Below are 115343 nucleotides of genomic sequence, written 5' to 3'. Positions count from 1 at the left end.
GGTGCCCTGAGTGGCCTGCTCCATGGCGCGCTTCTGGTTCTCCATGCGGTTCGACCAGACATTGCCGATCACTGCCCCCAAACCTGCGCCGATTGCTGCGCCGGCTGCCGTACGACCACCCCCGCCACCGCCTGTTGCAGCACCGAGAATACCGCCCACGCCTGCGCCGACGCCGGCCCCCGTTGCCGTGCCGCGTTGGGTGGCGGTCATGTCGGCACAACCGGTTGCGGCCAGAGTCAGCGCCAGCGCGCCGAGAGTTAATTTACGCATGATGATTTCCTTTATTCGTGTGATTCCACTGCACCGCTGAACAGCGGGCATGGTGTTGGATCCAACTGCGGCGCTATTCGCCGTCAGGTGTGGAGGCTTCGTCAGCGTCAACGCCAGCATCGACGCCCTGTTGGCGATCCTTGCGGCGCGTCAGGTAATACGCGAAAGCCCCACCCGCGCTGATCACCGCACCGTACAGCAGCGGCTTGCGCAGGTAACGCTTGGACAGCAGCGAGATGCCGCCGATCAGCAGCGGCGACAGCGACTGCAGATTGCTGCCCCCTTTGCCCGACAAGGCGCCGCTGAAGGTAGAGGACACTGCGCCCACGATGCGGTTGAAGGCACCCTTGGCCAGCGATTCGGCGTTCAGGTTGGCGCGCACGATGCCACGCGACTGCATGATGCCGATACGGAACAGCGCGCCTTCCGCCAGCAGCTTGCGCTTGCGTTCTTCCAGCGGGACGTCCGGTTTCCAGTCTGTTTGAGGCATGATTTTCCCGTTTCCCCTGAGGTCAGAGCAGCGCGTCGCGGTCTTTGCGAAGCTCCGCCATGGTGGCGGGCAAAGCCAGCTTGCCGTTGCGCAGCAGCGCGAAGGCGTACCAGCCGATCGCCGCCGCAGCGACGGTGAAGAACGCGCCGAGCACGATGAGGATCTTCCAGCCCCAGGAATCCCAGGCCAGGAACACCAGCAGCACGGTCCAGAACGCAATCGCGAACCAGACCGCAATCGCCGCCAGCGTGAACAGCACCAGGAATTTCACCAGGTTGCCGCCAATTTCCGACAGCTCCAGTGAAGCCAGCTCGATGCGATTGATGATCAGCCCGAGCAGATTCCTGGCGATGCCCAGCAATCCGGCGGTGAGACCGGGATTGGCCGGCTCCGCCTGCACGTGTTTATGCTCCATTGTGTCGGCGCGCCCGATTACTTGCTGCGACCGATGACCAGGCCGACCAACAGGCCGACGCCGGCCGAAATCGCCACGGCGCGCCATGGGTTTTCATGCACGTAGTCGTCGGTGGCGGCAGCGACTTCCTTGCCTTTTTCGATGGCCACGGCTTGCGCGTTTTGCGCCGCTTCGACCGCTGCTTCCAGCATGGTCAGGCCCTTGCTGCGCAGTTCGTCGGCTTTGTCGCCGGTGGCTGCAGCTGCTTCACGGAACAATTCTTGCGCATCTTTGACGAGGGTTTTCATATCGTTTCTCACTGTTTTAAGGGCGGACTTTGTCATGGAGATTCTCCTATTGATTAAATGCTCAAGCGAACGAAAGCGATTAAATGGGCGGGAGCCTGAGCATTGGCGCCGTTGTCAGCGCGCCGTTGCCTATCATTCCGGGCCATAGGCAGTCCGGAAAAGATCTGCAATGCAGGCTCATTTTGATAGCTTTCTTCTATATAAGTTTCAGCAACGGCAAAAACGTTCAAAACCGCGTTTCGCGCGCCGTCCGCAGGAAACTGTCCAAAATAGGCATGCAATCGAGCAACTCGGGCCCGCCGGCGCGGTGGAACTCCGGATGCCATTGCAAACCCATCACAAACGGCGCCTTGCGATAACGGATTGCCTCGACGATGTTGTCGGTGCCCGACACCGCCTCGATCGACAGATCGCGCCCCAGGTCCTTCACGGCCTGGTGATGGATGGAGTTCACCACGGCGTTCTGAGTGTTGACCAGCGATGCCAGGGTCGATCCGGGCGGGAACTTGAGCTCGTGATAGTTGCTGTCGTACAGGTCGTTGACGTGGGCGATCGCGGCCGGCACGTCGGTAGCGATGTCCTGGTACAGCGAGCCGCCGAAGGCGACGTTGATCAGCTGACAACCGCGGCAGATGCCCAACACCGGTTTGCCGGCCTCAATGAATTCGTGCAGCAATTCCAGCTCGTACATGTCGCGCACGCGGTCGCCATTCCATTCGGGACGCGTGGCGGCCTCGGCGTAGCTCTGCGGCGAGACGTCGGCGCCGCCTTGCAGCACCAGGCCGTCGAGATGCTTGGCGTAGTCGCGCAGACGGATATTGCTGGGATGGACCAGGCCGTTGGTGTTGACGGTCGGGATCATGAACACCAGCACGTCGCGCGACATGACCCATTGCGCGATCGACTCTTCCAGGTATTGCAGCGTCTTGCCGCGCAAACCCTTGGCGCCGTTTTCCGGATGGAAGATGCGCGCCGAGATGCCGATCTTGAGCGTGCGCTGCATGATGCGGCGGCCGGCCTTGTCGGACATGGCCTTGAAGCGCGCCCCCAGCAAACGCCAGGTCTGCGCCCAAGGCGTGTCAGGCGGCGGCGGGGAATAGGTCGGATGCGGATTATTCAGCTGCTGCGGCTGCTGAGGTGATTGCTGAGCAGCTGGCTGCGGCTGCCCTGCTGTTGGCTGCTGCTGGCCCGCTGTCGGTGCCTGTGCCGGCGTCGCAGCAGCAGGTGCATCGGGACGGGGCGGTCGTGGGGAACTCGGTTGATTGGCTTCGGAATCGCTAATATCGGACATGGCGGCTATGTTAGGTTGTTATCAATGGCTGTGACCAGGTGCTGCGTCCGCGAACAGGATTGCCAAAGTATAAGCGCATTGAATTGCTTTGGGCAGTCGCTGGCGGACCAAGGATTCACAGAATGACGAAGAATGAATTGCAGCAGTCGCGGCAATCAATTCAAGGATGACTGGCGTTTTCTCGTCCCTCTTCAATAATCCAGACAACAGACCGGTGATATATGTTCCAATCGTTTCCGACTTCTTTCCGGCTTATTTCTTGCTCAGGCAAGCTCCTACATGACCACTTCACGCATTCTTATCCTCTATGCGCATCCGGCCCACGAACGCTCGCGCGCCAACCGCGCCATGATCGAGGCCGCTCGCACGCTGCCCAACGTGCGCATCCATGACCTGTACGAGTGCTATCCCGATTTCCACATCGATGTCGAATACGAACAGACCCAGCTGCATGAAGCCGATCTGATCGTGTTCCATCATCCGATCCACTGGTACAGCATGCCGGCGCTGCAAAAGGAATGGACCGACCTGGTGCTGGAACGCGGCTGGGCCTTCGGTCCCGGCGGCGACGCCTTGCGCGGCAAGGACTTCTGGCTGGTCGCCAGCACCGGCGGCGATGAGACGTCCTATCAACCGGGCGCGCGCCACGGCCATACCTTCGATGATTTCCTGCCGCCGTACCAGCAGACCGCGCGGCTGTGCGGCATGCAGTGGAAAACTCCCTACTTGCTGCACGGTGCGCACCAGATCGACAACGACGCCATGACCATGCACGCGGCCAATTACCGCGCCCTGCTCGACAGCTACCCGGACTGGCCGGACTCAGACTCAGAATCATCCTCCGCCGTCTCTCCCCGTTAACGCCAGGACGACAAGAACACCATGGAACAAACTCTGCTGCATCCGCTGATTTACCTGCTGGCCGCGGTCGTCGCCGTGCCCATTGCCAAGAAACTCGGCCTGGGCGCCGTACTCGGCTACCTGCTGGCCGGCATCGCCATCGGTCCCTGGGGCCTGGGACTGATCAGCGAAGTCGAGGACATCCTGCACTTCTCCGAATTCGGTGTCGTGCTGCTGCTGTTCCTGATCGGCCTCGAGCTCGATCCGAAACGGCTGTGGTCGCTGCGCCGGCACATCTTCGGCTGGGGCAGCGCGCAGGTCGGACTGGTCAGCCTCGGCCTGTTCGGCGCGGCGCTGGCGGTCGGCATCGACTGGCGCGTGGCGCTGATCGGCGCGCTCGGCATGTCGCTCTCGTCCACCGCGATTGCGCTGGCGACGCTGGGCGAGCGCAAGCTGACGGCGACGCCGGCCGGCTCTGCGGGATTCGCCATCCTGCTGTTCCAGGATATCGCCGCGATCCCGATGATGGCGGCGGTGCCGCTGCTGGGCGTGGCGGTGGCGCAAGGCAGCGGCCAGGGCTGGCTGCACACACTGCAGGTGGTCGCCGTGATTGCACTGCTGATCTTCGGCGGCCGCTACCTGATCCGCCCCATCCTGCGCATCATCGCCAAGACCGACATGCGCGAAATCTTCACCGCGTTCTCGCTGCTGCTGGTGATCGCCACCTGCCTGCTGATGCAATCGGTGGGCATGTCGATGGCGCTCGGCACCTTCCTCGCCGGCGTGCTGCTGGCCGATTCGGAATACCGCCACGCGCTCGAAAGCGACCTCGAACCGTTCAAGGGATTGCTGCTGGGACTGTTCTTCATCGCCGTCGGCATGTCGGTCGACTTCGGCATCTTCCTTGAACAACCCTGGCTGATCCTCGGCATGGTGCTGGGCTTCCTGGTGATCAAGACCGCCGTGCTGTACGGACTGGCGAAATGCTTCCGCATCCCGCGCGACCAGCAAATCTTCTTTGCCTTCCTGCTATCGCAAGGCGGCGAGTTCGCCTTCGTGGTGTTCGGCGCGGCGGCCACCGCGCAGGTGCTGACGCCGCGCATCTCGTCGATCCTGGTGGTGGTGGTGGCGCTGTCGATGGTAATCACGCCGCTGCTGCTGCTGCTGCACGATCGCGTGATATTGCCACGCCTGCAGGCGCGCGGCAGGCAACCGGAGGATGATATCGAGCCGCAGGACAATCCGGTGATCATCGCCGGCTTCGGTCGCTTCGGCCAGATCGTCGGCCGCCTGCTGCACGCCAACGGCATCGGCCTGACCATTCTCGACCACGATCCCGATCAGATCGAATCGCTGCGCAAGTTCGGCTTCAAGGTGTTCTACGGCGACGCCACGCGCATCGACCTGCTGCGCACTGCGGGCGCCGACAAGGCGCGCCTGATCGTGATCGCCATCGACGATGCGCCGGCCAGCCTGAAGCTGGTGGAAGCCGTGCAACGCGCTTTCCCGCATCTGAAGATCGCAGCCCGCGCGCGCAACGTCACGCACTTGTACGATCTGATGGACCGCGGCGTCACCGTGCTTGAGCGCGAGACCTTCGAGAGCGCGTTGCAGATGGGCCGCCAGGTACTGCGCCAGCTGGATTTCGGTTCGTATCGCGCGCACCGCGCCGCGATGAAATTCCGCGCCCACAACATCGAGACGCTGCACAAGCTGTATCCGCATTACAAGGATCAGCAGCAACTGGTATCGATGGCGGTGCAGGCGCGCGAAGAGCTGGAGGCGATGTTCGCCAGCGACAACGACGCCATCACCGATGGCGACAAGCATCGCTGGGATTAAGGTCGCAAATGTAGAAAAGGCCGGACGCTATTGTGACCCGGCCTTTTTTTATTGCGCCAACCGATTTAGTTCAGATACACCGGCACGAAGATCTTGTCGTCGCCACGCTCCACCAGCAGCGCCACGCTCTTGCCGGCCTTGCCCACCAGACTGCGCAGTTGCTCCACGCTGGTCACTGCATTGCCGTTCAAGGACAGGATCACATCGCCGCTCTGGATGCCCGCCACCGCCGCCGGACCGTTGACGTCTTCCACCAGCAGACCGCCATGCACGCCGATCTGTTGCTGTTCGTTCTTGTCCAGCGGACGCACCGCCAGTCCCAGCCGGCCCTGCGGCTCGTTGCGGCTGGCTGCGGCTTCCTTGGTCGGCTTCAGCTCGCCGACCGTGATGTTGAGCGACTTGAGCGCACCGTTGCGCATCACGTCGATCTTCTGCGTGGTGCCCGGCGCGGTGTCGGCCACCAGCGTCGGCAGGTCCACCGAGTGATCGATGGCCTGGCCGTTGAAGCGCAGGATCACGTCACCCGGTTGCACGCCCGCCTTCTCGGCCGGACTGGCCTTCTCGACCGAACTGACCAGTGCGCCTTCCGACTTTTTCAGCCCGAAGGATTCCGCCAGCGCCTGGTTGACTTCCTGCACCGACACGCCGAGACGGCCGCGCGTCACCTTGCCGTGCTGGACCAGTTGCTGCTCGACCTTCATCGCAACGTCGATCGGGATCGAGAACGACAAGCCCTGATAGCCGCCGGTCTGGCTGTAGATCTGCGAGTTGATGCCGACCACCTGGCCCTTCAAGTTGAACAGCGGGCCGCCCGAATTGCCGGGATTGACGGCGACGTCGGTCTGGATGAACGGCACGTAATTGTCGTCCGGCAGGGCGCGCGACTTGGCGCTGACGATGCCGGCCGTGGCGGTGTTGTCGAAACCGTAGGGCGAGCCGATCGCCAGCACCGGCTCGCCGACCTTCATCAGCGCCGGATTGCCGATCTGCACGGTCGGCAGATCCTTGGCCGCGATGCGGATCACGGCGATGTCGCTCTGCTTGTCGGCGCCCAGCACCTTGGCCTTGAACTCGCGGCGGTCGGTCAGCTTGACCGTGACTTCCTGGGCGCCGTCAACGACGTGGGCATTGGTCAGGATCAGGCCGTCCGGGCTGATGATGAAGCCCGAGCCGAGGCCGCGCATGATCTGCGGCGTGCGCGGTTGTTGCTGGAATTGCGGGCCGAAGCGCTTGAAGAATTCGGAAAACGGATCGTTGGGATCGGCGTCGTCGGAAGCATCGTCGGATACGCGCTTCGCCTTGCCGGTGACGCTGATGTTGACCACCGCCGGACCGGCGCGCTCGACGATGCCGGAGAAATCGGTCGGCGTCGCCAATCCGGATACGGCGGTGGGAGCGCCAGCAGCAACAGCTACCGGCGCAGGCAGGATCGCGGCCTGCGCCGCCGGCAATTCAGCGCCGCGGAAGTACACGTAGCTGCCGCCGACGACGGCGGCCAGCGCGATGGCGAGCGTATTGCGAACGAAAACGGTACGGCGATTCATGGTGCACTCCTTGCGAAAGAGGTGGCTTCTCCACCCGATGGAATGCAGCGTAAGTCGCGAAAATTAAGACAGACTTAAGGAAACAAACTGTTACACCTTGGCTTTGGTGAAACGGACCTCGACACGCAAGCCCGTGCCGGTATTCTCCAGACGGACAAGCGCACCATGCAGATCAGCGATCTGGCGCACGATGGCCAGGCCGAGACCGCTGCCGGGCTGTGATGGCAGCACATTGGCGGCGCGGTGGAAGCGATCGAACACGCGCTCCAGGTCCTGCTCGGGAATGCCCGGACCGCGATCTTCCACGGTGACGACCAACTCGTCGCCCTCCATCCGCATGGCGACATCGACGGCGCTGTCGGACGGGCTGTATTGCAGCGCGTTCGACAACAGGTTGCCGAACAGGATGCGCAAGGCGTCGGCATTGGCATTGACGGCGCCAGCCACCTGCGTGGTCATGCCGAGATCGACACCCTTGTGTTCCGCCAGCGGCGCGTAGTCCTGCACCACGCTACGCAGCAGCGGCGCCAGCTCCAGCGGCGCCATTTCCTGCACGCCCGGCTCCTGGCGCGCCAGCGTCAGCAATTGATGCACCAGATGCGTGGCGCGCTCGAGACCGTGACGCAGATCGTTGAACGCGGCGCGACGCTCTTCGTCGTCGCCGGCGCGCTCGGCCAATTGTGCCTGCAAACGCAGGGCCGTCAGCGGCGTGCGCAACTCATGCGCGGCGTCGGCGACGAAGGCGCGCTGCGTCTGCATGGCCTGGCGCAGGCGTTCGAGCAGGTCGTTGAAAGCATGCGTCAATGGCCGGATTTCCTGCGGCAGGCCGTGATCGGCCACCGGCGCCAGCGTATGCATGTCGCGCGACTGCACGTCGGCGGCGGCGCGCCGCACCGGCGCCAACGCGTGGCCGACGGCGATCCAGATCAGCGCGCCGAGGAAGGGAAACAGCAGCAGCAAGGGCATCACCGTCTTCACCGCCGCCTGCGCCGCCACCTGCTTGCGTGCGCTCTGCGGCTGCGACACCTGTGCCACGGTATTGCCGATCTGCGCACTGTAGACGCGCCACATGCCGCCCGGTCCCGGGACGTCGGCGAAACCGAGCTCGGCCTGCTGCGGCATCACGCTGCGCGAGTGCGAGTGGTAGATCACGGTGCCGGTGCTGTCCCAGATCTGCATCATGATTTCATCGTCGAGGCCGGGCGCATCCTGGGCCGGCGTGATCGGCGCAAAGGCCTGGCGCGGCAGCGACGCGGCGATCTGGCGCATCTGGTAATCGAAGATTTCATTGGCTTCGCCGCGCGCCTGGAAATACAGCGCGATGCCGGCCAAAAGGATACCGGCGCTCAGACCGAGCGCCAGCCACAGCAACAGTTGTCGTCGGATGGAATTCATTTGGGCACCAGGTAGCCGATCCCGCGCACATTCTTGATGAAGTCGCTGCCGAGCTTCTTGCGCAAGGAATGGATGTGGACTTCGATCGCATTGCTGTCGACGCTGTCGTCCCAACCGTAGAGCTTTTCTTCCAGCTGGGCGCGCGACAGCACCACGCCCGGACGATCCAGGAAGGCCTGCAACAGCGTGAATTCGCGCGCCGACAGTGCGACCGGCTGGCCTTGCAGCAAGACTTCGCGCGTGGCCGGATTCAGGCTAACGTCGCGCACCTGGATGAGGCTGTCGGCGCGGCCCGCCTGGCGGCGTAGCAAGGCGCGCATGCGAGCCGAGAGTTCTTCGAGGTCGTACGGTTTGATCAGATAGTCGTCGGCGCCAGCATCCAGCCCGGCGACGCGATCGGCAACGGCGTCGCGCGCGGTGACGATCAGCACCGGCACTTTGTTGCCGGCCGCGCGCAACTGCTGCAGCACGGCCAGGCCGTTCTTTTGCGGCAGCCCGAGGTCGAGCAGCACCAGCGCGTAATCCTCCTGGCGCAGCGCGAGTTCCGCTGCGACGCCGTCCTGCACCCAGTCGACGGCGAAACCGTCCTGGCGCAAACCCTTGCGCGCCGCTTCACCCACCATCAGATCATCTTCGACCAGCAGGATGCGCATGGCGGTCTCCTACAGGAAGCGCGCCAGCAGAAACACCACCGCCGAAATCAGGATGGTCGATGCAAACGGCAGCGAGAACACGCGACCGAACAATTTGAAGCGCAAGTCGCCCGGCAGGCGGCCGATGCCGAGTTTTTCCAGCCACGGCAGCAGACTGGAGAATACGATGACGGCGATGAAGATGACGACGACCCAACGAATCATGGGAATCCTGTAGTTATAAACGGTGAGTGCGGTCATGCGTCAACAGGCGCTCGGGCCAGTCGACGTTCTTGCCCACGGCGAGCACCTTGAACAACTCGCCCATTTCAGCGGGCGAAATCAGCTTTTGCACGGCGTTGGATTGCGGCAGGTATTGTGCGCTTTGTTCCGGCGACGTGCGCAGCAGCAGTTCGCCAATGCCGGCGCTGAGCAGGAATCCCGCCTGGCTGGCGTAGCCCAGCACGTCAAGGCCGCCTTCGATCGCCGCCCGTGCCATTGCCGTGAAGTCGACGTGGGCGGTGACATCCTGCAAACCCGGCAGGTAAAACGGATCGGCGTGCGCATGGTGGCGGTAGTGGCACATCAGCGTGCCCTGCGCGCGTCCGGGGAAATAGTATTCCGCCGCCGGGAAGCCGTAATCGATCAGCAGCGACGCAGCATTCCCGTGCTGCAACATTGTCGCCAGCGATTGCATGAAGGCGGCGCCGATGGGATGGACTTCAGTCAGGTAACCGACCGGCAGCGCATCGCCGTCTGGAATCTGCGCCGCGAGGGCGGCATCGCCGACGCGGTCGGCGAACGTGAAGGCGCCTGCGTCATCGAGCCCCACGCCGCGTTCGAGCCAGCCCCGTTCACCGCGCACCAGCAGTTGCACCGGCATGGCGTCGAGTACTTCATTGCCGATCACCACGCCGGAAAACGTCGGCGGCAGGCTGTCCAGCCACTGCACTTGCGGGAAGTCGCGCAGCTTTTCCTGTTGCCGCGCGCGCAGCTGCGCCGAAATTTCAATGATGTAGTAGTGATCAGGCAACTTGCCGGCGGCGCGCAGCTCGTTCAGGATGTCGAACGCCAGTTTGCCGGTGCCGGCACCGAACTCCATGATGGCCGCGCCGGTCTGTGGGAACAATTCTGTCGCCAAATGCGCCAAAGTAGCGCCGAAAAGCGGCGAAATTTCCGGTGCGGTTGTAAAATCACCGTCTTTGCCCAATTTGGCCGCGCCGCCGCTGTAATAGCCCAGCGCGGGCGCATACAGCACCAGCTCCATATAGCGTGCAAACGAAATCCAGCCGCCATTGCGCCGGATATCGTCGGCGATCAGGAGCTGGAGAGAACGGGAAGCGGCAAGCGCGTCGGCGGAGGGTTCGGGTAGTTGCAGTTGCATGATGGGGCGTATTGTATTTGAATCCGCCCCTGCCTTCGCAATTGGCACCCGTCGTCATTCAGCGCTCGGCCCTCCGGCATCCACCACGAAATGAACATCATGATTCCGTCCCGACAACAAGTTGCCCTCGTCACCGGCGCCGCCAAACGCATCGGCCGCACGATCGCGCTCGCACTGGCGCGCGACGGCTGGGACATTGCCGTGCATTACGGCAAATCGGCGGCCGAGGCGCAGGCGCTGGTCGCCGAGATCGCCGCACTCGGCCGTCGCGCCATCGCCCTCCAATGCGAACTGGCCGACGAGGCCGGCGTGCGCACACTGGTGCGCCAGGCCGGCCGGCTCGGGCCGGTGGCGTGCGTGGTGAACAACGCTTCACTGTTCCGCGAAGACCGCGCCGAGAGCTTTTCGATGGATTCACTGGACGCCCACATGCGCGCCAACGTCGGCGCTCCGGTGCTGCTGGCGCAAGCCCTGTACGACGCCACGCCGGCAGGCCGCCAGGCCGTGGTGATCAACCTGCTCGATCAGAAGCTGTACAATCCCAATCCCGATTTCCTGTCTTACACGCTGTCCAAGGCCGCGCTGCAAAGCGCCACCACCTTGCTGGCGCAGGCGCTGGCGCCGCGCGTGCGGGTAGTCGGCGTGGCGCCCGGCATCACCATGGTCTCGGGCGACCAGAGCGAAGCCGGGTTCCAGAAGGCCCATCGCGTGACGCCGCTGGGCAAGAGCAGCACACCGGACGACGTCGCCGCAGCGGTCTGCTTTGTCGCCACCGCGCAGGCGATCACCGGCACGACGATCCTGGTCGACGGCGGCCAACACCTGGTGCCGCTGCAACGCGACGTGATGTTCCTCGCCAAATAGGCGTTTCGTTTTTATACATTTATCTCTTGTCTGGATTCCATGTTTTCTCTTTCCCATCCCGAACTGAACGATTGCCGCCGCCTGTTCCTGCGCAACTATGAAGTGCTGATCAACATCGGCGTGCACGAATTCGAGAAGAAGGGCGAGCAGCGCATCCTGATCAACGTCGACCTGTTCATCCCGCTGGCCATGTCGACCCCGGAACACGACCAGTTGCAGGAAGTGGTCGACTATGACTTCATCCGCAGCACCATCGCCAAGCGCATGGCGCAGGGTCACATCCATTTGCAGGAAACCTTGTGCGACGACGTCGTCAAGGCCATGCTGGCGCATCCCAAGGTGCGCGCCGTCCGCGTCTCCACCGAGAAGCCTGACGTCTATCCCGATTGCGACTCCGTCGGCGTGGAAGTCTTCCGCGTCAAAGAAGCACTCTGAACCCTCTATTTGCAGGACCCAAGATGAACGATTTGCTCGAACCCGCCAAACTCGCCGAAGGCGCCCCAGCCACTCCTGACATTGCCGAGACCACACCCTCGGTCAAGCAGGCGGAAAAGCTCGCCTACGAAAACAACAAGCTGCACAAGCGCCTGTGCCGCCTGACCGGCCAGGCCATCGGCGACTACAACATGATCGAGGACGGCGACAAGATCATGGTCTGCCTGTCCGGCGGCAAGGACAGTTACGCACTGCTCGACATCCTGCTGACGCTGCGCGAACGCGCGCCGATCCATTTCGACATCATCGCGGTGAACCTGGACCAGAAGCAGCCGAATTTCCCGGCCGACATCCTGCCTGCCTATCTGGAAAAACTGGGCGTGGCGTACCACATCGAAAACCAGGACACCTACAGCATCGTCAAGCGCGTGGTCCCGGAAGGTAAAACCACCTGTGCGCTGTGTTCTCGTTTGCGGCGCGGCATCCTGTACCGCGTTGCAACAGAACTGGGCGCCACAAAAATTGCCCTGGGGCATCATCGCGACGATATCCTCGAAACCTTTTTCCTGAACATGTTCTTCGGCGGCAAACTCAAGGGCATGCCGCCCAAGCTGCAGTCCGACGACGGCAAGCAGATCGTCATCCGTCCGCTCGCGTATGTGAAGGAAGCCGATCTCACGCGTTACGCCGAGGTCAAGGAATTCCCGATCATTCCATGCGACCTGTGCGGCAGCCAGGAAAACCTGCAACGCAAGCAGATCAAGGGCCTCATGCGTGAATGGGAAAAGAAATACCCGGGCCGCGTCGACAACATCTTTGCCTCATTCTCGACGGTCGCCCCGTCGCATCTGATGGACCGCAATCTGTTCGACTTCGCCAACCTCAAGGCCACCGGTGAAGCCGACGCCAACGGCGACATCGCGTTCGATGAAGATCCGTGCTCGACCGGCGCACCTGCCGGGCAGAATGTGATCTCCCTCCATCTCGGCGATTAACTTGCAAAGTAAATATCGGTTAAGCATAACGGCGCACTTTGCGCGCCGTTATGTGTAAAAAATTATTTACAAACCGCATATTTGCACGGATTGGATGCCAAATACCCTCCTGATCATCGCTTGAAGCAGTTGCCCCCCATGATTTAATTTGACCGTCATCTGCGTAATTTCCAGTACTCCTTGGCAATACCCAGAAGAATCACAATATCAATCAAATCAAGAAAGTCGCGACAGCCGCAGGGGGCCTCAGAAAGGAAGTTGGTGATCAACCCTTCCGCCACCGTGATGGAACCACCATCCGCACCTCTGCCCATGCCGACACTGCTTATTTCGTGCATGAGGAAGTTTGATGGCAGCACAATTCTGGCGCGACAAGCGCGTATTCATCACCGGCCATACCGGCTTCAAAGGTAGCTGGCTGACCTTGTGGTTGCACCGTTGGGGTGCCAAGGTCTACGGCTATTCGTTGCCGGCGCCGACCAATCCGAGCCTGTTCCATCTGGCGCGTCTCCAGAATTGCGTCCAGACCACCACCGGCGACGTGCGCGACCTCAAACACCTGAGCGACACCATGGCAGCGGTGCAGCCGGACGTGGTGTTCCACCTGGCGGCGCAACCGCTGGTGCGCGACTCCTACAACACGCCGATCGACACCTTCGCCATCAACGTCATGGGCACCGCCCACGTGCTGGAAGCCGTGCGCCATTCGCCGAGCGTACGCTCGGTGATCGTGGTGACCAGCGACAAATGCTATGAAAACCGCGAATGGCTGTGGGGCTACCGCGAAGACGACCCGATGGGCGGCCACGATCCGTACAGCAGCAGCAAAGGCGCGGCAGAACTGGTGACCTCGGCGTACCGCCGTTCGTACTTCCAGCAGGGCGGCGACACCCAGGCCGCGATCGCCACCGTGCGCGCCGGCAACGTCATCGGCGGCGGCGACTTCGCCAACGACCGCCTGATTCCGGATTTCATCCGCGCGCTGGAAAAGGAAGAAGCTGTCAGCATCCGCAACCCGCATGCGATCCGTCCGTGGCAATTCGTGCTGGAGCCGTTGTCGGGCTACCTGCAAGTGGCGCAAAAGTTGTATGAATCGGGCCAGCAGTTCGCCGAAGGCTGGAACTTCGGCCCGGCCGACACCGATCTGCAAACGGTCAGCCAGCTGTGCGCGACCTTCAACCATTCGCTGCAAAAGAACGAAGTGCCGCCGGTCGAAGTGCGCCTCGAAAGCCAGGCCGGCGCACCGCACGAAGCCGCTTTCCTTCGCCTCGACATTTCCAAGGCGCGCCAGCGGCTGGACTGGATTCCCAAGATGGAGCTGTACACCGCGCTGGAACTGACCGCGCAGTGGTACGGCGGCTATATCAACAACGAAGACTTGCGTGCACTGAGCGAAAGCCAGATTGAGTTCTACCAGAATCTGACATAATTCTCTGTTGGTTCTTCAAAAGTGAAGTCAAGATGAATATTCTTGTTACAGGCGGCGCAGGTTATATCGGCTCCCACACCTGCGTGGAATTGCTCAACGCCGGGCATCAGGTCGTCGTCTTCGACAATTTCTGCAACAGCTTTCCCGAATCGGTACGGCGCGTTGAAAAAATTACCGGTAAAACGCTGACGCTGGCGGAGGGCGACATTCGCGACCGCGCAGCCTTGGAAAAGGCGTTGCGCGGCCATGAATGCGATGCAGTCATTCATTTTGCAGGCCTGAAAGCAGTCGGCGAATCCGTTGCCAAACCCCTGGAGTATTACGACAACAACGTCGTCGGCACCGTCCGCCTCCTTGAAGCGATGCAAGCGGCAAACGTCAAAACCCTGGTCTTCAGCTCCTCGGCGACGGTCTACGGCGCCCCGCAATTTCTTCCGCTGACCGAATCGCACCCGCTTTCAGCCAGCAATCCCTATGGTCGCAGCAAGATCATGATCGAGGACATGCTGCGAGATTTTCATATCGCGCATCCCGATTGGCGTATCGCCCTGCTGCGCTATTTCAATCCAGTCGGCGCGCACGAAAGCGGCCTGATCGGCGAAGACCCACAAGGCATTCCGAATAACCTGATGCCGTTCGTCGCTCAGGTCGCCATCGGGAAACTCGACAAACTGAACATCTGGGGCGGCGACTATGACACCCCGGACGGTACCGGCGTGCGCGACTTCATCCATGTCGTCGATCTGGCCGTCGGCCATCTCAACGCTCTTGAGTACCTTGAAAAGCCGCAATGCTTTGCCGTCAATCTCGGTACAGGAATCGGCTACAGCGTGTTGGACGTCGTCAAGGCATTCGAACAGGCGTGTGGAAAAACACTGCCGTTCCAGATCGCCGAACGCCGGCCTGGCGACATTGCATCATGCTATGCCGACACGACGCTCGCAAAATCTGCACTTGGATGGAAAGCGGCGCGTTCGCTGGAAACCATGTGTGCTGACAGCTGGCGCTGGCAAGTAGCCAATCCGAATGGCTTTCGCGTATGATTCTTGCCTGCGAGGTCCAAAACAAGGCCTAACGAGACGAACAAACGATTGATTAATTATGATATTTGTAACAGGTGGCGCCGGTTTCATCGGCAGCAATTTCATCCTCGACTATCTGTCGCGCAATGACGAGCATGTGCTCAACATCGACAAGCTGACCTATGCCGGCAATCCCTACAACCTGAGCAGCCTGGACGGCAACCCGCAATATCACTTCGTGCAGGCCGACATCGCCGATCGCGTAACGATCGATGCCTTGTTTGAACAACACCAGCCGCGCGCGATTTTGCATTTTGCCGCCGAAAGCCACGTTGACCGCTCGATTCACAGTCCCGGCGAGTTCATTCACACCAACGTCAACGGCACGTTCACCTTGCTGGAAGCAGCCCGGACTTACTGGTCTGCGCTTCCTGCGGGCGCCAAAGAAGATTTCCGATTCCTGCACGTCTCGACAGATGAAGTCTACGGAACACTCGGCCCGGACGACGCGCCGTTCAGCGAGACCACGCCGTATGCGCCCAACAGTCCCTATTCGGCGTCCAAAGCCGCTTCGGACCATCTGGTGCGCGCCTACCATCACACCTATGGCTTGCCGACGCTGACCACCAATTGTTCCAATAATTACGGTCCCTATCACTTCCCTGAAAAGCTGATCCCGCTGGTGATCCTGAATGCGCTCGACGGCAAGCCGCTGCCGATCTACGGTGACGGCCAGCAGATCCGCGACTGGCTGTTCGTCGGCGACCATTGCAACGCGATCCGCGAAGTGCTGGCCCGCGGAGTGCCGGGCGAGACCTACAACATCGGCGGCTGGAACGAAAAGGCCAATCTCGACGTCGTGCATACCCTGTGCGAGATCCTCGACGAGCTCAAGCCCAAGGCCACAGGCAGCTATCGCGATCAGATCACCTTCGTACAGGACCGCCCCGGCCACGACCGGCGCTACGCCATTGACGCCCGCAAACTCGAGCGCGAACTGGATTGGAAACCGGCTGAAACCTTTGAAACCGGCATCGCCAAAACCGTACGCTGGTATCTCGACAATCCGCAATGGGTCGACAATGTGCGCTCGGGCGGCTACCTGAAATGGCTGGAACTCCAATACGGCAGCAAGGAAAAATCATGACCTCAGCAGTACGCACCCAGCCCGAACGCAAAGGCATCATCCTCGCCGGCGGCTCGGGCACGCGCCTGTATCCGGCGACCACGGTGATCTCCAAGCAGCTCATGCCGATCTACGACAAGCCGATGGTGTACTACCCGCTGACCAGCCTGATGCTGGCGGGCATCCGCGACATCCTGATCATTTCCACGCCGCAGGATACCCCTCGCTTCACCGAACTGCTGGGTGACGGCCATCAATGGGGTCTGAACCTGAGCTACGCGGTGCAACCCTCGCCGGACGGCCTCGCGCAGGCCTTCATCATCGGCCGTAGCTTCATCGACAATGCGCCGTCCGCGTTGATTCTCGGCGACAACATCTTCTACGGCCGCGAGTTCGAAACGCAATTGCGCGCTGCTTCGGCTTCGACAGACGGTGCAACGATTTTCGCCTACCATGTCAACGATCCGGAGCGTTATGGCGTGGTCGAGTTTGACCAACATCGACGCGCCGTCAGCATCGTGGAAAAGCCGTCGCAGCCGAAATCGAACTACGCCGTCACCGGCCTGTATTTCTACGATAATCAGGTGTGCGACATCGCGAGCGGCATCGCTCCTTCGGCGCGTGGCGAACTCGAAATCACCGACGTCAACAGCGCCTATCTCAATCGCAACCAGTTGCAGGTTGAATTGATGGGGCGCGGCATCGCCTGGCTCGATACCGGCACCCACGATTCGCTGTTGGAAGCCGGCCAATTCATTGCGACCATCGAAAAACGCCAGGGCCTGAAAGTGGCTTGCCCTGAAGAAATCGCCTATCGACGCGGCTATATCGATGCCGCGCAACTGGAAAAGCTGGCGGCGCCGCTAAAGAAAAACGCATACGGCCAATACCTGCTGCATCTCCTGACCGACATGAGTTACTGAGCACCAAGATGAAAATTATTCCTACCGGCATTCCCGACGTCATGGTTGTCGAGCCCACCGTATTCGGCGACTCCCGAGGCTTCTTCTTCGAAAGTTTCAACACCCGTCGCTTTGCCGAACTGACGGGCATCACCGCAGACTTCGTGCAAGACAATCATTCGCGTTCGGGGCGTAATGTCTTGCGCGGACTGCACTACCAGATCCAGCATCCGCAGGGCAAGCTGGTGCGCGTGACCGCCGGTGAGGTACTCGACATCGCTGTCGACGTGCGCAAGAATTCGCCGACCTTCGGCAAATGGACCGGCACCATCCTGTCGGCGGAAAACAAGTTGCAGATGTGGATACCGGCCGGCTTTGCGCATGGTTTCCTGGTGCGCAGCGAATATGCAGAATTCCTGTACAAGACGACGGACTACTGGATGGCGGAGCATGAACGCTGCATCCTCTGGAATGATCCCGCCATAGGCATTGACTGGGGCATCGAAGGCACACCGGCGCTGTCGGCCAAGGACGTACAAGGGAAACTGCTGGCCGACGCCGAAGTGTTCGCATGAAGATACTGTTGACCGGCCAGAGCGGCCAGATCGGCAACGAACTGGCGCTGAGCCTGCAAGGCAAGGCCGAAATCATCTCGCTCTCGCGCGCGCAGATGAATCTTGCCGACCTGGACCAGGTGCGCGATGCGATCCGCGCCGCACGCCCCGACCTGATCATCAACCCGGCGGCCTACACCGCAGTGGTGAAAGCCGAAAGCGAACCGGAGCTGGCCACGCGCATCAATGGCGAAGCGCCCGGCGTGATTGCCGAAGAAGCCCACCGGCTCGGCGCGCCGCTGGTGCACTACTCAACCGACTACGTCTTCGACGGCACCAAGGACACACCGTACGACGAGGACGACAAGACCCATCCGATCAACGTCTACGGCCAGAGCAAATGCGCCGGCGAAGAAGCCATCGCCCGCCACTGCGAAGCCTACTGGATCCTGCGCACCAGCTGGGTCTACAGCGTCGGCGGCGGCAACTTCCTCAAGACCGTGATCCGCCTGGCGCAGGAACAGGAAAAATTCACCATCGTCGGCGACCAGTTCGGTGCCCCGACCTGGTCGAAGACCATCAGCGACGTGACCACCCGCTTGCTGCTCAATGGGGATGCACAGATTTCTCCCGATCGTGTACGCGACACCAGTGGCATCTATCACCTGACCGCCGCCGGCGAAACATCCTGGCACGGCTACGCCTCGTTCATTGTCGATCAGTTGCAGGCGCTGAATGTACCGGTCAAGGTCGGCGGCACCGCCGTGATCACGCCGGTGCCGTCCAGTACCTATCCGGTGCCGCCGCATCGCCCCAAGAATTCGCGTCTGTCGGGTGCAAAGCTGGCGTCGACTTTCGGCGTGACGATGCCGCCATGGCAGACGGACGTCGCGGCTTGCCTTGAAGATATCGTGCGGGAGTATGGCCTGGCCGAGGGGCGCAAGCTGGTGTGAAGACGATGAGAGTTTTCTTCCGGCAGGCAATCGCGCGGGAAGAAAATGAATGCGTCAGTTACTCGGTACGTACAGCGTCTGGTCGCCGCGGGTAATCAGGTTCAACTGACCCATGTACTGTTCGAAGTTATCGCCGCCGCAGATCGAGCGCAAGTAGCGCAACAGCAAATAGCTGCCGAGCCGCTCGGCGCAGAACGCCCAGGCGCGCGACTGATAACCTTCGCGTTTGACCTCATAGCGCTGCACGCAAGCCCATGCCACCGCTTCGATATCGGCAATGCTTTTGAGCCAGAATGCGGCCGGGAACACGCCCAGTTCGACGCCGCCCATGAAGAACACGCGCTCGTCGAAAAACAATTCCACTTCACGGCTGTGCAGGACACCCAGCTCCACCGCTGCCGCTGCGAAGCGCAGCAAGTCCTCCACATGATGCGCGCTCGCATAGTGCTTGAGATAGCCGGCGCTTTGCCCTTCGGAGAGAAATCCGCAGGTCTTGCCGACCAGCAGGTCACCGGCGCCGGGATCGAGCATGCTGTCGAAGGTCTGACGCTCCAGTTCCTTGTCCGACACCACGTCCATCATCCAGTTTTCTTCCGCTGGCACGCCGCTGATGCGCTCGCGCGAAATGAACTTGCGGTACATGCAGACACCGATGCGTTTGACCTTGGGGTGGTGCTCAAGGATGTAGTTGCGCAGCGCAAAGTTACCCACCATGCCGCCGACGATGGGATGGTAAGGCACCCATTTCGGCGCCAGCTCGCGCAGGTTCAAGCGTCCGGGCGCCTGCGATTCGCCGAGGTAAATCGGCGTGACGAAATCGGGGAAGCGGATCGGCAATTCGACATGAGTGATGCAGCCGTAGACCAGTTCGGCATCACGTGCGGGGATGACCGCCAGCGCAGGAGAAATCAGGGATGCCGGCGCGTTTCCGGTGTATTGCAGGATGCTGTTCCTCAGCGCCAGGAAACTGTCGATCAAGGTGATGTCGCCGGTCGCAAGATAATCACGCTTCATCGCATCGAGCTGCGGCAACTTGTCGCGGTAAGCCAGCGAGGCAAGATCAGACAAGGGTCGTGCTGCATGATCGAACGCGGCGATGCGCAATTGCTGGTCCAGCGCCAGCACCAGCGAGGCAATGCGGTCGGTCAGCAATACCTTCAGGGCAAGCGCCGAGGCGTCGCCTGAAGTCGCATTGAGACCGGCGGCAAGCGGCCCATCACCGGCCTCGGCCAGTGCGAAGACTTGTTCGCACAGGTCGAACCATGTCTTCCAGAACACCGGCTTGGCCAGCACGTTGCCGGTATGCGCAGTGGCGCGGGAATCGGTGACGAACTCGCGCAGATCAAGCGACAGACCGACCGCGTCCAGATAATCCTGCGCCAGTTGGCGAAAGCCCGGATGGCGGAACTCGGCTTCTTCGAACACATTCAGGAAACAGGTCGCGTCTCGCTGGTTCGGTACGAACAGATAGGCGTCGTTACCGGGATGACGCTCGACGAATTGCGCCATGTCGGCGGCGGCGATGCCGCTCTGTTCAGCAAACCCGGCTGGAAAGAATCCGTACAGCGCCTCTTCGTCGACGACCTCATTGACGAAGTACGCGCGGATCGCCGCATAGTCGCCCCAGTCCGGACGATCGCCTTCCTGCAATGACAAAAAACCGACTTCGGGATGACGGGAAATCTGATAGAGATAGATGCTCATGACGCGTGTCGTGTTTTTTGTTTTCGGGTGCTTACCAGACCTGCAGATCCGGCACGGCGATGACGAACCGCCCGCCCCAGCTGCGGATCTCGGCCAACTGCGCTTCGACTTCCGTTTTAAGATTCCACGGCAGGATCAGCACGTAATCCGGGCGCGCCGCCAGCAAAGCTGCCGGCGTCACGATGGGCACGTGACTGCCCGGCATGTACTTATCCTGTTTGGAAGCGGCGGCATCGGCCACCAGCGACAACAGGTCGGCATGCACGCCGGAATAGTTGAGCAGCGTATTGCCTTTGGCGGCAGCGCCGTAGGCCATCACCTTCTTGCCCGCGCGCTTCTGTTCCAGCAGGAATTCCAGCAGGCCCAGCTTGATGGCTTCGGCCCGGGCCTGAAATCCCTGATACGTCTCAATGGATTCCAGTCCGAAATCCTTTTCCTGCTTCTGCACACGCGCCAGCGTTGCGCCTGGCTGATGCGCTGCGTTCAGGTGGCAGGCGTACACGCGCAGGCTGCCGCCGTGCGTCGGGATCTGATCCACGTCGTACACGCGCAAACCCAGCGTGCGCATCATGCGGTCAACGCTGCCCAGCGCCAGGTAGGAAAAATGCTCGTGATAAATGGTATCGAACTGGCTCTGTTCAATCAGGTTCAACAGATGCGGAAACTCGATCGTGATGGTGCCTTCGTCCTTCAGCAACACCGCTATGCCGCCGAGGAAATCATTGATGTCCGGGACATGCGCCAGCACGTTGTTGGCGGCAATCAGGTCGGCCTTGCCGTCGCGCGTGACGATCTCCTGCGCCAGCTTGACGCCGAAAAATTCTTCAACGATGGGAATGCCCTTGGCGCGCGCTGCATCGGCGGTGCTGGTGGTCGGCTCGACGCCGAGGCAAGGGATGCCGCGCTGCTGCACGTACTGCAGCAGATAGCCGTCGTTGGCGGCCAGCTCCACTACCTTGGAATCCTTGCCGAGGCCGAGGCGGCCGACGATCATGTCGACGTAGTCGGCGGCGTGCTTGAGCCAGGTGGTCGAGGTCGACGAGAAATATGCATAGTCCGATTCAAACAGCTGGTCGTAATGCGCATAGTCTTCGGTCTGCACCAGCCAGCACGAGCGGCATACCATCACGCGCAGCGGGTAATACGTCTCTGGGCGCAGCAAATCTTCCTGGCGCAGGTAGGCGTTGGACGGCGGCGAGAAACCGAGGTCGATGAAGGTATCGTGCAACCCGGTTTGGCAATGACGGCATTTCATGAAGTTATCCCGGAGAAATCGGCGCTCAGCAATGGGTGCTGAAGATCGCGTTCGGACAGGTTTTGCGGCGGCAATGGCCACGCAATGGCGATACGCGGATCGTCATGACGCAGCGCGCCTTCGGCCGCAGGTATGTAAGGGGCGGTGTGCAGGTAGAGCATCTGCACTTCGTCGGTCAGCGCCTGGAAACCATGGGCGCAACCTTCCGGAATCAGCAAGGCGCGGTCGTCTCCCGCTTCGAGTTCAAACCCGCGCCAGGCCAGGAAGGTCGGCGAACCGCGGCGCAGGTCGACGACCACGTCGAAGATCTTGCCGGTGAGGCAGCGGATGATTTTTTTCTCGGCATGCGGCGCGTGCTGGAAATGCATGCCGCGCACGCTGCCGCGCTGTACCGTATGGGAATGATTGATCTGGCGGATGACGGCGCCCTGCAGCGCGTCGGCCAGGTCGGTGTCGCAAAACCAGCGGGCAAAGCCGCCGCGCTCGTCGCGGCGGCGATCGGTTTCGACCAGCAGCACGCCGGCAATGTCGGTGGCGATCGTTTTCATGGGCGCCGACTCATGTCTGTTCTTGCGCCCGCCCTTGCATCCATCCTCACGCCCATTTTTTCCATTGCGCTGCGCCGCTGTCCCACAGCTGGTTGAGCTGGTTCTTGTCGCGCAGGGTGTCCATGCACTTCCAGAATCCGTGATGCTGCCAGTTCAGCAGCATGCCGTCGCGGGCGATATTTTCCAGTGGAGCCTGCTCGAAAATGGTGGATTCCCCATTTTTCAGATAGTCGAATACGCCAGCGCGACACACCATGAAACCACCGTTGATCCACCCCATGTCGCCGGGCGGCTTTTCGCGGAAGTCGTTGATATACCCGTTTTCATCGGTGTTGACCATGCCGAAACGCGCCTCCGGCTGGACAGTTGTCATGGTCACGACCGCCTTGTGTTGCTGGTGGTGGGCAAGCAGTGCAGTGATGTCGACGTCGGCCACACCGTCGCCATAGGTCAGCATGAAGTCCTGTTCGCCGAGGTAATCGCGCGCCGCCAGCAGGCGACCGCCGGTTTGCGTATGCAGGCCGGTCTCCAGCAGCGTGATCTTCCACGGCTCGGACTTGTTGCGATGCACCTCGATCTTGTTGTCGCTCAGGTCGATCGTGATATCGCCTTGATGCAGGAAATAGTTGGCGAAATATTCCTTGATCAGGTAGCCCTTGTAGCCGAGCAGGATCACGAATTCGTTGAAACCGAAGTGCGAATAGCTCTTCATGATGTGCCACAGGATGGGCTTGCCGCCGATTTCCACCAATGGTTTCGGACGGACATCAGTCTCTTCGCCGAGACGCGTTCCCATACCGCCTGCCAAAATCACAACTTTCACGAACACCCCCAAACATAGGTCATTTCAACGGATAGCGCCCGCGCCGGCGGCGGCATAATATGATTTCCGATTTGCTCCGAGCCTGCTCCAGCCTTGTTTTCGCCGCTTTTTCAGCGACTATTCAACATGCCGGCAAGCGACTCTGTGGAAAATTGTACGTTATATTTGGCGCCGAAAGCGCCGCAAAACGCTGGTTTTCCCATGACTATTCAGTGTTTTGGCAAAATGGTTCCCGGCCGGCGCGGTTTGCTGCAGCCGGGTTTTGGCTGTGTCCGGCACAAGACATCGCCTGCAATGACAACGAGGAAAAGCAGCTGTGAGCCGCAAGAAACGCATCCTGATCTATACCGTCGAATCGACCTGGAGCCCCTGCCCGCAAATCAGGCTGATCCGCCCGTTCGCCCATCTGGAAGACGAATGGGAGCTGATCTGGGGCATCCGCGACGGCGTCATCATGACCGACGCCGTGGACAGTGTTGACCTCATCCTGCTGCACCGTTTCACGCCCGGCCTGCTACCGATCACGGCGTTGGAGGCAATTTTCGCACTGGGCAAGCCGGTAGTGTACGAGTCCGACGACCTGCTCAATGAGATCCCGCACGACCATCCCGAAGCCGCCGCCGGCGCCAGCTGGAAGGAAGGCATCGAATACACTGCACGTCGCGCCAAAGCGATCGTGGTCTCCACCGAGTTCCTGGCGGACAAGTACCGTGCATTGAACCCCAACGTGCATGTGCTGCCGAACTATCTCGATTTCGAACTGTTCTTCCGCCCCGTACCCAACACGGAACAGAGCGGCGGCACGATCACCATCGGCCTGCTCGGCTCCTCGATCCAGCCATCCAACTTTGCGCTGGTGGAAAAATCGTTGCAGACGCTGTGCGAACGCTATGGCGCGCGGCTGCAGATTCACTTCGTCGGCTGGCATTGCCCGGCAGGCTGGGAAAACCATCCCAATGCCAGGTTCCAGAGCTTCATTCATGAATACGTCGACTACGCCGCCCAGCTCAAGCAATGGAACTGGGACATCGCCCTGATCCCGCTGGCCAGCGACGAATACAACCAGTGCAAGAGCTACATCAAGTGGCTGGATTATTCGGCTGCCGGCATCGCCTCGGCGTTCAGCGACGTCACCGTCTACAACCAGGTGGTCACGCATGATGAAACCGGTTTCCTGCTGCCCAACGACGACCAGGCCTGGCTGGACACCATCACGCAACTGATCGAGTCACCCGCCAAACGCCGCGCCATCGCGCAGGCAGGACAACAGGAAGTGCAACGGGATTTCGACCTGCGCGCCAAGGCGGCGTTGTATGACGCCGTCTACAGCAGCATCGTCGCCAAGCCTGAAAACGTCGCCGCACCGACCGCGACGGCACGACCAACTGCAACCGCTGCAGCGCCAGCGCCAACCTCGGACGCCGCCATGACCAAGAACATCTTGCAAATCCATTACGACGATGCCAGCCGCCGCATGCTGGACCCTGGTTTCATCCCGCTGGAGATCGTCGGCAATCCGCGTGCAGACTGGCGCGAATATTGGGCCATCCGTACCTATTTCCGGAACAACGATCTCAACGCCGACGAGTACTACGGTTTCCTGTCGCCCATCTTCCACAGCAAGACCGGTTTGCAGGCGCATCAGGTCAAGGGCCACATGGACGCCAATCCGGGGGCCGATGTCTACACTTTTTCGCCGACCATGTCGGATGCCGCCTGCTACCTCAGCGTGTTCGAACAAGGCAACCGCCGTCATCCGGAAATGCTGCCGATCACCATCGAACTCATGCGCGCAGTCGGACTGGACGTTGACATCCACACGCTGGTCAATGATTTCCGCAGCACGGTGTATTGCAACTACATTGTCGCCAAGCCGGTGTTCTGGGAAAAATGGTTTGCCATCAGCGAACGCATGTTCGAGATTGCCGAGGCCGGCGACAGCTCCCTCGCCAAAAAGCTGACCGAAGTCACCGATTACGGCAAGAGCACGGTGCAGATGAAGGTATTCATCATGGAGCGCATCGGCTCGCTGGTGCTGGCCCTGATGCCGGAACTGCGCGTCGTCAACGTGCCGGTCGACGCCATGCGGATCGGCAATCCGATGTTCTATCCCTGCCGCGACGAGATGGTCATGCTGGATGCGCTGAAGCAGGCCTACCTCAACTCCAACGATGTGGCGTACCTGCAGCGCTATCGGGCCTTGCGCCACGACGTGCTGCGCCGCTGCGATACGGAATACGACGCGCAGCAGCCGATCGACTTCTTCTGATTGCAGAGTCGTGCCGGCGGCGTCTGCACATGCAGAACGCCGCCGGTTTTCGCGCGATTACAGACCGGCAGTCAGGCCGAACTCGTCGTAGTTGTTGATGAACTTCGGCTCCACGCCTTCGAACACCAAAACGTCTCCCACCAGCTTGTCTTCGTAGTATTCACCATCGAACAGTCCGGGGAAACGCGTCAGCGCCAGCACGACTTTCTCCAGCGGACCGGCGCCGAGGTAATAGGCGGCGCCGTTGGCCCATGGACGCAATACCGGCTTGCCGTAGACGCTGTGATTGAGCCTGGCGTCGTTGCATTTGCCCCAGTGCAGGCAGCGGTCGTGATCGAGGTTGGCCGAGCGCACGCCGACGTAGCCGTTGTCGCGCGCCAGCGTGGTCAACTCCTGGCGCAGCTTGGCGACATCGCGCAACGACATGCCGTCTTCCACCTTGAGCACGCCGACGTTGTTGCCGATGTTTTCATAAACCCAGGTCAATGCCGCCGCTACCTTGCGGGGCGTGCCTTCGTAGCTGTCCGGCGCATCCACTTGCAAGGCGCGCACGTGCTTGATCGACGACGTGTCGGAACCGCTGACGATCATGTATTCGATGTTGGCGTTGTCGAACTGCGCCGCCAGCCGCTGAGCCTTGGCTTCGCTTTTCTTGCTGGAGATGATCAGCACCAGGCTGTTGACGCCGGAAGTCTTCTTCACCAACTCCTTGTAGTCGCCGATGATGTCGCTGTTGTAGGGCATGGCGGCGATGGCTGCCTTCAGGTGCGCCAGCGCGGCGCTATTGTTGCTGCGCGCCTGCTCCACCTGGAAGCGCTTGTAGTCGAGCGCCCATTTGTAGCCGGACGGAATCTGCATGAATTCCTGCTCGAGCCGGTCGCATTCCTTGAGGATGCCGTCCCAGGTCAACGGGGAAAGCGGCAATTGCAGCAGCGTGGTTGCGCGTTGGTTGAAAGTCATTTTCTTGTCTCATTCAGATGATTGCCGGACTGCGCGACAGCACAATCCGGCGCAGGCTCAAAAGCCCAGTTTCTTGATTTCGGCCTCGGTCTGGACACGATACACCAGACGTTCGAAGGTATCGGTCCAGTCGCTCGTCAGGTTCTTGAGCAACAGACTCTTGCCGGCGGACGTAACGCTCTTGCGCAGCGATTCGCTGGTCAGCATCAGGCGGATGTTGGTAGCCAGGATTTCGAGGTTGCCGACCGGATGCATCATGGTGTTGCGCGCGTGGCGCAAGCCGATATGGCGATAGGTCTCGAGGTCGGACAGGCACACCGGCACTTCCAGTTCGAAGGCTTCCCAGATGGTCAGCGGCTGCGATTCGCTGTCGCTGGCAAGCACAAACAGATCGGCCGACGCCATGTAGGACAGCGCCACTTCGTTGGGCAGTTCGCCCAGCATACGATAGCGGTCCGGGAAGGCGTCCACCAGTTTCTGCGTGCCTTCCGGCAGTTGCAGGTACTTGCCGATGAAGACGCATTCGATCTGGTTGCGCAGTTCGGCGTCCAGGCTCTCGACCGCCATGATGGTGTCGAACACGCGCTTGCGCGGCTCGATGGTGCCGATCGATACGATGCGTTTTTTCCCTGCCGGTTTCGGCTCGGGCTGCAAGTCTTGCTGGCGATAGATCGCATCATTCCAGAACGGCAGCACGTGGACCGTGGCCGGACTGTCGAACAGGAAGCTGCCGTACACGATGCGCTGGAATTCGGTCTGGCACACGATATGCGATGCATGCTTGAAACCATCCGCCAGCTGCGGAAAACGCAAAATCATGTCGCGGCCGATCTCGGCTTCGTGCAGCCACCAGATCACCGGAATCTTCGGCGCGGCCGCGGCGACGTGCGCGCCGGACAGCAGCGTGTTGGCGATCAGCAGGTCGAGGTCGCCGGCCTGAATGTCCTTGACGATGGGGATGCCGAGTTCTTCAAACTTCTTCTTGATCTCGCCTTCGCCTTCGATGCGCGACATTACGGATACTTCGTGGTTCTGTACCAGACGTTCGGCCAGGCGCAGCATCGCAATGCTCGCGCCGGTGGTGTAGAACTCGTCATTGAGGAGGAGAATTTTCATGCACAACCTTTTCAAAAACCGTGAAACCGTCTTTTTTTAATCCACCCGCGCCCGCTTGCCGCGCGTCTTCCATTTATTCTGCATTCACAAGGAGAGTTGCACACACGCAATGCGCGCAATAGTCCGGCTCTCATATTAATGGCAAGCACCCCGGCCAAAGGGCCGAGAACATGTGGAAATGGCCCTCAACTTTACATTTGAACAAGCCTGTCCGGGCAGGCCTCCACGCGGCCCCGCACGGGCCCCATGCTACACTTTCGCCTTATTTTTCGAACGCCACTCATGAACATCGTCATCCTCGCCGCCGGCATGGGAAAGCGCATGCAATCCGCGCTGCCGAAAGTCCTTCATCCGCTCGCCGGCAAATCCTTGCTGGGCCATGTCGTCGACACCGCCAAAACCCTGTCGCCATCAAAACTGTGCGTGGTGTACGGCCATGGCGGCGACGCTGTGCCGTCCAGCTTCGCCGACGCCGGGATCGACTTCGCCCGTCAGCAGCCGCAGCTCGGCACCGGCCATGCGGTCGCACAGGCGCTCCCGTTCATCGATGACAACGCGCCCACCTTGGTGCTGTACGGCGACGTGCCGCTGACGACGCCTGCCACACTGCAACGCCTGCTGGCCGCTGCCGGCAACGACAAGCTGGCGGTGCTGACCATCACCGTGGCGGACCCGACCGGCTACGGCCGCATCGTGCGCGAAAACGGCAAGATCACCCGCATCGTCGAGCAAAAGGACGCCAGCGAAGCCGAGCGCGCCATCTGCGAAATCAATACCGGCATCATCGCCGCCCCGACCGCGAAGTTGCGCAGCTGGCTGGCCGCGCTGTCCAACGACAACGCCCAGGGCGAGTACTACCTCACCGACGTCATCGCCGCGGCGGTTGCCGACGGCGTCGAAGTCGTCTCGGCCAACCCGGCCGATATCGCCGAGACGCTCGGCGTCAACAGCAAGGTGCAACTGGCCGAACTCGAACGCGCCTACCAGCGCCGCGTCGCCAATGCCCTGCTGGAGCAAGGCGTCACGCTGCTCGACCCGGCCCGGCTGGACGTGCGCGGCACGCTCTCCTGCGGCCGCGACGTCAGCATCGACGTCAACTGCATTTTTGAAGGTAAAGTCGAGATCGAAGACGGCGCCAGCATCGGCGCCAACTGCATCGTCAAGGACGCGCGCATCGGCAAGGGCGCGCAGATCAAGCCGTTCTCGCATATCGACGGCGCCATCGTCGGCGCCTCCGCCCAAGTCGGCCCGTACGCACGCCTGCGCCCGGGCGCCGAACTCGGCGAAGAAGTGCACATCGGTAATTTCGTAGAAGTAAAGAAAAGCCGCATCGCCGCGCGCAGCAAGGCCAACCACCTGGCCTACATCGGCGACGCCGTGATCGGCTCGGGCGTCAACGTCGGCGCGGGCGTGATCACCTGCAACTATGACGGCGTCAACAAGTTTGAAACCATCATCGAAGACGACGCCTTCATCGGCAGCGACAGCCAGCTGGTCGCCCCGGTGCGCGTCGGCAAAGGCGCCACCATCGGCGCCGGCACCACGCTGACCAAGGATGCGCCGGCCGGCCAGCTGACGCTGTCGCGCGCCAAGCAGATGTCGCTGCCGGGCTGGACGCGTCCGGTCAAGGTCAAGAAGTAATCAGAGACGCACGCCGCCCGGATCGCTCCGAACCTGTTCAGACTGCGATCCGGGTTTCGAACTTGCTGCGATGGATGGAAAAGTAGCTGCGCACATTGCGCACGTTCTGATGCGTGGCAAACAGCCGATGCGCCAGCCCGTGATACGCCGGCATGTCCGCCACCTGCACCATCAGCACGAAATCCGGTCCCGGCGACACCCGGTAACACTGCAGCACCGCCGGCTCCGCCGCCACCAGCGCCTCAAACTCCACCTGCTGCTCATCGCCCTGCCGGTCCAGCGTGATCTCGACGATTGCCGTCAGCGCCGGCCCCAGCTTCTCCGGCGCGAGAATCGCCACCTGACGCGTAATCACGCCCGCCTCCACCAGCCGCTTGACACGGCGCAGGCAGGTCGGCGGCGACGCATGCACGTGTTCGGCCAGCTGAAAATTGGTTTGGGCGGCGTCGTCCTGCAAGGCATTCAGGATGCGACGGTCCAGATCATCAAGAGCGATAGTCATAAGATAAATTTAATCCATTAATTTGAAATATTATTTCATCACCGTTATTGAAAGCAATAATAGTCCAAACAATGTCAAATTTAGAAATCTTATTTCAATCACGCTGGCCTAAGATGACGCCATTCACCCCATTCTGAAAGGCAGCATATGTGCGGTATTGTCGGCGCGGTTGCGCAAAAGGACGTCACTCCCATCCTGCTGGAAGGCCTCAAGCGCCTCGAATACCGCGGCTATGATTCCTGCGGCGTAGCGGTGCACATGGACGGCAAGCTGCAGCGCTCGCGCAGCACCGCACGCGTCGCCGAGCTGCAAAAGCAGGTCGCCGAGACCCACCTGGCAGGCTTCACCGGCATTGCCCACACACGCTGGGCCACGCACGGCGCGCCCGCCACGCACAACGCCCACCCGCATTTCTCGCGCGACCGCATCGCGCTGGTCCACAACGGCATCATCGAGAACTACGAAGAACTGCGCCGTGAGCTGCAAGGCGCCGGCTACGTGTTCGAAAGCCAGACCGACACCGAAGTCATCGCCCACCTGGTCGATCACATGTATACCGGCGATCTGTTCGAGACGGTGCAGCAAGCGGTGCGCCGCCTCGCCGGCGCCTACGCCATCGCCGTGTTCTGCGTCGACGAACCGCACCGCGTGGTCGCCGCGCGCCAGGGCTCGCCGCTGATCCTCGGCGTCGGCGAAGGACAGAACTTCGTCGCCTCCGACGCCATGGCACTGGCCGGCACCACCGACCAGATCATCTACCTCGAAGAAGGCGACGTGGTCGACCTGCAACTGCAACGCTACTGGATCGTCGACGCCGCCGGCAAGAGCGCCACGCGCGAAGTCAAGACCGTACAGGCCTACACCAGCGCGGTCGAACTCGGCCCCTACCAGCACTACATGCAGAAGGAAATCTTCGAACAGCCGCGCGCCATCGCCGACACCCTCGAAGGCGTCAGCGGCATCATGCCGGAGCTGTTCGGCGACGGCGCCCACAAGGTGTTCAAGAGCGTCGACTCCATCCTGATCCTGGCCTGCGGCACCAGTTATTATTCCGGCCTGACCGCCAAATACTGGCTCGAGTCGATCGCCAGGATCCCGGTCAACGTCGAGATCGCCAGCGAATACCGCTACCGTGACAGCGTGCCGAATCCGAACTCGCTGGTGGTGACGATTTCACAAAGCGGCGAAACCGCCGACACCCTCGCCGCGCTCAAGCACGCGCGCTCGCTCGGCATGCCGCACACACTGACCATCTGCAACGTCGCCACCAGCGCCATGGTGCGCGAATCGCAACTGGCCTACATCACGCGCGCCGGCGTCGAAGTCGGCGTGGCCTCGACCAAAGCCTTCACCACGCAGCTGGCGGCGCTGTTCCTGCTGACACTGGCGCTGGCGCAAACCCGCGGCCTGCTCAGCGACGAACAGGAAGCCGAACACCTCAAGGCCATGCGCCACCTGCCTGCCGCGTTGCAAAGCGTGCTGGCGCTGGAGCCGAGCATCGCCGCCTGGGCCGAAGCCTTCGCCCGCAAAGAAAACGCCCTGTTCCTCGGTCGCGGCCTGCACTATCCGATCGCCCTCGAAGGCGCATTGAAGCTCAAGGAAATCACCTACATCCACGCCGAAGCCTACGCCGCCGGCGAACTCAAGCACGGCCCGCTGGCGCTGGTAACGGAAGAAATGCCGGTGGTCACGGTCGCGCCGAATGACGCGCTGATCGAAAAGCTGAAGTCCAACATGCAGGAAGTACGCGCGCGCGGCGGCCAGCTGTACGTCTTCGCCGACGCCGGCTCCAGCATCGCCTCCAGCGAAGGCGTCCACGTCATCCGCTTACCGGAACATTACGGCGTGCTGTCACCGATCCTGCACGTGGTGCCGCTGCAATTGCTGGCGTATCACACGGCACTGGCAAGGGGGACGGATGTGGACAAGCCGCGGAATCTGGCTAAATCTGTGACGGTGGAGTGAGGACGGTGTTACGTGGTGACGACAATGAATAAAGTTGGTCGGGCCCGAATAAAGTTGGTCGGAGATTGAAGCCGCGCCAAAAGTTAAAGCCACCTATACGGGTGGCTTTAGTTTTGAGGATGCACGACATCGGCGCAAGCTCCCTAAAGTGACTAAAGTTATGGACAATTTCCTTCTATCGGAATCCCAATAAGTTACTAACTTTTTTAGTTATGGATAATTGTGACTAAATAAATTTGTTGCGGATAATTTTTTAATCTCTCATGTTATTACAATTAATACGGCTTCGTTTATACGTAAAACTATCGTTATTGCTATCGCTGTGGAGCCTCGTAGTGCACAAAATGTCCCGCATCGGCGAAGTCGATTGTGAAATTATCGAAGTAATCCCCCAGTCTATCCGACCATTCCGGACGAATTGACGGATCGCGTCGTCCCCATAAAAATCGTGATCGCACGCCAATTTTTGACGGCTGCGTGAACTTGCCTTCCAGCCATTTTTTCGGTTTTCCGCAGAGCTCACGTACCAGTCAAACCCGCCTTGTATGTTATCGTTGAGCATAAATATGTCTGCGTAAATCTCGATGAGATCCGCGAAAATTTCGGGATTGTCTCCGGACCAATGGTCGAGAAAATGTGTCAGGTAAAGCTTGCAGTTGTCTCGCGATGATCCGACCAATTTGGCTGAAAAGGCTGCGATGTGATGTTGATACTCTGACGTTTCTATTGGCCAGAGACGTCTGCTCTGAAAAACAAGCTATACTAATATCCCGTTTGATTCCAACCGAATAAGTTCACATGCAAGCTGCTGCCTGGCCTCCGCTAAAGAAGTGAATTCATGCATTGCACCTGCCCATTTGTGCAGTTGCAAAAAAATTCACCCCCCTCCTTATGAGGGGATGTTTTGCCTTTGTCTTTTGGTGCTTGTCACCATCACGGGCAATCATTTCTTTTTGGAAGTCACATGCAGATCATCAATCAATTGATGGCGCACGCCATCGCGCTCGTCCCTCGTCCTCTTGTTCGTCAACTATCTCGCCGTTACATTGCTGGCCAGAGTCTGCCTGAAGCATTGATCAGGGTCAGAGAACTCAACGCTATCGGATGCGCCGTTACGCTCGATGTTTTGGGGGAAGATATCTCTTCCATAACCGAGGCTCGCAAAACTGCAATGCAGTATCTGGAAGTGTTAACGGCCATCAGACAGAACGGTCTGAGCGCAAATTTATCCGTCAAACCTTCCGCCATCGGGTTGCTGGTAGATGCGAAAGAATGCGCAAGGCTTTCTGCCGAAATCGTGACTAGCGCAGAATCCGTTGAGAACTTCGTGTGCTTCGACATGGAGGACATCACTTGCACTCAATTAGAGATTGAACTGTTCAAGCACTTAGCAAGAACGCACGGCAATGTAGGGCTTGCACTGCAAGCGTACTTGAAGCGCACATATCAGGATGTAGCAGAACTCGCGCGCCCTGATAGCAGCTTACGTATCTGTAAAGGGATCTATGCAGAGGACGAGCAACATCTCATTCCCAATGCCCGCAAAGATCGCACGGCAATCAATGAACATTTCTTGGCTCACGTCGCTCATTGTTTTGAGATGAATGCATTTGTAAGCGTTGCGACTCATGACGAAGCCCTAATCCTTCAAATTATTTCTTTGGTCAAAAAGAAATTCATCGATAAGAAGCAGTTTGAGTTTCAAATGCTGCTGGGGGTCTGCGAACCTTTGCGCGATAAGCTGTTGGGAGCAGGTTTCCATGTGCGCATATATGTGCCATTCGGGCCGGATTGGTACGGCTATAGCGTTCGTAGACTGAAGGAAAATCCAGAAATCGCGGGATACCTTGCCAAAGCCTTAATCGGACGGTAGCCGCAATCGGGGGAGCGCTCATCTCGACTCCCCTTCAGGTACGATAATTACCTTCGTTTTGGGTCGACTTTCGGCCAAAAGCAGCCGCTGCACAATCCAGAGCCCAAGCGGAAATACACCGTTGCTGACTCGTAATGGTGCGCTTCGATACTCAAATGCCACTATCGCAGTACTAGCGGATGCAGGTCACTATCCGATGAATGAAACCCCGCTTGCATTGGTCGCGTCAATGGAATCCTTTCTGATCGACATGGCCTCTTTATCGGATCCTGGCAATCACAAACAAGTGTGACTTCAGGTTTATAAAGAGGTCTTGTATTGCGCTCCGATGTTCGCAATCGGCCAGAGCCGAACTTTCCTCTTAAGGCCTTGTGAGTTAAAACTCCCCATCACGACCAATCAGCTCAATGAACCAATCAATTGCGCTGAATCCCGCCTGAGACCTACCGATCTGGATGACGTTGCGCTAGCCGGTTGCACAGCATACCGATCTGTTCCACCGCACCCAGCAAGCGGGGCGTAGGTTCGTTTGCGCAGTTCAGCCGCAGGTAATTCAACAGATCCGCACGCGGTGAAAACAATGGCCCGGGGCTGACGCCGATACCTAGCGCGAGAGCCTGACGATGCACTTCCAGCACATCGACGTGACGTGGCAACTCCACCCACAACAGGAAACCGGCACACGGGGCGGAGACCCGCGTGCCATGTGGGAAGCTCGCTTCCACCCGCGCGGTGACGGCACTCACGCCGTTCCCGATCCTGGACTTCATTCGTCGCAGATGGCGCTCATAGTCACCGCTGGCCAGCACTTCGCTTGCCGCGGCTTCCAGCAACGGGACACCGGCCCAATCGCCAGCTTGACGCCCTTGCAACACCTGCTGGTGGTAGCGTCCGGCTGCGATCCAGCCAATACGCCACCCAGGCGCGATGGTCTTGGAAAGCGATCCGCAGTACAAGACATTGCCATCACTGTCAAAGGCTTTACAGGCCGGCGGACGCTGCCCCTCACCGGCCAGATCGCCGTACACGTCGTCCTCGATCAAGGGGATGCCGGCGCTGGCGAGCAACTCGACCAGTGCTCGCTTGCGTGCGACCGGCATGCTGGCGCCGAGCGGATTCTGCACCGTAGGCGAGGCCAGCACAGCAACGGGCCGATAACGCTGAATGGTCTCGGCCAGTGATTCCAGCAGCAGGCCCTCCCGGGGATCGGTGGGGAGCTCCAGAGCTTTCAGACCCAAATCTTCCAGTAGTAGGAGTGTGCCGAAATAGGCGGGCCGCTCGATTCCCACCACGTCACCCGGCCGGCACACTGCGCGCAATGCCAAGCGGACAGCCTGGGTCGCACCCGCGGTGATGACGAGGTCGTCCGGCCCGAACCGGGCGCCCCAATGTGCTGCCCGGGCGGCAATCTGGGCACGAAGGTCCAACCGTCCGGGTGGCAAGCTGTAGGTCTGTCCATGGGCTTCCAGTCGGCGGCCGGCCGCGAGCAATGTCCGTTGCAAGGCCGACGTGGGCAACCAGGCAGGATCGGGCAGAGCGGCACCGAGCGGAATAAGGCTTGTATCGGCGCTGCTGAACAACGAGTGTGCCAATGCCGACATCGTGACGGGCGTCGGCCGTGGTGACGGGGGAGAGGGCAGCAAAGCAGCGCTCCGGCTCGCTTGCCGGACGAAGTAGCCTGCGCGAGGTCGTGCGACGATCAGGCCCTCGGCCTCCAGGCAACGCAGCGCTTCCAGTGCCGTGGGAAGGCTGACTTGCTCACGCTCGGCCAGCTTGCGCGCGGAGATCATTCGGTCGCCGGGGAGCAATGAGCCTGAGGCCACGGTCTGTCGCAGTGCCTCGGCAATGCGACGGTAATGAGGCGACGATAGGGACGAGGCAGGCATGACAATCTGTGCAATATGATTTTTAATAACTGTGACTATACAGAGAATGGCCCGTCTCCTCTATCGTGGAGAACATCATCACTTGAGGAGTTTCCATGCATGCCACCAACTTCGACCTTTCCGCCTATTTCCGCCGTATCGGCTACACCGGCAGTGCGACCGCCAACGCGACGACCTTGCAAGCCTTGATGAGGCGCCAACTTTTCTCGGTGCCCTTCGAGAACCTCGATGTGCAGGCAGGCAAGATCGTGTCGATGGTGCCCGAGAACATCACCAACAAGCTGTTGCGAAGCAGGCGTGGTGGTTATTGCTACGAGGTCAACGGGCTGTTCGCCATGGCATTGGCGGCCCTAGGCATCTCCTACCGCTTCGTCGCCGCGCGACCGATGTTCTATCCCGTACGCCGGCCGCGTACCCACATGGCGCTGGTCGCCGAAGTCGAAGGCAGGCACTGGCTTTGCGACCTCGGGTTCGGCAGTTACGGTATTCGCGCACCGATGGACCTGGATGTGCTGGACACAGAGGTCGCACAAGATTCCGATACGTTCCGGCTCAGCCGCGATGCTTTTGGCAATTACCTGTTGCAGGCCAAAGTAGAGGGAGAATGGGCCAACCAATATGGGTTCGACCTGTCGCCGCAGGAGTGGATCGACTTCGTCCCGGCCAACTATCTTAATTCCACGCACCCCGATGCCATTTTCGTACAGAAGCTATTGGTCGTGCTGCACCAGCCCGACGGGCGGCTGATTTTGCTGGGAGACATGTTCAAGACGGTAATGAATGGTCGGGTGGAGAAACGGCAACTGACGGAAGAAGAGCTTGTGCAAGTATTGGAAAATCGCTTCGGGTTGCCTGCTCGTAGCACTTAAGCTGCAACCGAAGGGCATCCATGTGCCAAGCAACTTCACGGGAAACGACGGAACGAGGCTCAGCTTAGTGCTATGACGGCAGTGAGTAGATTGCGGTTGGCGCAGCGAACCGCTGCCGCGGTGCATGCTGGTGATTTGTGATGGAAAACTGGGAGGCTACGCGTTCAGAGCATCTGGCGGGATAGCTAAATTCGGGGCGATTGCGAATAGTTAAAGATCGCATATATAAGAACCTGCAAAACACGGTGAACAATGAACCCATTGATTGCGCAATACCATCATCCGTCACTTAACTTTTGAAGAGAAAAATGCGGCAAGAACCACAACCTCAACACTGCTTGCGAACTCGCTGTTCGGCTCGCCTGATTGTCATGGACGCGACGCAACGCATTCTTTTGTTCAGATTTGAGCACAAGACGGGGCCGTTGGCGGGGCAGGAATATTGGGCTACGCCCGGTGGTGGGTTAGAGCACGGAGAAAGCTACGAACAAGCTGCTGTTCGGGAGTTGCGTGAGGAGACCGGTATTGCGATGCTCCCGCCTGACTGGTACCTTGCTGAGAGACGGTTCACTTTGCAGCTCCCAGACGGCGAAAATGTCATCGCGGAAGAAAGATACTTCTTCGTCCGGACTTCAAACACGCATATTCGTGACGCTGAATGGACGTCAGATGAAAGGCAGTTCATAGTGGAACACAAGTGGTGGTCCTTGGAAGAACTTCGATCAACAGACGACATCGTCTGGCCGAACGAACTACTCAGTTGGGTTCGTGCGATATTAGAAATGGATTGAAGTCCATCACTACCAGAAAAGGCTAGATTGAAGACTGTGACAAGAGCCGGCTGAACGGTAGCTGTATTGGCGCCTACATGGTTAGCTGGTGCTTTTGGCAAGAACGTCGGAGTGCCGTCAAATGGCTGTACATACCGCAGGCCCTTGATAGCCAGGTAGGTTAGCCGAAAGGAGCAACTGCGACGTCGGACGTGTTTGAGTACATTGAAATGTTCTACAACCCGATTCGCCGGCATGGTTCCGCCGGCGACCTATCGCCTGTAGCGGCTGAGAAGCGCTACGCGCTAAATGATTCGTGAGTGCCTACTAAAAGCTGCTCGGTCTTGTCCTTAAAAAACTGCGAATACTCATTCAGACGGATTGGCGAGTACTCCCGCAAACTCTCTGACTGGTTGAAGACCGAAACGATCACTCACGCTAACATCGTCATACGTTAAGCAGCTCTATTTGGAGCCTCAAACAAATGAGGTATAGCAGGTCATGCAATCGAGCCGCTGATTTCGCCACACGCTTTGAGGTGGATCAACTAGCGATAGGCAGATCAGCGTGGGCTAGCCCTGTCTTTTTCGGCAGAATGATGCCGGTTCATCCGCTTAGCTTCGTCCCTTGCAAGCGTATCCCTCACCCTCCCGATTCAGGATGGGCTGGCTATATTCCTGAAGCATACGCGTCATGCCAATTCGGCAATTTGAGATCGGCTGCCGTCTGCATATACTTACCTGCCGCGTGAGCATGCAAATTTGTCAAATCTGTCTTACCCGCGACTATATTTGAAGACGCAGATGACTTCCTCTTGGTAAACGAAAAAACTGCTCTGCGCACATCCGCCGGCGCCAATACTTTTCGTGGGTTTCAGGAGCTGCCGTAGAAAAACGAATTTTTTCAGTGGGATCTATTGGTCGCAACGCATGCGCTCCTTGAGCGGCAACACGCTCGCCGACGGTGGCTAAGAAATAGCACGCTACGGTGCCGAAACGGCACGGGCCGTCGTCTCTGCTTCTATACACTCCGCTTCGTTAAGACTGGTGCCAACGCCGTATCGCCATACGTGCCGTTGATTTTTCGTAACCAGCGGACATTGAGGAGATAAATAAGTATGTCAATCAACACCGGTACGTCCATGGTATGCGATAGCACACCAACCACCACAGCCAATGTCCGTAGCGCACATTGGCGCGAAATTTTCGCTGCAAGTATAGGAAACGCGCTCGAATTCTACGATCTGTTGATTTATGGTTACTTCGCGATCATTATCGGCCAGCTTTTCTTTCCGGTACATGACGCAACGACATCATTGCTACTCAGCATGGGTTCGTTCGGAGTCTCTTTTTTGATGCGCCCGCTGGGCTCAGTCGTGCTCGGTAGCTATGCGGACCGCGTTGGCCGAAAGGCCTCATTGACGCTCTCCATCGGTCTTATGATGCTGGGTACGGCGATGACCGTATTTGTGCCGACCTATCAACAGATCGGCATCATGTCACCAATCATCATTATCATCGCACGGATGACGCAGGGCTTCTCCAGCGGCGGTGAGTTTGGTGCGGCGACCGCTTTCATGGTGGAACATGCGGACGAAAAGCGGCGCGGATTTTTCGCAAGCTGGCAGATGTCCACACTCGGACTGGCGACGGTGCTGGCCGCCGGCATTAGCGCATTGCTCAGTTCGTGTCTAAGCGCGGTACAGATCAGCGAATGGGGCTGGCGCGTCGCCTTTGGCGTTGGATTATTGATCGGCCCTGTGGGGTTGTATATTCGACGCTATACCGATGAAACCACCGATTTCAAACAGCTTGGCTCAGAGCAGAAAAGCAAGTCTCCGTTACGTGAAGTGTTTGCGAATGACTGGCATAACATGCTGCTGGGCGGCGGTGTTGTGGCCGCGGCGACCTCGTTCAATTATGTTCACAAGCTCTACATGCCGACTTACGCGGTGGCGCAATTACATCTTTCGGCAACGTCATCGTTTGTAGGTGCGCTGCTTACCGGGCTGGTGCTCATGGTCTTGGCACCGTTGGTCGGCGCTCTGGCCGATCGTTACGGTTACGTCAAAATCATGCTGGCGGCATTAGTGCTGATCGCAGTCACAACCTATCCTCTGTTTGTCCTACTCAATACCTGGCCAACGGTAACGACATTTCTTCTCGTGCAAGCGCTCGTGGGCTTGCTGATCGCGGCCAGCCTTGGCGCCTTGCCCGCGCTTCTTGCCGACATTTTCCCGACGCATACGCGAGGCACCGGGTTATCGATCAGCTACAACTTCTCGGTGACGCTGTTCGGTGGATTCGCACCGCTCATTGTGACGTGGCTGATCGGCGTCACGCATAGCAAGCTGGCGCCGAGCTTTTATGTGATGGCGACCGCGGCACTCAGCCTTGTCGCGATTGTCGCGCTCGCCCGACGCGCGCGCGCTACACGCGAGCTCATCATCGCGCCGTAATGAGCTCTTTTATGCCATTGCGCTTTCTCTATCCGGAGTAACACACATGCCTACCCTTACCGAAATTCGTGCTGCGCTGCCTGCTTATCCCATTGAAGTGCATTTTCCCGATATTTCACGATGGAAAAATGGCAACACCGGTATTGACTATGTCCACACCTTCGACAGCGGGGTCGCCGGCCCGCACGTGATGCTGCTGGCGCTGACGCACGGGAACGAGGTGTGCGGAGCGAATGTGCTGGACACGTTGCTCAACAAGGGGCTGCGACCAATCGCGGGGCGTTTAAGCATGGGCTTTGCCAACGTTGATGCCTATGAGCGCTTCGACTGCGACAACCCTGACACCAGCCGCTTCATTGACGAGGACATGAACCGGGTGTGGAGCGAAGCCGTGTTGAGTGGCCCGCGTGAAAGTGTTGAGTTGCGTCGGGCGCGGGCGATACGTCCATTTCTTGATACGGTGGATTTACTGCTGGATATTCACTCCATGCATGAAAGTTCTCCGCCACTGATGATGTGCGGGTCGCTGACGAAGGGAGTTCAACTGGCCAAAGCCTTGGGTTCGCCGGAGCATGTCATTATCGACGCCGGACACCCCAGCGGTACGCGGCTGCGTGACTATGCCCGCTTCGGCGATCGAGGTAGTGTATGCAATGCCTTGCTGGTTGAATCCGGCCAGCATTTTTCGCAAAGCAGCCATCTTGTCGCGCTCGATACGGCTTGCCGCTTTTTATTGCTGGCAGGCACCGTTTCCATGGAAGATGTAGAGCGTTTTCTGACAACGGTACGTCCACAGCGGCAGCGCTTCGTTGAGATTACCGAGGCAGTAGTGGCTCGCTCGATGGCGTTCACCTTTCTGCAGCCATTTCAGGGGCTTGAGATGATTGCAAGGGCCGGTACCGCGATCGCGCGCGACGAGGGCGAGCTAGTGCTGACGCCTTATGACCATTGCGTGCTGGTTCAACCGTCTTTGCGTCATTTGAGTCCAGGTGCGACGATGGTACGCTTTGGGCGGCTTGTTGATTCCAATGACCTGACAGAGTGCTAATTTCACCAGGGATGTTCATGATGATGACGGCTTCTCTGCGCATTAAGATTTTATTGATTACCTGTGCGACTGTCGCGGGTGCGTTGGCGGTGTCAGGGGCCACGACGTATAAAATAGTACAGGCCAATACCGTCGCATCGAGCGAAGCGAATCTGACTGCAATAGCCAACGGCAGCGCCTTGACAATCGCGCAGTGGGTGCAGGCCAAAGCCCACGCAGTCGAGGCTACTGCGGCCTCGGTTACGGCGGCCGACATGGCGCGGGCGGTAACGCAGATGGGGCAGACAAACGGCTTCCCGATTTGCACGCTGGGTTGGTCGGATAAAACTTTTTTTTCAACTAGCGGGCTTGCCTCGACTGACTTTGATCCCACGGTGCGCCCGTGGTACGTCGCAGCCATCTCTGCCTCCGGCGTCACGATCACCAAACCTTACGGGCACGTCACAACGAATGTCCCCTATGTTGCATTCACCGCGCCCATCTTGCGCGACGGCAAGGCAGTCGGCGTGTTGAGCGGCGCTGTCACGCTCGATGATGTGCGCGCAACCGTTAGCGCCATCCATCCGACGCCATCGAGTTTCGCTTTCGTCGTCGCACGCGATGGCCAGATCATCGCACATCCTGATACTGCATTTTCTCTAAAACCTTCGACCGACATTGCATCCGAACTGACGCCGGCGCTGCTGGCCACACTCGCTGGCAGCTTTGAGCCGCAACGTGTGAGGATCGGAGGCGAAGACAAGTTGTTGAAGGTCAGAGCGGTCAAAGGCAGCTATTGGTATCTCGTCGTTGCATTGGACCTGAAAGAAGCGACATCGGGATTGCGCAAGATGCTCAACACGCTGATTGGCGGCATGATCCTGCTAATGCTTGCCACGCTCGTGATTTCCTCTTTGTTCACCTCGCATTCCTTTCAACGTCTGCAACAGGTGCGCAATGCGATGAACGTGGTTGCCAGCGGCACGGGCGACCTGACTCACCGGTTGCCAGACAGCGGCAACGATGAGGTAGCCCAGATTTCTCGGGCCTTTAACGGGTTCGTTGACAAGATAGAAGCACTGCTATTTCAGATGCGCACCGGGGTGGAGACGATGCGCATGGCGACCGGCGAGATCGAAACCGGCAACCGAGACTTGTCTCTCCGAACCGAAATATCGGCCAGTGGCCTGCAGGAGACTTCCGCAGCACTGACCGAACTGACGGCGAGCGTCAAACAGTCGGTCGAAGCGACGATCGACGCAGGCCGCCTGGCGTCATCCACCAGTTCGATCGCCCAGCGCGGCGGAGACGTCATGCTCCAGGTCGTCAGTACGATGGAAGAAATTGCGCGCTCGTCGAAATCCGTGACGGAAATCATTGGCGTGATTGACAGCATCGCCTTCCAGACCAATATTCTCGCGTTGAACGCCGCTGTGGAAGCCGCCCGCGCCGGTGAAAACGGACGCGGCTTCGCCGTCGTCGCGGCCGAAGTGCGCACGCTTGCGCAGCGAAGCGCGACTGCCGCACGTGAGATCAAAGGTTTGATCGAGGCTTCGGCGGCGAACGTCATGGAAGGTACTCAGCGCGTAGAAACTGCAGGCGTGACGATGAGTGAGATCGTAGTCGCCATCAGCCGCGTGGCCGGCATTGTCGGGCAGGTCCAGCACGCGCTGAATGAGCAGAGTCTGGGCATTACACAGATAGACTCCAGCATCGCAGATATGGATCGCGCGACACAGGAAAATGCAGCGCTGGTCGAACAATCTGCTGCGGCGTCATCGCAATTAAACGAGCAAGCACAAGATCTGTTCAAGATGATCGCGCTGTTTAAGTTACGAGAGGCTAAACGGACGGAGTGATTCAGGTGCAGTCGATTCTGGCGGAAACAATGCGCTTGCCTGGCCGTCTCGCCATTCTGTGTTCCGCCACGTGCGGCCGATGTATCCAAACCGTCCTTCAAACGGAATAACACATGCAGATCAACTGGCTGGAGGATTTTGTCGAATTGGCGCGCACACGCAGTTTCACGCGGGCGGCGGCCAACCGTTTTGTTACGCATCCAGCCTTCGGGCGGCGCATTCGTGCACTCGAGCAATGGGTTGGAACGCCCCTGGTCGAGCGCTCCAAGCCCTTGGCTCTGACGGCAGCCGGAACGGTTTTTCTGGACGCCGCCGACGATGTCGTCAATATTTTGCACGATGCCCGGACCCAACTTCAGGATACGGTGCCACAGCTGGATAATCATCTGAGGATTGCTACCGGCAGAACGCTCGCAAGCACGTTCTTTCCGAATTGGTATCTGGATGCCACACAGCGCGTCGGGTTTTTTTCCACTGCAATGTCCACCAGCGGGGCCAATGAAGCCATCCTGCGCCTTGTCAGTGGTGAAGTCGATCTTCTGATCGTGTATGCAAGCCCGTTGACGCGGTTGCTCTTAGATCGGGAGCGTTTTGACTGCTTCCCGGTGGCACGTGAAAACGTGGTTCCGGTCAGTTCGCTGGATCATCGCGGTCGTGCGCGTTTCCGCCCCGCTGGAGGAGGCGAGCCGTTGCCGTGGCTGAGCTTTGCTAAATCGCAGGCTTTACGTGCGGTATTAGCGCGACATCTGGCGCAATTGCCGGTCACTCTGAACCTTAAGCAGGTCTGTCAATCCGATTCTTACGAATCGATCATGGAGCTGGCGTTACGGGGCGTCGGTCTGGCCTGGCTGCCTTATCGGCTGGTACAAGACGAGGTGAGTCGTGGCGGACTGGTTGTGGTGGGTGATTCGAACTTGCAGGTCAGTGTCGACATCACGCTTTATCGACAACGACATCGCTCCCACGCGGTACTTGACGCTTTGTGGAAAACGCTCGTCGACGGAAGTGCAGATAAATAGCACGCGACGACATGAAGCACTTCGATTCGACGGTTCCTTATTGCTGAAGCACCTCATCTGGCTTCGAATATGACTTTTCCGCCTCAGAAAACAAACAGTAAATTGGAACAACGTTATGTCTCATCGATATAAGTCTTGGTATAAATGTGCAGGAGTCTCCCACCTGTTGAACATCGTGCGCTACAACGTATTGATCACCTGCGCACTATTGAGCGCAAGTCATTACGCGCTTGCGCAAGAAACTCTGCGGCCCTGCAGTGATCCACCCAATGGAATTCCGCCAGGAAATTTGCCGTGGCTACCTTTCAACGCAGACAAAAATGCCTGCAATCAACTGGTTATTTTCCTAACTAGCCAGTCGACCAACGCGAGCGATCAATCCACAAAAATCGCCGCTTTTAAAAGCCGTAATTTGGTTGCCATTCGTCCTTACGACGAAAAGGAGGCCGGCACTCTCGATTTATCAGCGCCCTGGGATGAATCTGGTTCGATCGGCCCGGTCGGAGAGCTTTGGTGGGGCCGCCGAGGGACGAATAACTATCTGGTGGGACAAGAATCATATTACCGTTTGAGCAAAGGCGTGTCAGGCATGCTGCCTGCGGAACTGCAACAAGCGATGGAGGAGGGGCAAGTTGCCCTGGCGGCGTTAAAGGCACATCGTCCGGCTCCTCCAAGCCCGACGTTTGTTGACCGTTCAGGTTTGTTTTCGACGCCGAAGGCGATTTACAAGCTGAAGGCTGCTACGCAAGTCATCTTCTATGCTGGCTCGGGCGGTTATAAAAATGAAAAACCGATTGCACCAGGCACCATCCGGGAAGCGACTCTGGAATTGGACACGGCCACTCTGCAAGGAAAACTAATGTTCGTCTTGTTGATGGACGGCGTCGAGCGCAACTTCACCATCCCGGTAAAACGTAACATTGCCAAGGGCCAAAAGCCATTCAGCGTGGGAGAAAAATTTCGCTTACGGGCTGTCAGTTCACGCGATAGCGAGATCAGATGTTATGACGAAAGTCCTGAGCAAGGACACTTCTTCAGGGACTATAAAGCGGCTCCGAGTTGCGCATTTCCTGCCATGTCTCCCAGCAAAAAGAACGGCTATGAGTTCTACGATCTTTATGGTGCCTTTTTTGGAGATCATGCGAAATTCGCCGCAGTGCAAATTCAACTGGGTGTCGATAGTCCTTTGAGCATCGATATCCGGGAGCACGGAGGATATGCAGCAGGCAGCGTCATCGTGTTGCAACGATTGGATTGAATCCGTATCTTCTCTGACGACCGTCCCTGAGGGAGCGCGCACATAGCATCGGGTATTGAGAATAATGCTGATGAAGGAGTTCTACTCGCATCGTCCTGAACAACGTTTTCATTCAGATTTTATGAAGAACGACCGAATTTCGCGGGCGCATTGTTGCGCAACTTCATAGTGTACGAAATGCCCCGCATAGACAAAGTCAATGCTGAAATTGTCAAAGTATTCGCACGGCTTGGCCTTACGTCACCAAATGTTGGAGATGTTCGAATCCCGCCGCTTTGGAAAAAACAGGCAAGTTCCAGATAGTGCCATTGACTCCCCAGGAACCATCGGCTACGTCTTGCAGTATCACCGACGTCAAGAGCTGGCGTTTGTCATCATCCGGCAGTGCCTGCGTGAAAGCACCATGTATCAACTCGACATAGCGGTGTCTGGAGACCTCATCCAGCACCCCGGTCGGCAGATAAACCATTGCAACGCAAGGTAAAAACTCGGCAGTCACATCAGCGGCGCCACAAGTCCAGAGTCCTTGCTCCACTTCCTCAATAACAATCCAGCAAAAGAATCGTTTTTTTGGATCTGCCGGAATTTGTTCCGCGATGGCGGCGGCATGGTTGATGCGTTGAACTAATGTCGCCTGTGATTGACCGGAGAAAGAACCCTTTGGGATTTTCAACATAATGTGAGGCATAAACAGCTCCAGTGGTTTAGGTGTCGTGCAGTATGTCCGGAGAAACAGTAAGCTTCCAGTGTCTGTTTTGACTTTTTAAAGGCGTTTTAAGACAATGCGTGATTTCACTATCCTCGTTCTCCCCGGGGCCTATGCGACAAGCGTTGCGGTCACCCTGGACATACTTAATACCGCCGTCGCAGTGGCACCTCGCCTCAAGCTGAATTGCCCGACGTGGCGCCTCGTTTCACCACATCCGAAGTCCATACCGCTCAGTAGCGGACTGAGTGTAGGCGTGACACCGATGCCTGGAATGCGTGCTGACCAAAGTACCTGGATTGTTCCTGGCCTGGGTGTAGGGAGCGCCGGGGAGGTAGCAGAACGACTGGCGAACGATGATGCGCAACGTGCGATTCGGGCCATCCGGGCACACGGGACGAACGGGGGCTCGGTGGCAGCATCGTGTACCGGAGTTTTCTTGCTTCAGGCGGCACAGTTGTTGATTGACCGCCGGGTGACGACATCATGGTGGCTGGCAGCTCAATTACGCCAATTGGAATCACGCTGCGTAGTCGACGCAGACCGAATGGTGTGCACCGATGGCTCGGTAACCACCGCCGGAGCGGCCTTTGGACAAACCGATCTGATGCTGCATTTGTTACGGTCGCGTTTTGGAGCCCCGCTCGCAGACATGGTAGGCCGAGTGCTTTTGATTGATGGTCGCGAGGCGCAATCCCCCTTCATCGTTCCAATGATGCTGTCCAATGGCAATGATTTGATCACTCGTCTGACCGAACGGTTTGAATCTGCCTTGACACACCCGCCTAGCATGCCAACGCTAGCGGAAGAGTTTGCCATGTCGACCCGAACACTCTCCCGACACGTACAAGCAGCGACGGGAAAAAGCCCCCTGGCGCTGCTACAAAGCATTCGGCTAAATCGTGCCAGGATGCTGATTAAAACCAGCCGGATGACCATTGAACAGATCGCAGAGCAGGTAGGTTACGAGGATGCGACTGCACTGCGCAGGTTGATGCTGAAAGCCTTTGGGGCCAATCCGAGCAAATTCCGTTCAAGAAATTAAGTGGATCAATTTTCGGCGAAGATTTTTTCGAGCGCTTCAGAATCTTCAGCGGCTCACCATAGAAAGATGGATGAGAAACAGTGCTGGCCGATAACGCGACCGGATGAGAAGATATCGGCCTTCAGCCAGCTCAACTTTTGGGAAGCCTGTCGGATTCTACACCCACTCATCGTGGGATTAACTCGGGATACGTATGACTCCGATCCCCTTGTCGATCTCAATGATAGTTCCCAGCGGCTCTGACAGCTCCTTCAGGTGCGAGAGGATCCTTCTGGCGTCGTCGCCTTTGGCCAAATGCGGAATCCCACGGCTCGCATCACGACCGGCCCAGCCAAGTTCTACCGGGTACAACTGGATCTCCTTGACCTTGCCATGCTGGTCGAAGCGGCTGATCGCGACTACGCTTTCAAACCAGATCTGCTCCTTGAAAATCCAACTGACACGTCGCTCTTCCATAAACTCCGCCTTGGTCAAGCTGGTTGGATCCGTATGTGTTTTTTCGTATTCCTCTCGGGTGACGACGCTCTGGCTGTTATCCATGAAAAAGAAATTTCCAAGCGAATAGAAAATCGGCTTCCCCTTGTAGATCTCGATACCGCGCAACTGATGCGGACCATGGCCGATGAATTCATCCGCCCCCTTGTCAATGGCATCGTGCGCCAATTGGAACATGAAGTCAGGAGGTGCACTATCAAAATTTCCTGGTTGGTGATTGTGATTGGACACGATGACAAAATCCGAGGTTTGCTTGGCCTGCAAGACTTCTTTCAGGATTTCCTTTCGATCCTGCTCGTTCATCTTGAACGAGAAGGCCAATTCATTGCCGGCGCCAGGGCGAGAATTTGCCTGGTATTTGGTTTCAAAGAGCGTGACGGTATGATTTTTCTTATCAGCTTCCAGTACCGATTGTTCGACTGATCCTGCAGGTTGCATATCTCGTATCTGCGCCAGTTGTGCCAAGCGTTCCGGCGGCACCAATACATAGCGAGTGGTGTGCAAGGCATTGATGCCAGGGCGCCCCGGAACTTCATCAAGCGCGTCAATGGCAGGTTCCATCGGGGTGAAACTGGAAGACAGCGCGATAAGCGACACACGTCCGGCCGCTGTTCCGAGAAAACGTGGGGCGCGTGCAGCCGATAGATTTTTCCCTGTGCCGGCATGGACAATGCCAACCTTGTCGAGTACGGCATCGGTATCCAGCATGCCCTCGACGCCCCAGTCGGTGGCGTGATTGTTGGCGCGGCTGAGCAAATTGAAACCAAGCTCGCTCAAATTGGGAGGGACGGTGGTTGGTGTCACAAGCCAGCCACCTCCAGACAAGGCCTGGGGATGTCCTTTGAAATGCGCCATGTCGATGGCAGTTTCCTCGAAGTTGCCGAAGGTAACGTCGGTACTATGCAGGAGCTTCACCAAGTCCGGCGACTCGCGCTTCATCTGTGCTGCGATGGGTTGCGTGACGATCAGGTCGCCGACAGCGGCGACGCTGAATCCATTCGACACATACGCCTCCTGTAAAGGCGGCGCTGCCAGCGCCACGCTGCAATAACCAAAGGCCGCGACCACCGCCATTTTCATTGTTCCAAGTTTCATCGACATCCCTTTTTTCTATGAGGCTTCCCATAAGCCGAAGAAAGTATAAGCAGATGGATACCAGGCTCAAACTACCGAATTGGCATGGCGCATATGCTTGCAGGATATAGCTGGCGGACAGCTTCAGATTGCACGACCGGGAGTCGCCAGCGTATGCCTGGCAGGCATCCTGGTTATACGAAAACGGTATTTTCCACGTTGTCACGACGTGGCTATACTCGCCGTCAGCAAATGATAAAAGAGTGACCGGATGGACGTGCGGGGTGAGGCTCGGCCATGCAAAAAAATAAAGCAAAAGACGTGTTCGATGCGTCTGAGAAGCTGTGGAAAAAATTGCCGCGCAAGATTCGCAGCGATATAAAACTCCGACGAAAAAGTCGTCAGGAAAGTTACAGGACAATCGTTCTCCCGACCTTGGGTCGTGACGTCACGGCTGCGTACGGCTGCCTTGCTGCGCCGTTTTTTTACCTATCAATTGAATTCCCGGCCTTGCCGTGTCGCATCGGCATTATTGTCTGTGCGCCCCGTGCATGGCCGGACCTGAGCAATGTCCGGCGTGATGCTTCGCGGCGGGTTGCGCGGCGCGGCTCGCAAACCTTGCTGACCGACAGCGCGCTTCGTGTGTCGTCGCCGGACGTCTGCAAAGCACTCTGGTGCGGCATGTCATTGCACGCAAGTGCGTCAACATACTTTTCAATTTATAGGGGTGGTTAATGAATAAAACGCTAGTGGCATTTGCCGTGTTCGGTGCTTTCTCCGCCGCTGCTTCGGCACAAAGCAGCGTCACCATTTATGGTGTGGTCGACGAAGGTCTGGCGTATGAAAATGCCGGCGCCGGTGGCGCATTCCGCGTCGATAGCGGTTTGCAGAGCGGCAGCCGCATCGGCTTCAAAGGCACGGAAGATCTCGGCGGCGGGCTCAAGGCGAACTTCGTTCTGGAAAGTGGATTTTCCGCCGACACAGGCGCCATGGCAGCAGCCGGCGTGCTGTTCAATCGCCAATCGTACGTCAGCCTGAGCGGTAATTTCGGCGAAGTCAAACTGGGACGCATACAGACGATGGTGTATTCGAACTCGGCAGTGTTCGATCCGTTCAACGATACACTGGCCGGTGACTCGGCGCGCTTGTTCAACTACGGCGGCAGTCGCACCGACAACACCATCAACTATAGCTACAGCGCCGCCAACGGCATCAACGGTCAACTGGCGTACAGCGCCGGCGAAGTCGCAGGAAACAACAACGCCGGTCGCACGGTAGCCGGCGCGCTGGGTTACGCGGGCGGTCCGTTGAATGCCGTGTTGACCTATCAGAACACCAAGAACGCGACCGGCGCCGATGGCGCCAAGACAACGCTGTTGGGCGGCAACTATGCCATCGGCATCACCCAGGTGTTCGCAGCCTATGCGATCAACAAGGGACTGGCTGCGCTGAATACGCGCGATGCCCTGCTCGGCGTGAAAGTCAGTGTCACCTCGCGCGACGCGGTGCTGGCTTCGGTGATTCACAAGTACGACAAAGCCGTCTCGCATGCCGATACCACGCAGATCGCCCTCGGTTACACCCATGATCTGTCCGTGCGCACCAACCTCTACACCAGTATTTCGCGCATGAAGAATGATTATGCTGCGGCCTACAAGGCGACCGCCAACGGCAAGACGGATTTGCTGGCCAGCGTCGGCATTCGTCATAAGTTTTGATGTAGTTGCCTGTCTTGAGGAAACCCGGGCGTCAGAGCGTCCGAGATTCCGTGACATCGGCAGTGATGCGGCAGCGGTCACTGTCTTTCATCCGGCAATGCTTTGATGTTGCCGGATTTTTTTTATTCAAGCCGAGGCCCTGTGCCTGGCGCAACGACGGACGGAGCTGGCGCTCAATCCTCCATCGACCGGATGAACAGCTGCAGCAACGGCGAAGTATCATTGCGGCGAAACGCAAATTCGATGTTGTACGTGTTGGGCAGGTCGCTGTGACGGTGCAATGCCAGTCCCCCCGGGCAGTTGTAACGCGTGGCCTCCGAGATGATGGTGTATCCCATGCCGGTGGCGACCATGCCCAGGCGTGTGCCGACATCGCCGCTGACGTAGATTTGCTTGGGCGTCAATCCGCCTTGCTCGCACTGTCCCATGATGTAGTCGTAGTACACCGGTGAACGCGGCCGCGGAAACCAGATGCACAAGTCATCCTTCAACTCGCTCAGCCGGATCGGCGGATGCACTGCAAACCGGTGATCGCTGGCGAACACCAGGATCAGGCCGGCGCGCAGGATGTTGATGCTGTCGAGCTGGGTGTCGCCATGGTCGCGCAGCGACATGATGCCGCCATCCAGCTTGCCCTCCTTGATCAGCGACGGCTGCTTCATCGATACGCCCGGCTCCAGCACCACCGTAATTTCGGGATAGGCGTCGCGAAACTTGCGCAGACGACGCAACAGTTCGGGATGTGAGGTGTGGTACGGCGACACGCCGATGCGCAAGGTGCCCGACTGGCCGTTGGCAACGTTCAGGGCGCGCTCCTTGGCTTCATCGAGCTCACCCATCAGGCGCGTGACATCGGTAAAGAACTGGCGGCCGGCGCCGGTCAGCTTGGTGCCCTTGGTGGTGCGCTGGAACAGCGGTATACCGAGATGGTCTTCCAGGTCGTGGATCTGCCGGCTCAGCGCCGGCTGCGCCACGTTCATCTTGCGTGCAGCTTCGGCCACGCTGCCATGCGTGGCGACTGCAATGAAATAGCGCAGGTGTCTCAGTTCCATATATTCAAGCTTGTCCTTGAAGATCGATGCCTGCACCCGGGGCGGTCTTCCCCTTACGTGCCGGTGGCGTCCCGTGTCGGGTCGAGGAAACGTTCTGCCAGTCGCGCCCAGAAGGCAGCGCCCACCGGCAGATTGGCGTCATTGAAATCATAACCGGGATTGTGCACCATGCACGCGTCTTCCTCTGAAGTGCCGCCGTTGCCGATGCGCAAGAAGCAACCGGGACGTTCCTGCAGCATGTAGGCAAAGTCTTCGCTGCCCATCAGCAGGTCCGAATGCGGAGTGACCTTGCCATCCCCCACCAGTTCGCGCGCCACCTCGATGGCAAATGCGGTTTCATCCGGCGTGTTGACCACCATCGGATAGCCGTTCACGTACTCTACCTCGGCCGTGGCGCCGTAGCTGGCCGCGTGCGCATGCACCAGGTCAACGATACGGTGACGTATCTTGTCGCGCACGGTGGCGTTGAAAGTGCGCACACTCAGCTCCAGGCGCGCACTGTCGGGAATCACGTTGCTGGCAATGCCGGCCTTGAACACGCTCACCGTCACCACCACCGGCTCCTGCGGCGCCATGTTGCGCGAGACCACGGTTTGCAGCGCCATCACAATGCTGGATCCGACCATGATCGGATCGACCGCCAGGTGCGGCCGCGAAGCATGGCCGCCTTTGCCCTTGATATCGATGAATACCTTGTCGCTGGCCGACATGAAACCGCCGCTGCGAAACCGAAACGTCCCCGCCGGGGCGCCCGGATGATTGTGCACGCCGAACACGGCGTCGCAGGGAAAGCGCTCAAACAAGCCGTCGCGGATCATGGCGCGCGCGCCGCTGTCGATGCCGTGTTCTTCGGCCGGCTGGAAATACAGTTGCACCGTACCCGAAAAATTGCGCGTGGTCGCCAGATACCTGGCAGCGCCCAGTAACATCGTGGTGTGGCCGTCATGGCCGCAGGCGTGCATCTTGCCGTGCGTTTTGCTGGCGTACGGCAGGCCGGTGGCTTCGAGGATGGGCAAGGCATCCATGTCGGCGCGGATGCCGATGCTGCGCTTGCCGTCACCGACCTTCAAGGTGCCCACCACTCCGGTGCGGCCCACGCCGGTAGTCACCTGATAGCCGTATTCGCCGAGCTTGCGCGCCACCAGCGCAGCCGTCTCGACCTCTTCATAGGCAAGTTCCGGATGTGCGTGGATGTGATGGCGCAAGCCGCGCAATCCCTCGGTAGCAAATTCGAGGTCGCTGATTTCGCAAAAGCGCTTGGTGTCGGTCATGGCGTGTCTGTCGTCCTGTCTTGATGTAAAAATGTTCGCGATAAAAATGACGCCCGCTGCCCGGTCCGGGCCCGGCGTCGTGAAATTCAGTACTGCTCAAATTCCTCGCCCAGTCCTGCCGGCAACGGTCGTGGCAAGGACCGTGGCAAAGGTCGCGCCAAGAGCGGCGCCGGCCGGGAAATCGGCGCGACCGCCGGGGCCGCTGCTTCGCCCAGCTTGAACGCCGCCACCGCGCCGGCCAGGCGCGTTGCCTGCAGGCTCATGCTTTCGGCCGAGGCGGCGGCGTGCTCCACCAGGGCGGCGTTTTGCTGGGTCATCTGGTCCATACGCGCAATGGCGCTGTTGACTTCAACAATACCCTTGCTCTGCTCGCGCCCGGCATGCGCAATGTCGGCCATGACGCTGGTAACGCGTTGCACCGAACTGACGATTTCATCCATCGCCATGCCGCTTTTCTCGACCAGCACCGCACCGGCGTCCACCTTGCCGACCGAGTCCGCGATCAGCACCTTGATTTCCTTGGCGGCACTGGCCGAGCGTGCCGCCAGGCTGCGTACCTCCGACGCCACGACCGCAAACCCGCGGCCCTGCTCGCCAGCGCGCGCCGCTTCCACCGCCGCATTGAGCGCGAGGATATTGGTCTGGAAGGCAATGCCATCGATGACACCGATGATGTCGACGATACGACGCGAACTTTCCTTGATCGACCCCATGGTCGAGACTACCTGCGCCACAATCTCGCCACCGCTGCCGGCGTGCTGCGAGGCTGCGTCCACCAGTTCACTGGCGACGCCGGTGTTCTCGGCATTGAGCCGCACGGCAGAGGTCAGCGCTTCCATCGAGGCCGCGGTTTCTTGCAGCGATGCTGCCTGCGTCTCGGTACGGATCGACAGGTCGGCATTGCCGGCCGCAATTTCACCCGACGAAATCCGGATGGTGACGCTGGCCTCGCGCACCTCACCGACCATCTTCAGCAGGCTGGCGTTCATGTCCGCCAGCGCATCGAGCAACTGACAGATTTCATCGCTGCCGGTCATCTTCTCGCTGAGCTCCAATTCTCCCGCCGCCACCCGCCGCGCCACCGTGACGGCAGCCTTCAGCGGCACGGTGATGCTGCGCGTGATGACCAGCGCCGACAGGCCGCCGACAGCCAGCGACACCAGCCCGACGATGATGGAGAAATAAATGATCGAGCCCGAATCTGCCGTCACCGTCTGCAGGCTGCTGCGCGATACCGCCTGTTGCGCCTCGACCAGCCGGTCGATTTCCACCATCGATTGCTGCGTGAGCGGATCGATCTGTTCGGCGATCAGCTTGGCCGCGCCTTCACCGTTGAACGAATGCGCATCGGCCATGGCTTCTTTCATTGGCTCGGCCATGCGACCTTGCAAGACATCGAGGCGCACGACGGCGTCGCTGTCCGCTTTGGCCAAGCCGCTGGCGAGCAACTTGTCGCGTCCTTCGCGGTAACGGCGCTGGGCGACGTTGTAGCGGTCTTCTTCGGTTTGCATGGCGCTCAGGTCGGTCTGCAAGCCGATGTTGCGCATGGAGATGCCCGCCTGCAGCAAGGCCGTGCGCATGTTCGAGGCCAGCAGCACGCGTGCATTGGCGGTGGCCAGGTCATTGTTGAGGCGACTGCTGTTGCCGGCGCTGATGACGGCCACGATCGCGATCTGCACAATCAGGATCAGCAACAACAGGCCGAATCCGATTCCCAAACGGGTACCGATACGTACATTACCTAGTTTCATGGCCGCTCCTGACGCAAGAAGGTGGAATTGATCAATCGTTGAGATGACAGGCTGAGGCATGCGTGGCCGAGATCTGCCGCAGCTCCGGCCGCTCGGTGCGGCAGCGCGCCATCGCGAACGGACAGCGCGGATGGAAGTGGCAGCCCGGAGGTGGATTGAGCGGCGACGGCAATTCGCCTTTCATCGGACTGAATTCACGCGGCGTGGTGCTGATGCGCGGCACTTCGTTGAGCAGCGCCTGGGTGTAGGGATGATGGGGCTGTGCAAACAATTCGACGGTCGGCGCAATCTCGACGATACGTCCCAGGTACATGATCGCTACGCGGTCTGAAATATGTTCCACCACGCCCAGGTCATGGCTGATGAACAGGTAGGTCAGGTTGAACTCTTCTCGCAGGCGCATGAACAGGTTGATGACCTGCGCCTGGATCGACACGTCCAGCGCCGCCACCGATTCGTCACAGACCAGGAATTCAGGCTGCACCGCCAGTGCCCGCGCGATGCCGATACGCTGGCGCTGGCCACCCGAAAATTGATGCGGATAGCGCAACTGATAGGTCGGGTCCAGTCCCACGCGCAGCATCACGTCGTCGACATAGTCTTCCAAAGCGGCCGGCTTCACCAGCCCATGCGCCAACGGCGCCTCGCCAATGATGTCGCGCACGCGCATGCGCGGATTGAGCGAAGCCATGGGATCCTGGAAAATCATCTGGATCGCCAGGCTCTGGCGTTTGCGTCCGGCCGCGTCTAGTTGACCGACCGGCGTACCCTTCCACTGCATGTCGCCGCTACTCTGGGTGTGGATGCCTGCCACCACCCGCCCCAACGTGGACTTGCCGCAGCCCGACTCGCCCACCAGGCCGAGCACCTCGCCTTTGGCGATCTGCAGCGACACGTCATCCACTGCATGCACCGACGGCGGCGGCGACTTGCCGCTGAGTCTGGCGATCAGTGCGCCGGCCAGGTCGCGCTTGGTAGTGAAGCGTTTGGAAATGTGGTCAAGCCGGATCAGGCTGTCCGACGTCGTCAATGTGCTCATTGGGTTCTCCCTCTGACTGATGCTCATACGTGCACCTCTTCGGCATGGAAACAACGCACCATGTGCTCGACACCTGCTGTGCGCGACAGGTCGCGTGCCGCAGGGATGCGCTCACACTCTGCGCTGGCGCGCTCGCAGCGCGGCCGGAAAGCACAACCGGTGGGCAGGTTTTCCGCCGACGGCGCCATCCCGGGAATCTGGTACAGCGGCTGGCCACGCGGGTTGTTGCTCGGTATCGATTTCATCAAGCCGATGGTGTAAGGATGACGCGGCGCAGCCATGACATCGGCAATCGGGCCGCTCTCGACGATGCGCCCGGCATACATCACCGCGATCTTGTCGGCCAGCCCCGATACCAGCGACAGGTCGTGGGTGATCCAGATCAGCGCCGTACCCGATTCGCGGCACAGCTTTTTTACCTCATACAGAATTTGCGCCTGCACCGTCACGTCGAGCGCCGTGGTCGGCTCATCGGCAATGATCAGTTCGGGCTTGTTGAGGATCGCGGTTGCGATCGCCACGCGCTGACGCATGCCGCCCGAGAATTGATGCGGATATGACTTCAGGCGTTCGTCGGGCGCTGCAATACCGACCCGGTTCAGCGCTTCGCGCGCGATCCCGTGCGCCTGCTCGCTGCTCATGCGCGCATGTGAATGCAGCGCTTCGCGCATCTGGGTGTCGACCCGTAGCACCGGGTTGAGACTGGTGGCGGGATCCTGGAAGATCATCGCAATGCGGTCGCCGCGCAGTGCTCGCAAACGCTCTTCTGGCAGGTTGACCAGATCGAGGGCGCCGCTGTTTTTGCTGTAGAACTTGATGGAGCCGCCGGCGATGCGCCCCGGCGCTTCCAGCAAACCCATGATGGAGTAGCCGGTCACGCTCTTGCCCGAACCCGACTCGCCCACCAGACCCAGAATCTCGCCGCGCTTGAGCGTGAGGTCGACGCCGTTGACCGAACGAATGATGCCGGAACGGGTGTCGAACCAGGTTTGCAGGTCGCGCACTTCCAATAAGATATCGCTCATGAGATTCACTTTTGCAGACGAGGATTGAGGACATCGCGCAATTGATCGCCGACCAGATTGACGGCCACGATCAACAGCACCAGCACCACACCGGGGTAAAAACAGATCCAGTATTCGCCCGACAGCATGTACGAATAGCCGTTGGCGATCAGCCGTCCGAGCGAAGGCTCGGTGATCGGCGCACCGACGCCAAGGAAGGCCAATGTGGCTTCCAGCGAAATGGCGGTGGCGATGTTCATGGTCGCCACCACGATCAGCGGCGGCACGCAGTTGGGCAGCAAATGGCGCAACAGGATGCGACGGCTGGACAAACCCAGGCTGCGCGCCGCCTCGATGTATTCACGATTCTTTTCGATCAGCGCGGCGCTGCGCACGGTGCGTGCGTAGTAGGCCCACTGCACCGCAATCAGCGCGACGATCACCTTGTCAAGACCGGTACCCAGCACCGCCAGCAGCACCAGCGCGATCAGCATGGCCGGGAACGACAGTTGCAGGTCGACGATACGCATGATCAGGCCATCGACCCAACCGCCGAAATAGGCCGCCACCAGGCCGAACAGGGTACCGATCGCCAGCGCCACGCCGGTGCTGACAAAACCGACCATCAGGCTGATACGCAAGCCGTAGACGATGCCGCTGTAGATATCGCGACCCTGGTCATCGCTGCCGAGCCAGAAATGAAAAGTCTGGTCGTCGGGTCGCGCGCCTGGCGGCAAGTGACTGTTCATCACATTGAGCTGGTTCAGGTCGTAGGGATTTTGCGGCGTCACCAGCGGCGCGAACAGCGCCGCCAGGATCAGCAACGCCAGCACGACGAGACCGGCCATGGCCACCTTGCTGTGCGCAAAATCAATGGCGATACGCTTGAGCATCGATGCCCTGGGACGCGCTTTCTTGGACAATTCAGTTTGCATTGCGATTTCCATTTCAGGCCTTGCCTCCCATGCGAATGCGCGGATCGAGCAGTGAATACACCAGATCAACTGCCAAGTTGATCAAGGAAAACATCACCACCACGATCAGCAGGTAGGCCACCACCACCGGCCGGTCCAGTCGCAGAATGCTGTCGATCAGCAGCTTGCCCATGCCGGGCCAGGCAAATACGGTTTCGGTCACCACCGCGAAGGCGATCAGCGAACCGAATTCGAGGCCGACCACGGTCACGATGGGGATGGCAATATTTTTCAGCACATGCAGAAAGATGATCCGCGATGGCTTGACACCCTTGGCGCGCGCAAATTTGATGTAATCGTTCTGCATCACTTCACGCGTGCCGGCGCGGCTCAGGCGGATGATCAGCGCGGTTTTGTAGAGTGACAACGTGAGCGCCGGCAAGAACAGATGGCGCAGGCCGTCGAGCGTAAGAAAGCTCACCGGCACGCCCAGCAGCAAGCTGGTTTCACCCCGGCCGCCGGCCGGCAACCAGCCCAGCAACACGCCGAAACTGAGTACCAGCATCAGGCCTATCCAGAAACCCGGCAGCGAAAAGCCGAGGATCGATACCGACATGATCACGCGGCTGATGTTGCCCGCGGGCCGCAGGCCGGCCAGCATGCCCAGCGGCAGTCCGACGATGACGGCAATCACCAGCGCCAGCACCGCCACTTCCAGCGTGGCCGGCATGCGCTGCAGGATCAACTGGATGGCCGGCACGTTTTGCACGAAGGAATTGCCGAGGTCGCCGTGCAGCGCATTGTTCAGGAAGCGGAAAAACTGCAGATAGAGCGGCAAGTTCAGCCCCAGGCTTTGACGCACCGCGTCGCGGGTCGCATCGTCGGCCGACGGGTCGACCAGGATTTCGATCGGGTCGCCGATCGTATACAGACCCAGGAACAGGATCAGTGACATCACGAACATCGCCATCAGAGACGGGATCAGACGCCGGATCAAAAAAGTAATCATGCTGGCTTCTTCATGCTGGTTGGTAAAATGCGGGAGCAATCAGGATGTTCAGGCAACACGGCGCCCTGCCCGGCCACATCGCGTGGCCGGACTGATTCACATTGCTTGCCGTGTTGGTACGGTTACAGATGCTGCCCGTCGGGCAGCCTGCTTCACTTGGGCGTTACATCTTCGGCCTTCGTGAATTCATCGGCGCGCGCCTTGTAGTTCAGGCTCGATTTCATGGCCCAGGGCGTCACTTCATAGTGCAGCGGAATCACCGCCATCAACTCCATCGAGCGCTTGCTGGCTTGCGCCAACAGTGTGCGGCGCTGGTTGTCATCGACCGTCTCCATGGCTTTTTCAAGCGTGCTGTCGAGGGTGGCATCGGAGAACTTGCCGTAGTTGGAGCTACCCCAGCCGCGAGTCTTGTTGATGGTGGCGACCAGACCACGCAGCGGCGACGACATTTCGCCGGTCTGCGCCCCCCAACCGAACAGGTAGATGCCGAAGTCATGCTTGGCGCGGCGCGACAGGAAACTGCTAGCGGTCATCGCGTCGACACCGGTCTTGATGCCGACTTTGGCGAACATCTGCGCCACCGCTTGGGCCACTTGCGCATCGTTGATGTAGCGATCGTTGGGGGTAGCCAGCGTAATCTCAAAGCCGTCCGGATAACCGGCTTCGGCCAACAACTTCTTGGCTTCCGCCACATTCGTCGCCAACACCGGCAAAGAGGTGTCGGTACCGAAGAATTCCTTGCTCATCAATTGTTGCGCCGGCTTGGCGAAGCCCCCCATGATGCGGTCCACGATCGCACGCCGGTCGATTGCCATCGACAGCGCCTTGCGCACTCGCACGTCCTTGAAAGGATTCTTGCCATCGGCGGTCTTCACGCCCGGCGGCGCCTTGTCGCTGCTCTGATCCATCACCAGGAACACGGTGCGGGTCGAGACCGCGCCTTCGATCCTGAAGCGGCTGTCGGCCTTGATGCGTGGAATATCTTGCGTAGTCGGGCGTTCGATGAAATCGACGTCGCCTGCCAGCAACGCCGCCACCCGCGAACCCGGATTGGTGATCGGACGCATGACGACCTGATCCCAGGTCGGCTTCTTGCCCCAGTACGCGTCGTTGCGCTTGAGCACGATACGATCACCCTTGACGAATTGCCCGAACTTGAACGGGCCGGTGCCGATGGAGGCCTTGCCGCTGTTGAAGTCGGCGGTCGACGGCCACTTGTGGGAAATTTTGCAACCGGACTCCGAGAAATGCACTTTCTCGCCGTCGATGATGCTGTCAGAAATGATGCCGATGCTGGATATCTCGTTGGGCAGCAGTGGATAAGGCTCGACGGTCTTGATGATCACGGTGTAGGGGTCCGGAGCTTCCATCTCCTTGATCGCCTTGGTGTAAAGCGTGAACGGCGAAGGACTGTTGGGCACGGTCGGCACGCGACAGAAAGTAAACAACACGTCATTGGCGTCGAAGGCGGTGCCGTCGTGGAACTTGACGTTCTTGCGCAGCTTGAATTCCCAAGTAGTCGGATTGATCGCGCGGTAGGATTCTGCCAGCCCCGGATGCATCGAAAAATCGGGGTTCTTCATCACTAGCGGCTCGTAGATATGATTCGCCAGCGAGATGTTGGGCGTGAACAGATGGTAGTGCGGATCCATCGCGGTGGGCTCGGCGGCCAGGCCGATTTTCAGTTCGGCAGCCTGTACCGGCGCAGCACCCAAAGCCGCAGCGAGCAAGCCGGCACAGGCGGCTGGCATGGCAAGACGTTTAAAACGTGTAAGACCTAAAGCATTCATCGACTCTCTCCCCAACTATCATCAAGTGGCTATCAGCTTTGCAAACTGTCCGGCTAGACTTATTTTCTATAAGTTGAGGCAAGTATATGCAGGCAGTCGCCACTCTCAAATTACTGAATTGGCATGGTTGATATACCTTTTTGATATACACAAAGTGCCCCAAAAGAGGGCCCAAAAACAGGGCGAACCAGGCTGGCAAAAGGATTACGCCGGACAATGTCGCAGATGCGAATTAATGTCAAAACAGTGACAGGGCAGCAGTGCTATACCTCACGGCTACTGCGATTTTCACCTCGGACCGGCCTGCAAAAAAACATGAGCATACTGATTTTCGGTATAGCCGGGAACAGAACAGCACGATGCCCGGGTGCAATACGCGTGACTCGCCGCACCAAAAAAGTCAGTAGGATGGCTGCCGTGCAGCAGCGCGTCATTCTCCAATTCGAGACAGACGCCAGCAAATTACGCAAGCAATCCTGGCAATCGTACCTCCGCTGAAAAATCTGCCGACCCGGCGACCAGCGTGCGCATTTTGTCCAGCAGCGGACGCGAGTCACCGCGGCGCCAGTGAAACGCATAGGTCAGGGGCGCGAGTTGCAGCTTGCCCTCGGGCATGGCGAGGGCCTTTTGCCGTGTCAGCGTGGCCGCCCATCCTTGCGGCAACATCCCCACCCCTACGCCCGCCACGATCATGCCTGCAATCGCGCCCCAGTTGTTGCAACTGATGCGTTCGGTCGCCGCGATGTGATTGCTCAACAGCCAGTCGTCGAGGAGCCGGGTAGTACCGGCGGAGGCCGGCAGGGCAATCAACGGCAAGCCCTGGCGCATCAGATCCGTGATGAGCACGCCCGACCGGCACAGCGAGCGCGCTGCTACCCAGGCAAAGCGCGCTTGTGCGATGGGATCTGCCAGCAGTGCCTGGCGCGAAGAGCGGCCGGCGATGATGGCAAAGTCCAGCTCGCCGTTGTCGACGCGTTCTTCCAGCACGGCGCCAACGTCAACGTAAGGTTCCAGCACCAGGCCGGGATGCTGCACGCGTGCCTGCGCGATGAAGTTAGGCAGCCAGGTGAGCGCGCTCAATTCACCGACGCCGAAGCGACAGCGCCCCACCAAGCCAAGGTCCGCATTGAAGGAATTGCGAATCGCCGCCGCTGAATCCAGCAGGCCGAGTGCGCGCGGCATCAGTTGCTGTCCAGCATCTGTCAATTCAGCCCGATAGCCGCTACGGTCAAACAACACCACGTCCAGCGATTGCTCGAGTTCGGTGATGCGTTTGGAGAGTGAAGAGATCGACACGTGCACGCGTTGCGCAGCGATGGCGAAGTTGGCGCAGGTCGCCGCCCAATAAAAGGCTTCCAGCTGTTTCAAGGTCATGACGCACAACATGTTCTATTTATGGAAAATTGATTGTAGCAATAATTTCTCTTTTAATTAAACAGACGTTCTTTAGAATCGGGCGCTCAGGCCTCGTGCCCGGCAGCCTTCCATCAGAGAATCCATTCATGAAAAAAATACGCTACGCCGTCATCGGTGGAGGCATCAACGGCCTGGCCGTGGCGCGACAACTACTCCTCGACAACCCGGATGCCGCCGTGACCCTGTTTGAAAAGGAAGCTGCCGTCGCCCAACATCAATCGCGTCACAATTCAGGCGTGGTCCATGCAGGCCTCTACTATGAGCCGGGCGGCCTGAAGGCGACTTTGTGCCGCCGCGGGGTCGCGTTGATGGAGGCGTATTGCCTTCAAAACGAGCTTCCTTACGATAAGTGCGGCAAAGTGGTGGTGGCGCTGGAAAAAGAAGAGCTACCACGCCTGGATGCCATTCACAAGAAGGCGGTCGCCAACGGCGTTCAGGACGTGCGTCTGATCAGCGCACCTGAACTCCGTGAGATCGAGCCTAATTGCGTCGGTCTGCGCGCCTTGCATTCCCCCCACACTGCAATTGTCAGCTACGGCGAGATTGCGCAACATATCGCCAAAGACATCATCGAAAAGGGCGCGTCGATTTGCCTGAACGCTCCAGTGCGTCGACTGCAGGAGCTCCATAGCGAGGTTTTCGTTGAGCTTGAAAATGGTGAGATTCATCCGCACGGCTTCGACCATGCCGTCGCCTGTGCCGGCTTGCAGTCGGACCGATTGGCATACAACTCCGGCGACCTGGAAACACCCAAGATCGTGCCGTTTTTTGGGCAATACTACGTAATTGATGAGGCTTACAAATCGCATGTCAAAGGCTTGATCTATCCTGTTCCTGATCCGCGCTTTCCGTTTCTAGGCGTGCACTTCACCAAACGCATCGATGGGCAGATGACCATTGGACCCAACGCCTTCATTTCGCTAGGACGAGAAAACTACTCTGGAGAGCGCTTTAGCTTGCGCGATATTGCCGACTATCTCAGCTATCCGGGATTCTGGAAATTTGCGTCGCGCAATGTCCCCGCGGCTTTGCGAGAGCTCAAGACCGTGGCCAGCAGCAGCACCTTCGTGCTTGAAGCAGCAAAGTACGTCCCCTCTCTGGCCAACGTCGGAGTAACCCCTGCCGCGCGGGGCATCCGCGCGCAAGCGATGGAACACAATGGGTCCTTGGTGGACGACTTCGTCATTCGCCGCAAAGGCCGCATTACCCACATCCGTAACGCACCGTCTCCCGGCGCGACTTCCTCGTTCGCCATTGCCGAATACATCGTACGCAACCTGGAGGGGCAATTCTGATACAAAAAATAGCACGCCAGCTGACAGCATATTCCGGCCGAGTTGGTCACACAGTTCAAAAAAATGGACATCACATGTTCATGGTCGGCGACATTCTGCAGTCCCTTCTAGCAACGAACCCACGCAGCACAAAAACTCAAAATACTCCTATGCAGGAGCAATAAAGTAGGACCGCGAACCTTAGCCGATGTTTCCGCCCTGCGGGTTTTCCTCGCCCTTCGAGGAAAAGCCTGTGAAATAGTCAGTTCGATCGCCCTAATTAGCTTGCTGAGAACGCAACAGCCATCAAAAATTGTGACTTATAGAGTGATTCACCCTAGTCTCCCGCTGCACGACCAACTTTATTTCCTGCACCCCTCGTTTAGCCACATATAAAGTTATAGTCCGACCAACTTTAACCGTTAAAGCAATGCTTTTAAAATCATATACTTAACATCGACGTTATCGACCAACTTTATTCATTGCAGTCAGCTGACTACTTTTGCGACCGTAAAACAGATACGTTAGCGGCCGCTTTGTGGAAGGGTTAGCCGGAGAGCTCCCACTCCGCCGGAAAGCCTTATGCACAAAGGCTGCTAATGTTTTTGATATGCGCTACTCCGGCTCTCAAAAATACGCCAAAAATACCTCGCTCTATCGCGTCCATTTAGATTCCACGTCAGCCTATCAGGAGGACGAAGCGCGCCTAATCAAACAAAAAAGCCTGATTCAGTATTCCTGAATCAGGCTGCAGTTGTGGACTTACGTCCACCGGATAGACACCGACGCTTTCCAGGAGGCGGTGAACTAATCCGATTACAAAATCCCAAGCTCTGGATAAGGCTTGTTTTGTTCGACACGCTCATAACCCAAAGCAGTCATGTCAATAGTTTGGAACCGTCCGTGGACGATAAGCTCGGCGATACCGCGCCCGGCAGCCGGCGCATGCATCATGCCATGACCAGAAAAGCCCGCGACTGTATGCAGATTAGGCAAACGTGAGTTCCACGAACCAATCACCGCATTTCCATCAAGCTCGTTGACTTCATACAGCCCCGACCAAGTGCGATGGCATTTGGCCCCTTCAAATGCTGGAAAACGATGTGCAACAGCGGGCCAGACCACATTTTCGAAATAGTCGTGGTCGACATCGAAATTAAAGCCGCGCGTCACAGAGCCATCGACCAGGCCGCCGGAGAAGCCGTTGCCTTCAGAGCGGAATGCCAGGCGAGCGACATCCTTGACGTAAGGCAGATGTTCCACCGGCGTTGCAGGAGTGAAGTAATGCTCGAAGCGTCTCACCGGAGAGATTGGCAAATTCATGCCAAAGAGCTCTGCGACTTGTCCAGACCATGCACCGGTAGCATTGACGAAGTGAGTAGCGTTAATGACTTGCCCATCGTCGAGAGTAACGGACTTCGCCTGGTTGAGAGTGACCTGAGCGCCGGCCACTTTTCCATCGATGAATTTTGCCCCCAGTTCTACCGCCTTGCGACGGAATCCCCAAAGCAGGCCATTCGGGTCGCACCAACCGTCTTCTGGGGTATGAGCGCCACCGCCGAGGTCATCCACATACATCGAAGGAAACTTCTCCTTCAACTCGCTTGGAGACAACAGGTCGACTACACAGCCCTGCGATTTTTGGAATGCGACGTTTCGTTCCAGGGCTTGGAGATTCTCTGGCGGAACGATAAAGAGATACCCACCTTGTACCCAATCGACTGGCGCGGGTCGGCCATTTGCCGTCATGGTTTTTTCAAAGTTCTTGATGAAATCAATGCTAAACAATGACATGGCGATATTTTCTTTCCCGGTGAATTGCACACGGCAGCCACCGGACGAGCGGAGTGCCGAGGCGAATTCGTATGTCGAATCGGGTTCGATAACGCAAATCGAGAGGGATGGGTCTTCTTTTAGCAAAAAATAGGCGGTGCTAGAACCAATGATGCCTCCGCCGATGATTGCAACGTCAAAATTTTGAGCTGTAGTAGTCATGATGAACTCGGTCTTAGGTTGATTACTTCTTCAAAACATACGCTGCTGGGTCGCCAGAATCTGTTGGATTCTTAATCACAGCTTGCAACTCAGCGCTCATAGGAACGTTGAGATTCACACCCTTTGGAGGAATTGGTGTTTGGAACCATTTACTGTACAGACGGGACATTTCGCCGTTCTTCATCATTTCGATAAAGACGTCATCGACCACCTTCTTGAACGCTGGGTCATGCTTGGGTTCAATAATGCCATACGGCTCAACCGACAAAGCTTCGCTGCCAATCATGAAATCAGCAGGATTCTTTGAAGTAGCGGCTAACGATGCCAACAGGATATCGTCCATGACAAAGGCTGACGCCCGGCCGGTCTCAACCATCAGAAAGGCTTCTGCATGGTCACGAGCGGAAAGGACGTTCATACCCAGCCCACGTTCGGTATTGAGCGTAGCAATTTGCTTCAGGTTTGTTGTGCCGGCTGTCGAAACGACATTTTTTCCCTTCAGGTCATCAAGAGTCTTAATGTTCGATGACTTCTTCGCCAAGATGCGATTGGCGGTAATGAAGGTCGTGGGAGCAAAAGAAACTTGCTTCTGCCTGTCGATGTTATTGGAAGTGGACCCGCATTCAAGGTCAATCGTCCCGTTAGCGATGAGCGGCAACCGGGTTGACGATGTCACAGGCACCATCTTGATGTTAAGGGAAGTCAATGCCAACTTCTTTTGAATCGATTTGGCCGCGCGCATGCAAATGTCAATTGCATAGCCTTGGTATGACTGCTTATCGTCAAGATACGAGAACGGGATGGAGGAGTCGCGGACACCCAATGTCAGTGTTCCGGATTCCTTAATCTTTTTCAGTATGCCGGTCTCTTGAGACAAAGCTGGTACCGAAACAACCGCGAGTGCTGCCAAGAAAAATTTGAGCGCTTTCAAGATATTTCTCCTTCTGAGTTAAACGTAAGCCTTTGAGGAAAATTCCTCCATTACCACCACTTTTGATAACTGCACGTACTACAAAAATGTATGTATCCACCTTTGGATACATATATAGACAAAACTTTGATGTTGTCGCTCGGCCTTGATTACCTAGAAGTCCCGAGCTGAACTGACAGGATGTTGGGTAACATTTAAACGGATATCGTCATCAAGCTTGCATTACCGCCAGCTGCGGTGGTATTCACGCAGAGAGCCCGTTCAGCCACCAGTCTCCACAACGGAATGGCTTTGTTTTCTGTGCATACGATGAGTGGGACCAGCGCACCATCTCGGTCAGCAAGCCGGCCACGCCAAGCATTGCTGGTATCCAAGTCAACCAACGCAGCTTGAAGCGGCAATTTATCGAGTTCATCGGAGCACTGAATTGCTGCTCTGACCTTCTTCGGCAACCCAGCTGGAAGCAACGCCGACGTGCTCGTATCGACTACGACCGAATTCCCTGTGGCGAATGCAGCTGAAATCTGATTCAACAACGTAGCAACATCGGAGGCGACGCAGAGAATCAAGCCTCGTGGGGCGAACGCTAACGTGTTGCGCTCGCCGGTCGGCCCAGGAAGGTTCACGCAACGAGCCAGCAGGCTTTCGCACTGATAGTCCCCCATGATTGCTGCCAGTTTTGTATGTCCATGAGAAATAGCCCAGCTGGCCATCTCATCCACAAGAGCATTCGTTTGCGACGAGGAGGTGCTTCTAGCCAAGTCTCCGTGCAGGAGAGCGTCTTTCTGCAAGCGCTTTAGGTAAAGCGGCCCGCCGGCCTTCGGGCCAGTACCAGATTTTCCCTCGCCGCCGAACGGTTGAACTCCCACCACGGCTCCAACGATGTTGCGGTTGACGTAAATATTGCCAACGTGAGCGCTACGAGCAACGAAATCGATAGTTTCGTCAATGCGCGAGTGGACACCAAGGGTCAGGCCGTACCCTGTTGCATTGATGGCGCCTACCAGTTGAGGGAGCTCATTACGGCGGTAGCGGAGGACGTGCAAGACCGGTCCAAAGACTTCACGTTGGAGTTGTGCGAGGTCATTGATTTCAATGACAGTTGGAGGGACAAATGTGCCGTGTTCGCAGAGGGCATCGAGCGGCAGCTGATATACGGATTTGGCCGTTTTGCGCATACGTTCAATGTGGTCCAACAACCCTTTTTGCGCACCTGCGTCGATGACTGGGCCGATATCTGTAGCCAAACAGTCTGGGCGACCAATACGAAGTTCCTGCATCGCCCCCTTCAGCATTTCCAGAGTCCGGTCAGCGATATCTTCTTGCAGACACAGGACACGTAGCGCAGAACAACGCTGGCCCGCACTGTCAAAGGCAGAGGAGAGAACATCAATCACGACTTGTTCTGCCAACGCGCTGGAATCCACAATCATCGCGTTCTGGCCACCCGTCTCCGCAATCAATGCCAGTTCGCCATTGTCAACGCCAGAGCGACTAGCAAGTGTCTTATTGATGAGTTGGGCTACTTCGGTCGAGCCTGTGAAAATGACGCCCTTCACGCGCGCGTCACCGGTCAATGCGTTACCAACGACCGAACCTTTACCTGGGACGAACTGGAGTGCAGCCCTTGGCACGCCGGCTTCGTGCAACAGCTGAACTGCTCGGTACGCAATCAACGAGGTCTGCTCAGCGGGTTTCGCCAGAACCACGTTACCAGCAGCTAGAGCGGCACTGACCTCACCGATGAAGATTGCCAGCGGAAAATTCCATGGGCTGATGCAAACGACAGGCCCCAGGCCTTGGGAGTGCGCTTCCTCACGCGACTGAACGGCGTAGTATCGAAGGAAATCGACTGCCTCGCGCACTTCAGCAATAAAGTTGGGCAGCGACTTGCCTGCTTCTCGGATAGCGAGCGCCATGAACTCGGCGATGTTTTCTTCCATCATGTCCGCGGCACGCTCCAACATCTGCGCGCGCTCATTGGAATCTGTTTGTTGCCAGATGGCTGCGTAGTCAGTTGCGCTATTCAACGCAGACTGAACATCCTCGAGACTCGCTTTGATAACGTGGCCGACCAGCTCGCGGTGGTCGGCTGGATTGCGTACTTCTTGTGGCTCGGTTCCAATTGATTGCGATGCCAAAATAGGCTCCGCGGTCCAAGTATGAGCACTGAAGGATTTAAATTTTTGGTCGAGCGCCAGCAGCTTGCTTTCATTGCTAAGGTCTATACCAGCCGAGTTGCGACGTTCGGAACCATAAATATGGTTCGGCAATGCGATAACAGGATGGGGCAATCCTCCTTGAGCAAGGACCGTGTCAATTGGGTCCGCGACCAGTTTCTCTAAAGAGACATCTTCGTCAACAATTTGATTAACGAAGGATGAATTAGCGCCGTTTTCCAGCAGTCGGCGAACTAAGTAAGCAAGCAGTGTTTGATGCGAACCTACCGGCGCATAGATGCGACAGGCTTTCCCCAGATTTTCCTTGCCGACGACTTGGTCGTACAAGGTCTCTCCCATGCCATGCAGGCACTGGAACTCGTAGTCATCAACGTTGGTTTTCTTGGCCCAGTTGTAGATAGCCGCCAGAGTATGAGCGTTGTGAGTGGCGAATTGCGGATAGATGACATCGGTCGAAGCCAATAGCTTCTGTGCGCATGCCAGGTAGGACAGGTCTGTGTGCACCTTGCGTGTGTAGACTGGATAGCCTTCCAGGCCGTCAACCTGCGCTCGCTTGATTTCACTATCCCAGTACGCCCCCTTGACGAGACGAATCATCAGCCGGCGTTTGTTGCGGCGCGCCAAATCCACCAAATAGTCAATTACGAAGGGGCAGCGCTTTTGATAACCCTGCACAACAAAGCCAAGACCATCGAAGCCAGCCAAGTCTGCGTCAGACACCAAGACTTCCATCATATCCAACGACAATTCCAAACGGTCCGCTTCCTCAGCATCGATGTTCAGGCCGATGTTGTAGCGCTTAACGAGCAACAACAGATTTTTCAGTCGAGGCAAGAGTTCGCTCATCACACGCGCCTGCTGAGCACGCGAATAACGCGGGTGCAGTGCGGAGAGCTTGACCGAGATACCCGGACCGTCCTTGATGCCTCGGCCATTGGATGCGCGCCCAATGGCGTGAATGGCGTCCTCATACGACTTGTAATAGACGTCGGCGTCGTGCATGGTTAACGCCGATTCGCCCAACATATCGTAGGAGTAGCGGTAGCCTCGCTTCTCATTATCGCGGCTGTTATCCAGAGCTTCATCGATGGTTTGACCGGTAACGAACTGGTCGCCGAGCATACGCATAGCAAGGTCGACACCCTTTCGAATGAGCGGCTCCCCGCCTTTCCCGATGAGGCGTGTGATGGCCGATGTCAGACTGTTTTCGCTATTTGTGGAAACCAGTTTTCCCGTAATCAGCAATCCCCACGTCGCAGCGTTGACGAACAACGAGGGGGATTCACCCAGATGTTTGCGCCAGTCGCCCTTGCTAATTTTGTCCGCAATCAAGCGGTCTGCGGTCTGACGGTCTGGAATGCGCAGAAGCGCCTCCGCCAGACACATCAGTGCCACACCTTCCTCCGAAGACAGCGAAAATTCCTGCATGAGTGCATCTACGCCCGAGGAACGAGTGCGCTTTTCCCGGACCTGGGAGACAAGCTTCTTGGCCAGCTCTTGGGTCTGTTCTTTCCAAGGAGCCGTCTGAGCTACTTCAGCAAGCAACCATTTCACAGCCTCTACTTCGTCCCTGCGATATGCCGCAGTAATCGCGGCGCGGATTGGGGACGGAGTATGGAAGACCTCCGAGTGGAATGCAGAAAATGCAGGCGCTGAAGTCAATGTGGAGGACATGGTCAAGTCGAAGTAATAGGGTTCACAGGACATCTCTCTCCACTGAAGCTCAAAGAACCAAAGGGAGATGCGTTATTCATTGCAGAGCTTTTGCTATGGCAGGAACGATTTCGAAGAGGTCTCCTACGATGCCGTAGTCCGCGACCGAGAAAATCGGTGCTTCCGCATCTTTATTGATGGCGACGATGACCTTCGAGTCTTTCATACCTGCTAAATGCTGAATCGCACCGGAGATACCGACGGCAACATACAGCTGCGGCGCCACAATCTTGCCCGTCTGGCCGACTTGCAGGTCGTTAGCAGCAAAACCTGCATCGACTGCTGCGCGAGAAGCGCCGATAGCCGCATTGAGTTTGTCCGCGAGTGGCTCCAGTAGATGGAAGTCCTCTGCAGAGCCCATACCGCGTCCGCCCGAGACAACGACTTTGGCGGCTGTCAGCTCAGGACGCTCGGATTTGACGGTTTCTCGGCCGACCAGGGTCGCTACCGCGCCCAGTTGAGCTGCTGACAACCTGTACTCCACAGCAGCATCATTGCCGGTTTCCGTTGCAACAAAAGAGGTTGTACGGACACTCAGAACTTTGATTGGGTCCAGCACCTGCACCGTAGCAATCGCATTGCCAGCGTAGATTGGACGCTCAAAAGTATCCGCGGACACAACCTTCGTGATTTCCGATACTTGAGTCACATCCAAGAGCGCAGCTACACGTGGCAGAAGATTCTTTGCGAAGCTGGTTGCACCAGCGAGGATGTGTTCATAGGTGCCGGCAATACCTGCAACTTCCGCGGCGATATGCTCAGCCAGGCCGTCCTTGAAGTTCATATCCTCAATCGCCAGCACCTTCGTCACGCCCGTGAGCGCTGCGGCCTCTTTTGCAATCGGCGCGATGTCGCTACCAATCACCAGGATGTGGACGTCGTCGCTGCATACTTTCGCAGCAGTAACGGCAATGGCAGTCGCAGGCTTGAGTTGGCCGCTTTCGTATTCTGCAATGACAAGTGCGCTCATATCTCTCTAATCCTTAGATGACTTTTGCTTCGTTTTTCAGCTTCTCAATGAGAGTCGCGACGTCCGGGACAATGATGCCGGCGGCCCGTGCTGGTGGCGCTGAGACGGAAATCGTGCGAATTCGAGGTTTGAGCTGCACACCTAGTGCATCGGGCGTAGTGGTGTCCAAGGTCTTCTTCTTGGCCTTCATGATGTTGGGCAGCGTTACATAGCGCGGCTCATTCAGGCGAAGGTCAGTAGTGATGACAGCCGGCAGTGGGAGACGCAGGGTTTCCAAACCACCATCAACTTCGCGCGTAACGATGGCGTCTTCTCCGTCGATGACAACTTTCGAAGCGAAGGTAGCTTGGGGCCAGCCAAGAAGTGCCGCGAGCATCTGCCCCGTTTGATTGTTGTCCCCGTCGATAGCTTGTTTGCCAAGGATGAACAGCTTTGGCTGTTCTTTCTCGACAATTGCCTTCGCCAGCTTTGCCACATCGATGGGTTGCAGCGCTTCACTCGTTTCGACGAGGATGCCCCGGTCCGCACCAATCGCCATGGCTGTACGCAGCGTGTCTTGGCAAGCTTTTACACCGAACGACACGGCCACTACTTCAGTTGCAACTCCACTTTCTTTCAAACGGACCGCTTCTTCAACGGCAATTTCATCGAAGGGATTCATCGCCATCTTCAGGTTCGAAGTATCGACTTCAGTATCACCAGCTTTGACGCGAATCTGGACGTTAAAGTCGACAACGCGTTTAGTTGCAACCAGAATTTTCATGACTATCTTTCAGAGAATAGATTTTCTATGGTCTGCAGCGCTTTCACGCCTCATCATCGTAGGCTCGCAGAATTGCATCTTGCGTATGCGCGATATGGCGCTCGAGCAGTCGCACAGCTTTGTTCGCATCCCCACTTCTAATAGAGGCCAGAATTTCATAGTGTTCTTGTTGCGGCTTTTCCCGACCAACGGTATGAGATATCTGAACGCGCGTATAACGCTGCGTATTTAAGACCAACTCTTCAATCATCTTCAGCAACTTTGGCTTATTGGCGATGCTGTAAAGCGTGAGATGGAATTCAAGATTTAAGGCAGTCCAAACACTTGCTTTGCTGGATGCGTCATACCGCTTCAACACCGCTTCGCAAACATCCAAGTGTTTGCTCGTCATTTGCTGCATCGCCAACTTCAATGCTCTCGCTTCCAGTCCGATGCGAATGTCCAACATTTCCAATACCTGATGCACCGAATGGGAGGCCACAACAGCACCTTTATTCACCTCGTGCACGACTAAGCCCTCAACTTCAAGACGTTTTAGCGCCTCCCGAACCGGAATGCGGCTGACGCCAAATCTCTCGGCAAGGTCTTCCTGTTTCAGTGCAGCACCAGCTTGCAGAAGCCCACCATAAATGTTCTGCCGAAGCGCTTCAGTAATTGCGTCGGAATTTGGTTTTCCCATGGTCCACGTCGTGGTTTGAGTGATTGAAAATAATTATACAATATTGTATCCAATTTGAGATACAATTTTAATCAACGGCTGTAACAGCTTCACAACGGCCATTTATCCAGCGATTCCGGGTGTTTATATGAAGCCGACAAGTAAGTGGCGAGGACTTTTGAGTGGGATATCCGACCAAAGCAATTCCGGGTTGCTGAGCGCCGTGAGCATCACGGACGACTTTATCTTTAGGAAAAACGATATGAAGATTACTTTTATTGGTGGCGGCAACATGGCCGCGGCCATCATCGGCAGCCTCGCGGGCCGTGTTGTTTCAGCGCAAGATATTCACGTCATTGACCTCAACGCTACTTCCCTGGCTGCATTACACGAGAAATATGGCGTATCGACTTCTCCCGCAATTGACAAAAAGGTTGCCGATTGCGACGTCATTGTGCTGGCCGTCAAACCTGACCATGTGAAGGATGTGCTGTCTGACATCACTCCATTTCTCCACAATCAATTGATTATTTCAATTGCCGCCGGAGTGCGTATCTCGGAAATTTCGAAATGGTCGAAAGACTACAAGAAGATAGTTCGAGCAATGCCAAATACGCCGGCTCTTATCGTCATGGGCATGACCGGCCTGTACGCAGCGCCGAGTGTAAGCCCGGAACAAAAGGAGTCCGCTGATGCCATCATGAAAGCCGTTGGTACAACGGTATGGCTCGACAACGAAGAAAAAATTGATGCGGTCACTGCGATTTCCGGTAGCGGTCCAGCATATGTTTTCTACTTTGTTGAGGCGATGCAGCAGGCTGCTTTGGAACTCGGCCTCTCGGAAAGTGATGCGACGCTTCTTTCCCTGGCCACCTTCCGAGGAGCCAGCGAGCTGGCAACTCGTTCTGACGAATTACCCTCTCAATTGCGCGCCAAGGTCACTTCAAAAGGCGGCACCACCCATGCAGCAATTAGCGCCATGGAAACAAGCAACATCAAGCCGCTTATCGTTGAAGCCATTAAGGCTGCCGCTCGCCGTAGCCAAGAAATTGGCGATGAATGGTCTGCGAAGAAATAACGAACCACAACTTGAACAATTGAAGTGTCAGCATGAATAATCTGTTGGTAGAACAATTCGGGCCCCGCGAGGCAATGGAATACGACGTGGTGGTAGTCGGCGGCGGTCCGGCCGGTCTATCTGCAGCGATTCGTTTGAAACAGTTGGCAGTACAAGCAGGTCGAGAAATTTCGGTTTGTGTTTTGGAAAAAGGCAGTGAGATTGGTGCTCATATTTTGTCTGGCGCGGTGATGGACCCTCGCGCATTGAGCGAGCTAATTCCAGCATGGCGTGAACAAGGGGCTCCACTAGACACACCTGTGACCGAGGACCGTTTTCTCTTTCTTTCCGCGACCAAAGCATACAAAACGCCATCTTGGTTGCTACCAACGAGCTTCCAAAATCACGGCAACTACATTGTCTCGTTGTCGAACGTCGTTCGCTGGCTAGGCCAACAAGCCGAGGCGTTAGGAGTAGAAATTTTCCCTGGATTTCCAGCTGCGGAGGTTTTATACGACAGTGACGGCGCAGTCAAAGGCGTAGCTACCGGAAATATGGGTATCAACAAGGATGGTAAGCCGACCGATGAATTCCAACTCGGCATGGAGCTGCACGCGAAATACACGTTTTTCGCCGAAGGTGCACGCGGCCACTTAGGCAAGCAGCTAATTTCGAAGTATAAATTGGACGCTGGCAAGGACCCGCAGACTTATGCGTTAGGCATCAAGGAACTGTGGGAGGTGAGGCCAGAGGTGCATCAAGCAGGCTTGGTGGTACACACCGCTGGCTGGCCACTAGACAATGATACTTACGGTGGCTCTTTCCTCTATCACCTAGAGAATAACCAAGTTGCGGTCGGTTATGTAGTGGGTCTGGCGTATCAAAATCCGTATATATCTCCGTTTGAGGAATTTCAGCGTTATAAGACGCATCCAGAGATTCGCAAATTCTTTGAAAGTGGCAAGCGCCTCTCCTATGGTGCACGCGCCATCACCGCCGGCGGATTGCAATCTCTGCCTAAGCTAGTGTTCCCAGGCGGCGCGCTCTTAGGCTGCGATGCTGGATTCCTAAATGCCTCGCGCATTAAAGGCAGTCATTCTGCAATCAAAAGCGGCATGATGTCGGCTGACGCGGCTTTCAGCGCGATTACAGCGAACCGAAAGAGTGACGAGCTGGATGCTTACCCGGCGGCCTTTGAAGAGTCGTGGCTGAAAGAGGAACTGCACAAGGCCCGAAACTTCAAACCAGCAATGAGCAAGGGCTTGATTACTGGCACGCTCCTGGTTGGCATTGACCAGGTGTTATTGCGTGGCAAAGCGCCATGGACCATGCATCATACGCATGCTGACCATGAATGTCTGAAGCCAGCGGCGCGATTTAAACCAATCCCCTATCCCAAGCCTGACGGCAAGCTCACCTTCGACCGTCTTTCATCGGTTTTCATCTCCAACACCAATCATGCGGAGCATCAGCCAGCGCACCTGACGTTGAAAGACGCGAATGTGCCAGTGACTGTCAATCTGACTCTGTATGCCGGCCCAGAGTCTCGCTACTGTCCTGCCGGCGTGTATGAGTTCGTCAAAAACGACAATGGCGGCGACCGTTTGCAAATCAATGCTCAGAACTGTGTCCACTGCAAGACCTGCGACATCAAAGACCCGACTCAAAACATCGTTTGGGTTACGCCTGAAGGCGGCGGCGGTCCCAATTACTCCGGAATGTAATACCTGAAAGTGAATTCACATGACTATCAGCCGCCAATTGACGGAAGACCTGATACCCATTACTGAGCACGAACTAACGCGTTTGGTAACCAAGGTACTGCTGGACAACGGTGTCGTTGAACAAACGGCAAAGGCGGTCGCTGGCTCGATGGTCGCTGCTGAACGAGACGGGACATTCAGTCACGGCCTGGAGCGGCTTGACGCTATGGTTCAAACACTCAAAAGTGGCTGGATAACTCCCGGAGCAACGCCTAGTGTCATTGACCAAGCACCAGGTGTGGTCATTGTCGACGCGACGAATGGATTTGCTCAGGGTGCTCTTGCTGCGGCACACGATTTGGTTATTGAAAAAGCGAAGGAGCAAGGCATCGCGTCGTTGTGCATCAAGAACTCGCATCACTTCGGGGCGCTATGGGTAGATGTAGAGCCGTTCGCCGATGAGGGATTAATTGCCATGGCCTTCGTGCATAGCCGAAGCCGCATTGTCGGCCCGGGGGCAAAGCAAAAGGTCTTAGGCACGAATCCGATGGCATTTGCAGCACCGATGAAAGACGGAAACCATCTTGTCTGGGACCAAGCTTCCAGCGTTATGGCACATGGCGACGTATTGATTGCCGCCAACGAGCAAAAGATGTTGCCACCGGGATGTGGAGTCGACAAAGAAGGCAAACCTACAACTGACCCTAATGCAGTCCTGGATGGCGGTGCGCTAGTGCCGTTTGGGGACCACAAAGGCTTCCTGATTGCCATGATGGTCGAAATCATGGCGGCAGGGCTCACGGGAAGTGTCTTTGGATACCAAGACCAATCGATGCTGTACAAAGGCGCGCACACTTCGAAGGCAGGTCAAAGCTTCATCGTCATCGACCCAAGACGTGCTGGCATAGAGATGCTTGATGTGCGTGTACGGCAGTTGGCCGATATGTTGGTTGCGACAGGGACCAAACGACTACCTGGCCAACGGCGGTATGAGCGACGGAGGCTCGCAGAGCTCCAAGGTATGAAGATTCAAGCGAAACATTTTATACAGCTCCAATCCCTGGCGAACAGCTAGGACGGAAATCTCGTCATCAACAAGGGAATCAAGATGAGCCGCGTCATCAGTACGCCAGTAGCAGTAATCGGCGCCGGTAATCTAGGCATCTCTGTTGCCTATTATCTGGTCAAAAATCGCGGCATCAGGGACGTCGTCATCATCGACCCACGTGACCCGCTATGTCTAGCCTCTGAGCAGTCAGACGAAAACTATCGCAACTGGAGGCCGCGACCGAATAGCTTCATGCTGAGGAAGATTCGTGCGGCGGGAGGTCGAGTCTTACGCGGCGAGCTGATAGCTGTAATCGGCGCAAATCCTTTCGACTTGGTGGTCGCCAAATCGATAGGCGTTGAGAACATCAAGGCTGAGCGTGTAGTGAACACTGCAGCTCCGATGTTTAACGATTTCACTATCGACCTAGACGCTCAGAAGCTATTCGGGACCGATGAAGAGAAAGACATCTTTGCAGAAGCGCAGATACACAAGGTATTCAGTATCGACTTACTAACCTACCCACCGACTGGAGAATCGTATGCCAACCTTAACAATTGAATTAGCCCCTGGCCGTACCGCGGAGCAAAAAATCAAATACGCGGAGGAAGTTACCAAGCTCACTTCTGACATCCTGAAGTGTCCCGTTGATAGCATCGACATCATCTTTGTCGAAATACCAAGCTCCAACTGGGTCAAGGGTGGTAAGTTCTTGGCGCCGCCGGTTTAATGCCCCATCGACTCAGTCATCTTGGCTTGCCAAGATGACTTCTTGGGTACGTGCAATATGCTCTTCTAGGAGCGATATCGCTTTCTCTGCATCTCCTCGACGCAGGGTCTCTAACAGCTCGTAGTGTTCCTTTTGCGGCTGCTCCCGACCTAATGTATGAGAAATATAAATTCGGGTATATCGTTGCATACCCAGCACCAAATCCTCAATCATCTTGATTAGGCGTGGCTTGTTAGCTGCGCTGTATAGAGTCAGGTGAAACTCCAGATTCAACGCCGACCAAACGCTAGGCTTACTTGCGCCATCATAACGGGCCAGAATTGCCTCACATCGGTCCAAATGCTGCTTATCCAGATTTGGAATTGCCAGTTGAAGCGCTCTTGTCTCCAAGCCGATTCTTATATCCAGCATCTCAATTACTTCGGAGATTGAATGCGATGCGACAACCGTTCCCTTATTAAGCTCGTGTTGAACAAGTCCTTCCGCTTCCAGCCGCTTCAGCGCCTCTCGGATTGGTATACGGCTAACACCAAATTTTTCGGCTAAATCCTCTTGCTTCAATGCGACGCCCGACGCCAAAACACCTTCGTAGATGTTTTTTCTCAATTCAGCGGTAATTTCATCGGAGGAAACTTTTGTCATGGCAAGATTCGCGAACGTAATTCCGGGATTGTATTCGATTTTGGATTCAGTATAAGAGAGTTAAGACGGTCTTCTCGAGTCGAGTCGCTTCTTCGAGCTGGAGATATCCGAAAACTAGCCATGCAAAACGGGGGCTTACTATAAGTCGTTCGTTCCAGCCCCACCAGAATCGGCACTATCGCCTCGACTGCAAAGCTGCACTAGCAAAGGCCGCTAACCTAATTAATATGGAAACCAATAAGAAATGCATTTCAGCTGCAAAACCAAGGTACTCGAGGGGTATTGATACGTTAGCCGTTTTTGATTAACTTTTGTAAATCATAGAGTTAGCGGATAATTTATAAAGGCTGGCTAACGTATCTGTTTTACAGTCGCACAATCAATGAATAAAGTTGGTCGGCAATTGATTCGGCCGTGCCGCTTCAAAAGTTAAAAGCCACTTGCACGAGTGGCTTTTCTTTTGGGACACTAGCAGCATTCCGTCCGCAATCAGCGGAAGCGGACATCTGGAAGCATATAAAAAGCGACATGCTCTCCGCGATCAATCTTGTAGAACCCCATATGTTCTGACGATGAGCGGCATGGTCGGTTACAGTCCGAAACTCTCCGTATTAAGGGCACCTGCACTCCATCCACAATGCGGATTTTTAGCCGCAAGTGTGCGCCCAGATTCAGGCAGGCATAATCACGTTCCTTTTCAACAACGATTGCCTGTCAGTAAAAATATAAACACAGAAAGTGAGACGGGCAGTCAAGTCACTGCGCAGATATCGGTTACCCTCGCGCGGAGAAATCAAACAAAAGATATCGGGGGAATAATGCGCCATACACAGCAGCATCAAGGCCGGCCGGTCAAAACAAACTTGGGTAGAGTCGTCGCCACTGCCAATAGTGGCCGTGGCATCCTTGCTGCCTCCGGTCTCCGTCCTGCCGGGCTGAGGTCTTGGGAGGACTCCACAGCATGAACAAAATCTATAGCCTGGTGTGGAATCGCCGGCAGGGGAAGTTCGTCGTCGCACAGGAAAACGCGGCGTCGCGTGGCAGGGGCAAGCAGGCTTCAACAGGGGCGGGCAAGCGAGCGCAACACGCGGTCACGGCCGCATTGGCGTTGGCGGCAACGCTGCTGGCGGCGCCCGTCATGGCCACGAATTACACCGTCACGAGCAATACCGATAACGGCACAATCAGTACGCCCGGTACGTTGAGTTGGGCAATTGACCAAGCCAATACGGGTAGCGGCAATACCATTACGATCGTCACCAACGTCGAAGTAATCAGCACGCTGCCCACCATCACCCAACCCATCACCATTACCGCCAATAGTGCTGTGCAGATTTATGGCGGAACGCTGGTCTTGGGCAACGGAACGGCAGGAAGTGTCTCACTCGGCAACAATGTCCGTGTTATCGGGGCCGATGGCAACAACAGAGGCAGCACCAACTACAACGGCGGCAATGCTGTATCCGGAAGTGGATTTGCCCTGGCCAATTCCGGAACCATCATCGCCGGCAACGGCGACATCGACTCCGGTGGCGTTGGCGTTGGCATTGGCGGCAGCGGTGGCAACGGTGTATCCGGAAGTGGATTTACCCTGACCAACTTTGGAACCATCACCGCCGGCAACGGTGCAAGCGGCGGCTCCGGTGGCAGCAGCGACAACGGCGGTGACAGCGGCAACGGCGGAAACGGTGTGTCTGGAAGCGGATTTACCCTGGTAAACTCCGGAAACATCAACGGCGGGCGCGGCGCTAAAGGCGGCGACGGCGGCAGTAGCGGCCGCCCCGGCAGCGCCGGCAACGGCGGTAACGGCGTATCTGGAAGTGGATTTACCCTGACCAACTCTGGAACCATCAACGGTGGCAACGGCGGCAGCGGCGGCAACGTCAACACCGGCATCGGCGGCGCCGGTGGCAGTGGCGGCAACGGTGTGTCCGGAAGCGGATTTACCCTGACAAACTCAGGAAGCATTAACGGCGGCAACGGCGGCAACGGCGGCGCCAGCAGCGGCGCCGGTAGCGGTGGCAGCAACACCGTGGGTAGCGCAGCCGTAGTTTCAACGGGCAACGCCACCATCTACAACAGCGGCACCATCGCTGGCGGCACGGGCAGAGGCCTTACCGCCAACGCTGTCACACTCTCCGGCGGCGGCAACAAGCTGGTACTGCAAGTCGGCGGTCAGTTTACCGGCAACGTGGTCAGTGCCGGAGGTGACACCTTTGCTTTGGGTGGCGCCAGTGGTTCCGGTAGTTTTTCTCTTTCTGATATTGGCGCCACTGCCAAGTATCAGGGATTCAGCGCCTTTACCAAACAAGACGCCGGCACCTGGACCCTGACCGGCAGCGGCACCAGCAGCTGGACTGCGCAAGGCGGCACGCTGGTGCTGGCCGACAGCATGAGTCTGACTGGGACGCTGGCGGTGCAGAGCGGCGGCACCGTCACCGCCAACAACGCCACCGTCAGCGGCGCTGTGAACAATGCCGGCACCTTCGGCGTCAGCGCCGGTAAAACCGTCCACACCGGCGCATACACCAATGCCAGTGGCGGCACATTGCGCATCGGCGTATCCGGCATGAGCAGCTACGGCAAGCTGGTGGTCAACGGCACCGCCACACTAGGGGGTACCTTGTTCGTGGATGCGGCAAGCGCAAGTGGCATATCGGCCGGCTCTCTGTCACAGGTTATCTCGGCGACCACGATCTCGGGGACGTTCGCGACGACTTCCACCAATAGCCTGTTGTTTACCTATACGCCAAGTTACGTCGGCAATCAGGTCAATCTGCTCGTGGCGGCAGCTCCCAGCAGCGGCGGTTCCGGCGGCACCACGATATTCAAGACCACCATGGAGCAGGGCAATTTCCCCGGATCCGGTGCCGCCAAAGCACTGGATCAGATCATTGGCGCCAATCCGAACGGCGCCATCGGCAGCTTGTTCCAGGGTTTTATTACCGGCCAGCAGCGACAACTCTCCAACGCTGTCAGCCAGACCTTGCCGTTGCTGGTGGGCGGCTCGCAAGTGGCGGTCAACTCGGCCTTCAGCGGCGTTAACCGTGTGGTGCAGTCGCGTATCGACGGTAACCGCGGCCTGTCGTCGGGCGATGAGTTCCTGGGCGACCGCAATGTCTGGTTCAAGCCCTTCGGTTCATGGGCCAACCAGGGCGACCGCAACGGCGTCTCGGGCTTCAATGCCAGCACCTATGGCGTCGTTGCCGGTGTTGACCGGCCCTTCTCGGAGCAGGCCCGCGCCGGTGTAGCGCTTGCCTATGCCCGCAGCACCGTCGACGGCAATTCGTCGGTGGCGCCGCAATCCAGCAAGGTGGATGTCTACCAGTTGATCGGCTACGGCAGCTACAGCCTGGACCAGGATACCGAGCTGAACCTTCAAGGCGACATCGCCCGCAATTCAAACCGGGGCAAGCGCAGTATCGCGTTCGCGTCGAGCGTGGCTGAGGGCGCGTATGACAGCACCGGTGTCCACGCAGGCGTCGGTCTGGCGCGCAGCTTTGCGTTGTCGCCAGCGACAACGTTCACGCCAAGTATACGGGCCGACTACACTTGGATTCGCGATGCCGGCTATACGGAATCGGGTGCCGGAGCGCTCAATCTGAACGTGGATAGCCGCAGCGCGTCGCAGTTCGTGTTGTCGACCGATGGCAAGCTCAACCTGCAACTCAATCCAGACACCAACCTCGCCTTCAACGCCGGCGTAGGCTACGACACCATCAACAAGCAGGCCTCGATCACGTCCGCTTATGCAGGCGCACCCGGCGTTTCGTTCGCGACCTACGGTCTGGAGCAAAGCCCATGGATCGGCCGGGTTGGTGCAGCCCTGAGCACCACCACCACCGGCGGCGTAAGCCTGAGCCTGCGTTATGATCTGGAAGCACGCAGCAGCTTCACCAACCAGACCGCGAGCGCCAAGGCGCGCTGGCGCTTTTGATCGTCACTCGTCCTGACAGAGAAGGCCTGCGACAATCTCGCAGGCCTTTTTATTGACCGATAGAGACATGACCGGAAAGACCAACACCATTCGCGCGTGCTGCATCATGATGATCGCCTTGCTGGCGGCGTGTGCATCCCTGCCCAGCCCGGAGCAACGGCGCAGCGCGACCGATGCGCTAGCGCGGGAACAAGGCTGGCAGGCGCAAGCCATTGCGGCGGGCCCCTTCACCTTGATGTCTTATGCGCCGTCACAGCAACAACGCGCTGCGCATCTGACCGTCTACATCGAAGGAGATGGTCTGGCGTGGATCAGCGGCGACCTGCCTTCGCGCGACCCCACTCCGCAACAGCCGCTGGCCTTGCGACTGGCGCTGGCCCAACCGACAGGCAACGTCGCCTATCTCGGACGCCCTTGCCAATATATCGACGCCGAAGCGAGCGGATGCGCACAACGCTATTGGACCGAACAGCGCTTCGCACCGGAAGTGATTGCATCGACTGGTCTCGCGCTGGATCGCCTCAAGCAAACGTACGGCGCACATGATCTGACATTGGTCGGCTATTCGGGTGGCGCGGCGGTGGCGCTGTTGAGCGCGGCACGGCGGCAGGATATTACGCAGGTCATTACCGTCGCCGGCAATCTCGACCATCGAGCGTGGACGGCGTATCACCGCATTCGTGCATTGGATGGCTCGCTCGATCCGGTAGATGTCGTGGATGCGCTCAGGAAGGTGCCGCAAGTGCACTTCGCCGGCGACCGCGACCGGGTCATTCCGCCAGCCTTGATCAAGGCCTTTGCGTCGCGCTTCGCCGGGCCGGCGCAAGTCAGGGTAATCGAGCAGGCAGGATTCGATCACCAATGTTGTTGGGTGCAAACCTGGCCGTCATTGTGGAAACGAACTCAACGCTAATTTCAGCGCTAATTTCAACGCTAATTGGCAGTTTTGCAGATCGCGAAAAAGGCCTGGTGTCCAGCCAGAGGGACTTTATGCCTCGACGGTCCGCTATCGGCCAGGAACGGACATCCCCATATAATTACCTTTTCTCATTCTTGTTTCGAAAATGGACTATTACCTTCGCGAAGAAGTACCTGATGCAACCACTTACATAGAAATAAGGTTGGCCGCAGGGCTTAGCAGAAAATCTATTGAAGCTGCCACCATTGGCCTGAAGAACGGCCTATTCAGTGTCATTGTGTACGCTGCAGACACGCCGGTAGGAATTGGAAGAGTAGTCGGTGACGGCGGGTGTTTCTTTGAAGTAGTGGATATTGCTGTCCTGCCGGATCATCAAAAGAAGGGACTCGGTCGCATGATCATGGAGCGTCTAATGGCATTTATCCATGAGACCGCGCCAGCAACGGCATACGTCAGCCTGATGGCCGATCACGGAACGCCTGAATTTTATAAACAGTACGGCTTTGAGGTCTCAATGCCGCCTCAAAAGGCTGGAATGTTTTTGCGAATCACCTAGTCTGCTTCCGGCCAGGAGCGGACTTTGCCGTGCAGCTGAAATGGATACGTAAGGAATAATATGGCGCGGCGAGATTATACGGATGACGAAGATTTCTATTCTCAAGGATTTGACGAGAAAGACGTTGTGTCTGTTTGGCTTGGCCTGAAGGCTCGCACTGAAGATGAAAACATAGACACCCTCCAAGATTTGTGCGGTGTTGGTTATTATCGCTTGAGCGACCAAGAGAGTAATTCGTTTAACGATGAGGAGGCCGATATTTCGAGCTTATTGTTAGACATATCGTATTCGCCTTCTTGCGAAAGAAGTTATTACAGCTGCGCGCGCCATTAGTATTGAGAGAGCCCGGCGCATTGTCGTTCAGTACGATTTTGCATACAACCCTCAAGCGGTCAAACGGGCAACTCAGGATGACCCAATATTTTTAGGCGTGTTTCAGTACGTTAAGTGATGGGCCGAAGGAACAGGGCTGCTTTCGGCCAATAGCGGACCACGACTCTTCAATAACTCAGAAGGATTTATCGCATGTATTTTCACCCTATCTTTTTGATAGTTCCGATATTGATCGTTCTATTCTTGGGTGCAATTTCTTTTGCGATTGTTGGCCGAGGTAACCGTAAGTTGTGGATTCTAGTGATGCCCGTAGTAGTTCTTGTTTGGTTTGGCATAGACCAATTTGTGTCGTCCTTGACTGCAGGTACTCCGCAAGACCCGCTATCTCGGCAGCTGTTGCTAAAGACTTTATCTGCTCTTACCCTGCCAGGACTACTCTGCTTGAGCGCCTGGATGTTTCGCCGATGGCGTGAAAGTAAAATTTAGTCCGCAATCGGCCAGAAACGGACCTCCGTGTCCGACCAACGTTATTCGCTGCAGTCAGCATCGACATGTGCGAACCTAAAATGAAAGACATCTCTTTTAAGGGAGACCGTTCATTTCAGGTGAGGTCAAATCGCCTTCGAAACCAGTTGCTCTCAGGACGTGCACGCCTGACGTGGAGCCTGCCGCGACTCCTAACGCATCCCTTTCCCGATATCCGCCTTCAACGTCTGCATGCTGCTCTCCTCCTTCGCCTGAGCCGCACGCGAAATACACTCCATCAGCGTGGACACCACCACGCTTGGCGTCGGTGTCACGCGTTGCAAAACACCGATCTCCCTGAAGAACCCCTCCCCTTCCAACGGCAAGACGCGCACCTTGCGGATGGAGGCGCCGGCGGCCAGGTCGTAGGGAATGATCGCCACTCCCAGTCCCTTCCTCACCATCTCGATAATGACCATCGGTTCATCGAGCTCCATGCTGTCATTCACCTGCAAGCGGGTCCGCTTCAGATAGCGGTCGACCAGCTGTCCGCCGTAGGACCGGCGGCTGTAACGCAAAAACGGATGCGACTCCAGCAAGGCCTTGATCGAGGTCTCACGCGCAGAGTTGGGGGCGATGACGACATAGGTTTCGCGCAGCATGGTGGTCCATTTCAGGCCCTTGGTCATTTTCAGATTGGGACGAATCATGACCGCCAGCGACAAGTCGTTGCTGTCGATCTGCGACATCAGTTGCACCGAGGTGCCCGGCACCACGTTCACTTCGACCAGCGGCAGTTCCTTGCAGAAATCGGCCAGCACGGCGGGAAGCAATCCGATCTGCACGGTGGAGATAGCGCCGATGTCGATCTTTCCCCGGGTGGCAGCAACTTCGGTCTGGCCTTTCATGGATTCGAACAGCCGCACTATCTCTTCTGCAGTGACGAACAGCTCCTTGCCGTGCTCGCTGACGGTGACCGTCTTGCCCACGCGCGTGAAGAGTTCGCAGTTCAACTCATCTTCAAGTCGCCTGATTTGCATGCTCACCGCCGATTGCGTCAAACCGAGCCTGGCACCGGCGGTCGAGAAGGAACCGAGCCGCGCGGCGGCGATAAATGTCTTCAGATAGCGAATCATGCTTATGAAAAATATGAATATGAAAGACGAAAATACAGAATTTTACATTATAAATTTATGTATTTAGACTGCCTCAATCCCTTTCCACTCGCAGGGTCATGCGCTGTATTTCCATTCGCGCTGCGCATTGCCGCGCAGCATTAACCGACATCAACAGAAGGATTGAAAATGACATCGACATCGCTATTCCATTTGGCTTTCCCCGTGAAGGACATTGCCGAGGCGCGCGCTTTCTATGGCGATTTACTGGGCTGCCCGGAAGGTCGCAGTTCCGAGAAATGGGTGGATTTCAATTTCTACGGTCACCAACTGGTGGCGCATCTGGCACCGGAAGAAACCGGTTTCAGCGTCAGCAATGCGGTAGATGACCATGACGTGCCGTCGCGTCATTTCGGCGCGATCCTGGCCTTGCCTGAATGGGAAGCCCTGGCGGAAAAACTGAAGGCTGCCAATATCAAATTCATCATCGAGCCGTACATCCGCTTCAAGGGTGAAGTGGGCGAGCAGGCCACGATGTTTTTCCTGGATCCGTCCGGCAATGCGCTGGAGTTCAAGTCCTTCGCCAATATGGACTACATCTTTGCCAAGTAATTATTGAATTTCAAGGGAAAAGAAAATGAAAAAAATCATCATGGCGCTCTGCCTCCTGAGCAGCCAGGTAGTACACATTGCCCACGCCGCCGCGGACGAAGAATTGACCGGGACCCTGAAGAAGATCAAAGAAAAAGGCGTTCTGGTGCTTGGTGTCCGCGATTCGACGAAACCATTTTCTTACCTGAATGACAAACAGAGTTATGAAGGCTATGCGGTAGATCTATGCCTGGCCATCGCCAAGAATATTCAACGCAAGCTGGGCATGTCGCAGCTGAATATTTCCATGTTGCCGGTGACCTCTTCCAGCCGCATTCCATTGATCCAGAACGGCACCGTGGATATCGAATGCGGCAACACCACCAATACCGCCGAACGTCAGAACATCGTGGAGTTTTCGCCGACCTACTATGTGAGCGGCTCGCGCATCCTGAGCAAGCGCAGCAGCAACATCACGACGCTGGCAGATTTGCGTGGAAAGAAGCTGGCCATCAATAGCGGAACCACCCACATCAAGATGGTCAGTACACTGAACGATGAGCAGAAACTGGGTATCGACATCATTGCCTCACGCGATACGGCGGAAGGAATGTTGCTGGTGGAAACCGGCCGGGCCGCCGCATTCATCAACGACGATATCGTGTTGGCATCCCTGGCGGGCGGGAGCAAGATCAGCAACGAACTGGTGGTCGGAAAGGAAGCGCTGTCGGTCGAACCGTTCGGCCTGATTTACCGCAAGAACGATCCTGCGTTCAAACAAATCGTCGACACCAGCATCAGCACGATCTTCAAGTCGGGCGACATCAACAAGATCTACGCGAAGTGGTTCCAGTCTCCGGCGCTGCCCCACGGACAGAACCTGAACTGGCCGATGAGCCCGGAGACACAGGCCGCCATCGCCAAGATCTCGAACTCGCCGAATCCGGCTGACTATGCTCCGATACCGAAAGAGCAGCTGTCGACGATCAAGAAGAAATAAAGCGGATCCGAAGGCCGCTGCTACATCGCCATATCAAGTGATGTAGCAGCGCCAGAGAATTCATCCACACTCTTTAAAATGGACGTCCGGCCTGCTTGTCGGCAACGGCCGCGGCCTGCTCGATCACTTGCGCCACCGCTTCGGGATGCGCGATGAACGCGGCGTGGCTGCCGTCAAGCTCAACCACCTTGCTGCCGGCGCGCGCCGCCATGAAGCGTTGCAGTTCTGGATTGACAGTGCGGTCGGCGGTCGTGATCACAGCCCAGCTCGGCTTGCTTTTCCAGGCGACCTGTGTGACCGGGGCACCGGCCGTCTGAACGGTCGGCATCACCTGCGACATGGCCATGAACCTGGCGTCGGCTGCCGATAGGTCGGCGGCGAAATCAGCATGGAATCGTGCCGGATCGACATACAGATAGCCGTCGGCGGTGGCCTTGATGGAGTCGCTCGCCGGCGGCGTTTTCTTGACCAGATTCAACAAGCTCTCACCTGCGTCGGGCTGGAAGGCGGAGACGTAGACCAGGCCTGCGACCTTGGGGTTGACGCCGGCCTCAGTGATCACCATGCCGCCATAGCTGTGACCGACCAGGATGCTTTTGCCGTCGAAGGCATTGATGGCCCGCGTGGTGACTTTCACGTCTTCAGCGAACGAGGTTTCCGGCTCCTGTACCACGGCGACGTTATAGCCGTCGCGCGTGAGTATCTTCGCTACGCCTTGCCAGCCTGAGCCGTCGGCAAAGAATCCATGGACCAGGACGATGTTCTTGACCGGCTCGGCCATGGCGGGATTGTTGAGGGCCGCCATCAAAGCGAGAGTGAGGGCGGAAGCGATGCGGGTGATGGTGTTCATTTTCATACTCCTGAATAAATTAAGAAATGATGTGGAAGCGTAGCGTTGCGACAATGGCAACTGAAAAAACTGGACGTGATCTGGCTCAGCCGACGGTCTTGGCCCAGACTGCCTGCGCGTTGGTGAATTCGCGCAAGCCAAAATGCGACAACTCGCGGCCATAGCCGCTCTTCTTGACGCCGCCGACCGGAATACGCGGATTCGATGCGGAAAAGCCGTTGATGAAGACACCGCCGGTTTCCAGGCGACGGGCGATGCGCTGGGCGCGAGCCACGTCGTTGGTCCACAGGCTGCCTCCCAGGCCGTAGTCGCTGGTGTTGGCCAGTTCAATGGCGTGCTCGGCGTCTTCGGCGACGGTGATGGCGGCAACCGGCCCGAAGGTCTCTTCGTCAAACACCGCCATGCCGGGGCTGACATCGGCCAGTACCGTCGGCGCATAGAAATTGCCGGGGCCTTCCATCTTGTGACCGCCCAACAGCAGCGTGGCGCCGGCGGCAATTGAGCGTTCGACCTGGTTGTGCAGTTCGTCGCGCAAGTCGTTGCGCGCCATCGGACCCATCGTGGTCGAAGGATCGAGCGGATCGCCAGCCTTCAGCCGACCGGCGGCGGCGACGAATTTGCGCGTGAATTCTTCCGCAACGGGCCGCTCCAGAATGAAACGCTTGGCCGCAAGACAGACTTGTCCGGCATTCTGGAAACGTGCCTCGATTGCGGCCTGCACGGCCAGATCAACGTTGGCGTCGGCCAGCACGATGAAGGCATCGGCGCCGCCGAGTTCCAGCAGGCTCTTCTTGAGCGCCTTGCCGGCCAGCGCTGCGACCGCGGCGCCGGCACGCATGCTGCCGGTGAGCGTGACGGCGGCAACGCGCGGATCGTCGATCACGTGGGCCACGGTGTCGTTGTCGGCATTCAGGTTGGCGAACAAGCCTGCGGGGAAGCCGGCGCTTTCATACATACGCTGCAGGGCGTAGGCCGAGCCCATTACGTTGGGTGCATGCTTGAGAATGAAGCCGTTGCCGGACAACATGATCGGACCGGAGGCGCGCACCACCTGCCACAACGGAAAATTCCATGGCATGACGGCCAGGATGCTGCCGATCGGCAGGTAAGATACATGCACCTGATCGTTGCCGTCCACGGCGACCGGCTCGTCCGCCAGGATGGCTGGACCGTTTTCGGCGATCCAGTCGATGGTGGCGGCGCATTTTGCGACTTCTGCACGGGCCGCGGAAATCGTCTTGCCCATTTCGGCCGTGATGACGGCTGCCAGGTTTTCGGCGTTTTGACGCAGCGCTTCGGCAAGGCGGCGATAGGCCGCGACGCGTTCGGCCATCGGCGTGGCGCGCCACAGGCGATAGGCGGCGGCGTTGTCGTCCAACAGGCGCTCCACCTCGGCGGGGGTCTGGAACGCATAGGTGGCGATCAGCTCGCCGGTGGCCGGGTTGCGGGAGACTGCGTTGGCAGCAGGATTGGTGTTGAGTTGCGACATGGGTTGCCTCCGTGAGATGAAGGAGCAGTGTTCAAGAACTGCTCTGACGTCACTTTAGGCAATCGCGACAACCACAAGAAGGCGTGTTGTTATCCTATGAGTGGCACTCACTGGCAGGCGCAGAAATCATTGGGACTCCCCGCCATTCCGCGGCGGGGTGGGAATGTAGGTGACCAGCGACAGGTCGGGCCGGCCGGCGGGCGTCAGCGCGACATAGGTAAAGGCCGTGATCTCGCCCGAAGGCAGCCGCATCTGTTTTGCGCCTTCGTCGAATCCCTTCACTTCGGTGTCCTGCCACCATGCGCGGAACTCCGGGCTCAGTTCGTTGAGCTCCGCGATCAGGCTGTCGAACGGCGCCTTGTCCTGCGCCTGGGCGCGGGCGGCGCGAAATGCCGAGATCATTCCGCGCGTCATCTGCTCCCAGTCAAGAATCTGCGTGCGATACGGCGGATAAAGGAACAGCAGGCGCAGCGTATTGCGCTCGTGGGGCTGCAGCAGGCCGTAGTCGACGAACAAGTCGGCGATCGGATCATTCCATGCAAGGATGTCCAAACGGGTATTGCGCACATACGCTGGCACGTGTATCGCCCTCACCAGCATTTCCAGGCCATCGCTGAGGCGCCCGCCCGTGGTAGCGGCCGGCGCCTCGCGTGAGGAAAGCGCGAACAAATGGCTGGACTCGATCTGATCGAGCTTGAGGACTTTCGAAATTCTTCGCAGCGCATCGGCCGATGGCTGGATCTCACGGCCCTGCTCCAGCCAGGTGTACCAGCTGACGCTGACGCCCGCGAGCACCGCCACTTCCTCGCGGCGCAATCCCGGGGTGCGACGCGGCCCTTTGGGCAAGCCGTATTCGTCAGGCTGGAGGCGGGCGCGCCGGCTGCTGAGAAATGTCCCCAGCTCGCGTCGTTGTTCCGGGGATGGTCTGCTTGGCATGCGGTACTCAGCTAAGTAAGATAGGGAAAAATGGGAGAAATGGAGAAAAACCGGCGTCGGACCGGCGCAGATTGCGCTGCTTCATCTTCACATTTCTTGCTGACAAAACTTTGACAAGCGTAGAAATCGTCCGGAGCGGCGCCCGCGCTCAAGCCGGGGAAAACGTTTTCATCCTCGATAAAGTATATGCGTATGCGGAAGAATTCCCGACAACACAATGAGTAACGATCCTGTCATCCAGAGCCCTGAGCTATTACGCCGCCTGCTTCGCGCCAAGGATCGGATGGACGCCGCCTCGCACGAAGACTGGCCGGTCGAACGACTGGCCAGTGTCAGCCACGTGTCTGAAGCGCATTTCGCACGTGCTTTCAAGGAAGCATTCGGCACCCCGCCCCATCGCTATTTGCTGACCCGGCGCATTGAACGGGCGGTCGCCTTGCTGCGCGACAGCGAACTGCCGATTACGGAAATCGCCTTCCAGACCGGTTGGCGCAGCCTCGGCACGTTCGGGCGCATTTTCCGCGAAATCGCCGGGGAGAAACCCGGCGAGGTGCGCAAGCAGGCGCGGATCACTGCGCAGGGACTGGGCAATATGCCGGCCTGCATCGTCAGCGCCGCCCATCGCCCGGACCTCAAGACCTCAGTTTTGGAGAAGCGGCGCCAGTCGGGCGACGGTATAAAGGAGACCCAACCAAAGGAGGTCGACAATGAGTGATGGAGTACAAGTAGCGGGTCTGTATGTGCGGGACCAAGATGAAGCGCTGGCGTTCTATGTGGACAAGCTCGGTTTCCGCGTTCACACCGATGTGAAGAACGGCGACTATCGCTGGCTGACCGTGCAGCATCCGGATCAACCGGGTTTCCAGCTGGGCCTGTTCACGCCCGGCCCGCCGATGCACGATGCCGCGACCGCGCAGGCATTGAAAGCGATGGTGGCCAAAGGCGCGATGCCGCCGCTGGTGCTGAGTGCGCGCGATTGCCGCGACACCTGTGCCAGGATGAAAGCACAGGGCGTGGAGTTTACGCAGGAGCCCATCGAGCGCTACGGCACGGTTGATGCGGGCTTCCGCGATCCGTCGGGAAACGGCTGGAAGATGATTCAGGAACGGCGCTGAACTGAGCGAACCGAAGGCTTTCGGAAATGAGCTGCGAGCTGCAAGTTGCAAGCTATATGCTGCGCAGCTCCCTCCCGATCAATCCGCGTTCATTCTGCCTCAGGCAATCTGGGTCAGCTTGCTGATATGGATCTCGGCAATCCCCCCGACCGCAGCAACCAGCGCCAGGAAATGCGGCGTCGACTCATGCTCTGTCAGTGCAGTAGCGTCCCGCCATTCTTCCAGCATGACAAACGAATCGGGATTCACGTTGTCGGCGTGCAAATCATAGCGATGGCACCCGGCTTCGGCGCGGCTTGGCGGCACCACCTTTTCCAATGCGGCTTTCAACGTGGCGCCATGACCCGGCTTGGCCGTCAGTGTGGCGACAACAACCAGCTTTTGATCCATTTTTATTCCCTCGCACAAGTAATCAAGCCTCGTACGCTATCCTATTTTTACGGACAGCGTGCGAGGCTTGTTCCCGACCGGGCAGTCTCAGTTTTGAAGTTCAGTTCTCAAGCTCAGTTTTGAAACTCGATTCTGAAACTTAATTCTCAAGCTTAATTCTCAAACGCGGCCTGCAACTCCTTCTTGCTGGTCTTGCCCTGATGCATCAACAGCATCAGCAGCAGACGCGCCTTTTGCGGACTCAGGTCGCCCGCCATCACGGCGCCGGCATCGAACGTGGTCTTGCCGCCGCCCGGGAAGCCATACACCGGCATGGTGCGGCCGTTGTAGACGCGGGTCGAGATCACCACGGGGACGTTCTTGGACAGGGCATATTTCACCGCCTCGAACATGGAGACGTTCATGTTCCCCATCCCGACCGCCTGCACCACGATGCCCTTGGCGCCCTGGTCGACTGCATAGCGCAGCAGCGAGCCGTCGGCGCCGCCGAACATCGACAGGATTTCCACGCGCGGCATCTCGCCGGGACCGATGTCGATGTGCTGGCGACGCAATGCCGTGCGTGAAAACACCACCTTGTCATCCCACACTTCGCCGAGGAAACCGAAGTCGCCGGACTTGAAGGTTTCCACTGCGCCGGTGTGCGTCTTGGTCACGCTGCGGGCGGCGTTGATCTGGTTGTTCATCGCCACCATCACGCCCTTGCCTTTGGCGTCTGCCGTGGTGGCGATGCGGATCGCGTTGAGCAGATTGCGCGGGCCGTCGAAGTCGGATTCCGAGGCGTTGCGTTGCGCGCCGATCAGCACCACCGGCTTGTCGGACTTCACGGTCAGATCAAGCCAGTAGGCCGTCTCTTCCATGGTGTCGGTGCCTTGCGACACGACCACGCCGGCCACTTCTGGCCGGGCCAGCGCATCGTCGACCGCCTTGGTCAGACGCGACCACCATTTCGGCTCGACGTAGTTGGCCGACATGTTGGAGAAATTGTTGACTTCAATCGTGGCGAATTTGCCGGCGTCCGGCACGGTCTTCATCAGATCGTCGCCCGAAATCGCCGGCACCACGCCCTTGGTCAAGGGATCGATTTTCATGGCGATGGTGCCGCCGGTGGCGATGAACTGCACGACGGGCTTGCCTTGCGCCAGCGCGGCGCCCGATACCAGGCAGCAGACAACCAAGGCGAGAGCGGAGCGTTTCGGTTTGAGGATGTGGAAGAAGGTTGTGACGAGGTTTTGCGGACGCTGCGTTACGGAACATGCAAAGCGATTCATGTTGTCTCCTGATGTTGTATTTATAGAAATGGCGTCAGAACGGAGAGTCAGTTCGAAACCGGCAATCCGGATCTGGCCTGCGAAACATCAGCAAGTATCAGGCCAATCCGGAAAGCGCACATTGGCCGCTGCAAAGCCTTGATTTGATTGCCTGTTTCTCATTGTCATCATCCACCGGTGGCGGAATTCCAGAATTTGGCATCGAAGACGTCCGACTTGTCGCAAAATCGCAGCGCCGTTACCGTTGCCGCAAACTCAGCCACCTCAGCCACCTCAGCCGTCAGTCCGGTGCTCCTGCAAGAACCGCTTCAGATACGGCGCCGTCCTGCTCTGTGAAACCTGTGCGAGATCGGCAGGCGTGCCGCTTGCGACTATCACGCCGCCCTCTTCACCTGCGCCCGGTCCGATGTCGATTACCCAATCACTGGCGGCGACGACGCGCATGTTGTGTTCCACCACGATGACGGTGTTGCCGGCGTCGGCCAGCGTGTGCAGTTGTGCAATCAACCGGTCGACGTCCGCCGGATGCAGCCCGGTGGTTGGTTCGTCGAGTACGTACAGCAGGTCGCCGCGCCTGGCGCGTTGCAATTCGGTGGCGAGCTTGATGCGTTGCGCCTCCCCGCCGGACAGTTCGGTCGCAGGCTGGCCCAGCCGCAGGTAACCCAAACCCACTTCCTGCAGCATGTTCAGCGAACGCAGCACCTGCGCTTCGTCGGCAAAGAATGCCGCGGCATCATCCACCGTCATGGCGAGCACCTCGGCGATATGCCGATCACGGTAACGTATCGCTAGGGTCTTGTCGTTGTAGCGCGCACCGTGGCAGCTTGGGCAGGGCGCATAGACACTCGGCAGGAACAGCAATTCGACCATCACTGCGCCCTCTCCTTCACAGGTCGGGCAACGTCCCTTGGCGACGTTGAAGGAGAAATGTCCCGCATCGTAGCCGCGCGTCCGTGCCGCCCTGGTTGCGGCAAAGATGCGCCGCACATGGTCGAACAGGCCGGTGTAGGTTGCCAGGTTGGAGCGCGGCGTCCTGCCGATCGGCTTCTGATCGACGCGAATCAGTCTTTTGATGCGCTCGAGTCCACCGGCGATGCGGCCGTGCGAGGCGATTGCTTCGCGATATTCTTCACCCTCGTCTTCCTGTTCTGTTTCCAAGGTCTGGCCAAGCGCCTGCGTGACCAGATCGACCAGCACCTGGCTGACAAGACTGGATTTTCCCGAGCCCGATACGCCGGTCACGCTGGTCAGCACGCCGAGCGGAAAATCAACATCCAGCCGGTTGAGATTGTTGCGCGTCACGTGGCGCAGTTGCAGGATGCCGTCCGGATTGCGCGGCTGCCGCAAAGGCGCGCGGTCGCGTGCGAACAGATAGCGCGCGGTTTCGGACGCCGTCACCGCTTCCAGTCCTGCCGCCGGGCCGCTGTACAAGACATGCCCGCCCTTTTCGCCGGCGGCGGGTCCGACGTCGACGATCCAGTCGGCATGCCGGATGACGTCCAGCGCGTGCTCCACCACGAACAGCGAATTGCCGGATGCCTTCAGACGATCCAATGCATGCAGCAGGGCTTCGGTGTCGGCCGGATGCAAACCCGCCGAAGGCTCGTCGAGTACATACACGACGCCGAACAAATTTGAACGCACTTGCGTGCCCAAGCGCAACCGCTGCAACTCGCCCGGCGACAAAGTCGGCGTGCTGCGTTCCAGCGTCAGATATCCCAGTCCCAGTTCCAGCAAGACATCCAGGCGCGCCACCAGGTCGGCGGCGATGCGCTGCCGGACGATTTGCTTTTCAGGATGCGCCTTGGCGTCGGCGCTTTTCCTGCCGGCATGCCCGGCCACCAGCGGCCGGAAAATATCCCCCAGCTGACGCAGCGACAGGCGCGAAATATCTGCAATATCGTGGCCGGCGAAGGTCACCGCCAATGATTCCGGACGCAGGCGTTTTCCCTGGCACAGGGGGCATTCATTGCTGACCATGTATAGGGTGACGCGTTTCTTCATCGACGCGCTTTCGGTGTTGGCGAAGGTCTGCATCACGTACTTTTGCGCGCTGGTGAAGGTGCCCTGATAGCTCGGATCTTCCTTGCGCCTCAGTGCAGCACGAACCTCTGCCGGCGTGAAGCCGGCATACACCGGCACCACCGGCTGCTCGTCGGTGAAGAGAATCCAGCGGCGGTCTTTCTTCGACATCTCGCGCCACGGCGTATCGACGTCGTAGCCGAGCGTGACCAGGATGTCGCGCAGGTTCTGGCCGTGCCACGCCGTTGGCCACGCTGCAATGGCGCGCTCGCGGATGGTCAGCGTATCGTCCGGCACCATCGATTGTTCGGTCACTTCATAAACCCGGCCGAGACCGTGGCAGCGTGGGCAAGCGCCCTCGGCAGTGTTGGGCGAGAACGATTCGGCATACAACAAGGGCTGGCCGGCCGGGTAGTCGCCGGCGCGTGAATACAGCATGCGCAAGGAGTTGGACAGCGTGGTGACGCTGCCGACCGATGAGCGCGTCGTCGGTGAACCGCGCTGCTGCTGCAATGCCACCGCCGGCGGCAAGCCGGTGATCTCGGTCACTTCCGGCACCGGCATCTGATGAAATAGCCGTCGCGCATAGGGAGACACCGATTCCAGATAGCGACGCTGCGCTTCGGCGTACAAGGTGCCGAACGCCAGCGAGGACTTGCCCGAGCCGGAGACGCCGGTAAACACCACCAGGGAATCGCGCGGAATGTCGAGGTCGACATTCTTCAGATTGTGTTCGCGCGCGCCGCGCACTTGCACGAAACCCGGCAGCGAGGCAGGTACAGGCGTAGGTTCAGATGCATGCGCAGGCGACACGGAAAGTTGCGGCGGGACTGAAGAAGAACGAGGAGAGAGCGGGGACGGTGAGGGGGCGTTCTTTTTTGGCATGGGGCGACCTTGAGGAAGATTCCAGCAAAAACCAAGCAATCAGTATCTGCCACCGTCGTCGCATTGCGTAGCGGCGTATCTGGATAACACGCGTAAGAAATCGTGACGGCGGGCACTGGACGGTTCCGGCTCGCTCTCGCCTTCTCCTCCCTGTTCCAGAGAATTCTTGTCTTTGCCAGAAATTGGCATATACTCCAAACACCATCCACATGGATGGCATATGGATTCCAAAAAGTTTCCATCAGGCCAATACGGCTACTTAATTGCTTTTATCAATAAGAAGGAGAACAGCAATGTCGGTCACAGAACTTAAGCCACGCGTAGGAGACAGCGAAAAAGTCACGATCAATCTTGGCGTTGTCGATCTGGGCCAGATCGACCTGCTGGTGCAGGAAGGGTTTTACACCAATCGCACGGACCTGATCCGCACCGCCATCCGCAACCAGCTGGCAGTCCACTCCGATGTGGTCAAACAAACCATCGTGCGCAAGAGCCTGGTGCTCGGCTTGCAGGCTTTTTCCCGCCAGCAGCTGGAAACCAGCCGGGCCAACGGAGAAAAACTGCAAGTCCAGGTGGTCGGACTGGCCACCATCGCCGCCGACGTCTCTCCCGAACTCGCAGCAGCGGTCATCGATTCGGTGACCGTCCTCGGCGCCTTTCACGCCAGCACCGCCGTCAAGGCGGCCCTGGCGGGACGGATCCATTAGCTTCATCATTCAAAGGAAATCCATGTCTCAGCTCGGCGATATACATGCACGCATGGCGGAATTCACCCGCCGCCTCAAGTCGGAAGGCGCAGGCAAGACCACGCAAGTCATCCAGGATGCGCTTGCCACCGCCGGCCTGACATCGGCAGCCACGCCACCCGGCGCCGGGCAATACAATGTCGCGCAAAACTTCGTCACCGACTTCATGGCCCGATTTGGCTTCGGCCCTGCCGGCGCCGGTGCGCCCGCATCGCAAGCCGAACCTGAGAATGCCGATCTGAACCGCGGCAAGTTTGTCGACGGCGCCTACGCCAACGCGGCAGGCAGTCGCCGCTACAAGGTGTACATCCCATCCGGCTACGACGGTCAGGCCATGCCGCTGGTCGTCATGCTGCACGGCTGTACGCAAGATCCCGACGACTTCGCGCGCGGCACGCAGATGAACGCGCTGGCCGAAGAACAGGGTTTCCTGGTGGTCTATCCCGCGCAGGAATCGTCCGCCAATTCGTCCAAATGCTGGAACTGGTTCAAGTCCATGGATCAGCAACGCGGCCAAGGCGAACCCTCGCTCATCGCCGGCATCACCAATGAAGTGATCGATCAGTACGGTCTCGACCGCAAGCAGGTATTCGTCGCCGGCCTGTCGGCAGGCGGCGCGATGGCCATCATCATGGGCTCGACCTATCCGGATCTCTACCAGGCCGTCGGCGTACATTCCGGATTGCCGTATGCGTCCGCCAACGATCTGACGTCGGCATTGAGCGCGATGCGGGGCGCCTCGTCCTCGTCTTCACGCCGGGGCGGCGCCTCCGCCAAACTGGAGGCGATTCCGCTCATCGTTTTTCATGGCGACCGCGACACCACCGTCAATCCGTCCAACGGCGCCGGCCTGATCGACGATTTCGTCACCAGGTTCCAGCAAACGGAGGCGTCCGCAGACAAGATCAGCACCGTCGTGGAAGAAGGAAAAGCCGAAACCGGTCATCGCTATTCGCGCACTTCGTTGCACGTCGATGGTCGTCCCGTGCTGGCCGAGCACTGGCTGATTCACGGCGCCGGCCACGCCTGGGCCGGCGGCAGCGAGCACGGCTCTTACACCGATGCCAAAGGCCCGGATGCGTCGAGAGAAATGCTGCGTTTTTTCAGCACCCAGGGTGCGGAAAGCCAAGCACTCTGAAGCGCAGACATCGCACTTCGGAGAGCGGCTCATCATCGCTTTTCATCGTCGCGGGCGGCAGCAAAATGGCCGGGATTTCCTGGTCTGATGTGCGCCGAACTGCTGCCGCTTTCCGACAAGTCCGGACAGAAATTAACCACCTCCCGGCCATTTCCGACGCGCTCTGACCTACGCAAGAGTATGGTGCTATACTCGCCAAAATTTTTACCATGGGGAAGGCCGGAAAATGGCTCGGGTACTACTGTTGGAGGATGAGGCCGACCTGCGCAATGAGGTCGCCGACTTTCTCCTGAGTGAAGGTTATGGCGTATCGGAAGCCAGCAATCTTGCAGAATTCTTGCGTCAGGTAGACGACGCCGACATCGCCATCATCGATACCGGACTGTCCGACGACAACGGCTTCGACATCACCGAACAGCTCCACCGTACCCATCCCCATATCGGCACCATCATGCTGAGTTCGCGCGCCGGCATCGACGACAAGATCGAAGGTCTCAAACGCGGCGCCGACCACTACCTCATCAAGCCGGTCCGTCTGCGGGAATTGTCCGCCTATGTGTCGTCGGTCTCGCGCCGCCTCGGCAAGGACAGCTGGCGCCTGCACTTGCTGGAACGGCGCCTGTATGCGCCGGACGGCCGCTTCCACGAAATCAACGCGATGGAAATGCTGCTGCTGCAACTGCTGGCGCGCAACATGGGGCAAGTGGTGCATCGCCAACAGATCGCCAAGGCCTTCGGCGTCGAGTGGATCGACTACGACGAGCGGCGCCTGGACCAGATGGTCAGCCGCCTGCGCCGCCGCTGGCAAAACCTGACCGGCGAAAAGCTGCCACTGCGCACCGAGCACGGGCAGGGTTACAGCTTTTGCGAAAGCATCGACATCGTCGATTGATATTGGCCTTCATGATTGACCTTCATTCATAGGCCGATATCGGCACCGTCCTCTTGCGACCGAAAATCGCCAGGCTCAGCGCCGCCAGTAGCCACACGCCAAAACCGCCGTACAGCATGAGCACGCCGAAGCCGTGCGTCAGTGCAGCCTGCGCCAAGGCACCCGCAGCCTCCGTTCCTGCGAATTGCAGCGCGCCCTGCTGCAGGTTGCCCGCCGCAATCGACGCCGCCGCCTGACGCAACTGCGTCGCCGACGATCCCGCCGCGACGTGCTGCTGCAGATAAGACTGCACGCTCTCCAGCAACAACAAACCCATCGCTGCAATATTGATCGCCAGCGTGATCAGCCGCGCACTCATGTCGATGCCCGACGCCATGCCGGCGCGATTGGACGGTACCGAACCGGTGGTGGTATTGGTCACCGGCGTGTTGGTCAGGCCCAGTCCGATGCCGGCGATCAGGCAACCCGGCAGCATCGCCAGCCAACCCGCCTGCACCAGGCCGCCGTTGCTGCCCCCGTACATCAGCATGAAACCGGCGCCAAGCATGAACAGCCCAGCCGGAATAACCGTTCCCGGCTGGAAGCGCAAGGACAGGCGCTCAGCGAACGGCGGCACGATCAGCGTGGGCAAGGTGTAGGCCAACAACGCCAGACCCGCCTGGACGGTATCGTAGCCGAGCACCGCCTGAAAATAGAGCGGCAGATAGATCATCAGCGGCCAGAAGCTGAAATTCATCCCGACCGAACCGAGCAGCGCGCCGCTGAACGCGCGGATGCGAAATACGGAGAAATCGAACATCGGATGCGCGACGGTGTTTTCCACCCACAGGAAGACAACAAAACTCAATGCCGTCGCACCGATCAGCGCCAGTCCGGCAATGCTGCCGTAACCGAAATCAGCTCCCTGCGTGATGTAGAACGTCAGCCCGAAGACGGCCAGCGACAAGGTGACGATGCCCGTAATGTCGAGCCGGCCCGCATGCGCATCGCGCGACTCCGTCACGCCGCGCAACGCCAGCAACAACGTCAGCGCAGTCAGCGGGACATGCACCAGGAACACCCATTTCCAGTCCAGCAGGGCCACGATGCCACCGCCGATCAGCGGGCCGAAACCGAGGCCGGCGCCGAACACGATGCCGAAGGCGCCGAAAGCGCGACTGCGTTCATGCCCGCCGCGAAACTGATGCGACAGGATCGCCAGCAGGCAAATCACCATGGCGCCGCCGCTCATGCCTTGCAGGAAACGGCTGACGATCAGCACCGACACGCTGGTTGCCAGGCCGCACAGCAGCGAGGTGACGCCGAAGCAGCACATGGTCGCGATGAACAGGCGCTTGCGGCCGTAGCGATCGGCCAGTGTGCCGGCCGCCATGAGCACGGTGGTGCAGGCGATGGTGTAGGCATTCATGATCCACTGGAGGTCGGCGAGGTCGCCGTGCAGCAGACGTTCCAGCGTCGGCAGGATGACCGGCACGCTGGAGATCTCCAGGCCGAACATGAGGGCGGCCAGGCAGACCGAGGCGAGAGCCAGGGAGTTTTTCGAGGAGGACATTGCGGAGACCCAATTAACAGTAAGCGAATTCCGGTCGCCGATTGCAGACGGCCGAAAGCAGACCCCGATTCTGGGCAAGGCTGATTTGTGATACAAACGATTTAATTTCGCAGCACTTATTAATTTCCATCATCAATAGACCGTCCGTCCTGCAATGAACCTTGATCCCGCGCTGTTGCGCACCTTTGTCGCCGTGCTCGACACCGGCAGCTTCACGCGCACCGCCGAGCGCCTGCACCTGACGCAGTCGGCGGTGAGCCACCAGATCCGCCGGCTGGAAGAACAACTGGGCCGACCGCTGTTCCAGCGCACCACGCGCAGCCTGGCGCCAACCGAGGACGGCGAGGACCTGCGCCGCCATGCGCAACAGATCCTTGACGCGCTGGATGCATTGGAGAACCGCTTCCGGCCATCGCCGATTTCGGGCGAGGTGAAATTCGGCGCGCCGGAGAATTTTGTCGGCGATCGCCTGCCGACGCTCCTGTGCCAGTTCGCGCGCTCATTCCCGTCGGTGCGCCTGGACGTGCGCGTCAACATGCAGCTCGACCTGCGTGCACTGGTCAGGAATCGGGAGCTGGACCTGGCCGTGGTCATGACCCCGACGGACAGCGATGAAGGCACGCACATTCGCCAGACGCAACTGGTGTGGGTGGCGGCGGATATCTTCGAGCTGGCGCCGGACCGGCTGCTGCCGTTCGCCTTTTTCCCGGCGCCGTGCATCAATCGCCACGTCGGCATCAGCGCGCTGGACGACACCGACGTCAAATGGCATACGGTGTTCACCTCGCCGAGCCAGCAAGGCATCAGCGCAGCGATCCTGTCGGGCCTGGCGATTTCGGTATTGCCGCAGGAAGACGTCGAGCCGGGCATGCGCATCGTCGACGGCGCCTACGGTCTGCCGCCGCTGCCCAAGGCCAATTTCACCTTGATTTGCAGCGGCGAAGGAAAGACGCCGGCAGTGCAGGCTTTCGGCCAGTTGATTCTGGACGTGTCGCAGGAACTCACCGTGGCAAAGAAAGCGAAGCGGGCGCGCAAAGGCTATAAATAATAGCGAGCGCCGCATAAATTCTTGTTAACCCGGGAAAAATCTCTCATCTCCGGCCGCGCCCCGCAATACGCCGCTCTCCGCCTTTTCAATGTGCTGAAATCCGCTTCCTGCGTGCCTTTACAGCCCATTCAAGGTCTTGCCTTGCATCAATACTGAGAGTAAACATCCGTCCTTTCCGCATAAATATAAAAACGGGCGGAATCAGGCGTTGATGCTTTTTCAATCAATTGAACGGGACGGACATGTTGGCATTCATCAGGAATCTGAAAGTGGGGGTGCGGCTCGGCGCCGCATTTGGCATCGTGGTGTTGCTGCTGATGGTGGTCGCCGCGACCGCCGTAATCAAGATCACGAACATCAACGGCGCAGTCGACCAGATGATGAACGAGCGCTACCTAAAGGTGCGGCTGGCCTTCGAAGTGCGCGACGGACTCGACGAACAGATCAGATACCTGCGCGGCATCGTGATCGATACCACGCGTCCTGAATTCAACAAGGTCCGCTACGAGCGTCTCGACGAGGCTTCCAGAAAAACTCAGGAAGCCATCAACAAGATCGACGCCAATCAGGTCACCGAGGTCGGCCGCAAGCGCGTCAAGGCGCTGGCCGATGCCGCCCGCAATTTCGATGCCGCCAAACTGGAAGTGATTACCCAGGCGCGCGCCGGCAATGCCGATGCCGCCGCCGACGCGGTGCTGCGCAAACTGCTGCCGTCGCAAAATGCCTTCCTCGAATCCGCCAACAGCTTCGTCGAGGTGCAGGACAAGCAATTGCGCATGGCCGGCGCCAGTGCGTTCGCCGAAGGCACCACGGCGATCAACGTGATCCTGGCCTGCTCCGCGCTGGCGGTGCTGGCCTCGCTGTGCCTGGGCTTCGTGCTGACGCGTTCGATCGTGCGACCGCTCGGCGAAGCGGTGCGCATGGCCCAGCGCGTGGCCGCCGGCGACCTCGGCAGCATCATCGAAGTGAAGTCGCGCGACGAAACCGGCCAACTGATGGATGCGCTCAAGCACATGAACCACAACCTGCACCGGATCGTCAGCGAAGTGCGCACCGGCACCGACACCATCACCACCGCCTCCGGCGAAATCGCCTCGGGCAATCTCGACCTGTCGGCACGCACGGAACAGCAGGCCGGCTCGATCGAAGAGACCGCCTCCGCCATCGAACAGATGACCTCCACCGTCAAGCAGAATGCCGACAACGCACACCAGGCCAACCAACTGGCGGTGTCGGCGTCGGGTATCGCGGTGCAAGGCGGCGAAGTAATGGCCCAGGTGGTCAGCACCATGAACGACATCGACACCTCTTCGCGCAAGATCGTCGACATCATCGGCGTGATTGACGGCATCGCCTTCCAGACCAACATCCTGGCGCTGAACGCGGCGGTTGAAGCGGCGCGCGCCGGTGAGCAAGGTCGCGGCTTCGCCGTGGTGGCGTCGGAAGTACGCAGCCTGGCGCAACGTTCGGCTGCGGCCGCCAAGGAAATCAAGTCGCTCATCGACGACTCGGTCGCCAAGGTCGACGACGGCAGCAAACTGGTTGGCAAAGCCGGCGCGACGATGGAACAAGTGGTCGCCAGTGTCAGGCGCGTGACCAATATCGTGGCGGAGATTTCCGCCGCGAGCAGAGAACAGCGCACCGGCATCGAAGAGATCAACCGCGCCATCACGCAAATGGACGGCGTCACGCAACAGAACGCCGCGCTGGTCGAGCAAGCCGCCGCCGCTGCGCAATCGATGCAGGAACAGGCCGAACGCCTGTCGCAGGCGGTCAGCATTTTCAAACTTGGCGCTGCCGTCGCGGTTCCGGATGTCGCGCGCACGGCTGCAAAAATCCGCGACGTGACGCCGAAACCCGTGCAGCTTCCACACAAGGCGGTGAAGGATCTTCCGGCAAAGGCGATGGCTGCCGCCGCACAAGGCGACGACAGCTGGGAGAGCTTCTAGACGGGCACGCCTCACATAGCCTTGATTTCCCCGCCATCCATGCGAATCGCCGACCCGGTCATCCACTTCGCCGCCGGCGACACCAGGAAGGCCATCAGCTCGCCGATCTCCTCGGGCTGGCCGTAACGGCTGATGCCGGCGGCGTCCAGGAACTTCGACTTGGCGTCCTCCACCGACATGTCGTGCGCGGCCGACCATTTGCCGAGGAAGGATTCGCGCCGTCCCGTCATGACCGGGCCGGGCAACACGCTGTTGACCTGCACGCCGTCCTCGATGCCGCGCTCGGCAAAGGCCTTCGCCAGCGAGACGATGGCGGCGTTGATCGCGGCCACGGCGGCAAACCCGGCCTTCGGCACCGCGGCGGAATTGCCGGAGGTGACGATCACCGATCCCTGGCTTGCCTTCAAGGCTTCCCACGCGCGTATCGTCAGCCGGCGCGCGCCGTGGAATTTGAGCGACATGCCGGCGTCCCACTGCGCGTCCGTCATCTGGAACAGATCGATCTGCGGCACATCGCCGGCGATGTTGACCAGCGCATCGATGCGGCCGAAGGCGTCGAGCGTCTTGCACACCACCAGGTCGGGCGCGGCCGGCGTGCTCAGGTCGACGTCGATCACGAGCGCCTGTGCGCCGGCCTTCTCCACTGCAGCGGCGGTATCCGCCAGCTTTGCGGCATTCCTGGCGACCAGGACCACGGCGCCGAAATCCCTGGCCAGACGAATTGCGGTGGCGCGGCCGATGCCTTGACTGGCGCCGGTAACGATGGCTGTTCTCTTCATGTTGTTCATCCTTGATGTGTGTTGATGTGTCAGTAATTTGTCTTGATCAGTCGACCAGCACGACCATCTTGCCGTTGGCCTGGTTGGCTTCCATCGCGCGATGCGCGGCATGGATCTCATCGAATTTGAATACCCGCGACGGCTTGGCCTGATAGCGTCCCAGCGCCACGTCGCGCGCGATGTCCTGCAGCGGCACATCAGACAACGGGAATTGCGGCGTGCCGAATACGAAGCTGCCGAAGAAGCTGAAATGCACGCCGCTCGGCATCTGCAGCAGCGGATTGAAATCCGGCACCGACGCCAGCCCGCCCAGGAATCCGGCCAGGCAGACACGCCCGCCGCGCCGCACGATCGCCAGCGAATCCATCACGACGCTGTTGCCGACCAGATCCAGCACTGCATCGACTTGCCCGGCTTCCGCCAGCCGCGCCGACAACGATGGTCCTTCCAACTCGACGCGCGTCACGCCGAGCGCCTCCAGCATCGCGAAGCGTTCCTTGCTGCGGGTGGTGGCGATGACATGCAGGCCCGCATTGACCGCCAGGTTGACCGCCGCCTGGCCGAACGACGAGGTCGCACCGCGGATCACCAGCGTCTGGCCTTTGCGGATGTCAAGATTGCGGAACAGGCAGGTCCACGCGGTGGCGTAGGACTCGGGCAGCGCCGCCAGTTCTTCCCACGGCAAGTCCGATTCGATGGCGACCACGTTGTCGACACGGGCGCGGGTGTACTCGGCGTAGCTGCCGTTGACGGTGCGGCCGAGACCGCCCATCAGCGTTGCGACTTTCTGCCCGACGGCAAATTCGCAGCCCGGACAGGCGGCGACGATGCCCACGCATTCGATGCCGCTGACCGGCGCCGACTCGGCCCATTCGCCGCGGCGCATGTGCATTTCAGCGTGATTGATGCCGAAGGCCTTGACGCGGATGACGACGTGGCCGTGTTGTGGTTCCGGCTGCGGCAGGTCCTGATAGACCAGCCCTTCGACCGGACCGTATTGCTGGATGACGATGGCGCGCATGGCGAACCCTCTCTGATGTTTGTGAACGTTATGGATGCGCTTACAGGAAGGCGCGGATCTCGGCGGCGATCTCGACCGCGTGCGTCTCGAGGGCGAAGTGGCCGGTGTCGTAGAACACGATCTTTGCGCCCGGAATATCGCGCCTGAACGCCTCCGCACCGGCCGGCAGGAAGAAGGGATCGTTGCGTCCCCACACCGCCAGCACGGGCGGCTGATGCTTGCGGAAATAGGCCTGGAATTCGGGATAGCGCGCGACGTTGTCGGCGTAGTCCAGGAACAAGTCCAGCTGGACCTCATGCGCGCCCGGCCGGGTCATGTAGAAATCGTCGAGCGAATAACCGTCCGGCGACACCGCGTCAATCTCGCTGACGCCATGCGTGTATTGCCACAGCGTGGCCTCCGGCGTTAGCAGTTGGCGCAGCGCGTCGCGGTTGGCCTGGTTGGGCGCCTGCCAGTATTGGCGGATCGGATTCCAGCCGTCGCTGAGTCCTTCCAGATAGGCGTTGCCGTTTTGCGTGACGATGGCGGTGATACGTTCCGGATGCATGGTCGCCAGTCGCAGGCCGACCGGCGAACCGTAGTCGAATACGTAGATCGCGAAACGCTCCAGCTCCACCACTTCCGTGAAACGGGCGATCACCCGCGCCAGGCTTTCAAAGGTGTAGTCGAACTGCTCGCGCGGCGGCATCGCGGTGCGGCCGAATCCCGGCAAGTCGGGCGCCACCAGATGGAATTGCTCCGCCAACAGCGGGATCAGGTCGCGGAACATGTGGCTGCTGCTGGGAAAGCCGTGCAGCAACAACAGCGTCGGCTTGTCGCGCCGGCCCGCTTCCCGATAGAACACTTCCAGACCATCCACCACCACCTTCTTGTTGCGTATTTGCTTCATGACGGGCTCCTCGAATTGAATAACTGGTTAAATTTCAATTTAAAGGTTACTTATTCATTTGTAACCTGTCAAACTATTTTTTAACGGTTATTCAATCGAATCATGGAAGTTCAATGAAAGGAGCGCATATTCATAGGGATGGCGCACTGTTGCAGGGATACGGCGAAATACGGCGATGGCCTTCCGGCACGCTGCCTGGGCTCTGCCATCAGAAGATCGGTAACTTCTGATAAATCGTTTATTAAGTTACTATCTGGACAATCACAGCACGAAAGGATGTCGCAACATGGACCAACAACTGCCGCCGCCGATGTTCCTGGCCGATGCCCTCGGCCTGGATTTCTTGAACTCCGTGGCCACGCCCGTCGACACGCCGGTGGAATGGCTGAGCTCGGGCAAGGATTTTCTGGCGTGGCTGAGCGCGGCGAAGCTGGCGCCGGCGTCCGTGCTGGAAGAATTTTCCCGCAGCGCAGGTCCGGGCGAACTGGATGCGATCGCCGCGCAGGCCAGAGGATTGCGGGAGTGGTTCCGCGACTTTGTCGTCCGGCACAAAGGGCAGCCCTTGCCTGATTCGGTCGTCGCCGAACTGGAGCCGCTCAACCGTTTGCTGGCGCGCGATGAAGTGTTCGTGCAGATCGTTGCGAGTGAAGCGAATGGCGTCGCCCGCAAGAAGGAGCGCCGCTGGCGCACGCCGGAGTCCTTGCTGCTGCCGCTGGCCGAGGCGATGGCGAACGTCGTCTGCGACGACAATTTCACCTACGTCAAAGCTTGCGAAGGCCCGGCCTGCACAATGCTGTTTCTGGACAGGACCAAGGGCCATGCGCGCCGCTGGTGCAGCATGGCCGTGTGCGGCAATCGCGCCAAGCAGGCGGCGCACCGGTCGCGCAAGAATGAAGGTAACGGGTAAGGAATAAGGCTGTGCATGCAGCCTTATCCGGCCATGCTCAATGCGGCAGGGTGTAATTGACTGGCTGCCAGCGATAACCGCTGCCGTCCTTGGTGATGTGGCCGATGCCGGGGAATGGCAGATGCGCCCCGGCCACCAGTTCGCGCTGATCGGCAATGGCGTCGAACGCGCGCCGGCGATCGGCCATCGCTTCGTGTTCGTCGCTGTCGAAGGCGATCGTGACTTCCGGATGCTGGAACTGGATCGCGCCCACATGCACCAGGTCGCCGAAGATCGTCAGCCGTTGTCCCTTGCTGCTGACCCCGTAGGCGTTGTGACCGGGCGTATGGCCGTAGTTCGCCACGCTGCTGATGCCGGGAGTCAGTTCGCTGTCGCCGTCAAACGGTACGAATTTGCCGGCGGCGATATAGGGCCGCAAGACGTCCACCGCCACCGTAAATGACTTCTTGCCGCCACGCAGCGCGGTCGCCGCATTTTTGGCGCTGAGCCAGTAATCGGACTCCTTGCGATCGGCGCGCACGACGGCATTCGGAAACACCCGCTTGCCATTTTTTGCCAGGCCGCCGGCATGATCCAGGTGCAGATGGGTGAGGTAGATTTCATCGACCTGGCCGGGCTGGTAGCCGGCGGCTTTCAGGCTCTCGACCAGGTGGCCGCTGTTCTTGTCGATGGTGCCGCCGGCGCCGGTGTCGATCAGGACCAGCTTCTTGCCGGTGTTGACCAGATAGGCGTTGATCGAGGTTTCGATCGGATCGGTCAGGAAGGCGTCGTTCAGCTTTTTGGCGATCTCGTCCTTGCCGATGCCGTCCAGCAGCGCATTGGCCGACAGGCTGTTGGTGCCGTCCGACAGTGCCGTCACTTCGACATTGCCAACCATCAGGCGGTAGTAGCCGGGCTGCGATTTTTGCAGCGGCGCGGCGGCATGTGCGGCGGACGTCGACCATCCTGCCAGCGCCAACAGACCGGAGGCGACAAGTTTCATGGTGAAGAATTGTGGGGTTTTCATTGTGCGGATTCCATCAGGTTGATTGCTCCCGGCCGCATTTGCATCGGTGCGCCTGCCGGCCGTGGAGAGGTACCCGCAAATGCTACTACTGATGAATTTCAACTAAAACAGTAGAATCATCACAACATAAATGCGCCTTTCTCAATAATCCCGTCAGCGATCCATGGACATCAACTTCGACGAACTCCGCGCTTTCCTGGCGCTGGCCCGCAGCGGCTCCTTCGTTGCGGCCGGTCGCGAACTGCGCCGCGATCCGGCCGTGGTGACGCGCCGGCTGCATGCGCTTGAGACGCGCCTGGGAATCCGGCTGGTCGAACGCACCACGCGCCGGGTGGCCCTGACCGAGGCGGGACAGGCCTATCTGTTGCGCGTCGCGCCGCTGGTGGAAGACTTGCAGGCGGCGCAGGAAGAAGTCGCCGGCTTCGGCGCCGGCGAGGCGCGCGGCCATCTGCGGATCACGCTGCCGGCCAGTTTCGGCCGCATGTGGATTGCGCCGATCATGATCGATTTCCTCAAGGCGCATCCGGACGTGACAATCGAAGCGAACGCCGACAACCGTTTTGTCGACCTCATTGCCGAACGCTACGACCTCGCCATTCGCCTGGGCGAGCTGCCGGATTCGCGCCTAGTGGCGCGCAAGGTGGCCGGCCGGCGCCGCCTCATGTGCGCCAGTCCCGCCTACCTCGAGAGCCACGCCGCCATCGTCGTGCCGCAGGATCTGGAACAGCACGACTGCCTGTGCAACAGCGCGCGCGTCACGCCGGAGCAATGGCGCTTTCAAAAATCCGGTGGCGTCCAGACCGTGAACGTCACGCCGCGCATGGCCTCGGGCGATTCAGAATTGCTGGTGAAAGCGGCCCTGTCCGGCCTGGGCGTGATGCACACCTCGGACTGGTACGTCGGTCACCACCTGGCCTCGGGCGAGCTGGTCGAAGTGCTGCCCGACTGGCCGCTGGCGGACAAGGGCGCGGTCTACATCGTCACGCCGGCCGCCGCCGGTACGCCCGGCAAGACACGGGCATTTTCGGATTGGGTGGCGGCCCGGCTGACGCCGCCGCCGTGGCTGGTGGCGCGCTGATCATTCTCGAATTCGCAAAGGTGCATTCTCGCGCACGGGAATTCTCTTCCCTGTTGTCCTCGGTAACACTGGCGCTGCCGTATCGACCTCGATACGCCCCACCAACAACACCAGAAGGAAATGATCATGCGCCAGAAATCCATCTTTGCGGCTGCGGCCCTGCTCGCCGGCCTCACCTCCAATGCTGCCAATGCCACCAATACCACCTCTGCGGCAGAACACGTAAAACCATCGGCCTCATCGGCTCCGGTCGGCTACCGCAACGTCACCGTCGACGGCGTCAGGATTGCTTACCGCGAAGCCGGTTCGCCGGACAAGCCGACGCTGTTGCTGCTGCACGGCGTGCCGAGTTCATCGCGCATGTACGACGGCCTGATGCGCAAGCTCGGCGATCGATACCATCTGATCGCGCCCGACTATCCGGGCTTCGGCAACAGCGATGCGCCGTCTCCGGACAACTTCGCCTATACCTTCGATCACCTGGCGCAGGTCATGCAGAAGTTCACCGTCGCCGTGCAGGCGCCGCGCTACGTCCTGTTCATGCAGGATTACGGTGCGCCGGTCGGCATGCGCATGGCGACGGCGCAGCCGGATGCGGTGCAGGGCACGATTTTCCAGAACGGCAATGTCTACGAGGAAGGACTGGGCGCCATGTGGGCCACGCGCAAGCCGTTCTGGAACGACCGCGCCGCACATGAGCAGGCAGTGCGCACAGCGCACCTGTCGCTGGCGGTGACCCAGGGCCGCCATATCGGCACCGATCCTGCAGTGGAAGCCTACGATCCCGATCTGTGGATGGATGAAGTGGCCTACCTGAACCGGCCCGGCCAGGCGGCGATTCAGGCCGACCTGATCTTCGACTACCAGAACAATATTGCCGCCTACCCGGCCTGGCAAAAGTGGCTGGCGGCACATCAGCTGCCGACGCTGGTGGTATGGGGCAAGTACGATCCGGCCTTCATCGTGCCGGGTGCGGAGGCCTTCCGGCGCGACTTGCCGAAGGCGCGCATCGAACTGCTGGACGCCGGTCACTTTGCGATGGACACCAAACTCGATGAGGTTGCAGCGCTGACCGATCAGTACATGCAAGTCAATCGCAAGGCGTTCGCTGCAGGGAAGTAGTTACTGCATAGTTACTGCAAGCTCTCGTCACGCCGCAACGCTTCCACCGTCATGTCGATGAAGGTGCGCAGCTTGCGCGTGGCGTTGTGGCCTTCGCGATGCACGACATGGATGGGCATCGCGGGACGCTCGAAGTCTTCCAGCAGCAATTCCAACTCGCCACGCTGCAGCGCCGGTGCGACCTGGTACAAGGGCAAGCGCGTGATGCCGAATCCGGCAACCGCCATGGCCGCGGCAGAATCATTGGTGGTGGTGGTCATGCGTGGATGGATGCGAATCTTGAGGTCGTCGCGGAAACGCAATTCCGGCGTGGGCGTGATGCCGCTGGCCGTGACGATGACATGCCCGCTCAGGTCTTCGGGACACTGCGGAACGCCATGCTGCTGCAGGTAAGCCGGCGCCGCGCACAGCACCTGCCGCACGCGTCCGACCGGGATCGCCTGCAGCGACGAATCCGGCAACGCGCCGATGCGCACCGCGACGTCGACGCCCTCGTCCACCAGGTTGACGTTGCGATCGATGAACCAGCAGTGAATGTCGACTTCGGGATAGAGAGTCAGGTAATCGCGCACAACCGGCGCCACATGCATGCAGCCGAAGCCGACTGTGGCGGTCACGGTGAATTGTCCCTTGGGTGTCGAATGCGCACCCGTCGCCGTGCTGTCGGCGTCATCAAGTTCAGCCAGGATGCGCCGGCAATTTTCGGCATACACGCGTCCGGTATCGGTCAGGCGGACGAAGCGCGTGGTGCGCGTCAGCAGGCGAACGCCCAGGCGCTCCTCGAGTTCCGTGACGGCGCGCGTGATCACCGACGGCGACACCTTGAGCTTGCGCGCCGCCGCCGAGAATCCCTCGGTATCGACCACGGCCAGGAACGCCGACATGGCTTGTATCCTATCCATAACCCTGCCTGTTTTGGAGTGAAGCAGGTGATGGCGTGCAAAAGCCTCTCCCGCGATGGCGAGATTCTACGCGGCTTCAGTCAGCGTCGCTTCCGCCGCCAGGACGTCGTCCATCGGGTTTCTTCCCCGTTCTCTATAGAATACGCAGATGACTCCCGACGATCCCGGCTTGCCCGCTCCATCCACGACCGCGACAGTACAAGAATGAAACAGGAAAATGACCGCCAGCGCGCAGCCCGGCTGCTGCCGCCGCGACCGCAAACACCGCTGTCCCCGGAAGACGCGCTCGCCCGAAAACAAGCGCGCGAGCAGAAGGACGCCGAGGTGCGCGGCGTCGCTTCGATCGCCGCCATGCGCGAGGCCATCAAACGTGCAAGTCGCGACCTGCCGGTCATCGCCGAAGTGCCGCGCGTGGGCTTGCCCGACACCGCCGCCTTCAACACGCTGGCGGCAAAAGGCCTGCCATTCGTCATCACCGGTCTGGTCGAAAAATGGCCGCTGTCTGCGCTGACGCCGCAAACCCTGCGCGAAGAATTCGGAGAATTGCAGGTGCGTGCGCGCGTCGGCGATTACGTCAACACGGCGTTCGCGGCCGATCGCGCGATGCAGGACATGTCGCTGCGGGACTATCTGGATCTGTCGACGGAGGCCGACGCCAATCCTGACTTGCCGCCCTACGTCGGCAATCTGGAAATGCGCCCGTTGAACCGGCTGTGCCACTGGCCGGCTTACTTCAAGAAAATGGGACCGCCGCGCTTCTGGCTCGGTCCGGCGCGCACGGTGACGCCGCTGCATTGCGACTATGACGACAACATCTTTGCGCAGATCCGCGGCGTCAAACGCATCTTCCTGGCGCCGCCGCATCACGATGAATTCCTCTATCCGCGCGAAGCCAACGCCATCCTGTTCGGCTCGCCCTTCGATCCGGAGGCGCCGGATTTCGACAAATTTCCACTGGCGCGCCAGGCGGCGCTGACCGAATGCATCATGCAAGCCGGCGAGCTGCTGTACGTGCCGGCGGGCTGGTATCACCAGGTGCGCGCGCTGACGTTTTCGTTGTCGGCCAATCGCTGGGCCAGGGCGCAGCCGCTGGTGCTGAGTTCCTGAAAAAAGACGCTCCGCATCCGGGACGACTGCAGCAGTCACCTCGGATGCGATCGGCGTACATCAGCCGCTTCAACCAATATCGCGCGGCTGCAACAACTCCACCCGGCGATCAGTCAGCAACGGCAGCACGCGTCCCACCACCAGTTCCTGGTAATGCGCCGACTGCTTGTGTGCATCGAGCGCCGCCTGGTCGCGGTAACGCTCGACCAGCAGGATGCTGCGCGGCACATCTACACTTTGGTACACCTCGTAGGCCAGGCAACCCGGTTCCGCCAGCGACTTCGGACGCAATTCGGCGATCAGGGCGAGCACGTCGCCGTGCGCTCCGCTGGCGGGTTGCCAACGGGCTACCACCGTGATCGCGGCAGCTGCATTGTCTACTGCATTGATTGCGGCGCTCATTGCGATACTCCTTGCAACGCGTCAACCATCGCTTCAGCCAGCGCTGCGCCCGAGGCCGGATTCTGGCCGGTCAGCAGACGACCGTCGACCACTACGTGGGATTGCCAGTCGTCGGCCGCTGCGTACTCGGCGCCTTCGGCGCGCAGTGCGTCTTCGAGCAGGAATGGCACGTCGGCCTGGGCGTAGCCGGCTTCTTCATGGTTGGAGAAGGAAGTCAGCTTGCGGCCGCGCACCAGCGGCGTGCCGTCTTCCAGCGTGACGCCGAGGAAGGCTGCCGGGCCGTGGCAGACTGCGGCGACGAGCTTGCCGGCGTTCCAAGCGCGGGCGATCACGCGCTTCACTTCAGGGTCGGTGGCGATGTCGCCCATCGGGCCGAGGCCGCCGGGGAAGAAGATCGCGTCGTAATCCAGCACGTCGACTTCGGACAGCTTGCGGCTGTGCGCCATGCGGCGGATGGCGGCGCTGTTGCGGAACGCCAGCTGGGCCGGATCGTTGGCGTCGTAGCCGTCTTCCGGCGGCGTGCCGCCCAGCGGCGAGGCGTATTCGACGGCGATGCCGGCGTGATTGAAGACTTCATACGGATGGGCGACTTCCGGGAAAAAGTAACCGGTAGCGCGCTTGTTCGGACCGATCTCGGCTGTGTTTGTCAAAATAAACAGTACATGTTGAACGCTCATGGCAATCTCCTTGTTCCAAAAAACCGAGACATTTCGGTTGAGAAGAACGATATCAAGGGGAGCAAGCGTCCGGTAGCACCGCCGATGATGACGCAGTGTCAAACAATATAATACAATCAGGCATGGATAACCCCTCCCCCATCCTCGATGAACTGCGCGCCATGGCGATCTTTGCGACCGTCGTGCGCAGCGGCAATTTCGCCGCCGGCGCGCGTGCGCTGGGCCTGACCCGCGCCGTGGTCAGCCACCATATCCGCGCACTGGAAGCCAAACTCGGCGTGCCGCTGGCCCTGCGCAGCACGCGCAGTTTCAGTCTGACGCCGGCCGGGGAAGCCTTCCGCGTGCATTGCGAGCGCCTGCTCGACGAAGCCCACGACGGCATCCGCGGCATGGAGCTGCTGCGCGCCGAGCCGCGCGGCGAAGTGCGCATCACCTGCTCGCATCACTTCGGCAACAAGCGCATCCTGCCGGCCTTGCTGGCGTTCCGCCGACGTTATCCGGCCATCCGCCTGCAAGTGGCGATGAACGACGCCAACGTCGATCTGGCGAATCAGGGTATCGAACTGGCGGTGCGCGCCGGGCCGCTGGCCGACTCGTCGCTGGTGGCGCGCCGCCTGGTGCGCGAACCGACCATGCTGTGCGCCGCGCCGGCCTATCTGCGCCGGCATCGCGCACCGGCCTCGGTGGCCGAACTGGAACAGCATCGCTGGGTGATCTATCCGCCGGGCCAGAAGGCGCTGACCGTGCGCGCCGGCGGCGAAAGCATCGAAGTCGCCGTGCAGGGCGACCTGGTGACCGACAGCGCCACCTCGCGGCTGGCCTTCGTGCTGGCCGGTGAAGGCATCGCCCGGCTGCCGGCCTACGATGCCGGTGCGCTGCTGGCGTCAGGGGAACTGGTGCAGGTGCTGCCGGAAGTCGAAACCGCGCCGCTGGAAATCTACCTGGTCCACTCGCAGCGAGTCGGACCGAGCGCACGCTTGCTGCGCGACTTCCTGCTGGAGACGGCGCGCGACAATACCTGGTAACGCGGGTGGAGCGTCTGCGAATTAACGCGGTTGCAGCGTGGTCGGCTGCATCCACAGCTTGTTGAGACCGTTGTACTTCAGCCATTCCTCGCCGCCGCGCTGGAGAATGCTGTCGGTCGCCGCCGGGTCGGACAGGTCGATGACTTCCGAGTCAACGATGTCGCCGTTGCTGTCGTAGCGGAACGCCTTCACCACCGGCTTGGTCAGCCCGGCCGCGCTCTGGCGGATCACCAGGCCGAGCCGGCCCGATTCCATTTTGAGCAGTGAGCCGATCGGATAGATGCCCAGTGTCTTGACGAAAGCCGACAGCAGGGTCTTGTCGAAGTGGCCGCTCCACGACGACATGGCGGTCAGCGACTCGGCCGGATCCCAGCCCTTCTTGTAGGGACGGTCGGAGGTCACCGCGTCGTAGACGTCGCAGATCGCCGCCATGCGCGACAGCAGCGAAATACCGGCGCCGCTGAGGCCGTCGGGATAGCCGGTGCCGTTGATCTTTTCGTGGTGGTGCAGACACACCTCGATGGCGAATTGCGGGATGTTGGAATTCTTGATCAGGTGGTTGTAGCCGAGTACCGGGTGGCGCCGCACGATGTCGATTTCAGCCGGGCTCAGGCCGCCCGGTTTGTGCAGGATAGGCACCGGGATGAAGGCCTTGCCGACGTCGTGCAGCAGGCCGGCCAGGCCGGCTTCCTTGCAGGCGGCCTCATCCATGCCGATGGTGCGGCCCAGCGCCACCATCAGCGTGCAGACCGCCACCGAATGCATGTAGGTGTAGTCGTCGGCCAGCTTGAGCCGCACGATGCTGGTCATGGCGGCGCTGTTGCGCAGGATCGACGCCGTCACCTGATCGACCAGGTCCATGCAGCGGTCCATGTCGATGACGCGTCCCATGCGGATGTCGGCGAACATGGCCTTGGTGGTGTCCTTGGCGTTCTCGCACAAGCGTTGCGCCTGCTCCAGCTCTTCGAAGAAAGGATCGGCGCCGACCACGGCCGGCAGTTCGTCGCGCAGACCCGGGGCAGCCTCAGATGCAGGTTCAGCTACGTCGGCTTCAGCATCAACTTCAGCTTCGGCTGCTTCCGCTTCCGGCTCTTCCACTGCAACGTCCTTGCCCTGCGCGACGTCGATCCAGCAATACACGATGCCGCTGGCGCGCGCCTGCTGCAAATGGGCGGTGTCCTTCAGCAGGAAGCGATTTTTCCAGAACGGGTGATCCAGCCAGGCAGCTTCGAAGCCGCAAAAATACATACCCAATTCGAGTTCGTCGACTTTGATTTTCTTCAAAAGGCTCATGTTTCTGCAATCTGCTCAGGCTAGGCGAATGGCGCGCTGTTTCAGCGTTGATTATCTCTCCGGCCCAAATAGTATTGCAAACATGTAAAACGTGACTCTTTTTTTTGCCTCTTGTTAAAAATGAAATAGTTATCAGAACAAGATCAAAACAAGATCAGGCGAAGTGAGTCCGCAGCGCCAAGTCCGCCTCCACCCTGGCCTGCGCCAGCGCATCCGGCCCGAATGCCGTGCCCTGCACCGAGAAAAAGCGCAGGTCGTGCAGGCCGATCGAGGCCAGGATGGTCTTCAGGTAAGTCGTCAGGAAGTCCGGCTGGCGTGCCCGTTCGCCCGAATACACGCCGCCCGACGACACCGCGATATACACCGGCCGGTCGCGCAGCGTGCCGATCTTTCCTTGCGGCGTCACGTCGAAAGTGCGGCGGATGCGCACCACGTGATCGATCCACGCCTTCAATGATGACGGCACTGTCAGGTTATGCATCGGCGTGCTGATGAGCACGACGTCGGCTTGCTCCAGTTCGCGGATCAGCAACTCCGAACGCGAGATCGAACCTTCGGCAGAAAACCCCGACGGCTCCTGCGCGGCGCCGAGCACGGCGGCGTAGTTGCCGTCGACATGCACCACGTCGCCCTCGGCGGCGTTGCGATGAACTATAGTCAGCGACGGCGTGCGGCCCTGCAGGAAGCCGATGATTTTCTGCGAGAGCCGGTAGCTCTCGGATTCTTGCCCGCGCGGGCTGCAGCTGAGATGCAAAATGTTCATGGTCGATCCATTCAAGGTTTCTGGGGTGAGGGGCTTCCAAGCTGGAAGTCGTGACGTTCATATTAAGAAAACTATGCCCCACCTCCAAGATCCATGAATCTGCATTCTGATTGATCCATGATGGCTCAGCTCCACCTTGCCTGTCCCCCCGGCCGGGAGCATCATGGCATCATTGTTTTTCAATATCTGCATAACTGTTACGAGACCATGTCCTCCGCCAAAAGCAAACTCGTCAATCCCCTCGCGCCCCTCGATCCGCAGGCGGCCGCGCCGTATTACCGCCAGATCTACGATCGCTTCCGCAGCGCCATCGCCGCCGGCGTGCTCAAGCCGGGCGACCGCATTCCATCGGCGCGCGCGCTGACCCACGAGCTCGGACTGGCGCGCGGCACCATCGAGGCGGCCTATTCGTTGCTGGCGGCCGAAGGCTATATCCAGGCGCGCGGCCAGGCCGGCACCATTGTCACGCCCGACCTCCAGCCGCGCCTGGCCGTTGCTGAATCGCCCGCACCGAAGCAGGCGCCGGCCAGCAGCTTCCGGCCCGATTCCATCCTGCCGTTCCAGATGGGTCTGCCGGCGCTCGACGCCTTCCCGCGCAAGATCTGGGCACGCCTGGGAGCGCGTTGCGTGCGCGCCATGCAAGCGGCCGACATGGCGCATCCGTCGGTTTACGGCTTGCCGGCGCTACGTGCCGAGATCGCCTCTTACCTGCAGCTGTCGCGCGGCATCAGCTGTGCGCCGGCGCAGGTGTTC

104 protein-coding genes and 2 pseudogenes (2 of these 106 only partly in view) are annotated in these 115343 nt (G+C 58.8%); 52 read left to right on the top strand and 54 right to left on the bottom strand.

Features of this window, described 5'->3' with window-relative positions:
- The 5 genes from E4P32_RS09240 to E4P32_RS09220 all read right to left on the bottom strand — a co-directional run.
- A protein-coding gene (locus E4P32_RS09240; protein WP_116434470.1) for an OmpA family protein crosses the window boundary here: on the bottom strand, positions 1-270 show its beginning. The gene continues 387 nt to the left of window position 1, outside the view; only the first 270 of its 657 coding nucleotides appear in the window; the start codon lies at positions 268-270; the stop codon falls past the left edge of the window.
- A 73-nt stretch (positions 271-343) separates the two neighbouring features.
- Positions 344-760, bottom strand: a complete 417-nt coding sequence (locus E4P32_RS09235; protein ID WP_116434471.1) for a hypothetical protein — start codon at positions 758-760, stop codon at positions 344-346.
- A 22-nt stretch (positions 761-782) separates the two neighbouring features.
- Positions 783-1175, bottom strand: coding sequence for a phage holin family protein (locus E4P32_RS09230; RefSeq protein WP_116434472.1), 393 nt, complete (start codon positions 1173-1175; stop codon positions 783-785).
- Between the two features lie 17 nt (positions 1176-1192).
- Positions 1193-1498: a DUF883 family protein gene (locus tag E4P32_RS09225; RefSeq protein WP_116434473.1), complete on the bottom strand. Its 306-nt coding sequence runs from the start codon at positions 1496-1498 to the stop codon at positions 1193-1195.
- Positions 1499-1688: 190 nt separating this feature from the next.
- Entirely contained in the window at positions 1689-2753 is a 1065-nt protein-coding gene (locus E4P32_RS09220; protein WP_116434474.1) for a type 1 glutamine amidotransferase, read from the bottom strand.
- Between the two features lie 279 nt (positions 2754-3032).
- On the opposite strand from E4P32_RS09220, the gene E4P32_RS09215 reads away from it, so the two are divergent.
- On the top strand, positions 3033-3614 hold the full coding sequence (locus tag E4P32_RS09215; protein WP_116434475.1) for an NAD(P)H-dependent oxidoreductase: 582 nt from the start codon (positions 3033-3035) through the stop codon (positions 3612-3614).
- Positions 3615-3635: 21 nt separating this feature from the next.
- Positions 3636-5435 (top strand): glutathione-regulated potassium-efflux system protein KefC, encoded by a 1800-nt coding sequence (gene kefC, locus E4P32_RS09210; protein WP_116434476.1) that lies wholly within the window; start codon positions 3636-3638, stop codon positions 5433-5435.
- 65 nt (positions 5436-5500) lie between these two features.
- Here the strand turns inward: kefC and E4P32_RS09205 are convergent, their stop codons facing one another.
- From E4P32_RS09205 to E4P32_RS09185, 5 genes are all read right to left on the bottom strand, one after another.
- Entirely contained in the window at positions 5501-6979 is a 1479-nt protein-coding gene (locus E4P32_RS09205) for a DegQ family serine endoprotease (protein ID WP_116434477.1), read from the bottom strand.
- 90 nt (positions 6980-7069) lie between these two features.
- Positions 7070-8374 (bottom strand): ATP-binding protein, encoded by a 1305-nt coding sequence (locus E4P32_RS09200; RefSeq protein WP_116434478.1) that lies wholly within the window; start codon positions 8372-8374, stop codon positions 7070-7072.
- Complete coding sequence (locus E4P32_RS09195; RefSeq protein WP_116434479.1) at positions 8371-9027, bottom strand: response regulator; 657 nt, start codon at positions 9025-9027, stop codon at positions 8371-8373. The genes E4P32_RS09200 and E4P32_RS09195 overlap by 4 nt, the downstream gene beginning before the upstream one ends.
- 9 nt (positions 9028-9036) lie before the next feature.
- A complete protein-coding gene (locus E4P32_RS09190; RefSeq protein WP_053200312.1) occupies positions 9037-9231 on the bottom strand; it encodes a DUF2905 domain-containing protein in 195 nt (64 codons plus the stop codon).
- 13 nt (positions 9232-9244) lie between these two features.
- Positions 9245-10390 (bottom strand): SAM-dependent methyltransferase, encoded by a 1146-nt coding sequence (locus tag E4P32_RS09185; protein WP_116434480.1) that lies wholly within the window; start codon positions 10388-10390, stop codon positions 9245-9247.
- 90 nt (positions 10391-10480) lie between these two features.
- Between E4P32_RS09185 and E4P32_RS09180 the strand changes: the two genes are divergently transcribed.
- The 3 genes from E4P32_RS09180 to ttcA are packed head-to-tail and all read left to right on the top strand — an operon-like array spanning position 10481 to position 12684.
- Complete coding sequence (locus E4P32_RS09180; RefSeq protein WP_116434481.1) at positions 10481-11254, top strand: SDR family oxidoreductase; 774 nt, start codon at positions 10481-10483, stop codon at positions 11252-11254.
- Positions 11255-11293: 39 nt separating this feature from the next.
- Entirely contained in the window at positions 11294-11689 is a 396-nt protein-coding gene (locus tag E4P32_RS09175; protein ID WP_016835279.1) for a dihydroneopterin aldolase, read from the top strand.
- Between the two features lie 23 nt (positions 11690-11712).
- The gene (gene ttcA, locus E4P32_RS09170) at positions 11713-12684 is read left to right on the top strand and encodes a tRNA 2-thiocytidine(32) synthetase TtcA (RefSeq protein WP_116434482.1); all 972 of its coding nucleotides are present in this window, start codon (positions 11713-11715) and stop codon (positions 12682-12684) included.
- 155 nt (positions 12685-12839) lie between these two features.
- Here the strand turns inward: ttcA and E4P32_RS09165 are convergent, their stop codons facing one another.
- On the bottom strand, positions 12840-13022 hold the full coding sequence (locus E4P32_RS09165) for a hypothetical protein (RefSeq protein ID WP_116434483.1): 183 nt from the start codon (positions 13020-13022) through the stop codon (positions 12840-12842).
- 11 nt (positions 13023-13033) lie between these two features.
- Between E4P32_RS09165 and rfbG the strand changes: the two genes are divergently transcribed.
- Genes rfbG through rfbD form a run of 6 tightly spaced genes read left to right on the top strand, consistent with a single transcriptional unit; the run spans position 13034 to position 18670 of the window.
- Positions 13034-14113 (top strand): CDP-glucose 4,6-dehydratase, encoded by a 1080-nt coding sequence (gene rfbG / locus E4P32_RS09160; RefSeq protein WP_116434484.1) that lies wholly within the window; start codon positions 13034-13036, stop codon positions 14111-14113.
- A 32-nt stretch (positions 14114-14145) separates the two neighbouring features.
- On the top strand, positions 14146-15156 hold the full coding sequence (gene galE, locus E4P32_RS09155) for a UDP-glucose 4-epimerase GalE (RefSeq protein ID WP_116434485.1): 1011 nt from the start codon (positions 14146-14148) through the stop codon (positions 15154-15156).
- 58 nt (positions 15157-15214) lie between these two features.
- Positions 15215-16282: a dTDP-glucose 4,6-dehydratase gene (gene rfbB, locus E4P32_RS09150; RefSeq protein ID WP_116434486.1), complete on the top strand. Its 1068-nt coding sequence runs from the start codon at positions 15215-15217 to the stop codon at positions 16280-16282.
- Positions 16279-17184, top strand: a complete 906-nt coding sequence (gene rfbA, locus E4P32_RS09145; RefSeq protein WP_116434487.1) for a glucose-1-phosphate thymidylyltransferase RfbA — start codon at positions 16279-16281, stop codon at positions 17182-17184. Before rfbB ends, rfbA begins: the two co-directional genes overlap by 4 nt.
- A gap of 8 nt (positions 17185-17192) precedes the next feature.
- Positions 17193-17738 carry a dTDP-4-dehydrorhamnose 3,5-epimerase gene (rfbC, locus tag E4P32_RS09140; protein WP_116434488.1) on the top strand — a complete coding sequence of 182 codons (546 nt, stop codon included), beginning with the start codon at positions 17193-17195 and terminating at the stop codon, positions 17736-17738.
- On the top strand, positions 17735-18670 hold the full coding sequence (rfbD, locus tag E4P32_RS09135; protein WP_116434489.1) for a dTDP-4-dehydrorhamnose reductase: 936 nt from the start codon (positions 17735-17737) through the stop codon (positions 18668-18670). Before rfbC ends, rfbD begins: the two co-directional genes overlap by 4 nt.
- Positions 18671-18724: 54 nt before the next feature.
- Here rfbD and E4P32_RS09130 read toward each other — a convergent pair whose 3' ends face one another.
- Genes E4P32_RS09130 through rfbF form a run of 4 tightly spaced genes read right to left on the bottom strand, consistent with a single transcriptional unit; the run spans position 18725 to position 23000 of the window.
- Positions 18725-20374, bottom strand: a complete 1650-nt coding sequence (locus tag E4P32_RS09130) for a hypothetical protein (RefSeq protein WP_116434490.1) — start codon at positions 20372-20374, stop codon at positions 18725-18727.
- A gap of 31 nt (positions 20375-20405) precedes the next feature.
- A complete protein-coding gene (locus E4P32_RS09125; protein ID WP_116434491.1) occupies positions 20406-21629 on the bottom strand; it encodes a class I SAM-dependent methyltransferase in 1224 nt (407 codons plus the stop codon).
- A complete protein-coding gene (locus tag E4P32_RS09120) occupies positions 21626-22177 on the bottom strand; it encodes a dTDP-4-dehydrorhamnose 3,5-epimerase family protein (RefSeq protein ID WP_116434492.1) in 552 nt (183 codons plus the stop codon). The genes E4P32_RS09125 and E4P32_RS09120 overlap by 4 nt, the downstream gene beginning before the upstream one ends.
- A gap of 46 nt (positions 22178-22223) precedes the next feature.
- Complete coding sequence (rfbF, locus tag E4P32_RS09115) at positions 22224-23000, bottom strand: glucose-1-phosphate cytidylyltransferase (protein ID WP_116434656.1); 777 nt, start codon at positions 22998-23000, stop codon at positions 22224-22226.
- 59 nt (positions 23001-23059) lie between these two features.
- On the opposite strand from rfbF, the gene E4P32_RS09110 reads away from it, so the two are divergent.
- Together E4P32_RS09110 and E4P32_RS24280 are read left to right on the top strand one after the other, a co-directional pair.
- A complete protein-coding gene (locus E4P32_RS09110) occupies positions 23060-23320 on the top strand; it encodes a hypothetical protein (protein ID WP_135008728.1) in 261 nt (86 codons plus the stop codon).
- Entirely contained in the window at positions 23317-25269 is a 1953-nt protein-coding gene (locus tag E4P32_RS24280) for a glycosyltransferase (protein ID WP_233526644.1), read from the top strand. Before E4P32_RS09110 ends, E4P32_RS24280 begins: the two co-directional genes overlap by 4 nt.
- A gap of 57 nt (positions 25270-25326) precedes the next feature.
- Here the strand turns inward: E4P32_RS24280 and E4P32_RS09095 are convergent, their stop codons facing one another.
- Together E4P32_RS09095 and E4P32_RS09090 are read right to left on the bottom strand one after the other, a co-directional pair.
- Entirely contained in the window at positions 25327-26229 is a 903-nt protein-coding gene (locus tag E4P32_RS09095) for a hypothetical protein (RefSeq protein WP_116434493.1), read from the bottom strand.
- Positions 26230-26286: 57 nt separating this feature from the next.
- Complete coding sequence (locus tag E4P32_RS09090) at positions 26287-27345, bottom strand: glycosyltransferase family 4 protein (RefSeq protein ID WP_116434494.1); 1059 nt, start codon at positions 27343-27345, stop codon at positions 26287-26289.
- A 282-nt stretch (positions 27346-27627) separates the two neighbouring features.
- Between E4P32_RS09090 and glmU the strand changes: the two genes are divergently transcribed.
- Positions 27628-28986 (top strand): bifunctional UDP-N-acetylglucosamine diphosphorylase/glucosamine-1-phosphate N-acetyltransferase GlmU, encoded by a 1359-nt coding sequence (glmU, locus tag E4P32_RS09085; protein WP_116434495.1) that lies wholly within the window; start codon positions 27628-27630, stop codon positions 28984-28986.
- A 37-nt stretch (positions 28987-29023) separates the two neighbouring features.
- On the opposite strand, the gene E4P32_RS09080 is transcribed toward glmU, so the two are convergent.
- Positions 29024-29488 (bottom strand): Lrp/AsnC family transcriptional regulator, encoded by a 465-nt coding sequence (locus E4P32_RS09080; protein ID WP_116434496.1) that lies wholly within the window; start codon positions 29486-29488, stop codon positions 29024-29026.
- A 147-nt stretch (positions 29489-29635) separates the two neighbouring features.
- Here E4P32_RS09080 and glmS point away from each other — a divergent pair, with 147 nt between their 5' ends.
- The 3 genes and pseudogenes from glmS to E4P32_RS24275 form a co-directional block, all read left to right on the top strand.
- Positions 29636-31453 carry a glutamine--fructose-6-phosphate transaminase (isomerizing) gene (glmS, locus tag E4P32_RS09075; protein WP_116434497.1) on the top strand — a complete coding sequence of 606 codons (1818 nt, stop codon included), beginning with the start codon at positions 29636-29638 and terminating at the stop codon, positions 31451-31453.
- A 964-nt stretch (positions 31454-32417) separates the two neighbouring features.
- Positions 32418-33326 (top strand): proline dehydrogenase family protein, encoded by a 909-nt coding sequence (locus E4P32_RS09070; RefSeq protein WP_116434498.1) that lies wholly within the window; start codon positions 32418-32420, stop codon positions 33324-33326.
- A gap of 145 nt (positions 33327-33471) precedes the next feature.
- Positions 33472-33618: pseudogene (locus E4P32_RS24275) on the top strand (alpha/beta hydrolase); the annotation flags it as partial.
- A 151-nt stretch (positions 33619-33769) separates the two neighbouring features.
- On the opposite strand, the gene E4P32_RS09060 reads toward E4P32_RS24275, so the two are convergent.
- On the bottom strand, positions 33770-35212 hold the full coding sequence (locus E4P32_RS09060; RefSeq protein ID WP_116434499.1) for a PLP-dependent aminotransferase family protein: 1443 nt from the start codon (positions 35210-35212) through the stop codon (positions 33770-33772).
- A 95-nt stretch (positions 35213-35307) separates the two neighbouring features.
- On the opposite strand from E4P32_RS09060, the gene E4P32_RS09055 reads away from it, so the two are divergent.
- The 8 genes and pseudogenes from E4P32_RS09055 (at position 35308) to E4P32_RS09020 (ending at position 44472) form a co-directional block, all read left to right on the top strand.
- Positions 35308-36081 carry an arylamine N-acetyltransferase gene (locus tag E4P32_RS09055; RefSeq protein WP_116434500.1) on the top strand — a complete coding sequence of 258 codons (774 nt, stop codon included), beginning with the start codon at positions 35308-35310 and terminating at the stop codon, positions 36079-36081.
- Positions 36082-36389: 308 nt separating this feature from the next.
- The gene (locus E4P32_RS09050; protein WP_199525628.1) at positions 36390-36872 is read left to right on the top strand and encodes an NUDIX domain-containing protein; all 483 of its coding nucleotides are present in this window, start codon (positions 36390-36392) and stop codon (positions 36870-36872) included.
- A 179-nt stretch (positions 36873-37051) separates the two neighbouring features.
- Positions 37052-37171, top strand: a pseudogene (locus E4P32_RS09045) (IS3 family transposase); the annotation flags it as partial.
- Between the two features lie 821 nt (positions 37172-37992).
- Positions 37993-39309, top strand: a complete 1317-nt coding sequence (locus tag E4P32_RS09040; protein ID WP_116434659.1) for an MFS transporter — start codon at positions 37993-37995, stop codon at positions 39307-39309.
- 46 nt (positions 39310-39355) lie between these two features.
- Positions 39356-40357 (top strand): M14 family metallopeptidase, encoded by a 1002-nt coding sequence (locus E4P32_RS09035; protein ID WP_116434501.1) that lies wholly within the window; start codon positions 39356-39358, stop codon positions 40355-40357.
- Positions 40358-40380: 23 nt separating this feature from the next.
- Positions 40381-42195: a methyl-accepting chemotaxis protein gene (locus E4P32_RS09030; RefSeq protein WP_116434660.1), complete on the top strand. Its 1815-nt coding sequence runs from the start codon at positions 40381-40383 to the stop codon at positions 42193-42195.
- Positions 42196-42308: 113 nt separating this feature from the next.
- Positions 42309-43214: a LysR substrate-binding domain-containing protein gene (locus E4P32_RS09025; RefSeq protein WP_116434502.1), complete on the top strand. Its 906-nt coding sequence runs from the start codon at positions 42309-42311 to the stop codon at positions 43212-43214.
- Positions 43215-43380: 166 nt separating this feature from the next.
- Positions 43381-44472: a hypothetical protein gene (locus E4P32_RS09020; protein ID WP_135008727.1), complete on the top strand. Its 1092-nt coding sequence runs from the start codon at positions 43381-43383 to the stop codon at positions 44470-44472.
- Between the two features lie 235 nt (positions 44473-44707).
- On the opposite strand, the gene E4P32_RS09015 is transcribed toward E4P32_RS09020, so the two are convergent.
- Positions 44708-45160, bottom strand: a complete 453-nt coding sequence (locus tag E4P32_RS09015) for a tautomerase (RefSeq protein ID WP_116434504.1) — start codon at positions 45158-45160, stop codon at positions 44708-44710.
- A gap of 94 nt (positions 45161-45254) precedes the next feature.
- Between E4P32_RS09015 and E4P32_RS09010 the strand changes: the two genes are divergently transcribed.
- Positions 45255-46223 carry a helix-turn-helix domain-containing protein gene (locus E4P32_RS09010; protein ID WP_116434505.1) on the top strand — a complete coding sequence of 323 codons (969 nt, stop codon included), beginning with the start codon at positions 45255-45257 and terminating at the stop codon, positions 46221-46223.
- A gap of 177 nt (positions 46224-46400) precedes the next feature.
- Here E4P32_RS09010 and E4P32_RS09005 read toward each other — a convergent pair whose 3' ends face one another.
- On the bottom strand, positions 46401-47819 hold the full coding sequence (locus tag E4P32_RS09005; protein WP_233526646.1) for a CapA family protein: 1419 nt from the start codon (positions 47817-47819) through the stop codon (positions 46401-46403).
- Between the two features lie 270 nt (positions 47820-48089).
- On the opposite strand from E4P32_RS09005, the gene E4P32_RS09000 reads away from it, so the two are divergent.
- Positions 48090-48527, top strand: coding sequence for a hypothetical protein (locus E4P32_RS09000; protein ID WP_135008726.1), 438 nt, complete (start codon positions 48090-48092; stop codon positions 48525-48527).
- Positions 48527-49510 carry a porin gene (locus E4P32_RS08995; protein WP_116434506.1) on the top strand — a complete coding sequence of 328 codons (984 nt, stop codon included), beginning with the start codon at positions 48527-48529 and terminating at the stop codon, positions 49508-49510. The genes E4P32_RS09000 and E4P32_RS08995 overlap by 1 nt, the downstream gene beginning before the upstream one ends.
- Positions 49511-49683: 173 nt before the next feature.
- On the opposite strand, the gene E4P32_RS08990 is transcribed toward E4P32_RS08995, so the two are convergent.
- The 9 genes from E4P32_RS08990 to E4P32_RS08950 form a co-directional block, all read right to left on the bottom strand.
- Positions 49684-50562: a LysR family transcriptional regulator gene (locus tag E4P32_RS08990; RefSeq protein WP_116434662.1), complete on the bottom strand. Its 879-nt coding sequence runs from the start codon at positions 50560-50562 to the stop codon at positions 49684-49686.
- Positions 50563-50615: 53 nt separating this feature from the next.
- On the bottom strand, positions 50616-51833 hold the full coding sequence (locus tag E4P32_RS08985) for a M20 aminoacylase family protein (protein ID WP_116434507.1): 1218 nt from the start codon (positions 51831-51833) through the stop codon (positions 50616-50618).
- 86 nt (positions 51834-51919) lie between these two features.
- Positions 51920-53584, bottom strand: a complete 1665-nt coding sequence (locus E4P32_RS24350; protein ID WP_116434508.1) for a methyl-accepting chemotaxis protein — start codon at positions 53582-53584, stop codon at positions 51920-51922.
- A 31-nt stretch (positions 53585-53615) separates the two neighbouring features.
- Positions 53616-54623 (bottom strand): oligopeptide/dipeptide ABC transporter ATP-binding protein, encoded by a 1008-nt coding sequence (locus tag E4P32_RS08975; protein ID WP_116434509.1) that lies wholly within the window; start codon positions 54621-54623, stop codon positions 53616-53618.
- 23 nt (positions 54624-54646) lie between these two features.
- Positions 54647-55648, bottom strand: coding sequence for an ABC transporter ATP-binding protein (locus E4P32_RS08970; protein ID WP_116434510.1), 1002 nt, complete (start codon positions 55646-55648; stop codon positions 54647-54649).
- Between the two features lie 5 nt (positions 55649-55653).
- The gene (locus E4P32_RS08965) at positions 55654-56562 is read right to left on the bottom strand and encodes an ABC transporter permease (RefSeq protein ID WP_116434664.1); all 909 of its coding nucleotides are present in this window, start codon (positions 56560-56562) and stop codon (positions 55654-55656) included.
- Between the two features lie 13 nt (positions 56563-56575).
- On the bottom strand, positions 56576-57550 hold the full coding sequence (locus tag E4P32_RS08960; RefSeq protein WP_116434663.1) for an ABC transporter permease: 975 nt from the start codon (positions 57548-57550) through the stop codon (positions 56576-56578).
- A gap of 152 nt (positions 57551-57702) precedes the next feature.
- Complete coding sequence (locus E4P32_RS08955; protein ID WP_199525630.1) at positions 57703-59301, bottom strand: ABC transporter substrate-binding protein; 1599 nt, start codon at positions 59299-59301, stop codon at positions 57703-57705.
- A 501-nt stretch (positions 59302-59802) separates the two neighbouring features.
- Positions 59803-60714 carry a LysR family transcriptional regulator gene (locus E4P32_RS08950; protein WP_116434665.1) on the bottom strand — a complete coding sequence of 304 codons (912 nt, stop codon included), beginning with the start codon at positions 60712-60714 and terminating at the stop codon, positions 59803-59805.
- Positions 60715-60842: 128 nt separating this feature from the next.
- On the opposite strand from E4P32_RS08950, the gene lhgO reads away from it, so the two are divergent.
- Complete coding sequence (gene lhgO / locus E4P32_RS08945; protein ID WP_116434666.1) at positions 60843-62051, top strand: L-2-hydroxyglutarate oxidase; 1209 nt, start codon at positions 60843-60845, stop codon at positions 62049-62051.
- A gap of 795 nt (positions 62052-62846) precedes the next feature.
- Here lhgO and E4P32_RS08940 read toward each other — a convergent pair.
- From E4P32_RS08940 to E4P32_RS08915, 6 genes are all read right to left on the bottom strand, one after another.
- Entirely contained in the window at positions 62847-64025 is a 1179-nt protein-coding gene (locus E4P32_RS08940; protein ID WP_116434512.1) for an FAD-binding oxidoreductase, read from the bottom strand.
- Between the two features lie 22 nt (positions 64026-64047).
- Entirely contained in the window at positions 64048-64935 is an 888-nt protein-coding gene (locus E4P32_RS08935) for an amino acid ABC transporter substrate-binding protein (RefSeq protein WP_233526659.1), read from the bottom strand.
- Between the two features lie 215 nt (positions 64936-65150).
- Complete coding sequence (gene putA / locus E4P32_RS08930; RefSeq protein WP_116434667.1) at positions 65151-68810, bottom strand: trifunctional transcriptional regulator/proline dehydrogenase/L-glutamate gamma-semialdehyde dehydrogenase; 3660 nt, start codon at positions 68808-68810, stop codon at positions 65151-65153.
- 76 nt (positions 68811-68886) lie between these two features.
- The gene (locus tag E4P32_RS08925; RefSeq protein ID WP_116434514.1) at positions 68887-69819 is read right to left on the bottom strand and encodes an FAD-binding protein; all 933 of its coding nucleotides are present in this window, start codon (positions 69817-69819) and stop codon (positions 68887-68889) included.
- A gap of 13 nt (positions 69820-69832) precedes the next feature.
- Entirely contained in the window at positions 69833-70582 is a 750-nt protein-coding gene (locus E4P32_RS08920; protein ID WP_116434515.1) for an electron transfer flavoprotein subunit beta/FixA family protein, read from the bottom strand.
- Between the two features lie 43 nt (positions 70583-70625).
- Complete coding sequence (locus tag E4P32_RS08915) at positions 70626-71261, bottom strand: GntR family transcriptional regulator (protein ID WP_116434516.1); 636 nt, start codon at positions 71259-71261, stop codon at positions 70626-70628.
- A 241-nt stretch (positions 71262-71502) separates the two neighbouring features.
- On the opposite strand from E4P32_RS08915, the gene proC reads away from it, so the two are divergent.
- Genes proC through E4P32_RS08890 form a run of 5 tightly spaced genes read left to right on the top strand, consistent with a single transcriptional unit; the run spans position 71503 to position 75778 of the window.
- Positions 71503-72318 (top strand): pyrroline-5-carboxylate reductase, encoded by an 816-nt coding sequence (gene proC, locus E4P32_RS08910; protein WP_116434668.1) that lies wholly within the window; start codon positions 71503-71505, stop codon positions 72316-72318.
- 32 nt (positions 72319-72350) lie between these two features.
- Positions 72351-74021, top strand: coding sequence for an electron transfer flavoprotein-ubiquinone oxidoreductase (locus tag E4P32_RS08905; protein ID WP_116434517.1), 1671 nt, complete (start codon positions 72351-72353; stop codon positions 74019-74021).
- Between the two features lie 19 nt (positions 74022-74040).
- A complete protein-coding gene (locus E4P32_RS08900) occupies positions 74041-75075 on the top strand; it encodes an Ldh family oxidoreductase (RefSeq protein WP_116434518.1) in 1035 nt (344 codons plus the stop codon).
- Between the two features lie 33 nt (positions 75076-75108).
- Positions 75109-75609, top strand: a complete 501-nt coding sequence (locus E4P32_RS08895; protein ID WP_116434519.1) for an FAD-dependent oxidoreductase — start codon at positions 75109-75111, stop codon at positions 75607-75609.
- The gene (locus tag E4P32_RS08890) at positions 75590-75778 is read left to right on the top strand and encodes a 4-oxalocrotonate tautomerase (RefSeq protein WP_116434520.1); all 189 of its coding nucleotides are present in this window, start codon (positions 75590-75592) and stop codon (positions 75776-75778) included. Before E4P32_RS08895 ends, E4P32_RS08890 begins: the two co-directional genes overlap by 20 nt.
- A 12-nt stretch (positions 75779-75790) precedes the next feature.
- Here the strand turns inward: E4P32_RS08890 and E4P32_RS08885 are convergent, their stop codons facing one another.
- Positions 75791-76420: a GntR family transcriptional regulator gene (locus E4P32_RS08885; RefSeq protein WP_116434521.1), complete on the bottom strand. Its 630-nt coding sequence runs from the start codon at positions 76418-76420 to the stop codon at positions 75791-75793.
- A 961-nt stretch (positions 76421-77381) separates the two neighbouring features.
- Between E4P32_RS08885 and E4P32_RS08880 the strand changes: the two genes are divergently transcribed.
- The 3 genes from E4P32_RS08880 (at position 77382) to E4P32_RS08870 (ending at position 81832) form a co-directional block, all read left to right on the top strand.
- Positions 77382-80357 (top strand): autotransporter domain-containing protein, encoded by a 2976-nt coding sequence (locus tag E4P32_RS08880; RefSeq protein ID WP_116434522.1) that lies wholly within the window; start codon positions 77382-77384, stop codon positions 80355-80357.
- A 67-nt stretch (positions 80358-80424) separates the two neighbouring features.
- The gene (locus E4P32_RS08875; RefSeq protein WP_199525631.1) at positions 80425-81270 is read left to right on the top strand and encodes an alpha/beta hydrolase; all 846 of its coding nucleotides are present in this window, start codon (positions 80425-80427) and stop codon (positions 81268-81270) included.
- A gap of 151 nt (positions 81271-81421) precedes the next feature.
- The gene (locus E4P32_RS08870; RefSeq protein ID WP_116434523.1) at positions 81422-81832 is read left to right on the top strand and encodes a GNAT family N-acetyltransferase; all 411 of its coding nucleotides are present in this window, start codon (positions 81422-81424) and stop codon (positions 81830-81832) included.
- 1010 nt (positions 81833-82842) lie between these two features.
- Here the strand turns inward: E4P32_RS08870 and E4P32_RS08860 are convergent.
- Positions 82843-83766 (bottom strand): LysR family transcriptional regulator, encoded by a 924-nt coding sequence (locus E4P32_RS08860; protein ID WP_116434524.1) that lies wholly within the window; start codon positions 83764-83766, stop codon positions 82843-82845.
- Positions 83767-83934: 168 nt separating this feature from the next.
- Between E4P32_RS08860 and E4P32_RS08855 the strand changes: the two genes are divergently transcribed.
- Both E4P32_RS08855 and E4P32_RS08850 read left to right on the top strand, forming a co-directional pair.
- Positions 83935-84357 carry a VOC family protein gene (locus E4P32_RS08855; protein WP_116434525.1) on the top strand — a complete coding sequence of 141 codons (423 nt, stop codon included), beginning with the start codon at positions 83935-83937 and terminating at the stop codon, positions 84355-84357.
- 25 nt (positions 84358-84382) lie between these two features.
- The gene (locus E4P32_RS08850; RefSeq protein WP_116434526.1) at positions 84383-85336 is read left to right on the top strand and encodes an amino acid ABC transporter substrate-binding protein; all 954 of its coding nucleotides are present in this window, start codon (positions 84383-84385) and stop codon (positions 85334-85336) included.
- Positions 85337-85409: 73 nt separating this feature from the next.
- Here the strand turns inward: E4P32_RS08850 and E4P32_RS08845 are convergent, their stop codons facing one another.
- From E4P32_RS08845 to E4P32_RS08835, 3 genes are all read right to left on the bottom strand, one after another.
- Positions 85410-86192: an alpha/beta hydrolase gene (locus tag E4P32_RS08845; RefSeq protein WP_116434527.1), complete on the bottom strand. Its 783-nt coding sequence runs from the start codon at positions 86190-86192 to the stop codon at positions 85410-85412.
- 79 nt (positions 86193-86271) lie between these two features.
- On the bottom strand, positions 86272-87675 hold the full coding sequence (locus E4P32_RS08840; RefSeq protein ID WP_116434528.1) for an NAD-dependent succinate-semialdehyde dehydrogenase: 1404 nt from the start codon (positions 87673-87675) through the stop codon (positions 86272-86274).
- 126 nt (positions 87676-87801) lie between these two features.
- Positions 87802-88611 carry a helix-turn-helix transcriptional regulator gene (locus E4P32_RS08835; RefSeq protein WP_116434529.1) on the bottom strand — a complete coding sequence of 270 codons (810 nt, stop codon included), beginning with the start codon at positions 88609-88611 and terminating at the stop codon, positions 87802-87804.
- Between the two features lie 217 nt (positions 88612-88828).
- On the opposite strand from E4P32_RS08835, the gene E4P32_RS08830 reads away from it, so the two are divergent.
- Positions 88829-89326 (top strand): AraC family transcriptional regulator, encoded by a 498-nt coding sequence (locus tag E4P32_RS08830; protein ID WP_116434530.1) that lies wholly within the window; start codon positions 88829-88831, stop codon positions 89324-89326.
- The gene (locus tag E4P32_RS08825) at positions 89319-89726 is read left to right on the top strand and encodes a VOC family protein (RefSeq protein WP_116434531.1); all 408 of its coding nucleotides are present in this window, start codon (positions 89319-89321) and stop codon (positions 89724-89726) included. Before E4P32_RS08830 ends, E4P32_RS08825 begins: the two co-directional genes overlap by 8 nt.
- 99 nt (positions 89727-89825) lie before the next feature.
- On the opposite strand, the gene E4P32_RS08820 is transcribed toward E4P32_RS08825, so the two are convergent.
- The 3 genes from E4P32_RS08820 to E4P32_RS08810 all read right to left on the bottom strand — a co-directional run bounded on the left by E4P32_RS08820 (position 89826) and on the right by E4P32_RS08810 (position 94294).
- Positions 89826-90116 carry a putative quinol monooxygenase gene (locus E4P32_RS08820; protein WP_116434532.1) on the bottom strand — a complete coding sequence of 97 codons (291 nt, stop codon included), beginning with the start codon at positions 90114-90116 and terminating at the stop codon, positions 89826-89828.
- A gap of 152 nt (positions 90117-90268) precedes the next feature.
- The gene (locus E4P32_RS08815; RefSeq protein WP_233526647.1) at positions 90269-91387 is read right to left on the bottom strand and encodes an asparaginase; all 1119 of its coding nucleotides are present in this window, start codon (positions 91385-91387) and stop codon (positions 90269-90271) included.
- Between the two features lie 273 nt (positions 91388-91660).
- The gene (locus E4P32_RS08810; protein ID WP_116434533.1) at positions 91661-94294 is read right to left on the bottom strand and encodes an excinuclease ABC subunit UvrA; all 2634 of its coding nucleotides are present in this window, start codon (positions 94292-94294) and stop codon (positions 91661-91663) included.
- A 293-nt stretch (positions 94295-94587) separates the two neighbouring features.
- Here E4P32_RS08810 and E4P32_RS08805 point away from each other — a divergent pair, with 293 nt between their 5' ends.
- The 3 genes from E4P32_RS08805 (at position 94588) to E4P32_RS08795 (ending at position 97070) form a co-directional block, all read left to right on the top strand.
- Entirely contained in the window at positions 94588-95001 is a 414-nt protein-coding gene (locus E4P32_RS08805) for a CopG family transcriptional regulator (RefSeq protein WP_116434534.1), read from the top strand.
- Between the two features lie 22 nt (positions 95002-95023).
- The gene (locus E4P32_RS08800; protein WP_116434535.1) at positions 95024-96178 is read left to right on the top strand and encodes a PHB depolymerase family esterase; all 1155 of its coding nucleotides are present in this window, start codon (positions 95024-95026) and stop codon (positions 96176-96178) included.
- 226 nt (positions 96179-96404) lie between these two features.
- Positions 96405-97070, top strand: coding sequence for a response regulator transcription factor (locus E4P32_RS08795; RefSeq protein ID WP_116434536.1), 666 nt, complete (start codon positions 96405-96407; stop codon positions 97068-97070).
- A 22-nt stretch (positions 97071-97092) separates the two neighbouring features.
- Here the strand turns inward: E4P32_RS08795 and E4P32_RS08790 are convergent, their stop codons facing one another.
- Positions 97093-98622: an MFS transporter gene (locus E4P32_RS08790; RefSeq protein ID WP_116434537.1), complete on the bottom strand. Its 1530-nt coding sequence runs from the start codon at positions 98620-98622 to the stop codon at positions 97093-97095.
- Between the two features lie 154 nt (positions 98623-98776).
- Between E4P32_RS08790 and E4P32_RS08785 the strand changes: the two genes are divergently transcribed.
- Both E4P32_RS08785 and E4P32_RS08780 read left to right on the top strand, forming a co-directional pair.
- Complete coding sequence (locus E4P32_RS08785; protein ID WP_116434538.1) at positions 98777-99670, top strand: LysR family transcriptional regulator; 894 nt, start codon at positions 98777-98779, stop codon at positions 99668-99670.
- A gap of 242 nt (positions 99671-99912) precedes the next feature.
- Complete coding sequence (locus tag E4P32_RS08780; RefSeq protein ID WP_147306545.1) at positions 99913-101619, top strand: methyl-accepting chemotaxis protein; 1707 nt, start codon at positions 99913-99915, stop codon at positions 101617-101619.
- 11 nt (positions 101620-101630) lie between these two features.
- Here the strand turns inward: E4P32_RS08780 and E4P32_RS08775 are convergent, their stop codons facing one another.
- The 3 genes from E4P32_RS08775 to E4P32_RS08765 are packed head-to-tail and all read right to left on the bottom strand — an operon-like array spanning position 101631 to position 104308.
- Positions 101631-102398, bottom strand: coding sequence for an SDR family oxidoreductase (locus E4P32_RS08775; protein ID WP_199525632.1), 768 nt, complete (start codon positions 102396-102398; stop codon positions 101631-101633).
- A 46-nt stretch (positions 102399-102444) separates the two neighbouring features.
- Entirely contained in the window at positions 102445-103419 is a 975-nt protein-coding gene (locus tag E4P32_RS08770; RefSeq protein WP_116434540.1) for a zinc-binding dehydrogenase, read from the bottom strand.
- 40 nt (positions 103420-103459) lie between these two features.
- Positions 103460-104308, bottom strand: coding sequence for an alpha/beta hydrolase (locus E4P32_RS08765; RefSeq protein ID WP_116434541.1), 849 nt, complete (start codon positions 104306-104308; stop codon positions 103460-103462).
- A 286-nt stretch (positions 104309-104594) separates the two neighbouring features.
- On the opposite strand from E4P32_RS08765, the gene E4P32_RS08760 reads away from it, so the two are divergent.
- Positions 104595-105215, top strand: coding sequence for an ABATE domain-containing protein (locus E4P32_RS08760; protein WP_116434542.1), 621 nt, complete (start codon positions 104595-104597; stop codon positions 105213-105215).
- Between the two features lie 37 nt (positions 105216-105252).
- Here E4P32_RS08760 and E4P32_RS08755 read toward each other — a convergent pair whose 3' ends face one another.
- Entirely contained in the window at positions 105253-106221 is a 969-nt protein-coding gene (locus tag E4P32_RS08755) for an MBL fold metallo-hydrolase (RefSeq protein WP_116434543.1), read from the bottom strand.
- A 163-nt stretch (positions 106222-106384) separates the two neighbouring features.
- Between E4P32_RS08755 and E4P32_RS08750 the strand changes: the two genes are divergently transcribed.
- On the top strand, positions 106385-107299 hold the full coding sequence (locus E4P32_RS08750) for a LysR family transcriptional regulator (protein WP_116434544.1): 915 nt from the start codon (positions 106385-106387) through the stop codon (positions 107297-107299).
- 126 nt (positions 107300-107425) lie between these two features.
- The gene (locus E4P32_RS08745) at positions 107426-108421 is read left to right on the top strand and encodes an alpha/beta hydrolase (RefSeq protein ID WP_116434545.1); all 996 of its coding nucleotides are present in this window, start codon (positions 107426-107428) and stop codon (positions 108419-108421) included.
- A gap of 11 nt (positions 108422-108432) precedes the next feature.
- Here E4P32_RS08745 and E4P32_RS08740 read toward each other — a convergent pair whose 3' ends face one another.
- Positions 108433-109323: a LysR family transcriptional regulator gene (locus E4P32_RS08740; RefSeq protein WP_116434546.1), complete on the bottom strand. Its 891-nt coding sequence runs from the start codon at positions 109321-109323 to the stop codon at positions 108433-108435.
- Positions 109324-109527: 204 nt separating this feature from the next.
- Between E4P32_RS08740 and E4P32_RS08735 the strand changes: the two genes are divergently transcribed.
- A complete protein-coding gene (locus E4P32_RS08735; RefSeq protein WP_116434547.1) occupies positions 109528-110430 on the top strand; it encodes a cupin-like domain-containing protein in 903 nt (300 codons plus the stop codon).
- A 69-nt stretch (positions 110431-110499) separates the two neighbouring features.
- Here the strand turns inward: E4P32_RS08735 and E4P32_RS08730 are convergent, their stop codons facing one another.
- Both E4P32_RS08730 and E4P32_RS08725 read right to left on the bottom strand, forming a co-directional pair.
- Positions 110500-110832, bottom strand: coding sequence for a putative quinol monooxygenase (locus tag E4P32_RS08730; RefSeq protein WP_116434548.1), 333 nt, complete (start codon positions 110830-110832; stop codon positions 110500-110502).
- Positions 110829-111509, bottom strand: a complete 681-nt coding sequence (locus E4P32_RS08725; RefSeq protein ID WP_116434549.1) for a type 1 glutamine amidotransferase domain-containing protein — start codon at positions 111507-111509, stop codon at positions 110829-110831. Before E4P32_RS08725 ends, E4P32_RS08730 begins: the two co-directional genes overlap by 4 nt.
- Positions 111510-111631: 122 nt before the next feature.
- Between E4P32_RS08725 and E4P32_RS08720 the strand changes: the two genes are divergently transcribed.
- A complete protein-coding gene (locus E4P32_RS08720; protein ID WP_116434550.1) occupies positions 111632-112534 on the top strand; it encodes a LysR family transcriptional regulator in 903 nt (300 codons plus the stop codon).
- 21 nt (positions 112535-112555) lie between these two features.
- Here the strand turns inward: E4P32_RS08720 and E4P32_RS08715 are convergent, their stop codons facing one another.
- Together E4P32_RS08715 and E4P32_RS08710 are read right to left on the bottom strand one after the other, a co-directional pair.
- Entirely contained in the window at positions 112556-113827 is a 1272-nt protein-coding gene (locus tag E4P32_RS08715; RefSeq protein WP_116434551.1) for an HD-GYP domain-containing protein, read from the bottom strand.
- A 154-nt stretch (positions 113828-113981) separates the two neighbouring features.
- Complete coding sequence (locus tag E4P32_RS08710; RefSeq protein WP_116434552.1) at positions 113982-114590, bottom strand: NAD(P)H-dependent oxidoreductase; 609 nt, start codon at positions 114588-114590, stop codon at positions 113982-113984.
- 207 nt (positions 114591-114797) lie between these two features.
- Between E4P32_RS08710 and E4P32_RS08705 the strand changes: the two genes are divergently transcribed.
- On the top strand, positions 114798-115343 hold the 5' portion of the coding sequence (locus E4P32_RS08705; protein WP_116434553.1) for a PLP-dependent aminotransferase family protein. Its footprint extends 879 nt past the window's final position; only the first 546 of its 1425 coding nucleotides appear in the window; it begins with the start codon at positions 114798-114800; the stop codon falls past the right edge of the window.

It is taken from the genome of Herbaspirillum sp. 3R11 (assembly GCF_004563925.1).
Lineage (GTDB): Bacteria > Pseudomonadota > Gammaproteobacteria > Burkholderiales > Burkholderiaceae_D > Herbaspirillum.
The sequence above is the reverse complement of the archived record's forward strand: the minus strand, read 5'-3'. Positions and strand labels throughout refer to the sequence as shown.

Bases quoted from the DNA above. Each gene is read 5' to 3' on its own strand.
- E4P32_RS09235 (WP_116434471.1), bottom strand. From the start codon at position 760: ATGCCTCAAACAGACTGGAAACCGGACGTCCCGCTGGAAGAACGCAAG.
- E4P32_RS09230 (WP_116434472.1), bottom strand. From the start codon at position 1,175: ATGGAGCATAAACACGTGCAGGCGGAGCCGGCCAATCCCGGTCTCACC.
- E4P32_RS09225 (WP_116434473.1), bottom strand. From the start codon at position 1,498: ATGACAAAGTCCGCCCTTAAAACAGTGAGAAACGATATGAAAACCCTC.
- E4P32_RS09220 (WP_116434474.1), bottom strand. From the start codon at position 2,753: ATGTCCGATATTAGCGATTCCGAAGCCAATCAACCGAGTTCCCCACGA.
- E4P32_RS09215 (WP_116434475.1), top strand. From the start codon at position 3,033: ATGACCACTTCACGCATTCTTATCCTCTATGCGCATCCGGCCCACGAA.
- kefC (WP_116434476.1), top strand. From the start codon at position 3,636: ATGGAACAAACTCTGCTGCATCCGCTGATTTACCTGCTGGCCGCGGTC.
- E4P32_RS09205 (WP_116434477.1), bottom strand. From the start codon at position 6,979: ATGAATCGCCGTACCGTTTTCGTTCGCAATACGCTCGCCATCGCGCTG.
- E4P32_RS09200 (WP_116434478.1), bottom strand. From the start codon at position 8,374: ATGAATTCCATCCGACGACAACTGTTGCTGTGGCTGGCGCTCGGTCTG.
- E4P32_RS09195 (WP_116434479.1), bottom strand. From the start codon at position 9,027: ATGCGCATCCTGCTGGTCGAAGATGATCTGATGGTGGGTGAAGCGGCG.
- E4P32_RS09190 (WP_053200312.1), bottom strand. From the start codon at position 9,231: ATGATTCGTTGGGTCGTCGTCATCTTCATCGCCGTCATCGTATTCTCC.
- E4P32_RS09185 (WP_116434480.1), bottom strand. From the start codon at position 10,390: ATGCAACTGCAACTACCCGAACCCTCCGCCGACGCGCTTGCCGCTTCC.
- E4P32_RS09180 (WP_116434481.1), top strand. From the start codon at position 10,481: ATGAACATCATGATTCCGTCCCGACAACAAGTTGCCCTCGTCACCGGC.
- E4P32_RS09175 (WP_016835279.1), top strand. From the start codon at position 11,294: ATGTTTTCTCTTTCCCATCCCGAACTGAACGATTGCCGCCGCCTGTTC.
- ttcA (WP_116434482.1), top strand. From the start codon at position 11,713: ATGAACGATTTGCTCGAACCCGCCAAACTCGCCGAAGGCGCCCCAGCC.
- E4P32_RS09165 (WP_116434483.1), bottom strand. From the start codon at position 13,022: ATGCACGAAATAAGCAGTGTCGGCATGGGCAGAGGTGCGGATGGTGGT.
- rfbG (WP_116434484.1), top strand. From the start codon at position 13,034: ATGGCAGCACAATTCTGGCGCGACAAGCGCGTATTCATCACCGGCCAT.
- galE (WP_116434485.1), top strand. From the start codon at position 14,146: ATGAATATTCTTGTTACAGGCGGCGCAGGTTATATCGGCTCCCACACC.
- rfbB (WP_116434486.1), top strand. From the start codon at position 15,215: ATGATATTTGTAACAGGTGGCGCCGGTTTCATCGGCAGCAATTTCATC.
- rfbA (WP_116434487.1), top strand. From the start codon at position 16,279: ATGACCTCAGCAGTACGCACCCAGCCCGAACGCAAAGGCATCATCCTC.
- rfbC (WP_116434488.1), top strand. From the start codon at position 17,193: ATGAAAATTATTCCTACCGGCATTCCCGACGTCATGGTTGTCGAGCCC.
- rfbD (WP_116434489.1), top strand. From the start codon at position 17,735: ATGAAGATACTGTTGACCGGCCAGAGCGGCCAGATCGGCAACGAACTG.
- E4P32_RS09130 (WP_116434490.1), bottom strand. From the start codon at position 20,374: ATGAGCATCTATCTCTATCAGATTTCCCGTCATCCCGAAGTCGGTTTT.
- E4P32_RS09125 (WP_116434491.1), bottom strand. From the start codon at position 21,629: ATGAAATGCCGTCATTGCCAAACCGGGTTGCACGATACCTTCATCGAC.
- E4P32_RS09120 (WP_116434492.1), bottom strand. From the start codon at position 22,177: ATGAAAACGATCGCCACCGACATTGCCGGCGTGCTGCTGGTCGAAACC.
- E4P32_RS09110 (WP_135008728.1), top strand. From the start codon at position 23,060: ATGATTTCCGATTTGCTCCGAGCCTGCTCCAGCCTTGTTTTCGCCGCT.
- E4P32_RS09095 (WP_116434493.1), bottom strand. From the start codon at position 26,229: ATGACTTTCAACCAACGCGCAACCACGCTGCTGCAATTGCCGCTTTCC.
- E4P32_RS09090 (WP_116434494.1), bottom strand. From the start codon at position 27,345: ATGAAAATTCTCCTCCTCAATGACGAGTTCTACACCACCGGCGCGAGC.
- glmU (WP_116434495.1), top strand. From the start codon at position 27,628: ATGAACATCGTCATCCTCGCCGCCGGCATGGGAAAGCGCATGCAATCC.
- E4P32_RS09080 (WP_116434496.1), bottom strand. From the start codon at position 29,488: ATGACTATCGCTCTTGATGATCTGGACCGTCGCATCCTGAATGCCTTG.
- glmS (WP_116434497.1), top strand. From the start codon at position 29,636: ATGTGCGGTATTGTCGGCGCGGTTGCGCAAAAGGACGTCACTCCCATC.
- E4P32_RS09070 (WP_116434498.1), top strand. From the start codon at position 32,418: ATGCAGATCATCAATCAATTGATGGCGCACGCCATCGCGCTCGTCCCT.
- E4P32_RS09060 (WP_116434499.1), bottom strand. From the start codon at position 35,212: ATGCCTGCCTCGTCCCTATCGTCGCCTCATTACCGTCGCATTGCCGAG.
- E4P32_RS09055 (WP_116434500.1), top strand. From the start codon at position 35,308: ATGCATGCCACCAACTTCGACCTTTCCGCCTATTTCCGCCGTATCGGC.
- E4P32_RS09050 (WP_199525628.1), top strand. From the start codon at position 36,390: ATGCGGCAAGAACCACAACCTCAACACTGCTTGCGAACTCGCTGTTCG.
- E4P32_RS09040 (WP_116434659.1), top strand. From the start codon at position 37,993: ATGGTATGCGATAGCACACCAACCACCACAGCCAATGTCCGTAGCGCA.
- E4P32_RS09035 (WP_116434501.1), top strand. From the start codon at position 39,356: ATGCCTACCCTTACCGAAATTCGTGCTGCGCTGCCTGCTTATCCCATT.
- E4P32_RS09030 (WP_116434660.1), top strand. From the start codon at position 40,381: ATGACGGCTTCTCTGCGCATTAAGATTTTATTGATTACCTGTGCGACT.
- E4P32_RS09025 (WP_116434502.1), top strand. From the start codon at position 42,309: ATGCAGATCAACTGGCTGGAGGATTTTGTCGAATTGGCGCGCACACGC.
- E4P32_RS09015 (WP_116434504.1), bottom strand. From the start codon at position 45,160: ATGCCTCACATTATGTTGAAAATCCCAAAGGGTTCTTTCTCCGGTCAA.
- E4P32_RS09010 (WP_116434505.1), top strand. From the start codon at position 45,255: ATGCGTGATTTCACTATCCTCGTTCTCCCCGGGGCCTATGCGACAAGC.
- E4P32_RS09005 (WP_233526646.1), bottom strand. From the start codon at position 47,819: ATGTCGATGAAACTTGGAACAATGAAAATGGCGGTGGTCGCGGCCTTT.
- E4P32_RS09000 (WP_135008726.1), top strand. From the start codon at position 48,090: ATGCAAAAAAATAAAGCAAAAGACGTGTTCGATGCGTCTGAGAAGCTG.
- E4P32_RS08995 (WP_116434506.1), top strand. From the start codon at position 48,527: ATGAATAAAACGCTAGTGGCATTTGCCGTGTTCGGTGCTTTCTCCGCC.
- E4P32_RS08990 (WP_116434662.1), bottom strand. From the start codon at position 50,562: ATGGAACTGAGACACCTGCGCTATTTCATTGCAGTCGCCACGCATGGC.
- E4P32_RS08985 (WP_116434507.1), bottom strand. From the start codon at position 51,833: ATGACCGACACCAAGCGCTTTTGCGAAATCAGCGACCTCGAATTTGCT.
- E4P32_RS24350 (WP_116434508.1), bottom strand. From the start codon at position 53,584: ATGAAACTAGGTAATGTACGTATCGGTACCCGTTTGGGAATCGGATTC.
- E4P32_RS08975 (WP_116434509.1), bottom strand. From the start codon at position 54,623: ATGAGCACATTGACGACGTCGGACAGCCTGATCCGGCTTGACCACATT.
- E4P32_RS08970 (WP_116434510.1), bottom strand. From the start codon at position 55,648: ATGAGCGATATCTTATTGGAAGTGCGCGACCTGCAAACCTGGTTCGAC.
- E4P32_RS08965 (WP_116434664.1), bottom strand. From the start codon at position 56,562: ATGCAAACTGAATTGTCCAAGAAAGCGCGTCCCAGGGCATCGATGCTC.
- E4P32_RS08960 (WP_116434663.1), bottom strand. From the start codon at position 57,550: ATGATTACTTTTTTGATCCGGCGTCTGATCCCGTCTCTGATGGCGATG.
- E4P32_RS08955 (WP_199525630.1), bottom strand. From the start codon at position 59,301: ATGCCAGCCGCCTGTGCCGGCTTGCTCGCTGCGGCTTTGGGTGCTGCG.
- E4P32_RS08950 (WP_116434665.1), bottom strand. From the start codon at position 60,714: ATGACCTTGAAACAGCTGGAAGCCTTTTATTGGGCGGCGACCTGCGCC.
- lhgO (WP_116434666.1), top strand. From the start codon at position 60,843: ATGAAAAAAATACGCTACGCCGTCATCGGTGGAGGCATCAACGGCCTG.
- E4P32_RS08940 (WP_116434512.1), bottom strand. From the start codon at position 64,025: ATGACTACTACAGCTCAAAATTTTGACGTTGCAATCATCGGCGGAGGC.
- putA (WP_116434667.1), bottom strand. From the start codon at position 68,810: ATGTCCTCCACATTGACTTCAGCGCCTGCATTTTCTGCATTCCACTCG.
- E4P32_RS08925 (WP_116434514.1), bottom strand. From the start codon at position 69,819: ATGAGCGCACTTGTCATTGCAGAATACGAAAGCGGCCAACTCAAGCCT.
- E4P32_RS08920 (WP_116434515.1), bottom strand. From the start codon at position 70,582: ATGAAAATTCTGGTTGCAACTAAACGCGTTGTCGACTTTAACGTCCAG.
- E4P32_RS08915 (WP_116434516.1), bottom strand. From the start codon at position 71,261: ATGGGAAAACCAAATTCCGACGCAATTACTGAAGCGCTTCGGCAGAAC.
- proC (WP_116434668.1), top strand. From the start codon at position 71,503: ATGAAGATTACTTTTATTGGTGGCGGCAACATGGCCGCGGCCATCATC.
- E4P32_RS08905 (WP_116434517.1), top strand. From the start codon at position 72,351: ATGAATAATCTGTTGGTAGAACAATTCGGGCCCCGCGAGGCAATGGAA.
- E4P32_RS08900 (WP_116434518.1), top strand. From the start codon at position 74,041: ATGACTATCAGCCGCCAATTGACGGAAGACCTGATACCCATTACTGAG.
- E4P32_RS08895 (WP_116434519.1), top strand. From the start codon at position 75,109: ATGAGCCGCGTCATCAGTACGCCAGTAGCAGTAATCGGCGCCGGTAAT.
- E4P32_RS08890 (WP_116434520.1), top strand. From the start codon at position 75,590: ATGCCAACCTTAACAATTGAATTAGCCCCTGGCCGTACCGCGGAGCAA.
- E4P32_RS08885 (WP_116434521.1), bottom strand. From the start codon at position 76,420: ATGACAAAAGTTTCCTCCGATGAAATTACCGCTGAATTGAGAAAAAAC.
- E4P32_RS08880 (WP_116434522.1), top strand. From the start codon at position 77,382: ATGAACAAAATCTATAGCCTGGTGTGGAATCGCCGGCAGGGGAAGTTC.
- E4P32_RS08875 (WP_199525631.1), top strand. From the start codon at position 80,425: ATGACCGGAAAGACCAACACCATTCGCGCGTGCTGCATCATGATGATC.
- E4P32_RS08870 (WP_116434523.1), top strand. From the start codon at position 81,422: ATGGACTATTACCTTCGCGAAGAAGTACCTGATGCAACCACTTACATA.
- E4P32_RS08860 (WP_116434524.1), bottom strand. From the start codon at position 83,766: ATGATTCGCTATCTGAAGACATTTATCGCCGCCGCGCGGCTCGGTTCC.
- E4P32_RS08855 (WP_116434525.1), top strand. From the start codon at position 83,935: ATGACATCGACATCGCTATTCCATTTGGCTTTCCCCGTGAAGGACATT.
- E4P32_RS08850 (WP_116434526.1), top strand. From the start codon at position 84,383: ATGAAAAAAATCATCATGGCGCTCTGCCTCCTGAGCAGCCAGGTAGTA.
- E4P32_RS08845 (WP_116434527.1), bottom strand. From the start codon at position 86,192: ATGAAAATGAACACCATCACCCGCATCGCTTCCGCCCTCACTCTCGCT.
- E4P32_RS08840 (WP_116434528.1), bottom strand. From the start codon at position 87,675: ATGTCGCAACTCAACACCAATCCTGCTGCCAACGCAGTCTCCCGCAAC.
- E4P32_RS08835 (WP_116434529.1), bottom strand. From the start codon at position 88,611: ATGCCAAGCAGACCATCCCCGGAACAACGACGCGAGCTGGGGACATTT.
- E4P32_RS08830 (WP_116434530.1), top strand. From the start codon at position 88,829: ATGAGTAACGATCCTGTCATCCAGAGCCCTGAGCTATTACGCCGCCTG.
- E4P32_RS08825 (WP_116434531.1), top strand. From the start codon at position 89,319: ATGAGTGATGGAGTACAAGTAGCGGGTCTGTATGTGCGGGACCAAGAT.
- E4P32_RS08820 (WP_116434532.1), bottom strand. From the start codon at position 90,116: ATGGATCAAAAGCTGGTTGTTGTCGCCACACTGACGGCCAAGCCGGGT.
- E4P32_RS08815 (WP_233526647.1), bottom strand. From the start codon at position 91,387: ATGAATCGCTTTGCATGTTCCGTAACGCAGCGTCCGCAAAACCTCGTC.
- E4P32_RS08810 (WP_116434533.1), bottom strand. From the start codon at position 94,294: ATGCCAAAAAAGAACGCCCCCTCACCGTCCCCGCTCTCTCCTCGTTCT.
- E4P32_RS08805 (WP_116434534.1), top strand. From the start codon at position 94,588: ATGTCGGTCACAGAACTTAAGCCACGCGTAGGAGACAGCGAAAAAGTC.
- E4P32_RS08800 (WP_116434535.1), top strand. From the start codon at position 95,024: ATGTCTCAGCTCGGCGATATACATGCACGCATGGCGGAATTCACCCGC.
- E4P32_RS08795 (WP_116434536.1), top strand. From the start codon at position 96,405: ATGGCTCGGGTACTACTGTTGGAGGATGAGGCCGACCTGCGCAATGAG.
- E4P32_RS08790 (WP_116434537.1), bottom strand. From the start codon at position 98,622: ATGTCCTCCTCGAAAAACTCCCTGGCTCTCGCCTCGGTCTGCCTGGCC.
- E4P32_RS08785 (WP_116434538.1), top strand. From the start codon at position 98,777: ATGAACCTTGATCCCGCGCTGTTGCGCACCTTTGTCGCCGTGCTCGAC.
- E4P32_RS08780 (WP_147306545.1), top strand. From the start codon at position 99,913: ATGTTGGCATTCATCAGGAATCTGAAAGTGGGGGTGCGGCTCGGCGCC.
- E4P32_RS08775 (WP_199525632.1), bottom strand. From the start codon at position 102,398: ATGAAGAGAACAGCCATCGTTACCGGCGCCAGTCAAGGCATCGGCCGC.
- E4P32_RS08770 (WP_116434540.1), bottom strand. From the start codon at position 103,419: ATGCGCGCCATCGTCATCCAGCAATACGGTCCGGTCGAAGGGCTGGTC.
- E4P32_RS08765 (WP_116434541.1), bottom strand. From the start codon at position 104,308: ATGAAGCAAATACGCAACAAGAAGGTGGTGGTGGATGGTCTGGAAGTG.
- E4P32_RS08760 (WP_116434542.1), top strand. From the start codon at position 104,595: ATGGACCAACAACTGCCGCCGCCGATGTTCCTGGCCGATGCCCTCGGC.
- E4P32_RS08755 (WP_116434543.1), bottom strand. From the start codon at position 106,221: ATGAAAACCCCACAATTCTTCACCATGAAACTTGTCGCCTCCGGTCTG.
- E4P32_RS08750 (WP_116434544.1), top strand. From the start codon at position 106,385: ATGGACATCAACTTCGACGAACTCCGCGCTTTCCTGGCGCTGGCCCGC.
- E4P32_RS08745 (WP_116434545.1), top strand. From the start codon at position 107,426: ATGCGCCAGAAATCCATCTTTGCGGCTGCGGCCCTGCTCGCCGGCCTC.
- E4P32_RS08740 (WP_116434546.1), bottom strand. From the start codon at position 109,323: ATGGATAGGATACAAGCCATGTCGGCGTTCCTGGCCGTGGTCGATACC.
- E4P32_RS08735 (WP_116434547.1), top strand. From the start codon at position 109,528: ATGAAACAGGAAAATGACCGCCAGCGCGCAGCCCGGCTGCTGCCGCCG.
- E4P32_RS08730 (WP_116434548.1), bottom strand. From the start codon at position 110,832: ATGAGCGCCGCAATCAATGCAGTAGACAATGCAGCTGCCGCGATCACG.
- E4P32_RS08725 (WP_116434549.1), bottom strand. From the start codon at position 111,509: ATGAGCGTTCAACATGTACTGTTTATTTTGACAAACACAGCCGAGATC.
- E4P32_RS08720 (WP_116434550.1), top strand. From the start codon at position 111,632: ATGGATAACCCCTCCCCCATCCTCGATGAACTGCGCGCCATGGCGATC.
- E4P32_RS08715 (WP_116434551.1), bottom strand. From the start codon at position 113,827: ATGAGCCTTTTGAAGAAAATCAAAGTCGACGAACTCGAATTGGGTATG.
- E4P32_RS08710 (WP_116434552.1), bottom strand. From the start codon at position 114,590: ATGAACATTTTGCATCTCAGCTGCAGCCCGCGCGGGCAAGAATCCGAG.